This is a genomic window from Vescimonas coprocola (genome assembly GCF_018408575.1).
Taxonomy (GTDB): Bacteria; Bacillota; Clostridia; order Oscillospirales; family Oscillospiraceae; genus Vescimonas; species Vescimonas coprocola.
In genome coordinates this window covers 857419-969404 of the sequence record NZ_AP023418.1, presented here as the reverse complement: position 1 = coordinate 969404, position 111986 = coordinate 857419, and the positions used below count along the sequence as shown (strand labels likewise).

Sequence of the window (111986 nt, the reverse complement as noted above, 5' to 3'; positions counted from 1 at the left end):
GGACTGTATCCCCTGATGCGGCGGGCGCAGGAAAAGCCCCGATACATGGGCTATGTGCTGGCTGCCATGCTGGTGGTCAGCGGGGCCTTTGTGGTGTTCGTGGAGGCCTGCGGCTTTCCGGCGGATATGGATGCGGAGAATCTGGCCAGCGGCATCGGCAATGCATGGAAGATGCTGGGCGCTGTGGCGGGTATGACGTTGGCTTGGCTGCTGGATCGGCGGTATATTCACTTCGAGACGCAGGCCGTCTGGTGGGTGCAGGTACTCAAGGTGGTCGTGGGCATGGCGCTGCTGCTGGCCATCAAGAGCGGCCTGAAGGCTCCGCTGCTGGCGCTATTGGGCCATGAGGGGTTGGCCGGCGGCGTGCGGTACTTCCTGCTGGTGCTGGTGGCGGGAGCCGTCTGGCCGCTGGTATTCCGCCCTATGAGTAAGTGGGGAAAAGGGAAAAAGTGAGAAAATAAAACAGCTGTAAGGTAGAGCTACCTTACAGCCGTTTTTCTTGTGAAGAAATATATTTCTCGATGACTCCGGAGGTTCGATTGCCCTGAAATGGGCAATTTTGCTGGCGGAACCAATCAAGGGACACGGAGCAGAAACCACTGAATTTTATTTCCTTGCGATTTTCGACCCGTAAACGGGAAACTTGTGTTCTGTTTACACGGATTCTCCCTATTAAGGCATCTGCTTGCACAAACTCCTCGATCAAGACATCTGCTTGCGGCTCACTTGGCTGCTCGTCGATGGAAGGGAAAGCTTTCAGGGAGTACCTTCGCCGACAGGGCTGGTGGTTTCCGCATCCAAAGAAAAAACATCCCCGGCGCAGCTGTACCGGGGATGCTTTTTTATGGGTGAATAGGGGGAAGGGACGGCTTAGAAGCAGCCCTGCGCCATCATGGCTTCCGCCACCTTCTTGAAGCCTGCGATATTGGCACCGGCCACCAGATCGTAGCCCAGACCGTATTCCTCAGCGGCCTCGGCAGACACCTGATGGATGGTCTTCATCATCTTATGCAGCTGGGCATCCACCTCCTCGGCGGTCCAGACCAGACGCTCGGAGTTCTGTGCCATCTCCAGAGCGGAGACGCCCACGCCGCCGGCATTGACGGCCTTGGAGGGGGCCACGATCATATGCTTCTGGGCCCGCAGGAAGTTCAAAGCGTCATTGGTGGTGGGCATATTGGCTACCTCGATGTAGTACTTCACGCCGGAGGCGGCGATCTTTTCGGCAGAATCCATGCGGACGTCGTTCTGCATGGCGGAGGGCATATTCACATCCACATCCTTGGCCCCCCAATGCTTGGCACCGGCCACGAACTCGCAGCCAAAGCGGTCGGCATAGGGCTTGCAGTGCATGGGATCCTTGGCACGCATTTCCAGAATGAAGTTCAGCTTCTCCTCGGTGTTAATGCCGTCGGGGTCGTGGACATAGCCGTCGGGGCCGGACATATAGGTGACCTTGGCGCCCAGCTCAGCGGCCTTCTTCATGATGCCCCATGCCACGTTGCCGTAGCCGGACAGGGCGATGCGCTTGCCTTCGATGGTGTCGCCCTCGTGCTTGAGGACCTCCTGCAGATAGTAGACAGCGCCGTAGCCGGTGGCCTCCGGACGGATCAGGGAGCCGCCGTAGCTGAGGCCCTTGCCGGTGAGGACGCCGTTCTCCCAAGCGCCCTTCAGGCGGCGATACTGACCGAACAGGTAGCCGATCTCACGGCCGCCCACGCCCATGTCGCCGGCGGGGACGTCCACGTCCGGCCCAATGTAGCGGTACAGAGCCGTCATGAAGCTCTGGCAGAAGCGCATGACCTCGGCGTCGGACTTGCCGGCGGGATCGAAATCGGAGCCACCCTTGGCGCCGCCGATGGGCAGGCCCGTCAGGCTGTTTTTGAAGGTCTGCTCGAAGCCCAGGAACTTGATGATGCCCTCGTAGACGTTCTTCTGGAACCGCAGGCCGCCCTTGTAGGGGCCGATGGCCCCGTTGAACTGGCAGCGCCAGCCACGGTTGGTATGCCACTGGCCATTGTCGTCACACCACACCACCCGGAAGGTGAACATACGCTCGGGCTCCACCATACGGCCCAGCAGATCTACCTTCTCATACTCAGGGTGCTTTTCGATGACCGGCTCGATGGAGGAGAAAACCTCCTCTACGGTCTGCACGAACTCCGGCTCGTTGCCGTGCTTTGTCCGAACGTTTTCCAAAACACTGGCCAGATATGCGTTCATAATTTGTTCCTCCTAAATCCTTGTTCCGTTACTTTCACAGGAAGAATGAACCCTGTTAAGGTCATGATAACACCAATTTCCGGTTCCCGCAAGGGGGTCCGAGGGAAAAGGACGAGCGGGGGTTACTGAAAAATACCGGCGTTTTTTGTGCAAAACGTAAAAATAAGCTGAAAATTTATGAGAGCACAAGAAAAAATATTAGAATGGAGAGAAACAGGTGGGAGCGAAAAGCAGGAACTTTCATAAGCAGAAGTGCAGACGGATATTGACATTTGCCAAATTGCTTATATAATATACTATGGCTTGGCCAGTGCATCCAAGCGGTACTTAAAAACAAAGGCGTGCCGTCCGCCCAAAGGCGGCAGCCGGGGCGTGGCTGCGCCCGGCGGATTGGAGTTTCAAAGATGACCTATTCCATGACCGTGGCGGGCCTGCAGCGGGAACTTCCCATCTGCAAGGTTGCGGATGATCTGTATATCGGTGCATTCATCTGTTTCGGTGATGCGGAGCTGACGGTGGCCTGCGCCCGTGACCTGCTGAAGCTGGTGGAGAATGAGGAGTACGACTACCTCTTCACCGCCGAGGCCAAGAGCATCCCCTTGATTCACGAAATGGCCCGGCAGTCCGGCGCCAAGAAGTACTTCATCGCCCGGAAGGGCCCCAAGGCCTATATGCCCGATCCCATCCATGTGGAGGATCGCTCCATCACCACCGCCGGGGTGCAGAAGCTGTATCTGGGTCGGGACGACGCCGACATGATCCGTGGCAAGCGCATCGTGCTGATGGACGATGTGATCTCCACCGGCGGCAGCCTCCACGCCATGGAGGAGCTGGTGAAGCTGGCCGGCGGCATCGTGGTGGACCGCATCGCCGTGCTGGCCGAGGGCGACGCCCAGCAGCGCAAGGACATCCAGTATCTGGCTCCGCTGCCGGTGTTCAACGCCGACGGTACGGTGAAGTAAGAATAGCCTGTGAAAAGAGGGAGGACGCTGCGGCGTCCTCCCTCTTTTCAAGGGAAAATGTGATACCCCCCGGAGCCGAAGGCTCCGGGGGGTATCACGCTATGGGGAGGATGAGGAGGTCAGATATAACGCTGACTGGAGACATCGAACACACCACGGGTGGTGATCCGCAGAGAAGGGATCACCGGAAGGGCCATGAAGCTCAGGGTCATGAAGGGGTCGATGCCACGGGAGACGCCCAAACCGAAGGCCTCGTCCTTGGCATCCTCCAGAGCGCTGTTCACCATCACCAGACTGTCGTCGGACATGATGCCGGCGATGGACAGCGTCACCTCGCCCAGCACCTGACCGTTCTCCATGACGGTGATGCCGCCACGGTTCTCCACGATGCGGTTGGCGGCGGCGGCCATATCCTCGTCGGTGGCACCCACCACGATGATGTTGTGGCTGTCGTGGCTGATGGAGGTGGCTACGGCGCCACGCTTCAGGCCGTAGCCCTTGATGTAGCCCAAGCCGATGTGGTGGGTGTTCTTATGCCGCTCGATAACGGCGATCTTCAGAATGTCCTGCTCCGGGTCGGCGTGGTCGGCGTAGCCGGCATCCTGAGTGACGATCTCACCGGGGATCATACCGATGACGGCGTGGGGACGGCCGTCGGAGAAGTCCTCCGCCGTCAGGTGGGCCACATGGAAGGTGTCGTGAGCCCGCTTCACCAGATAGGGGTCGATCTCCGGGGCGGGGAAGTCCCGCAACTGACCGTCGTACATGAGGACACCACGTTTATAGACCATCTCGATCTCGAAGTGTTGGAAGTCGTCGATGATGACGAAGTCGCCCAAATAGCCGGGGGCAATGGCACCACGGTTGTTCAGCAGGAAGTACCGAGCGGCGTTGTGGCAGGCGGCCTTCACGGCAACGATGGGGTCGGCCCCCAGGGAGATAGCCTTTTTGACGATGTAGTCGATGTGGCCCTTTTCCAGGAGGTCGTTGGGGTGCTTGTCGTCGGTGCAGAACATACAGCGATCCACGTACTGGCTGGTGAGCAGGGGCATGAGAGCCTCCAGATTCCGGGCGGCCGTACCCTCACGGATCATGATGTACTGGCCAAGACGCAGCTTATTCATGGCGTCCTCCATATCGGAGCACTCGTGGTCGGAGTAGACGCCGGCGGCGATGTAGGCGTTGAGATCCTTGCCGGAAAGGCCCGGCGCATGGCCGTCGATCTTCTTATGGTGGGCCTGAGAGGCCACGATCTTCTCCACCACCTGACCGTCGCCGTTGACCACGCCCACATAGTTCATCATCTCCGCCAGTCCCTGCACACGGGGATGGTCATAGAAGGAGTCGATGGCACGGTAATCCAGATTGGCGCCGGACTCGTCCAGCGGCGTGGCGGGGACGCAGGAGGGCAGCATGAAGCGCACGTCCACCGGCAGGTCCTCCGTGGCCTGCAGCATATACTCGATGCCGTCGGTACCCATGACGTTGGCGATCTCATGGGGGTCGGTGATGACGGTGGTGGTGCCGTGGGGCAGCACCGCCTTGGCAAACTCCGTGGGACTCACCAGAGAGCTCTCCAGATGGATGTGAGCGTCGATGAAGCCGGGCAGCACCAGCTTGCCGGACACGTCCACCTCCACCTTGCCGTGGTATTCGCCCATACCTACAATGAGACCCTCTGCCACGGCGATGTCCCCGTGACACAGCTCATTGGAGAATACGTTGACGTAAGTGGCGTTTTTCAGCACCAGATCCGCCGGAGCCCGGCCCGCCGCCACGTCGATGACGTGGAGCTTCTTGTTGAGCTTACGGTTGATCTTGCCGGCATAGCTTTCCTTGACAGACATAAACGGCTCCTTTCTCCCGCCGGGCGGGATGCTCTGGATGGTATCTCTTTTATTGATTCCTCATATTATCACAGCTTATAAGAGTTGTCCACAAAAATTTTTGTAAATTTTGCATTTTTCTTGACAGAGCCCACAGGAAAGGATACAATATCGATATATGATATCGAATGACGATGTAGGAGGGGAGCTATGACAGGAAAAGCGGGCGCACCGCTGACGGAGGCCATGTTCTACGTGCTGATGGCGCTGCGGCGGGGAGAGGTGTGTGGCACGGAGATCGCCGCATGGACGGAGCGGTGTACGGAGGGGCGGGTCCGTCTGGGGCCGGGGACGCTGTATACCATCTTGGGGCGTTTTCTGGAGGAGGGCTTCATTCAGGAGACGTCGGTGCAGGGACGGCAGCGGAACTATCGGTTGACGGAGAAGGGGCAGCGGGCGTACCGGAATGAACGGCTGCGTCTGCGGTTGTGTCTGGCGGATGCGGAAAGGGAGGATGCGGGGGAGAGACTATGACGGGAAAATTGAACGAACCACACGGGACAGAGCGGTGCTCTGTCCCGTGTGGTTTTCAGCTTTGCAGCGTGTCGGCAAAGCCCTGTGCAAAGAGACGGGCGGCGTAAAGGGCCTCGTCCAGCGAGTTGCCGGCGGCTCCCACCTCCAGCAGCATGGCGCCGGGACTGACGAACTGGTTATAGCGGTAGTTCAGCATCGTAATAGGCCGCATGAGGGTAGGATAGTCGGCGCTGAGGTTCTGCTGAATGGCTATGGCCAGCTTCAGATTCTCCTGCCAGCCGTCGTAAGCGTTGCCCATAATAAAACTCATCTGGGCGGCGTGGGGCTCCTCGGCGCTGACCAGCTTGTACTGGTTGCCGTCGGCGTCGGAGACGGCGTCCCGGTGGACATCCAGCACGAACACCAGAGAGGGGTATTTCTCCATGTAATCCTCCACGGAAGCCAGACTGTGGGGGTAGGCGTCGTTGTAGTCCGGCACGTCGTGAAGGGTGCGGTCGTGGAGGACGGAAATGCCACGCTCCGACAGGGCGGCGGCGATCTCGTCGCCTACCCGCACCACGTTGCAGGCATCGTTGTCGGTGCGGAAGCTGCCGGTGGGGGTGTATTCCTGCCCGGCGGGCATGGTGTAGGCCTCGCTGCCGTGGCTGTGGACGATGAGCACCTGCGGGCCGTCATCGGTGAGCTGGGCGGCAAAGCTGCCGTCGGCGAGAGCATCAGCATCCAGCTCCGTACCGGAGGAGTTTTTCAGATATACGCCGTTGACCACGGTGTACCCCTTGGAGGAGGTAGGAGCGGTGGTTTGGGCGGGGACACCGTTGTCGGCAAAGGTCAGGCCGTCGGTGAGGGAGGGATCTGCGGAGGGGGAGGGCGTATCCGGCGACTCCGGGGCCGCAGGCTCCGGCGGATCTCTGGTCACGCCGGCGGAGAGCAGAGCTGCCACAGTGCTGCGGCCTGCCAGCAGCAGGGGGGACTGGGCCAGCGTCATCACCGTGACGGCGGACAGGGAGTCCAGACCGAAGAAGTCCCCCAGCTCCCAGCGCAGCGCCTGCTGGGGCAGGCGGCTGCCCTGCCGCAGCTGCTGGAGGGCTGCGGCGGCAGAATCGCTCCCGGCGGTGACGGCGGCGGCCCACAGAGTCAGCGCCGCCAGCAGCAGGGACAGGAATCGGCGTATATGGATCTGTTTCATTGGTATCACCTCACAGACAAGCCTATGCGGTGAAGGAGGGAAAGATGCAGGGGAGGGGAGAATATTAGATGTCGTAAGAAACAGGGATTTCTTGCTATTTATAGTTGGATGTAGTATTATAATAAACAGTAGACAGAAGATATACCGGGCGAAAGGATAGATAGAATGAATCGTGCAAATCTGGAACAGATTTTTGGACGCTATGTGAAGCGGTTTCCGGAATTGAATACCGGGGGACATGACGAGGTATATAAATGGGAAATCGCAGCGCAGTTCCGCCCGATGATAGATAGGGCTTTGGCGGCTGATGATACCAGTTTTCCCAAGCGGCTTGTGGATGTGGTGCAGTTGACGGAACAGACCATCGACAATCGCTATGAACTTTCCTTCTATGCGCTGTCGGACTATGCCAAGCGTGAGCCGACGGCGGTGCGTCAAGCGCTTCGTGACTTGCTGGAGCCGGACGGCGGCGACTTGCAGGTAAGAAACCATCGATTTACAGGATTCTTGAATTTTTGCCAGACCATGCATGAAAAATATTATCGGGATCGGTGGCGCTATCAGGCAGGCATCCGGCTTCCCATGATGATAACGGGATTCTACGACCCGGAGCATTATTATCTGTATAAGGCGCTTCAGGCCAAGAGATTCGCTGATTGTGTGGAGTTCTATGACAACTGGGGCAGCGGCACCCAGATGGACTTGCAGGTCTATCACCGGATGTGCGATGAGCTTGTAAAGGCCATCAGGGATTGTCCTGCTTTGCTGGAAACAAACCGGGGCAGGGCAGATTATGCAAGAGGTCCTATCCATCCGGACGAAGCACTGCATCTTCTGGCGTTTGACATCATTTACTGCTGCTCGGTCTACGGCCTGTTTGATGGTATCCATTATACCATGAGGAATGGGCAGGAGAGAAAGGCCTATCTGGCAAAGATAGACGCCGCAAGAGCCGCAGCAGAGGAACGGGCAAAGGCGGAGGAGCAGGTGGCGAGGTTGGAGCACGCAGAGGAGTTCTTTGAAGAAAGACTCTCTGCGGGCAGTCCCATTGCGCACAGAAGCTTTGGTGTTGGGAGGGTCATAGGGCGGCCCGGCAAATATTTGATCGAAGTGGAATTTCCCGAAAAGAGCCGTTCCGTTACGCTGGTATGGCGTGATTGCATCAAATCGGGGATCATTTCCCTCAAAACGGGAGTCGATAAAGGGGAATATGATGAATTGTCGGCCCTGCTGTCCCGTGCCGACAGGATACGGCAGGAAGCTGCCGCTGCTGAGGAAAAGCTTGCAGCTTATGCAGAATACCTATAAGGTGAGGCTGGACGAGGTAAGATTCTTCCCAAATAGTATACCAAAAAGCGCCGCCGGAGATATCTTCCGGTGGCGCTTTCCATGATATGCAAATTTTTTCAAAAGTCTTATTGAAAAAATGAAACGACTGAATATTACACAGTAGTGTAAGGCAAACATACGGAGCGGGACATGAACACACAATATAAAAAGGGTGTGCTGCTGCTGTCCTTTGGCGTGGTGCCGACGGTGTTCGTGCTGCTGATCATCCGGGGCTTCTTCCGGAGGAATCAGGAGCAGTACCGGAAATTTGCCGCTGCGGGAACGTGGCGGGAGGCCATCGCCTGACGGGAGGGCTTACAGGGCCTCGAAGTGATACCGGGGCTTGCCGAGGCTCTTTTTTCCGTACTCGATGGCGGACGTGGGGCAGTAGCAGATACAGGCCATGCAGTGGGTGCAGCCTTTGCCCCAGACGGGCCTGCCGTCCCGGAGGGTGATGCTGTTGGTGGGACAGCGGCGGGCGCACCGGCCGCAGCCGGTGCAGGCCTCCGAAACGGTAAAGGCGCTGGATTTGACGAAGCAGGCATAGAAGATGGGGTTCACCGGCCCGCTCATGAAGCGGTCATAGAGACGATCGTGGGGCGGGGGAAAGGGGCGGCCCTCCCGGACGGCGGCGATAGAACGGTCGATATCCGGCTGGGCCTTGGCCACGATGCGTCGGGCTTCCTCCGCCTGCGGAGCGTCAAACATGGCGATGTAGTTCTCCGGCATGATGATCTGGGCTGTCCCCATGTCCGTCAGGCCCTTGGTCTGACAGAGGGAGCGGTTATACCGGCTGGCGTGGCCGATCTCGCTGCCGCAGGTCATGATGAACCACACCTGCGCTGCGCCGGGGAACTCCGTCTCCAGCAGCCAGTCCCGCACCAGACGGGGGATGCGCCATGCGTAGGTAGGCGTGACGATCACAAGGCGCTCGTCCGTCTCCACGGGGGAGGTGTCGTGGGAGCGGATGCAGTCATTCATGCTCAGCAGCGATTGGTTCAGAGCCTCCGCCATGCGCTGGGCCACATATTTGCTGTTGCCGGTGCCGGAAAAATAGAGGATCATATGAAAACTCCTTCGCAGAATGTTTTTAACATTGTAGCAGTCGGGGGAAGAATGTGCAAGCAAGCGCCTGCACATTTTTTGTTGTCTTTTTGCGGGGGAATCGGTATAATTGAGGGAGGAAAGATAGCCGTATATTGTGATGACAACGTGGTACGGGTGAATGAAAGGGGCAGCCTTGGAACGTGTATCACAGGAAATCAACAGGAGGATGATGGTATGGATCCTTTTCTCGCAAGAACTATGGTTGAGAGCCTTAGCAAAGGAATTAACCCGCTCAGCGGCAGAGTGCTTCCACTGAATGACAGCTGTTCAAATGAGAAGATCCAAGATGCATTGATCGAAATTTTGGATCATTGCACGATCGAATCTAACGAACAGTACCTATTTCGTATTAAGCAAGAAAAGGTGCAGGAAAGAAAGCAGCGTAGGGAAGAGAATAGAAAAAAATATCCACGTTGTATGGAGTTTTGGAGTAAAGAAGAGGAGAGGCAACTTATCCAAATGCATCATAGAGGAGCTAATATCTACATGATTGCAAATGTTTTAAAACGGACGCCGACGGCTATTGAAAATCGCCTAAAGAAAATACAGGAGCGGCCGATTTACAGGAACAAGAAAAGCAGGTAGTAATTCATACGATCTAATGAAACAGGAGGAGAGAACCATGATTTTTGTTTGCTATCCCAAGTGCAGTACCTGCCAGAAGGCGAAGAAGTGGCTGGATGAGCACCACATCAGCTATGAGCTGCGGGACATCAAGGAGGAGAACCCCAGCTATGAGGAGCTGACTGCGTGGCATCAGCGCAGCGGGCTGCCGCTGAAGAGATTTTTCAACACCAGCGGGCTGCTGTATAAGTCCATGGGGCTGAAGGACAAGCTGCCGGGCATGAGCGAGGAGGAGATGTTGCAGCTTCTGGCCACGGATGGGATGCTGGTGAAGCGACCGCTGCTGGTGGGCGGCGATTTCGTTCTGGTGGGCTTCAAGGAGGCCCAGTGGGCGGAGCAGTTGGGGAAGCTGTAACGGCATAACGATTTTTCCGCATGACAGGCGGCGAGGCGCTCCTTGGGATGGACTATGGTGTGGGCGCAGGCGGTGGACGCTGTGGAAGTGCTGCGTTACAATGGGAGAGCATCAGGAAAAGGGAGTGGGCAAGTGCTGAGACAACTCAAATACTTCCAGTTCGTGGTGCGGCTGCGCAGCTGTTCGCAGGCGATAGAGGAGAACTACCTCTCCCAGTCCGCCATCTCCCAGCATCCCCATGCACTTGTCACCAACGATGAGCTTTGCGCCATCCAAGCTGCGTCCACGGAGCCACTGGAAGAAGCTGACCCAGCTGGTCTTGTCCTCTTTCATGCCCTCGGCGGCGCCCAAAACCTCACGAAAGCCGTCCTCATTCAGCTGTATAATTTTCTCGGACATAGTTTGCTGTCTCCTTTCGAATGTTTGTGTGGGAACTTCATTCTGCCAGAGCCTGCAAGCTATGTCTTCTTTTATGCATTTTCCAATTTGCGCAATTTATTGTACATTATCAGGACAAAATATCCGACTAAATCAGCATAAAGGAATTTATAGACCCGTTTACGGGTAGTAAGAATCCAAGGCATAAATAAGACCCCTTAAGGGGTAGCCCGAGAAGGAAATGCGGTCGGCAGACCTTTCGGGCCCCTTAAGGGGCTTCGCCCGTAATAGGCCCTTATAGGGCCTCGTCAAACCTCCGGCTTAGCCGGAGATTTTGATTTTTTACAGCAGGCAGCTCCGGCTCACGCCCAGCGGGACGTTGAAGCCCAGCGCCTGATACATGGCCTCGTCACAAGGGGCGCAGCACACGGTCAGGCTGCCCACGCCCCGTTCACGGCACAGTGCCTGAGCGCTGTGGGTCAGCTGCCGGGCGATGCCCTGTCTCCGGAACACCGGCTCCACGTACAGATCCTCCAGCACCGCTACCGGCCCGCAGCAGAAGGTGGAGAAGTTCTCTGCCACGGAGCACATCCCCACGGCCCGGCAGCCCCGGTATGCCAGCAGGAAGCGGATATGCCCCTGCTCCACGGCGGCCCGCAGCCGCTCTGTGCTCTCCTCCGTCAGCAGCGGCTCTCCGATCTCCGCCAGATAGCCGTTCTCCAGCTTCCGCAGCTGCCAGTCCGCCGGGTCCCTCAGCAGCTCCACGGTGATGGGCAGCGCCTGCTCCGGAGGGCGCAGCATCAGCGGCTCGCCCCACTCGTCCCGGCCATTGGGCCGGAAGCCCAGACGGCTCCAGAATCGGATGCGCCGGGGGTCGGCGGCGTTCAGCTCCCCATACTGCGCTCCCTGATCCGCTGCCCAATCCAGCAGCAGACGGGCGCAGGCGGTGCCTGTCCCGTCGCCCCGGAACTCCGGCAGCACACAGAACTCCATGACGAAGCACTTGCCGTCCTCCGAGGGGTACAGTGCTGTCAGGGCAAAGCCGATATCCCGGCCCTCCCGCCGGAACAGCAGGTAGTAGCAGCGATCTCCCTCCCGGTCATGGATCCGCTGTACGGCGGCTCGGTATTGGCTGTCGTCCAGAAAATATGCCCGGTCCTCCTCCGCCGGGTCGGGGAAAATGTCCCGTGCGTGATAGGCGTGCAGTTCCTGCCAGAAGCGCTCCACCTCCTCCGGGGTCACGGCCTCCCGGATGTGAATGGTCTTGTTCATGATGGTTTCCTCCTAAATAAATTGGGAGGGTCAGGAAACGTACACCCTCCAGATACGTCTCATGTTCATAAAGCATCATCCTTTCCTGATACATTGTATATACACATCGCCGCCGCAGCGGGATGGCATACCCTGTTACAGCTGTACCGGCACCGGAGCGTCCAGTGTCACCGTCTCCGGCGTCACCCGGCAGGTGTAGGCCACGATCTCCACACCCTGGCGTGCCGCCTCCCGCAGGGCCTCGCCAAAGGCGGGGTGGGTAGCGTCATTGGGCGCAAAGTCCAGTACGTCCGCCATCTGGATCACGAAGAAGGCCGTGGCCCGGTGGCCCTCCTCCACGGCCCGCATCAGTTCATGCAGATGCCGGACACCACGCTCCGTGGGGGCGTCCGGGAACAGGCAGTGGCCCTCCCGCTCCAGCGTCACGCCCTTCACCTCCACCAAGTGCAGCCCCTCCGGCCACTCCAGACAGAAGTCCAGCCGGGAATCCCCGTAACGGTACTCCGGGTGGACGGCGATTCCCGGCTCCTGCTGCCGGATCCACTGGGCAAAAATGCGGTTGGGGGCCTGAGCGTCCATGTTGATGAGCCGGTGGCCCTTCTCCACGGCGATGAGGTCCCACGCCGTCCTGCGGGCCGGATTGGTTCCACGCTCCAGATAGACCGTAGCCCCCGGCACCAGCAGCTCCCGGCAGCGGCCTGTGTTCTTCACATGGCACACCACCGTCTCGCCCTCCAGTTCTACATGGGCGATGAACCGGTTGGGCCGCTCCAAAAAGTGCGCCTGCCGCACCTCTCCGTATTGCAAGTGCATCGCCCCCTTTCGTTCCATTATAGCACACAAAGATACGCTTGAAAAGGACATTTTATCTATTCGTCCGTTTATCAGGTACAAATGTCTGTGATTTTTCTTGACGCCCGCCAAAAATTGTGTTATATTGGTACGCAATTAAATTGGGGGAGTGTATTATGAAAACGCAAACCAACCGGCTGACCTTCAGCCAGCAATTCTTCATCGCCACCATGCTGTTCGGCCTGTTCTTCGGGGCAGGAAACCTGATTTTTCCCATTTTTCTGGGCAGTCAGGCCGGACGCAATGTATGGCCCGCCATCGTCGGTCTGCTGATCACCGGCGTAGGTATCCCCCTTCTGGGCGTAGCCGCACAGGGCATCAGCCGCAGCAACGGCCTGCAGGAGATGGCCGGGCGGGTGAGTCCCCGATACAGCATCTTCTTCACCTGCGCTCTGTATCTGACCATCGGTCCCTTCTTCGCCATTCCCCGCTGCGCCTCCACGTCTTTCACCGTGGGCATCGAGCCGCTGCTGGGTGAGAATGTCAACGCCACGGTGCTGCTGGCGGCGTTCTCCTGCGTGTTCTTCGCCGCCGTGCTGTTCTTTTCTCTGCGCCCCGGCAAGATTTTGACGTGGGTGGGAAAGCTGCTGACGCCGCTGTTCCTGCTGGTGCTGGCCATTCTGGTGGTGACGGCCCTGCTGCATCCCACAGACCGCATCGCCGACGTGACGCCGTCGGCGGCCTATGCTGCGGCTCCCTTCTTCGCCGGTTTTCTGGAGGGCTACAACACCATGGATGCTCTGGCCAGTCTGGCCTTCGGTATCGTGGTCATCAACGTCATCCGGGGGCTGGGCGTCACGGAGCCCGGCGCTATCGCCAAAAATACGGTGCTCTCCGGCATTTTCAGCTGCCTGTTCATGGGCGGCATCTATGTGGCCGTCACCATCGTGGGGACCCGGAGCCACTCCCTTACCGTTTCCTGCACCAACGGCGGCGAGGCCTTTGCCGTCATTGCTGAGCACTATCTGGGGCGGGCCGGGCTGGTGGTGCTGGCTCTGACGGTGATCCTGGCGTGTCTCAAGACCTCCATCGGTCTGGTCACCAGCTGTGCCGAAACCTTCACCGCCATGTTCCCCAATGGGCCGAAATACGGTTTCTGGGCCACCTGCTTCAGTATTTTTTCCCTGCTGGTCACCAACATCGGCCTTAACGCCATCATCGCCATCTCTCTGCCGGTGCTGATGTTCCTGTTCCCACTGGCCATCACCCTGATCCTGCTGGCGCTGCTGGGAAATCTGTACGGCCACGATACCGTGGTGTATCGGTGGGTCACGGGCTTCACACTGGTGGCCGCCCTCTTCGATTTCGTGAAGGCGCTGCCCAAGGCCATTACGGAGACCCCTGTTGTCTCCGCTGTCATCGGCTTCGCTGACAGCTACCTGCCCTTCTTCGAGCTGGGGTTGGGCTGGATCTGCCCTGCCGCTGTGGGCCTGTTCGTGGGACTGATCTTCCATCGCACACGCCGAAACCGGACAGCCGCATAAGAAATCGATTTTTTCTAAGTAATAATAGAAGGACAATTTCACCCGGTTGAGGTTGCCCCTGGTTCGGTACGGCACGGTCTCCGCGCCGACGAATCCACATGGCCTTCGACAGAGTATCTATGAGAGCATGGGTACTCTCCGCCATACGGCAATCCGCTCGGAAGGTCCTTCCATCTCTGACCGTGCTCCCGGGAGCACGGTCTCTTTTTATGCTAACACGGAGGAGGCGAAAAAGATAGTTTACCGATGAGGGCAAAGGAGGAATGTGGATCACACAACACACCCGCAAAGATACCGCCCGGTGACTTCCGCTGGTACGCCGCCTTTCACGACGAGGGCGAGCGCCCGCACATCCACATGATGGCCTGGTCCGCAAAGCCGGGACAGGCCTACCTCTCCAAAGAGGGCATCCGTCAGATCAAGTCCAAGCTCACCAACGATATTTTCCGCAACGAAATGCACAGTACCTTCTGAACCACTTGGAGGAAATCCGTCCGCCCGCTGCGATGCTGGCAGTGACCCGGTTGCTCCACCACATGAGTCGGATCTTCCGGGGCAACTCTGCCCCAAAGTCCCGCCCCGGCGGAATCCAGATCGACCGCAAGCGGCTGAAAAAGCTGCAGGAGAAGCGCATGGCCTTGGGGCACAAGCCAGCCGACTATGAGGAGCAGTGGCCTGACATGACCATGTAAGCGGCTCAAAAACTGGGCCGCAAAACAAAGAATAAAATCCTTCTGGGCGAAAGGTAGAAAGGAACTGAATGAGAAAATCCAAATAGAATTCCGTTGATGAACTCCCGCTGATGCTGACCGTGGAGGATACTCGGCAGTAGGCGGCAACTCGAAGCTGTCGGTAGTTCTGTGTGATAGCCGCTTTGGTGTCTATCGTTGCAGGGATAATGCGGACGGTTTTTGGGGGCTGTACGCTTGTCGCTTGCATCATGCTGATTTCTCCTTTTCGATCCTCTGACCGTTTATAAGTACAAGGCTTATCGTGCCGTTTCTTTTCAGTTGGATCTCGCTGACTGCCTGGTCTGTTAAGTCGCTATCATAGGCTGTCAGCGGCGGCACAGTCTTGAATATATCTTTTAGGCTTTGAGCCGTGATTTCTTCCGTGCCAAGGCTCGTGTATTTTTCGCTCACGCAAGTGAGCATTTTTTGCTTTATGGCTTTGGCTAATTCTTTCTGTAGCATATCTGACTTCTCCTTTTTAGGGTAATAAAAAAGGCAGATAGATTTTCGCTTTCTATCTGCCTGTGTATCTGATATTTACTTTTCGGGAGTTCAAGTCTATCCACAAAGGGAAAACGGCGATTTTACATCTGTGTTTTGGTACAGAGAAAAATCGCCGTTTGGGTAGCAAAAAAGCCCGATATATTCGGGCTTTTCGCAGGAGACATCTTTTTTGTCTCCACATTATGGTCCGAGTGGGGCGACTCGAACGCCCGGTCTCTTGATCCCAAACTTATTGGGAATACTTTTTTCACTTGTTTATAGCGGTTTTTAGCCGTTTCCTGTTTGTTTTGCTTACTCTTTGACGCTCTTATCTCCGCTGTTTCCGGGTGTTCCAGCGCCGTATGTGGTAATCTATGTGGTCAAAAACGCTTCCCGCCCGGTTTTCGGTGAACATTCACCGGTGCCGGATGGGAAGCGTTTCACATTTCAGACCGTCTGCATTGTAACTCCGCGGAGGGTGTTATGCAAGTTGTTTCTGCGTGGGTGGCAGCTCAGCAGCTGCGGCGCTATAGACAAAGAATAGGCGGGAAGATAGGCAGAGGTACTTTTCTTGCTCTCTGAGTATAAATCCCTTAATACAGACATAATAGTAAGGGATTTATGGCACAGCCCATTGACTATTCCCTTATTTTATATTATTATTTAAGGGAAAACGAATGGAGGTGGGGGGATGAGAACCTTCAATTACTCCGCAATCAAGGAACAGAAGTGGGACTCGGATGTTCTTGGCCTGATTGCAGCTATATACAAGGAAGCTGGAAAGCAAGAATTGTATTTGAAGCAGCGTCCGGAGGAACTCGAAAAACTCGTGGAAATTGCCAAGATACAGAGCACCGAGGCATCGAATGCCATCGAGGGCATCGTCACCACGAGTACCCGAATCCGGCAGCTCGTCGAGGAGAAAACCACGCCGAGGAACCGAGATGAGCAGGAGATCGCTGGATACCGCGATGTGCTGAGTATCATTCATGAGAGCTTTGACGCGATTCCAATTACGCAGAACTACATCCTTCAGCTTCACAAAATCCTGTACAGCCACATGAATAACCCGCTTGCGGGCCGCACAAAAAGCGTGCAGAATTATATCACTGCCACCTATCCGGACGGTCATGTGGAAACGCTGTTCACGCCGCTTACCCCTTATGAAACGCCGGAAGCGCTGGACAGAATCTGCGAGGAATACAACCGCGTAATCGGGAATATGGAACTGGAGCCGTTAATTGCAATTCCGGTTTTCATCCATGACTTCCTGTGCATCCACCCATTCAATGACGGGAACGGGAGAATGAGCCGCTTGCTCACGACGCTGCTTCTGTACCGAAACGGCTTTTATGTCGGCAAGTATATCTCCTTGGAAGCCAAAATCGCCAAAAACAAGGATTTGTACTATGATGCGCTTGCACAGGCGCAAACCGGCTGGCACGAAGGCACAGAGGATGTAGTGCCTTTCATCAAGTATCTGCTCGGGACAATTCTTGCGGCGTATAAGGACTTTGAGGATCGCATGGCGTTTGTGGAAACCAAGCTGCCCGCACTGGAAATGGTGCGCAGAGCAAGCAAGAATAGAATCGGGCGGTTTAATAAGCAGGACATCCGGGAGCTCTGCCCGACGCTCAGCGACAGTTCCATTGAGGGTGCTCTGCGGAAGTTAGTCGCCGTTGGTGAACTGAAAAAAGAAGGAAAAGGTAAAAACACCTGCTATTTCAGACTGAATTAAATTTCCGTCAATTAGAGGGCCGCACCTGTTCATACGAGCAGGTGCGGCCCTTTTAGTCGCTTTATAGTAGTTGGCGCACAGTTTAAGGGTTGAGCCGCTATAAACAAGGAATACACCAAAGTCTCCTGCCGGAACACACACTTGCCTTACCCGAAGAAATACTGCTTCATATCTGAGACACCGCCATCCTTATCGCAGAACCATTCATAATTAGAGAGACAATTTCGGCAGTGAGCAATCACATCGAAGCCGCCGGGTGAATGCCAGTTGTCGGTAATGCTCATGATCTCCAATGGTTTTCCGCAGGTTGGACATAGTCTGATTTTCCTTGCCTTACGAGTGGCACGTGCTCCCTGCTCTGTTTTAAGTGCATCTAAAAGACTTTGCCAAAGATTCGGATTCGGCTCATGATCTGCGTAGTATTCAAGGTGCCGACTGATATCATCGGCAGCCAGTACGAGAAACTTATCATCCAGAAGCTGAATGTGACGTTTGATATAATCGGAAACCACCACGGGCATGCATGTGTTTCTGCCCATCGCATACCGTATTGCCGACAGCAGGATTAAGCGAAATTCGGAATCGCAGATCGGAGAGAGCAGGTCCTGAGGGAACAGCAGAAACTCCTTGCCATTATTCATGCATACGCGCAGCGGCCGCTGTTCCTCCGTTACCAGATTCAGTAGGCTGTTAGCTTGATCCTTCAGTTCGTCAATGGTGATCGATTCGTAGTTCTGAAATGAGTTTACTTCATAATTCATCATTTGACCTCCAATCAGTTTGACCTCGCAATGATGTGTTGGCATTGTAGCTCTGACTGCCCGGAGGTTCAATCATTTCTTTCGGGGCTTGAAACAAAATTTAATAGGATCGGAATTCGTGTGACATTATCACCATGTGTTTAATAGTTTTTTATTAGGAGTTCCGTAATGTAGCCACGAAGATCTGCATTTCTGTTGATTCTTCTTTTTGCCTGTATGCGTTGAACATCATAGTCAATATACAAATCCTCAAAAAAGTCATCTTCAGGATCGACATTTTTGGGGTCGGAGTTGCTCAAAATAATATAAGCACCACTCGCATTTATTTCTTCAATAAATCCAGCAAGCGCACGTTGACAACTATCGTCAAATTCTGTCTCGGTATATGAAATAAAACTATCTCGCCCTTTTAAGGGACGATACGGGGGATCAAGGTATACAAGAGTATGTTTGTCGATAAATGATTTCGATGCGGAATAGTCACCACATACAATTTGAACATTTTTCAACGCCGCAGAAACAGCATAAATATTTTCTACATTGCAAATTAACGGATTAGCTTGATCGCCCTTAGGAACATTAAAAAGACCGTTTCTATTTGCGCGGTATAAGCCGTTAAAACAAGTCCGATTTAAGAAAATGAACAGTGCAGCACTTTTGACGCCGGCCTTGCTTTCTCCATTAATGATCAGCTCATTGAATTCGTCGCGCTTATTATAATAATACTGTTTGCGACATTCATCCCCACAGGCTAAGTATTCGGTTTGATAATTAGTCAATATAGCAATCAATTCATCCGCCTGATCGCGAACAACAAGATACATATTGATCAGCTCTGCATTTACATCGCTAATATATACCTCATCAAGCTCATATTTTGACAATATATCAAAGAGCACAGCACCACCGCCAACAAATGGTTCTGCATAACGCCGAATAGTTTTACCAAAGCCATCAGGATAAACATGAGAAATCTCGGCTAAAAGCTGGGTTTTACCTCCGGCCCATTTTAATATGGGTTTTAGATTTCTTTGCTGCAAATGTGTCACCTCCTAACTTGTCAGAATTGAATACAACCTAAAAATTTATTTTACCATACCATCGGTCAAATGGGAATAGCTTTTGGCGATATTTCTTCCTAACGCAACACAGATTATTTCTATCATCCTCTACTCGGTCGGAAATATATAAAAAATATTATAAAAATATTTTGAAAATACTTGACGGCGATTTTCTAAAATGATATCATACAGAAAAAGGAGGTGTCGAATTATGGCTGTAGATAAAAAAGCAAATTTTATTCGTATCGCAGAAGCGAGAACGAACAAAATCATTGAAAGCATTACACTGCTGGGCAATCTATCAAACACTTCTTACTATGAATATACGCCAGATCAAATAGAGGCTATGTTTTCGGCAATCCAAGAGGAATTGGATACCCAAAAAAAACGCTTCGCAGATAGTGGACCTAAAAAGAAAAAATTTAGACTCTAAGGAGGGGCTAAAGATGACTACCCAAAAGTGGAGATTTCCTGATAATAACTACACAAGCGAAAATGGTTTGGACACCAGCGATATGGAAATGTTTAAAAAGGATCCGGTTTCGTCTTTAGCAAGGGAAATTTGCCAAAACTCCATTGATGCTGCTTTCGGCGAAAAACCCGTTCGTGTTGAATTCAGCTTGTTCCAGGTGGCAAGAGGGGAAGTCCCTGGTGTTGATGATTTGGCAGCACAAATTGATGCCTGTTACAAGTATAAGAAAGACTCTCCAAAAGAGGAACCTACCCTCAGAGAACTGAAGAAAAGCATTAGCCGTGATACAATAACCTGCTTACGTGTTAGTGATTTTAATACATCAGGCATTTTTGGCGTAAAAGTCAATAAAAGTGGCGTTCCTTTTTATGACCTTACAAAAGGCTCTGGTGTAAGTAACAAAGGTGGTAGCAGTGGTGGTTCAAAAGGCATCGGCAAATTTGCATCATTTGTTGTCAGTACAACAAATACTGTCTTTTATTCTACAAAAGCCAATGATGGAACATCTGGTTTCATCGGTATCAGCAAATTGCGTTCTGCCCCGATCCCAGGGAAAGATGAGAACCTGTTAACGCTCGGTGTTGGCTACTATGCTGAAACCGAGAAGAATCTACCTATTTTGCGCGAACTGCATCTTGATAAAGGGTTTGTGAGAAGTGAAAACCAATATGGTACCGATGTCTACATTATTGGTTTTAATAACTTTAAGGGTTGGCAGTATGACATCATTGCCAAGGTACTCGAGAGTTTCATGGTGGCAGTGATGTGTGGCGGACTGGAAGTAATCGTAGATGGCATTGTTGTAAATCAGAATACTGTCAGCAGCATTATCTATGATGAAGTATTCCAAGGTGGTCGCGGCAAAATCGAATACCGTGAAATTCGTGCCCAGTATGAACTGTTGCAGAATGATGAATCTGTCATTGTAAAAGAACTTCCCATTGATGAGAATAACACTGTAACGGTGTATTTAAAGCAATACGGCCAGCAGGACGAAAGTAATGCAACAAAGCATTGTGTCATGGTAAGATATCCCTATATGAAGATTACCTACATAAACCCTGGTGCGTTTCTGCCGTTTTCCGCACTTTGCGTGATTCATGATAATGAACTTAATAAAAAACTTCGTGCAATTGAAAATCCCCAGCATACCGATTGGGAGATTAAGCGTTTGAACGATTTCCCCGATGAAAAACGCGCAACTCGCAAAATAAAAAAAGCTTTAGAAACTGCTGTGAACGATTTTATCAAAGAGATTCTTCGTGCGAGCTCCGGTGAAACCACCGATATCGAGGGTGCAGGAGAGTATCTTCCCTCGCAGGATGAGGTTGGCAACGTGTCCGGCAGTACCATCTCAACTGAGCAAGTATTGATTAAACCCATGAAGATAGTTAAGCCTCAGACACCCAAAACAGCAAAAGCGGGTGAAGCTGGTGAAACGTATGAGTTTGGAGAGGGTGAATTGGTCGAAAACGGTGAATCTGGTAAAAAACCGAGGAAAAAACCCAAGCCGAAGCCTCAGCCCAACCCCAATCCTAAGTCGGAGCCTAAAGACCAGACAGAGGTCGGCCCAGGCAAATCTCCCGTTTTGAAAAAAGTGCCGTTAAGTGGTATGCGCTACCGTACCGTGGTTACAAACAAGGTAACTGGTAAGTACGATTGCATTTTCACATCCCAGTATGATGAGAATGACTGTGAATTTGCTATTCGTCTTTGTGGTGAGGCAGCAGACAAATATCCCGTTGATATTCTCTCCGCATCCATTGATGGTGTAGAATGCACTGTCCAGGACGGTAAAATTGTTGGAATGAAAATAGAAAAAGGTAAAACCTATAAGATTTCTTATTCTGTCAACAGCACAGAGATGTTTGCAAGTGAGGTGATTTTGAGTGCATATCGGTAATAGAATCTTTCCGTATCCTGTTTTGAACAGAAATGAAGCGCTTTCCGACTATGTTGAGGATTCAGTTTTTAAGGTTGAATTTGATGTTGATGAAAGTGGTGCGCCCATTGTGCAAAATGGTGAAGTTGTCTTCAAAAATCTCCACTATACAATCACGGATGCATCTCTTATCTCTTTGCTGGAACAGGGTAAGATGAAAGGTGCTTTCATTGTTGAATGTTCTGCATCTGTGTACAGAAGCCGTTTCGAGATCAGCACCATTCCGTATGACCTCAAGGTTTCTGCTCACGAGATCAACGGCAATGTTGTAGCATCCTGTTATCTGTATGCAGCAGAGGATATTGCTAATTTTAAGAGTACTGGCTTTATCCCAGAATACGCCGGTTATTCCTTTGATATTGATAAGTTCGATATTTTGGCAGTTGATGATGGATTTAAGTTCAAAATCGACCTCGATCCTTCTGAAGATGATAAGGTAGCATCCATTTTCACGGTTGTGAAAAAAGAGGGCGATGGCGATTTGATGTCGTGCGTTTACGATGAGAAGAGAATTGTTGTTCAACTGCCCGCTGCGTACTATGGCTGCTATGATAACATCAAGACCAAGAAAGAGTGCAACAATATCGCATTTGCTATGATCGCAATTCCTTCTTTAGCCTACTGCTTGGAGGATATTTACTCCCAATATGGTAGCCTTGAAGAGATTTTGGATGCCCACTCTTGGTTTAACGCTGTCTGCATTAGTTATAAGCGGAAGACCGGAAACGCTCTTACTTTCGAGGAATTCGAAAATATGAGTAAGCTGGAACTGGCTCAGATGGTTTTGAATAGTGCATCCTGCAACGGTCTCAAGGACTTTAATAATATGCTCCTTGGCGGCATGAACCATCCTGGGGAGGAGGGCGAGGACGAATGAGTAAAATCCACATTAAATATATGACAGATGAAGCCCTGGCAACAGTAAAGGCCAATACAGATGCTATCACGGGAAAACTCATCGAAAATCCGAAAAGTTCCTCATGGCTAAAAGATTTTTTTCCCGGCACACTATGGGTAACTAAGAAGTATGAAATTGAGGAGTTCGCACTTCGAGTTCCTAAGGATGGCAAAGACCGTGAAACGGATATCTACAATTCTATTCTTCTGTATGAACATCTCCGCCATCTTCCACTTTATGTTTTAACGGATGAGCGCTTTTGGTGTTGGATAAATTTTGAAATCGGGTATGAGGTAGCTCTTAAATATATGCCTGTAAAGAAGGGGTCCTCTGTGTTTAAGGATCACTGGTTATTGACTCAGGGAAAACGTCGAGGCTTGTTTTTTGGAGTTCTCTCTCGTTGCTACTTCCGTGTTGCATTGTCCATTGATGAAACACTCGATGATCCTTATGAACTCGCAAAATTTGTTATTGAAAATCCTCTGCGATTCAGAGAATTGACTTGGCGCTCTTTCTCCAGTGAGAAAATGATTGTCATTGGTACCTTAAAAGCAGAAATGCGTGTTATGGGCGAATATCCTCAAGCAGAAGAGAACACCAAGCATTTTGCTGAAATTGCCAAATCGCTATCAAAACTTGGAAGCGTAATGCTTCTTGACTGTATGACAGAAAAAGATATTGAAGAATATGTATATAAAAAGTATAAGCGGATGATTGAAGAAGATCTTGCCAACCGTGGTCTTTTTGACAAACTCAAAGATGCGGTCATCAAGGTATTCAAATAACAGATATGGACACCGGCGATATTCACATGATCTCATCGTGGCCCGATGATGACGAGTAAATCATAGGTAGCAGCTCAGCGGATGCACCGCCATAGACAAGGAAAACACTTTCAAAATCCAGACAGAAAAAGCAGCGGGACAGGCCGTAAAGGCTTGTCCCGCTGTTTGTGTCTTATGGCAGATATTCTTCCATGACCCGATACCGGCTGACGCCGAAAGCGCTGCTCCGCTCCATGATCTCTGGCGGGACCTTGGGCAGATATTTCTTGCTGAAGCTGGTGTCTCCGAAGTAGGCATCAAAGTTTGCCACCGGCAGAACCACCCATTCGCAATCATCCTGCCGGTTGGCGAGATAATAACAGATCAGCGTACAGACAACTTCGGCTGGAATTTCCTTCGGAAGCGCCGCTTTCACTTTCTCTGTCAGCTCGGGTGGCAGCTCCGGTCCCCCTTTGCGCAGCGGGCCAAGCTCCAGCGCATCGGCAAGGACATCATCAAAACGCAGCGTCCAGGCACCCTTGGTTTGGGGCGCGAAAATCGGGATCTGATACTGCATCACCTTGCTTCGCCATGCGGAGGCAAACTTCGAGCGAAGGACCTCCGCATACTTGAGTGAGGTGCTGCGCACCTTTTCCGGGTGCGCCAGCATGAAGTCCGCGATGCGGAGGACATGGCGGAGGAACCAGCCGGTTCCGTCCGCGTCCACCAGCTCCGGGAACTCCGTATGAAGCTCCGAAAAGTCCGTCTGGAATTGCCATTCCTTGTCCGGCGCACGCTTCCCGTCCTCTGGCACACTGCACCAGGCGCAGAGCGCACGGCGGGCGTAGTCGACCCGATCATGCGGATCACCCAAAATGACTGCTCCGTCCTTGCTGTGGAACAGATATCCGCGGGCCAGGATGGTCAAAATCCGAGCCATTCCCTCAAACTCCAGGATCGTGGCAAAGGTGAAACGGCCCAGCCATGCCGTATCGCTCTTCTTGCTGGCGGTATAGGAAACCGTCCCGGTATATGCGCAGAATTCCTTCCATTCGTTAATCATCCCGCACCTCCAGAACATTTTTCTCGATATACTCCGGCAGCAGATCCCACAGCAGGTCGCGTCTGCCGAGAGCCACCACATAGCGCACGGCCAAAGCCGGTCTTACAATCGCGGTCAGCAGCTCCCGGCACTTGGCCGTCACCGCATCACGGTAGCTCCGGGAGGCGGATTTGTCCGCGAAGGCGCTCATCATGGCGGTGAAGGCTTTCGAGTCGCTTTCGCGGAACAGCTGCTTTTTCTCCCTGCCGGTGTTCTCGTCCTCCATATCACAGACAATGTCTCCGAGGATGCGGTAGCTGCCGAAGCGGAAATCGGTCAGCAAATCGTATATGTCTTCAAACTCCGGCAGCCATTCCCGCAGGAAGCGCTCCCGTGCATCCTCGTCCATGAGGTGCCATGCCTGTTCCCGCATGGCCTGCCGCAGGGCAGATACCTTTTCCGGCGGCAGACCGCCGAACAGGGCGTACAACTCGTCGGGATCGTAGTCATCTTCCTGCTCTCTGGCATACAGGATGCGATCCACATCGCTCTTCCGCTTTTTCTCCTTCACCGGAACGCGGCAGGCCCGGATGCGTGAGAGGCAGGCGTCGTGATCCCGCAGCAGCGCATCTACCGCCGCCAGCTTATCGGAATCCAGCTGTTCCCTCCAGTCCGGCTGCTGGGCAGCAAAGGAAAACAATTCTTCGTCCTTGGCGGGCTTTGCCTTGATGCGCGGCGTGTTCTTTTTCAGCTGCTGTGCCAGATACGGCAGGCGCTCCACGTTGGAGTCCACCTCGTCCCAATCCACCTTTTTGAAAAACGCCTTTACCTTGGCCGCATGGGTAGGCTCGTACCAGGCGCGCCGGGTCTCCGCCTCCTCTACCAGCGTCTTATATTTGAGGAAGGCACTGCGCTTGACGGTCTTGTGGGTCAGGTACTCATCCAGATCGGGGCGGATGCCGCTCTTAGCCGAGTCGATCTCCAGCCCGGTAAGGATGGCTAATGTTTCCGTCTCCTCCCGGCAGCGCTCCCGCTCCTCGGCATCGGAGTTTTCGTTGTAGGCGATAATGCTGCGATCCAGCGCAGCATTGCAGATCTGGCCGACGCGGGAGGAGAAGGTGCTGCGAACGGTCTCAAAGCGTGCCTCCCAGTCGTCGGCACTGCGGATCTGGGGCTGGGCCGTAGGGATCATCAGCAGAGGAATGTTCTCTGTGTTGGTGAGGGATTTGTGTTTCTCGTAGCGGTAGAGGTTGTAGTTGCGGCGGACGCAGGCATTCAGGATCGGATCAGATATGGTCTTGATCATATCGCCGTCGTAGTCAGCGCCGCCCAGCCGCTCCGCAGCCAGCATATTGGAATCCACCATCACCACATCCGTCAGGTGCCCGAAATAGTAATGCCGCATCTGCTTTCTCTCTTCCTTCGCGTCGTAGAAGGAAAGCTGTAGCTCCTCGTTGCGGGCAATGTGCGGATTGCGTAGCAGCGTGCAGGCGTCGTCATGGGCATAGGCCGCCTGGGGTGCATAGAAGGAACTCTCCGGGAAGTGGTCGGTCATGACGGTGCTGTAAAACATCCGTTGCCTGCGTTTGCGCGGCGGAACAGTCGGGAGCAGAAATGCCAGAAAGTCCAGAAGATCACCGGAAAGATAACGGTTGTCTCCCGCTACGATCAACCGGCCGACGGCGTACTGCTCCACGATTTTATCGGCTTCATCCTCCAGTCGCTTGGCATAGACCGGTTCGTTGATGAAACGCGGATTCTTTTTCAGCACGGCGGCAAGGATCTGGTCTTTGCCCTGATGCCGTTCCCACCAGCTGATCCGATCCGCTTTCTCCAGAAAGTAGTTCTGCCGAAATTGCGGGTTTGCGCAGAGGTTATAGTACCGTAGCTCCGTCTGCTTGGTGAGCCAATTTCGCTCGTCCGTCTCCGGGCTGTGATCCCAGCCGTCCGGCAGATCGGCGGGGCGGAACTCGTCGCCCTGAATGGAAACGGTGGTCAGAAACTGATAGTTCAGCTCGGTGGTCTGTTCCGGTTTCTCCTTGCTCACATTGGTGATGTACAGCGCATGGCGGTACTTGCGAAACACCGTCCGGTAGTCCTCCCAGTTCATGCCACTGGCAGTGAGCCAGCCGTATCCCTTGAACATGCTCTTGGTGAGGATGACGTCCACATCCCGGACGGAATGCTCCATGCCCCACAGATCGGTGATGGTGTCCGTCCCGCAGAGGGTCAGGAAGTCTTTGAAGTCCACCTCGTGCAGCATACCCTTGACATAGGGCATACGGATCTGGAATGAGGTGTGGACTTTCTTCCCGCACAGCTTCTCGTCCACGACGCGGGCATATTCTTTTGAGATCAGCCCCTCGCCGTCGAAGCAGGTGATTTCGATGTCTTCTTTTTTCTCCACCCGGTGATATTTGCGGGTACTGCTCTGCGTTCCGTCGTCCTCTACGGTGATGACGCTGACATTCCGCTCTGTGCGCGTAGGATTGTCGATGACCACCACCCGGTGGGGCCGGTCAATGCCGATGCCGTCAATGCGGATACCGCCGGACAGCATCAGGCCGTTGTAGGCATAGAGCTTGCTGAGCTGGCAGTCACCGATGGTCATATCCATCATGATGCGGCGGCGCACCGTGTCATAAAAATCCTCCCGGATGAAGGTCAGCCGCGCCTGCCGGCTCATGCTGCCCGAACGCTCAAAGGCAAGATAGCGATGCGGGCCGGAGCCAAAATCAAGGCTCACGCCCTCGGAACGGAACAGGGCCTTCGCTTTTTCCTGCCGGATCCGGTATTTCTTTCTGGCACCGCTCCGGTCGAATATGCCGGAGAAGTCCATATAGAAAATGATGTCCGAGAGGTCAGTCACCAGCTGCCCACCGGGTCTTCCGGTGAAGGCATCGCCGCGCAGCACGCACATAGTCTGATAGAACAATGCGTTATCGTCCTGCTCATGGGGCGCGGAAAGTGATTTGCATTTTTCTGTCTCGGCGGCGCTGAGCTGGAAGGCGTATGCACCCTCCTGCTGCCTTCCGTAGCTGATCACGGCTCTGGCGGACAGTTCGTAGATCCTGTATTTCACCAACGGCATTGGCTCACCTCCTGATGCTTCTATTCTATCATGAGATTCCAAATTTGCAATATAGATACTGCTCCCACTTTTTCAGTGGGAGCTTTTTGCTTGCAGCTCTCAACAAAAAATTATAAAGGAGGAATCCGATGCAAGAATCCACATTTACCAACTATGACCAGCTGCCGCTGTTCCTCAATGCGAACACGGTGGCGCAGGTGCTGGGCGTGTCCATCTCCAGCGCCTATGAGCTCATGCACGAGACGGGCTTCCCCGCGCTGCGGATAGGCAGCCGCATCGTGGTACCCAAAGAAGAGTTCCGCCGGTGGGTAGATGCGCAGACAGGAGGTGATGCCTGATGTTCCGGCGTTGGCCTAAGCGAGATCCGAACAAGTATTACTACCTCGTGCCAAACGAGGTGTTCAACCTCGGTCTCAGCTCGCATGAGATTGCCGTCTACAATTACCTTCTGCGCTGCGAGGATCGCAGAACCTACCAGTGCCATCCCAGCTACCGCACCATCGGAAAGGCGGTGCAGCTGAGCGAAAACACCGTGCGGAAGTATGTGGCCGGTCTGGAGGAGAAGGGGCTTATTCACACCGAGCCCAGTACCATCACCACAAAGGACGGCCGCGTGCGTAACGGAAGTCTCATCTACACCATCCGCCCCATTCAGGAAGCACTGGAGCTGAACTATCAGCGGCAGTTCCTGCGGGCGGAGCGTGACATAGAGCGGACAAAGGCAGAGAAACGGCTGGCCGAGTTGAATCGGCAGAACAAAAAGGAGGAAAGCGCATGATGCAGCAGCTTGCAAACTTTATTGTAGACCATGACCCGATGATGGTTCTCCAGCGCACGCACGACACAGTACGCTACATCCGGTGGGCGTGGAACAAGGATCATGCCGACCTCATTGATGAAGACGGACTTCGCCTGTTTCTCTGCGATGAACATCGCGGCGATCTGACCGAGGAGCAGAAGGTTTTCGCCCGCCGATGCCGCGACGAGATGCGGAGCGTCTATGAGGAAATGTGCGTGCGCTTACTGCAACATGAGATCATGCTGGAGCGTGGCATGGTGCCGGATGTCAGTACCTACCGCAGCGTGTTCTGCACGGAAGGAGGTGATGCGCCATGGATGCTTGACCAAGCGGGATGACTGCCTTTTCCGCAAAGCGCCGCAGAGCGGCTGAAGTGCGCGTCAGCGCCGAAAATTCTCGCTTCGAGAATGACAAGTTTCGCCTTCGTGGTACGGAACGGGGCGATTGCCCCGTTCCGACCCCTTCGGCAGGCGGGCTAAGCCCACACCCCTATCAACACAAAGAAAAATGAATTTAAAGGAGATAAAGATTATGACGAAGAACACCTATAATCCCTATGAAATTATGATGGACAAGTACGATAAGGAAGAGATGCTCAGCGATGTACGGGAAGTCATGCTCTATCAACTCGGCGCGGATGTCTCCTGTGAAGAGTTGAATCACTTTTTCACCGGCAAGGGCAAAGCCGCACTGTCTGGCTGTGCGGAGTGGCAGCAGTGCTTTGCAGTCGAAAAGATGCTGGAGTTCTATTATATGCATGCGCGGGACGAGACGCTGGCTAAGCAGATCGAGACGATGACTATGCTGGCAAGCAGAGGTAACGAGCACCATGGCTAAGAATCAATTTATCCGCGCCCGCGTTGCCGGGTGGGAAAAGGACTGCATCCGCCGTAAGGCGGATGCAGCTCATATGACCGAGAGCGAGTTTGTGCGCCGGGCGGCTATGGATCGTGAGGTCACGGTCATTGAAGGTATGGATGAGCTCCTGCGGGAGCTGCGCTATCAGGGAAATAACCTAAATCAGCTCACGGTCATGGCTCGGCAGGGGCGTATCACACAGGTGAACTATGAACCCTTTACGGAGGTGTACCGGAACGCATGGCAAACATTAAATTCATTGCTGTCTCACGCAGTCTGAGCGGTATCCTGGACTATGTTACAAACCGTGAGAAAACGGTGGAGCGTCTCATATCCGGTGTCAACTGCATGGCTCAAACAGCTCAGGATGAATTCGAAGCGGTAAAGAAACAGTTCCGCAAAACAGATGGCCGTAGCTACTACCACATCGTCCAAGCCTTCGCCCCGGACGATCCGCTGGATTTTGATACAGCGCATGAGAGCGGGTTGAAGTTTGCGAAATACTTCAAGGGCTACCAGTGCGTGGTGGTCACGCATATGAATACGGCGCACATCCACAATCACATCATCATGAACTCGGTAAACTTTGAAAACGGCCAGAAGTTTCACCAGAGCGCCCGGGAGATGCAGCAGGCCAAGGAATACAGCAACCAGCTCTGCCGGGAGTATGGCTTGTCCTTCACCGAGAGCAAGGCGGATCCGTTCCGTATTCCTGCTTGGAAGAAACGGCTGTGCCGTACCATTAAGGAAGCTATGGAGAACTGTGCTACCCGTGAGGAGTTCATCGCATTCATGGCGGAGTACGGCTACAAGGTGCGATGGGAGGCGAATCAAAAATACATCACCTACACCACACCGGAGAATGTCCGATGCAGAGACAATAAGCTCTTCGACCAGACGCTTCTGCGCAGCAGCATGGAAGCCTACTTCGATATGGGCGGCTGTGAGTATCTGGAAAGCCGCATCGATGCCACCGAGTACGGTGAACTCCTGCCTACGGTGGACGATGCAGTCTGCGGTTTGATCTCCATTCTGGATGCGCTGAACACCGGTGACAATGACCGCTTCCATCTGGAAACACTGCATCACAGCAAGCAGGAGATCCGGCGTATTCTGGAACGCGGCGGCAAGATCGACCGCACGGTGGAATACGCCGTAGATGACGAAGAGGAAGAGGAAGAGTACGAGCAGTACCACGGGTTTTCTATGCGGATGTAATGGCAAACCATTTCAAAGTTCTGATAGCTATTTCCGCAAAAATGTGGTAATTGTTTGTGTTGCAAAAAAATCTCAATCAAAGGAAGTGAAATACATGGCAAAACGAAGACCAGCCGGTGACGGCATGGTGCGCAAGCGGGAAGACGGACGCTGGGAGGGTCGCATCGTCATTGGACACCGGGAAAACGGCGAGCCACTGTTCCGTCATGTGTATGCCAAGACGCAAAAGGCCCTGCTGGACAAGCTGCACCAGAACATCGAGTGCTACCGCGATGTGGAGTTGACCGAGGACAGCCGGATGACGCTGGGCCAGTGGCTGGACCGCTGGCTCACGGAGTACAAGGCGGGCACGGTGCGGCCCGGTACCCTCGAGGGCTACCGCCGCTACATCGAATACTACATCAAGCCGCAACTGGGCGACAAGCAGATCTCCCTCCTCTCCCAGCAGGACATCCAGCGGATGTACCGCCGCCTAAAAACGGAGGGGCGCATCCACGAGCATCCCGAGATGGGGCATCAGCTCTCCGACTCCATGGTGCGCCACATCCATTCCACACTCCACGCCGCGCTGAAGGACGCGGTGCAGGCCCATGTCATTCCCAGAAATCCTACTGAGGGGACAACGGCGCCCAAGCCCAACTACAAGCCCAAGCGTATCCTCACCCGCGTGGAGCTGGACGACTTCCTTACAGTGGTGGAGCAGGACGAGGTGTGGCGGGACTTCTTCCATACGGAGCTGATGACCGGCCTGCGCCGCGGCGAGATCTGTGGTCTGCAGTGGAGCGACTTCGATGGGAATACCGGTACGCTGAAGGTATGTCGAACCCTCCACAGCCAGCGGAAGGGCGAGTACACCACCGGCGAGACGAAGACCAATCAGGGCATGCGTACCATCATTCTGCCGCACAGCGTGACCGAAATCCTACGGCGGCGCAAAGCGGATGCCATCAGCCAATGGATATTCCCTGACCCGGTGAAGCCGGAAGATCCCGTCGATCCCAACGCGGCCTATCGCCACATGAAGACGCTGCTCCAGCGGGCGGGTCTGCCCAGTATCCGCTTTCATGATCTGCGTCATACCTTCGCAACCCACGCCCTCACCAGCGGTGTGGACGCCAAAACCCTGTCCGGTATCCTGGGCCACACCAACGCCTCCTTCACGCTGGACACCTACACCCATGTCACAACCGATATGCAGAAGACAGCCTGCGGCATCGTGGGCGGCTTCATGGAGGACATCTTCGGAAAGGAGTTGAAACCGTGGCAAGAAAGCGAAAAGCCGGTGACGGAACGGTAAGACAGCGCAAGGATGGACGATGGGAGGGCCGCATCGTCATCGGCTACGATGATAACGGCTATCCCAAAACGAAAAATGTTCTCGCTAAAACAAAGAAGGAGTGCCTTGAAAAGCTCCAAAAGCTCAAGGAGGAATGCGGCGGACTGAAGCCGGAGAAGGTGCGGCCTGAGATGCCCTTCGGGGACTGGCTGACATACTGGTACGAGAATCACTCCAAGCCTAAGATCCGCCCCACCACGCAGGAGACCTATGAGAGCCGCATCCGCCTGCACATCATTCCGGAGATTGGCAGCATCCCGCTGAATAAGCTGACACAGAATGACCTGCAGCAGTTCTATGGGCGGCTCAAGAAAAGTGGCCGGAAGCGCTTCACCGACAAGTACGGCGAAGGGCTGTCCGACCGAATGGTGCGCATGTGTCACGCCACCTGTCGCTCCGCGCTGGAGAAAGCGGTGCAGGATGGACTGATTCGCGTGAACCCGGCCATCGGCTGCAAGCTGCCGCCCAAGAAGGCGCGGGAGATGCAGGTGCTGACACGAGAAGAGTTGCAGCGATTCCTCATTCAAGCGAAGTTTGAGGGATATTACGAAGTTTTTCTTCTGGACTTGGCCACCGGCCTACGGCGTGGCGAGTTGATGGCGCTGCAATGGGACGACCTGAACTTCAAAACCGGCGTACTGAATGTGAACAAGCAGGTCTACGATGTGCGGGGGCAGCTTCAAATCAGCACACCCAAGACGAAGAACTCCGTCCGCAAGATCGTCCTGCCGCCTGCTGTGGTGGCAGTGCTGCGGGAGTACAAAAAGACGGTGGACTCCCGTTGGATGTTCCCGTCCCCTGTGAAGGAGGACTGCCCCATCACGCCCGGCGTGGTGCGCCGTAGATTGCAGTTCATTCTGGAACACGCAGGTTGCAAGCATGTGCGCTTCCATGATCTGCGCCACACCTTTGCAACCCTGGCACTGGAGAACGGCATGGATGTGAAAACCCTCTCTGTCATGCTGGGGCATGTGTCGGCGGCCACTACGCTGGACATCTATACTCACATCACCGACGATATGCGGCTCACAGCCGCCGCCAACATCGACCGAAGTATCGGCAAAGCGGTGCCGCAGGAGGACGCTTCGGAGCCGGGGCAGGAAACTGCCCCGGCCCAGGCGGAAAAGCCGAGAATGACCGACTTCAAGCCCTATGTGGGCCGCAAGCGCAGATCCGGCACCGGCTGTGTCAGCGAGATCAACGACCATCTCTTCGAGGGGCGCTATTCCCCCAAATGGCCCGACGGTAAAAAGCACGCCCGCAATGTCTACGCCCACACCCGCGAGGAGTGCGAGGAGAAGCTGAAGGTGCTGATCATGGAGATGAAAGCGGAGATCGTGGAGGTGCAGCGACTGAAGGATTTAGGCGAAGGCGATGGAAGCCCGCCAGAGGAGAAGAATGGCAAACGGGGAAAGAAGAAAAACTCAATCATTTTTTGCAGTTCCGATTGATTTCTCCATATTAACTTCGTGGAAGAACCGAAGTATAAAATGATATAAGGACGAGGATATTATAGGAGCGGCTTATCCATGGATAAACCGCTCCTATGTTTACTCTTTTTCATTTTTCCGTGGTTCCCGTCTACGAATCTTATAATAACCGGGACGATTTTCATCTTCGACATACTCGAATATCCAGCCTTTTTGCTTAAATGCATCAAGTATGATTTCGCTTTGCTGATTTATTTCAAACTTAGGCTTGTTGTGGGAATCGAATATCCTGACATACTCATGAAGATTAAGTGCCGATAGATACTTACACGCTTCATCTTGTTCTATATACGGAAGCATGGCTACAAAAAGATTTACCCGTTTTTCGAAAGCTAAATTAGAATCTATGAGAATTTTCTCTTTTAGTGATTTATCTGCAATATTTGGATCCAGAATAATTTCCTCAATATTCACCATTGCATTTTCAAGAATTATTTTCTGGATTTCGGCTTGCTGATCACTATAGACCTTGTAAAGAACTCCCATATCTTCTTGTTCCAAATTGTGTGTAAGTATATATACACAAATTTGTGTCGAATAGTTTTTTCCGATTATTGAGATTTCGTCATCGGAAAACTCCAAAAGCTTAAGCTTGATAGCATCAGAGATGTTCCAAGATAGTATCTCCAAAAGTTCGGATTGAATAAACAGCTCAGAACTCATCATCCGCTCATATTCATCAATATTTTTCTCAATAAAGAAGGGAATAACGGAAGGGTATTCGTTACGCATATATTTTAGAGTATCTGGGTTCATCCGGATTATATTATGGCATATCAGAATATTTACTTTAGATTCTTGGATATTGGGGATATTGAAAGCCTCGTCATAATGTTGGATAGACTTTAGTATGCTGGCATATTGAGTATCAAGAATTTCGTTGCAAACTATAGTTTCGCTGAATAAAGAGCTGCTTTGATCTTCTGTGAGCGAAATATTTGTGGAAGAAAAGTCTAAAAGATGATTCGCACTGTTTATGAAACTGATAAGCCCAACATCAAGCTTGCCTTTAACGCAGAAATAATCCAGTACATTCTGTTCGGAACGAATAAGAATGTCGGTATCAAGTAGCGATGCCCAAATCGAATGATCTCTTACGGCAGATAACATATGTAAGGGAGTAATCAAAGGTTTGATATATTCTTCTTTTTGCGAGTTGCTTATGTCTGTGCGATTCAGTAAGTCTATAACAACACATTCGTCATCAATGATCTTTCCGCTGCATTCCCGCAGAACAATATCGACATACTTGGACATATTGCAATCAATGCGCTTATAAAGAGGAGAAGTCTTGTCGCTGCTGATGATGGTATAATTTCGGTGTATAATATTTTCGGAGTCATCGATCCCCCACAGTTTTTCCAAGAACATTGCAATATTTTTGAAATTCAACTCGTACAGATTATTTTCATATACAGCCAGTATGAGGCCTTTGTTAGAACAATCATAGTTAATTTCAGGGAAACAAACATTCAATTGCTGGAATGCAGATATTAGCTTTTCAACTTGAGGGGATTGGATGGCCAAATAGTCGTTAGCCGCATTAATATACTCTGTAAGGACTGAGTTTTCATTGACCTTGTCCAGTGTGGTGGAATCTACAAAATGCAGGGTATGCACAGAAAAAAGACGTAATTGTTCTTTGCTGAAACCAGAATCAGCTTGCATGTCCACAAACAAAGACGGCCATTGTTCGTTAAAAACTTGGATAAAGCGGGACATGTATGACGTGCAGTTAAAGTACTGAGAGACAAATGGATATGCCTTAGAATCTCGAAGTTGTGAGATAAAGTGCGCCAAATGCTCTGAGCTGCTTTTTTCGCTCAAGAGATAATCGCAAAGAATAAAGTTCTGCGTTTCTTCTTGATCAAAATCGTTCGGCTGCAAACGGGAAAAAACCATTTCTGGCGATTTTAGCTCGTAGGTGTAGGGCTTTGCCTTTTTGTCTGTTATGCTACGCAGAAAAGTCTTATCAATACGAGAGAGACTATTTTCGTAGAAATAAGTCATATAGTCTGCATAGGTTTCATCAATGTACCCCTTTCGGATGAGGTACTTAACGAGAGCAAAGTATTCGCTGCTCTTGATTTCACTGAAATCATTTTCTTCCCCGATTTCGTTGGTGACTGTTAGGTTGAACACTTCTTCAACATTTTCTCTGGTTATAAGCGAAGCAAGCGGGGCACATCCAATTTTCCGAAGTTCCTCTTCATATGTAACTATAGTCTCTTCTAAGTCTCGGATAACATTATTATTCCTGTCATTAATCGCTTGTAACCTTCTGTCATAATCAGCTTGATCAGAGCTGCTCAATCGAGAATAATAACCCCTTTTGGGCTGAAATATAAGTCCCAATTCATATTCCGATGTTGCGAGCTCATTGTTTGCATCTGCAATACGTTTTCGCGTTTTATCAATCTTGGCCTTTAGTTCATCACATACACGCGAAATGAAATTTGGCTTATTATCAAAAAGAGCATATACAAACCCCTTGTTGAGCTGTAAATCGCCAAAATCTCGCGGAAACAGATTTTTGTAGGTAATTAGCGCAAACATTTTGTTGTAATCAAGTTCGGTTGTATTCAGCCTGTTGTAATAGATTAAAAATTCATTACAGATATTTTTGAGCAACCGCATGTCATCCACATACAAAGATATGCCCTGTAAAAACCCTTCGTTGAATTTTGAGAGCAGATTGTTCTTCTCGAGATGTGAAATAAACTGGTTGTAGGAATTGGAACTGTCAACAACTGGAACTACCGGAATAATACAGTCAAAGAACTTTGTTCGGTCTTTAGAAACGAAAATGTCATCCCGAAGCAAATAGAAGAAACGGAGGATGGGTTTATTTTCTTTCTCTCGCTGGAGATTTACGAGGGTATTAATTTCACGCAGCCGTTCGAAAATTTTGCTTGCGTCGAAACGATCCATATCTTCAAACACAATTACATTTTCTTGAACATTTTCAAAGAGGTACAACACTTCGTTGAGATATTTATCAAAATAGGAATCGTCACTTTCCTCGAAAACCTCGATTTCATTTCCCTGAAAACTAAGCTTCTTAAAGATGCTTTTATTCTTTTGGACCAAAAGAATTCGGAAAAAGAAGAAACAAGCTATGGCAAAGCAGCCGATACCACTAAAAAGGAGCGACATATTGGCGGTGGATAGGCTTAGAAAACGCTGAATTATTCCATCGGGAAGAGTGCCAACAAACTGCGACCAATTGTCGAAAAATAGAATATGTAATAAAAATAACAAGAAAAACGCAGTCGCTATAGTATAGCAAATGATAGCGCCATTCCCAGTAGATTTCTTTACTCTAAAATTGGTTTGGGGAATCTTTTCCGCTGGAATTTGGTGGATTAGTTGATTGAGAATTTTGCCCTCAAGGATTGATTCTTTAATAGGTGCATCAGAACTGGCATTGTTTTGATCGTCTTGAAAGTGTGCCAAAGAAATATGCAAAAACTTTGTGTCGGGATGGCTTGATTTATAGGAGGCGAGCACACTGCTCTTTCCTGCGCCATAAGCACCCGAAAGGGCAATATTTTTAACATCGTTATTCTCAAAAACAAAATCTATGGCTGACTCATAGACACTAATATCGCTGTCAGTTATAGGCGTGAGCTTTTCGAAAATGTACTTCGCTTCTGCCATTTTTATGTTCTCCTTAGAATAATATAATGTAAAAAACCGTATGAGATACCCATACGGCTGCCTTAGTGTCACGAAAGCCTACCGTTAATTAATTATACCGCAATTCGGCAAAAATTACAATATTAAGTCTGCGCTTGTCGAAAAGATATGTTGAGAATGACAAGCTCGACATCTGCGCCGCAATAGACAAAGAATAAGAAAAATCCCTCTGAAATCAACGATTTCAGAGGGATTTTGGTCCGAGTGGAGAGACTCAAACTCTCGGCCTCGTGGTCCCAAACCACGCGTTCTATCAGCTGAACTACACCCGGATATTCAATTTCTGCCATTATACCACGGCGGGGAGGAAAATCAAAGATTTTTCTGTCTGTGGTCATTTCTGTGGTCAAAGCCGCTTTTATGCCGTTTTCGGCAATCGGGGAAAATCCCGCAAACGCAGGTGTTGCAAGGCTTTGCGGCGTTTCGCCTTGCCCTGTCCCGGATACCGCCACGGCACTCCCAAATGTGGCACGGTACCAACTCCGCCATACCCGGATAGGGGAGGGGGTACGCCGCCCGATCACGGACGGCGTACCCTTACTATATCAGATTTTCTCCGGTCTTGCAAGGGGGAAATCAGCCGTTCAGAGCGGCCTTCAGAGCCGCCACACGGTCGGTAGCCTCCCAGCGCACGCCCAGATCCTCACGGCCCATGTGGCCATAGGCCGCCAGCTGGCGGTAGATGGGTCTGCGCAGATCCAAATCCCGGATGATGGCGGTGGGACGCAGGTCAAAAACTTTCTCCACAGCCTCCTCCAGCTTTTCATCGGACACCACGCCGGTGCCGAAGGTCTCCACCAGCACACTGACGGGACGAGCCACGCCGATGGCGTAGGCCAGCTGCACCTGGCACTTGGAGGCCAGACCCGCCGCCACCACGTTCTTGGCCACGTACCGGGCGGCGTAAGCGGCGCTGCGGTCCACCTTGGTGGGGTCCTTGCCGGAGAAAGCACCGCCGCCGTGGGGGGCGCTGCCGCCGTAGGTATCCACGATGATCTTCCGGCCGGTGAGACCGCTGTCACCCTGAGGGCCACCAATGACGAAGCGGCCTGTGGGATTGACGTAGATCTTGGTGTTCTCGTCCATCAGCTCAGCGGGAACCGTGGGCTTGATGACCAGTTCGATCATATCCCGGCGGATCTGATCCAGAGATGCCTCGGCGGCATGCTGGGTGGAGACCACCACGGCATCCACACGGGTGGGCTTGCCATTCTCGTCATACTCCACCGTCACCTGCGTCTTGCCGTCGGGGCGCAGGTAATCCACCAGCTTTTCCTTACGGACCTGCGTCAGGCGCTTGGCCATCTTCTGGGCCAGGGAGATCGCCAGCGGCATCAGCTCCGGCGTCTCGTCGCAGGCGTAGCCGAACATCATGCCCTGATCGCCGGCGCCGTTGTCCAGCGCACTGTCACCGGACTCCTTGGCCTCCAGACTCTTGTCCACGCCCATGGCGATATCGCCGGACTGCTCGTCGATGTTGGTGATAACGGCGCAGGTGTGGCCGTCGAAGCCGTACTTGGCCCGGTCATAGCCGATGTCCAGCACCACTTGACGGGCGATCTTGGGGATATCCACGTAGCAGTGGGTGGTGATCTCGCCCATGATGTGGATCAGGCCCGTGGACACGCAGGTCTCGCAGGCCACACGGCCATTGGGATCCTTCTCCATGATGGCGTCCAGAATCGCATCGCTGATCTGGTCGCAGATTTTGTCGGGATGTCCCTCCGTCACGGATTCTGAGGTAAACAGTCTCTTTGCCATAGCTTTTCCATGCTCCTTTATAAAATATTTTCCATACGGGTGAAAGCTCTCTCAGGTTGACCGGAGCATGAAAAAACACGCTCCGCCATTCGACGGATCGTGTTAGAATAACGCTCCTCATCTGTCGAAGGACGAATGCGGGACTATCACTTCCGCACTCAGCATACGCCGGATTTGGCACCTTGCTTCGCAGGTTGCCGTGGCTTCATCGGGCCGATCCCTCCGCCACTCTTGATAAGGTATGAACTTGTAAGAGAACTCTACAATTTCTTATGATAGCAAGAAGAGATTGTTTTGTCAACCCCTGATACACAGATTTTATCGAAATGTCCGGGAAAAACCGACGAAAAGGGGAGGAGCGGGGAGAAAAATACGGAAAAGGATTGCCTGTTTCGGGGAATGATAGTATAATAGTACGCAGCACACCCAAAAAAATTTACTTGAGGTATGAAAATGAAAACTGAGGAAAAGCTGAACATGACCATGCTCTGCGACTTTTATGAGTTGACCATGGGCAACGGGTACTTTGAAAGCGGCTATAAGGATCGTATCACCTACTTCGATGTCTTTTTCCGCCGGGTGCCGGACGACGGCGGCTTTGCCATCGCCGCAGGTCTGGAGCAGCTGATCGACTATATCGAAAATTTGCACTTCTCTCCGGAAGACATCGCCTATCTGCGGGGCCGGAACCTTTTCAGCGAGGAATTTCTGTCCTATCTGGAGGACTTCCATTTCACCGGCGACATCTACGCCATGCCGGAGGGAACCCCGGTGTTTCCCCGTGAGCCCATGGTCATCGTCCGGGCCAAGGCCATCGAGGCCCAGCTCATCGAGACCTTCACGCTGCTGACCATCAACCACCAGAGCCTGATCGCCACCAAGGCCAACCGCATCGCCCGTGCCGCCCGTGGCCGCACGGTGCTGGAGTTCGGCTCCCGCCGGGCGCAGGGGGCGGATGCCGCTATCATCGGCGCCCGTGCCGCCTACATCGGCGGTGTCGCCGGTACGGCCTGCACCATCTCTGACCAGATCTACGGCGTTCCCGCCGGCGGCACCATGGCCCATGCGTGGGTGCAGATGTTCGATTCGGAGTATGACGCCTTCAAGACCTACTGCCAGATCTATCCCCACAACGCCACGCTGCTGGTGGATACCTACAATACCCTGAAGTCCGGTGTCCCCAACGCCATCCGGGCCTTTAACGAGGTGCTTAAGCCCATGGGCATCACCAAGTGCGGCATCCGACTGGATTCCGGCGACATGGCCTATCTGACCCGGAAGGCCCGGAAGATGCTGGACGAGGCGGGCTGGACGGAGTGCCAGATCTCCGTATCCAACTCTCTGGATGAGTACCTGATCCAGGATCTGCTGCTGCAGGATGCCAAGATCGACCTCTTCGGCGTGGGCGAGCGGATGATTACCGCCAAGTCCGAGCCGGTGTTCGGCGGCGTGTATAAGCTGGCGGCCGTGGAGGATCAACAGGGGAACATCACCCCCAAGATCAAGATTAGCGAGAACGTGGAGAAGATCACCATTCCCCACTTCAAGAAGGTCTACCGGTTCTACGGCAACGACACCGGCAAGGCCATCGCCGACTACATCACCGTCTATGACGAGACGTTGGACGACACCAAGGATCTGGAGATCTTCGACCCCAGCGCCACCTGGAAGAAAAAGACGGTGTATAACTTCACCGCCCGGCCTCTGCTGGTGCCGGTGTTTCTGGGGGGCAAGCGGGTGTACGACAGCCCCAGCCTGCCGGAAATTCAGGCCTACTGCCGCCAGCAGGTGGACACCCTGTGGGACGAGGTGAAGCGCTTCGACAATCCTCACAGCTACTATGTGGATCTGTCCGACAGACTGTGGAACATCCAGCAGGATCTGCTCCGCAATCGAAAATAAGCAAAAAAGCAGAGCTGTCCACTTTGGCGGACAGCTCTGCGTGGTATCCCAAAGGGAACAGGAGGTGACCCGTTGAAAACGCATCAGGTACAACAGAAAACGGAACGTCGTATCTCGGCGGCGCTGCGGCTGGTTTTCGTGGCGGCGCTGCTGCTGGGGCAGATCGCTTTGGCATTCTTTCTCAGCACGGAGCTGCGCCAGCGGGCTGCCATCATCTACACGGTGCTGGAGCTGGCGGCCTTCGGCTACGCCGTGCGGATCTATAACCGCACCGACGGCGCCAGCTATAAGTTCGGCTGGATCTTCCTCGTTCTGACGGTGCCGGTGGTGGGACTCATTCTATACTTTCTCTGGAACGGTGACCGGCAGCAAAAGCGGCTGGACCTGAAAAAGCTGCCCATGCCGGAGGAGCCGGAAGCCCAACAGGCCGCCCACCGCATCCAAATGGAGAAGCTGCGGCGAAAATTCCCCCAGTGGGAGCGGCTCAGTGTCTATCTAAGCCGTCAAGGATATCTCCTTTACGGTGATACGGAGACAACGTATCTGCCCACCGGCGAGGCATTTTTACAGGATATGCTGGAGAAGCTGGAGCAGGCGGAGCATTTCATCTTTCTGGAGTTCTTCATCATTGCACAGGGACAGATATGGGACCGCATGGAGGAGATCTTCCGCCGGAAGGCGGCGGAAGGTGTGGAGGTCAAGATTCTCTTCGATGACTTCGGCAGCATGATGCGCCTTCCCGCCGAACAGATCGAGGCCCTGCGGGAGAGCGGGGTAGAGGTGCAGATCTTTAACCCGGTCCACCACTACGTCAACCGCCTGTACTTCAACTATCGGGATCATCGGAAGATCGTCTGTATCGACGGCAGCACGGCCTACACCGGCGGAGCCAACGTGGCAGACGAATACGCCAACCTTACCGTCCGTTTCGGCTATTGGAAGGACTGCGGCATCCGGCTGGACGGCCCCGGCGCATGGGGCCTGACACGGGAGTTCCTCCATATGTGGCAGCGCAACGGCGGACAGCTGATGCAGGAGCGGGACTACTACCGCCCCCACGACCACCGGGAGGCGGCGGGCTTCTGCCAGCCCTTTGTGGACGGGCCGGACAACAACCCCATCTCCACGGCGGAGGACGTGTTCCTGCACCTCATCAACAACGCCCGCCGCTCCGTCCATATCACCACGCCGTATCTGGCCATTGATGAGCCCATGCGGCAGGCCCTGTGCTCTGCCGGGGACAGCGGCGTGGATGTGCGGCTGCTGCTGCCGGGAATACCGGACCACAAGTTCGCCTATCTGGCGGCCCAGAGCCACTACGGTGAGCTGCTGGTGCATCGTGTGAAAATTTACATCTACGAGCCGGGTCTGCTCCACGGCAAGACCGTGCTGTCAGACGGCGAGGCGGCCTTTGTGGGGTCTGTGAATATGGACTACCGCAGCTTCCAGCTGCACTTTGAGTGCGGTACGGTACTCTACGGCGTACCGGCCATTGAGGGGCTGGCGGAGGATATCCAGCGTATCACGGACTGTTCCCGCCGGGTGACGTATCAGGAGTGGAAGAGCCGCCCGTGGTACCGCAAGCTTTTGAGTACCCTGCTGCGGCTGTTTGAGATGTGGATGTGAGTAACATACAGCCCCGGACGCCGAAGCGTCCGGGGCTGTGTTTCTTCTGGTTGCCGTGCAGGACAGGGGATGCTTACAAATTAGGCAAAAGTCCGGCATCATGGAGCTTTTGCAGGCTCATGAGGACCCCCAGCTTGGCGTGATACCACGTCAGGCCACCCTGAAAATACACAGCGTAGGGGGGACGGATGGGGCCGTCGGCGGAGAGCTCGATGGAGGCCCCCTGCACGAAGGCTCCGGCGGCCATGATAACGTCGCTGTCGTAGCCGGGCATGGCCCACGGCTCCGGGGTCACATAGCTGTCCACCGGTGCGGCGGCCTGAATGCCCTTGCAGAAGGCACACATAGCCTCCCGGCTGCCCAGCTCCACCGCCTGAATGATATCCCGGCGCACCTCCCGGCTGCCGGGGACCACACGGAAGCCCAGCGCTTCATAGCATCCCGCTGTAAAGATAGCGCCCTTTACAGAGGAGGCCACCACTGTGGGAGCCAGAAACAGCCCCTGATAGAAACTGGTGAGCAGACCCAGATTGGCGCCCACCTCCTTGCCGAGGCCCGGTGCGCTGAGCCGGTAGGCGCAGCGATCGATGAGATCCTGCCGGCCGCAGACATAGCCGCCGGTGGGAGCCAGACCGCCGCCCAGATTTTTGATGAGGCTTCCCACCACCATATCGGCCCCCACATCTGTGGGTTCCTGCCGCTCCACCAGTTCGCCGTAGCAGTTATCCACCATGCAGATGATGTCGGGCTTGCAGTTTTTGCAGAAGGCGATCAGCTTCCCGATCTCCTCCACGGAGAAGGAGGGGCGGGTGGCGTAGCCCTTGGAGCGCTGGATGGTCACCAGCTTGGTTTTTTCATGGATGGCGGCCCGGATGCCGTCGTAGTCAAAGCTGCCGTCCGGAAGCAGGTCTACCTGACGGTAGCTGACGCCGTATTCCCGCAGGGAGCCGGGAGAGGGGCGGATGCCGATGACCTCCTCCAGGGTGTCATAGGGCGCCCCGACGGGGCTCAGCAGCTCGTCGCCCGGCAGGAGGTTGGCCCCCAGCGCCAGTGCCAGCGCATGGGTGCCGCAGGTGATCTGGGGCCGGACCAGCGCCGCCTCCGTGTGGAACACGTCGGCATAGACGCGCTCCAGATTGTCCCGGCCCTCGTCGTCGTAGCCGTAGCCGGAGGAGAGGTTAAAGTGGGTGGCATTGAGACGATTCTTGTGCATGGCGGAGAGAACTTTGGCCTGATTATACTCGGCAATGTCGTCCACACGGGACATTTCCTCGTCCAGTCCGTCCAGTACTCGCTGTCCAAAATCCAGCACCTCCGGACTGATGCCCAGCTGCTGATACATTTCATTGGTGGTCATGGGATCGTTGCTCCTTACTTAGATTCATTTCCTGGGATATGCTCCGGGAACCGGATGCCCCGGCACTTCATCAGCATCCGGATGGGGTAGTCCCGATCCAAATAGTTCTTGCTGTACCACTCATAGGTGGCGGCGGGCAGATGCTGCAGCTCCGGGGCCTGACACCGGAACAGCTCGAAGGTCCGGCGGTCACCGGAGAGCAGTGCCGCTATCAGCTCCAGCTGTCCCTCCTGCCGCAGCCGCTCCAGACAGGCATCCATGATGACGGCGCAGGAGCGTTCCTCCTCGTCGGCGTAGAGCTCCTTGTTGCCCAGCCAATAGAGAAATTCCTCCGGGTCCAGATCCAGCTTGGTGGTGATCTGGCTGAGCTTGTAAAATTCCTTCCAGTCCCGTTTTTGCAGCACCTCCATCAGGTACTGCACCAGACCGTCATCCAGCGCCACGCAGTCCAGAAACACCTCGAAGGCGTGCTTGCCTGCATCGGGATCCGGGGCCGCCTCGGAGGGCTCCTCCGCCGGGGAAGCCTCCTGTACGGGGGTCTGCTGTACGGCGCTTTGCAGCAGCTGCTGAAGGCTTGTGGTATCGTCCGCCTGCCGGTAAATTTCCTCCGGCAGCGTAACGCCGTCCTGATGGGCGCAGGCACGGACAAAGGCGGTGGCCCCCATCTGCTGAAGCTGGCGGCTCAGGGAAGCGGCCTTCTCCGTCACGTCCCCCTCCGGCAGAGTGATGCCCTCCGGCGGTGAGCGGCGTCCTTCCAGCAGCTGGGTCATGTATTCCAAATAGTGGTCAAAAAGAGTCATACATTCTCCTCACTTTCCCCAAAACTCTATCACATGGCGGTTGTAATTGCAAGGGCATCCGTGCTATACTGAGGAAAAAGGAGGCGGGAACGTGTATTTCGTATACATGGTGTACTGCAAAGGCGATACACTTTACACCGGAGTTGCACAGGACATTTGCCGCCGGATGCGGCAGCACACCGACCGGGGAACAGCCTGCGCCCGGTATACACGAGCCCACCCGATACAGGCATTGGCGGCACTGTGGGAGGCGGAGGACAAGGGAGCGGCCCTGCGGTTGGAATACCGCATCAAGCAGCTGACCCGGACGGAGAAGGAACGCCTCATCCATGAGGATACCGCATTTTCGCAGCTGCTGCCGCAGCTGGAGGTGTCCCGCTACCGGCGGAGACCGGGTGTGACGCTGGAGATGTGTTTGGAGGGAAAAATCGATGCTTGAATGGTATGCAGCGCCCATGGAGGGCCTTACCGGCTGGCGCTGGCGGCAGGTGCAGCACGAGATGTTCGGCGGAGCAGCGCTGTATGTGACGCCCTTCGTGTCCCCCAACGGGAATTTCAGCTTTCAGCGCAAGGAGCTGGAGGAACTGGACCCGGAGCGAAACCGGGGTATTCCGGTGGTGCCGCAGATCCTCACCAACCGGGCGGAGTACTTCGTCTGGGCCGCCAAGGAGTGCCGCAGCCGTGGCTGGGCGCAGATAGACTTGAATCTGGGCTGTCCCTCCGGCACCGTGACGGGAAAGAACAAGGGGGCGGGACTGCTGCGCCAGCCGGAGCTGCTGAGACAGCTGCTGGACGGCATTTTCGATGCCCTGCCGGATATGAAAATTTCCGTCAAGACCCGTATCGGCTGGGAGCGGGCGGAGGAGTGGCCGGCGCTGCTGGCCCTGCTGGAGACATACCCTATCTGCCGCCTGACGGTGCATCCACGGGTACGGACGCAGTTCTACAAGGGGGCGGCAGACCGGGAGGTGTTCCGCTGGACGGCAGAGCACACGGCGCTGCCTCTGTGCTACAACGGGGACGTCACCACCGTCCGTGACCTGCGGGAGATGGGGGAGACCTTTCCCGACGACGCCGTCATGGTAGGCCGTGGACTGGTGGCGGACCCGTCCCTGCTGCGGCAGGCGACGGGAGGCCCGGCAGCGTCTCTGGAGGAGCTGCGGGAGTTTCACGACCGGCTGTACGGCCTGTACTGCCGGGATTTTTCCGGCGACGTGCCGGTGCTGCACCATATGCGGGAGCTGTGGAACTATTTCTCCCGGTCCTTCCGGGAGACGGACACCCTGCTGCGGCAGGTGCGTAAGGCTGGGGACTGTCGGGCATATGAGACGGCGGTGCGGCAGTTTTTCTATGACGCAGAGCTGTCCCATTGATGATATCTGTAAAGGAATCATGCTTTACACAAAGAACCCCCGCTTTCCATAGAGGAAGCGGGGGTCTTTTTTGCAGAGCTTCAGTTGAGAACATAGACGGTGCAGTAGCGCCGACCGAAAGAACAGGCATCGTCGTAGGAGTCAAACCACAGATCCAGCTTTGTTCCCTTGATGGCACTGCCGGTATCGGAGGCCACGGCCATGCCGTACTCCAGATAACCGTCGTTGGTCAGAATATAGAACCGTGTGCCGAAGGGGAACACCGAGGTGTCCACGGCGATGTTGCCGTAGGCGGTGGGCCGCCCGGAGGCCGTCCAGCCGTGGATGGAGTAGGCGGTGGATTCGCAGGAGCCGTACACGGAGGAGAAGGCCATGGTGTCGCCGGAGGCAAACAGCAGATAGCCGGTGCCGTCATCAAAGGTCGTCACGTCCACCATGTAGTCAGATCGCTCCACGGAGGAGACCATGGTGCCATACTCGACGATCTCGGTGACGGCGTTGTCCTCGGTGGTGCTGACCAACTCGGTGGAGACCAGCTTGCCGTCCCGGTAGGTGTCCTTGTAGGTCTCGATGACGGTGCCGGGAACGCCCTCCTGCACCACCTCTTCCGTTCCCTTGGCCAGCATATGGTTCACCACACGCTCTGTTTTGTAAGGGGTGGTGACGGTGACGTCACGGGTCTGGGAATACTCTGCCATAACGGAGACGGTAGGCGTCTCGCCGGTGGTGTCCACCACGACCATCTCGCCGTCGCCCACGGTGACGTCGGACCGGCGCAGCAGGTTATCCACCGTTTCCCGCCGGGTGGTCACCAGATAGGTGGCGCCCTGAGCGTCGGCTACCTGCACCTGCTGGCCCTTTACCAGCAACAGCTGGGCGTCCCGGCTGCTGTTGTCGGCCCGAATGTCCAGCAGACCCGTGGTACGGTCACCGTCGGGCCGGCCGTCGATGATCTGCATTCCGGTCTCGTCCAGGATCATGTATACATAGCTGGGGTTTTCGATATCCTGCTGACAGAGGATCACGGTGGTGGCCAGCAGAGCCACCAGAGTAATTGCCAGCAGCAACCCCTTCAAGAGTCGGGGAGATGCGGATCGGTCCGTTGTTGGCCGGGCCGCCGTCTCCATTCTGATTACTGCTTCTTTCATAAAAAACCTCCCAATTCCGCCCTTCATTTCCAGGGTTCGGGGCGGTGGAAAATCACCTCGCAATGCATTTGTAACTTTTGTTACTTTTTTGAAATATGGGAGGAGTATATCACTTCCACCCACTTTTGTCAAGTTTTTTGGATTTTTCATGAGGTTACACACCACTTTTCACGGTTTTGTTCGGGTATCTGACAGGTAAAAAACGGCAGCTGCCGAGGCATTGGTTACAGAAAGGTTACCGACGGTGACAACGGTTGTAAATAAAGATTGAAGAATGGGGCAGGGCGTGGTATAATAAAGAAAACTATCACAGCGGAGGGGTTCTATGCGGCCTGAATTTATCCCCGTGGGGCAGATTGTCAACGCCCACGGTATCCGGGGCGAGGTAAAGCTAAATCCGGCCGGGTTCGATCCGGCCTTTCTTGCGGCGTTTGACACGCTGTATATCGGCGGAAAAGAGACAAAGGTGAAGAGCGCACGGGTCCACAAGTCCACGGTACTGCTGGTGCTGCCGGGAGTGGAGGATATGGATGCTGCGCTGGCCCTGAAGGGAAAGCCCGTCTTCATCCGCCGGACGGATGCCCACCTGCCGGAGGGCGAATATTTCGATGCCGAGCTGGAGGGGCTGACGGTGCTGGACGACGAGAACGGGGAGGAGTTGGGAAGGCTCACCCGTGTGCTGAACTATCCGGCCCACAAGGTCTACGAGGTCCGGGGGAAGCGGGAGTATCTGATCCCGGCGGTGCGGGAGGTGTTCATCCGTGGGGTGGACATGGAGACCGGCACCATGCGGGTGCGGAACATGAAAGGACTGGCCACGGATGAGGATTGACATCATGACCCTGTTCCCGGACGCCATTGATGCTATGATGGGGCAGTCCATTATCGGGCGGGCGCAGGCCAGAGGATTGGTGACCATTACCGCTCACCAGATCCGGGAGTACACCACCAATAAGCAGATGCAGGTGGATGATTATCCCTACGGCGGAGGCCGGGGAGCCGTCATGCAGGCGGACCCGCTGTACCGCTGCTGGGACCATATCTGTCAGGAGGCGGGGGAGCGGGTACACACCATCTATCTCTCCCCCTGTGGGCGGGTGTTTGACCAGCAGGTGGCCAAGGAGCTGAAGGCAGCCTATGAGCGGTTGATTCTGGTGTGCGGCCACTATGAGGGAGTGGACCAGAGGTTCATCGACGAGTGCGTGGACGAGGAGATCTCCATGGGGGACTTCGTGCTGACCGGCGGCGAGATACCGGCCATGGCGCTGGCGGACTGCCTGTGCCGGATGGTGCCTGGGGTGCTGCCGGAGGAGAGCTGCTACACCGACGAGTCCCACTGGGACGGTCTGCTGGAGTACCCACAGTACTCCCGGCCGGAGGAGTGGCATGGTCGAAAGGTGCCGGAGGTGTTGCTGTCGGGCCACCATGGGAAGGTGGACGACTGGCGGAAAAAAGAGAGCTATAAACGCACTATGACCCGGCGGCCGGACCTCTTTGCCCGGTTCGATGAAGCCAGTCTCACCACCAAGCATGACCGAAAGGTGCTGGCGGAGGCCAAGGCGGAATGGGCGGCGGAGCAGGAGTCTCCGGCTGCGGAATAAGACATAAAAAACCGCTGCGTGAGCGTCACGCAGCGGTTTTTTCGGTTATTCGACATCGTCCTCCCGGAACAGCAGGGTGATGCACCACAGTCCGGCGATGCCCACCAGTGTATAGATGATACGGCTCCATACTGCCAGCTGTCCACCGAATATGGCGGCCACGCAGTCAAAGCGGAACAGGCCGATGCTGCCCCAGTTCAAAGCGCCGATAATGACGAGGATCAGGGCGATGCGATCTACGATCTTCACGGTCAAACCTCCCATCTGTGAGATTGCTCCGTCAGTTTGCCCATTTGACGATGGATTATTCAGAAAATTCGTCAGCACGACAAAAATATTTTCAGATTCTGTGGAATTGACGTTGAAATAGCCGGGGGGACTATTGTATAATACAGGAAGAACAGGAACGAATCAACGGGCGGCCGGCGGCACAGCTCCGGCGGCGTCCACACACAAGGAGGAACAACATGAACAAGACCTTTGAAAAGCTGGGCTTTTACCCGGCGGATATCCTGCTGCCCAAGGATCAGGACATGACCAAGTGGGCCGTGGTGGCCTGCGACCAGTTCACCTCCGAGCCGGAGTACTGGCAGGCGGTGGAGGAGAAGGTGGGCAAGGCACCGTCTACCCTGCGGCTGATCCTGCCGGAGGCCAACCTCAAGGCCCCCAACGTGGATGAGTACATCTCCGGCATCAACGCTGCCATGGAGCAGTATCTGAAAGACGGCGTATTCCAGACGCTGGAGGACTCCCTGATCTATGTGGAGCGCCAGCAGTCCGACGGACGCATCCGCCATGGCCTCATCGGCATGGTGGATCTGGACGCCTACGACTTCACCCCCGGCTCCGGCGCCCTGATTCGTGCCACCGAGGGGACAGTGCTGGATCGCATCCCGCCCCGTGCCAAGGTGCGCCGTCATGCCCCCATCGAGCTGCCCCATGTGATGCTGCTGGTGGACGATCCCGATAAGACCGTCATCGAGCCGCTGACGGCGGCAGCCGATACCATGGAGAAGCTGTATGACTTCGACCTGATGCAAAACGGCGGCCATATTCGGGGCTACAAGCTGTCCGACAAGCAGGTGGACGCTGTGGCCAAGGCACTGGAGGGCCTTGCCTCCGACGAGGCCATGCAGAAGAAGTACGGCGTTTCCGGCGTGGCGCCCCTGCTGTTCGCCGTGGGCGACGGCAACCACTCTTTGGCCACCGCCAAGGCCTGCTATGAGGAGCAGAAGAAGGGCAAGACTCCGGAGGAGAATCTGGCGCTGCCCTCCCGGTTTGCGCTGGTGGAGGTGGTGAACAACCACGACGACGCCCTGCAGTTCGAGCCTATCCACCGGGTACTGTTCGGCGTGGATCACGAGAAGTTCATGAAGGCATTTCAGGCTGCCTACCCCAACGCCTACGAGGGCCGGGGCGAGGGCCACACCATTGAGTTCGTGTGGAACGGTGAGAGTCATTTCATCACCGTCCCTGATCCCAAGGTACAGCTGGCGGTGGGCACCCTGCAGGGAGTTATCGATCCGTACCTGAAGGAGAACGGCGGCGAGGTGGACTATATCCACGGCGATGACGTGACTCGTGAACTGGGCTCCAAGCCCGGCAACATGGGCTTCCTGCTGCCGGCCATGGGGAAGGAGCAGCTCTTTAAGACCGTCATGGCTGACGGCGTGCTGCCCCGCAAGACCTTCTCCATGGGCCACGCTCAGGATAAGCGCTACTACATCGAAGCCCGCCGTATCACCAAGTAAACAGAAACGAAAAAATCTCCCTTCTATCGAAGGGTGTCCGTAAAACAGTTAATCCTCCGTATGGCTTAGACCATGCGGAGGATTTGTTTATGTCTAATCTTCAAACTTGCTGGCGGCAAACGGTTTGTCAAAACCGTTTGCCGCCAGCAAGTCCACAAGGGATAGCCGCATAAGCGGCACAAGGTGGTGTAGCCACCTTGACGGAAGGTCGTGACGCAACATTCTCGGTCGAGCAGTTTTCTTCTGCTGACCGGGAATGAAGTGACCCAGGACGCACGATACTCCCGATAGGAGAGTATAGAAGTGCGCCCTTTAGCTCCTAAAGGGATTTTATCAGTTCGCCAAACTGGAATTTACAAGACAAGGTTTTTCTTCATGAGTGCATACAACATTTGCCTGTCATCATCAGATAATAAGCTCTCTTTTTTCAAAGCATAGTGATGCGCAAATTCTGTATCTATGTATGCGTGATCGTTTATCACAACGGCATTTTTATATCGTGGTCTCACATGGATATGCAAATGGGGGTTTGGTGTCGCTTCTTTGTAAAAGTTATTTAACAAACAACTCCAATTACTTAATTCAGCTCCTAATACCTCTTTGTAGATCCATTCCAATTTATCTATAATGGTTTTCAATTCAATCCACTCAGAAATATCCAATTCTGAAAGGCTGCCGCAATGTCTATTCAACACCAGAATACATCTGCCGACATAATCCTGTCTATCTGCCAGATAGACAGACCAATATAATGACTGATATAGCAACCACTCATTTTCTTTATAATCGCACCATTCGCAGCCACGCATCACACATATCTCCCTAAATTCCGATTTGTTGCACAATTTTCATATTTAAATTATACCGTAAAATTGTGAATAATTCTACCGTCATTTTGGATATATGAGAAAAGTCCGAACAGTTTTCTGCCCGGACTTCCTCGCTCAATCATAAATCAATTCCGCTTTCACAACTTCCTCTGCCTGTACCTTGCAAACGTTCATCTGCCGCACCCATTCCATTTGGTTTTCAGCTTTCAGTTGCTCGGTCACGCCGTTTTGCTCTGCCAGTGACCGCACGATCAGCTCTATGCGGTTTCGTGCCGCTTCGTCAATCTTAGCGCAATACTGTCTTACATACACCCTTCTATCGAAGGGAGATTTTTTATGCGTATCAAAGGGGATATACTCAAGCCTGCGGCACCGCACCGCTGGCGATGAACATGGCGTCGCCAAAGCTGAAGAACCGGTAGCGCTGCCGGACAGCCTCCTCATAGGCGGCCAGAACGTGCTCTCGCCCCGCCAGCGCCGATACCAGCATGATGAGGGTGGACTCCGGCAGGTGGAAGTTGGTGATCAGCCCGTCCAGCACCTTGAACCGGTAGCCGGGATAGATGAAAATGTCCGTCCAACCGGCGGAGGCGGTCATGGTGCCGTCCTCGGCGGCCCAGCTTTCGACGGTGCGGCATGAGGTGGTGCCGACGCAGATGACCCGTCCGCCGCTGCGCTTGGTCTCGTTGATAAGATCCGCCGTCTCCTGTGGGATGACGCAGTATTCGCTGTGCATCTCGTGGCCCTCAATGGTGTCTTCCTTCACGGGCCGGAAGGTGCCGAGCCCTACATGGAGTGTCACGTATCCAACCTTTACACCCATTGTCTGCACACGCTCCAGAAGCTCCGGAGTGAAGTGAAGTCCGGCGGTGGGGGCGGCGGCGCTGCCGTTGACCTTGGAGTAGACGGTCTGGTAGCGCTCCCGGTCCTGCAGCTCCTCCTTGATGTAGGGGGGGAGGGGCATTTTTCCCAGTCGGTCCAGCACCTCCAGAAAAATGCCCTCGTACTCGAAATGTACCAGCCGGTTGCCGCCGGGCAGCTCTTCGGTGATCTCGGCGGTGAGCTGCCCATCCCCGAAGGAGACACGGGCGCCGGTGCGCAGCTTCTTACCGGGCCGTACCAGACATTCCCACGTGTTCTCACCCCGGTCAATGAGCAGCAGGATCTCGCAGGCTCCGCCGCCGGGGAGCCGGTGACCCAGCAGCCGGGCTGGGAGAACACGGGAGTTATTGAGGATCAGACAGTCGCCGGGCCGCAGATAGTCCGGCAGATCGTAGAAGTGGCGATGTTCCCATGCGCCGGTATCCTTGTCCAGCACCAGCAGGCGGGAGGCATCCCGCCGGGGGATGGGGGTCTGGGCAATAAGCTCTTGGGGGAGTTCAAAATTAAAATCACTGGTTTTCATAGAAAATGACCTGTTTCTTCCGTAGTTTCCGGGAAAATTCCGTGACATATATTATACTATACGTTTCCCGCCGCTTCAACCTTTTTATCTCTCTCTTGACTTGACGGCGCAATCTGGTAAGATAGGGGAAGTATAACCACGATGATAAAGGAGAAATTCCATGTTTGAGGTCATTAAAACGGAGGGTACCGCCCGTCGGGGCCGTTTCCGGTGCGCCCACGGCGGCGAGGTGCAGACGCCGGTATTCATGAACGTGGGAACACAGGGGGCCATCAAGGGGGGCATAGATGCCTTCGACTTGAAGGAGCTGGGATGCCAGATCGAGCTGTCCAATACCTACCACCTGCACCTGCGCCCCGGCGATGACGTGGTGCGGCAGATGGGAGGGCTGCACCGGTTCATGCGGTGGGACGGCCCCATCCTGACGGACTCCGGCGGCTTTCAGGTGTTCTCTCTGGCGGGTCTGCGGAAGATCACGGAGGAGGGCGTCACCTTCGCCAGCCATCTGGACGGCCACCGCATCTTCATGGGGCCGGAGGAGAGTATGCAGATCCAGTCCCATCTGGGCTCGGATATCGCCATGGCCTTTGACGAGTGCGTGGAAAATCCGGCCCAGTACGACTATGCCAAGGCCAGCTGTGAGCGGACCCTGCGGTGGCTGGAGCGGTGCAAGGCGGAGCACGACCGACTGAATGCCCTGCCGGATACGGTGAACCCCCGCCAGATGCTGTTCGGCATCAATCAGGGTGCTACCTATCGGGATCTGCGGATCTGGCATATGCAGCAGATCGCCAAGCTGAACTGCGACGGCTACGCCATCGGCGGCCTGGCGGTGGGGGAGCCCACGGAGGTGATGTACGACATCATCGAGGCGGTGGAGCCCTATATGCCCAAGGACAAGCCCCGGTATCTCATGGGTGTGGGGACCCCCAGCAACATCATCGAGGGCGTGGCTCGTGGTGTGGATTTCTTTGACTGCGTCATGCCGGCCCGCAACGCCCGTCACGGAAAGCTCTTTACGTGGCAGGGCTCCCTGAACATCAAAAATGCCAAGTACAAGCTGGATGACAAACCCATCGACCCGACGTGCGACTGCCCGGTGTGCCGCCGGTTCAGCCGGGCCTATCTCCGTCATCTGTTCACGGCGGAGGAGATGCTGGGGATGCGTCTGGCGGTGATGCACAATCTGTACTTTTATAACAAGCTGACCCGGCGCATCCGGGAGAGCCTTGACGCCGACTGCTTTGCGGACTTCCGGGCGGAATATAGCCAAAAACTCGGTGAAAAGCTCTGATCTGTTCATTCCGCAGCGGATTTCCAAAAAACTGGCCTGTCCCTCTTGCAAACGGACACAGAATCCAGTATAATACATACCATATTGTGAAAAAAGGAGTTTTGTCCCATGATTCAGTTCGCATATGCCGCAGACGGCACGACAGCCGCCGGTGCCGGCAACATGACCTCCACGATCATTATGATCGTCGTGATGATCGCTATTTTCTATTTCCTTCTGATCCGTCCCGAGAATAAGCGGAAGAAGCAGGCGGAGGAAATGCGCAACAGCCTGAAGAAGGGCGACTGGCTGACCACCATCGGCGGCATCTATGGCCGTGTGGTGAGCATCACCGACCGCACCGTGGTCATCGAGACCAGCGAGGATCGGGTCCGCATGGAGTTCGTCAAGTCCGCCATCGGTTCTGTGGGTACGCTGGATCAGCAGATGGCCGCCGCCCAGCGCCCTGCCAAGAAGTCCAAGGGTGAGCCTGTGGCAGAGGAGAAGGTCGAGGAGACCACCGAGGATAAGACCGAGGAATAAAAGCGAATAAAGCACCCTCCCCTGAATATGCTTGCAGTAAGAGCGATTCAGGGGAGGTATTTTTATGTCCGCAGGGAAACTGACGTGGGGTCGGCGGGACTGGCTGGGGTTGATGGTGCTGTTTCTTTCCAGCATTGCGGCGGATGTGATTGGGGCGCTGCTGGCGGTGAAGGGTATCCTGCCCATGGGGAGCGTGGCTGCGTGGGTTTATGGCGGTTGGGCGCTGGGCGCATTTCTGGGCGTGCGGGTGGCGGTGCGGGGGCGCAGCGGCACCGTGCAGGCTTCGCTGCTGCTGGCGGCAGGGGCTTATGTGTTGATCTGGCTGGTGGGTCTGACGGTGTTCGGTACGGCGGCCTTTGCCCATCACGGTCTGGGGATCACGCTGGCGGTGGTGGCTGGTGCGCTGCTGGGAGCCGTGCTGGGGCAGGGGAGACGGCATCGAAAAAAGAAGCCTGTTCGGCGGGGACGGCAATATCGAGGGACGATATAGAGTGTTCCATGGTGAAAATCACGAAAATCTCTCTGTGAGACATTTTTTGCTTGACGGGCCATGACGGCGGCAGCGGATAAAGTATCCCTGCGCCGCCGGGACGGGGGAGGGCAAGATGTGGTGGCGGTCTAAAAAAATCCCGCCCCATATCTTGTCCTTCCTTTGCGTGGGGGCGGAGGGTAGTTTTTGAGGTTTTTGAGATTCACATAACACACTTTACATAACTATTTAACATAATTTACAAAAAACAGCAGCGCCAGCAAAAAGCTCTTGCGAAAATGCAGCGTTTGCCCTATCATATGTTATGGCAACCTCGTGAGTTATGTCGTGCTGCGGCTGCGGCAAGACCGCAGAACTTGCGCTTCTATCCGGCCGGCTTGTCTCATAGGATGAGACGAGGTGACTGGCCGCATGAGACGAGCATCACATTTTCACAGATGGCCCGGACGGCACACCGGCCTATGGCGGCTGGTGCTGCTGGGGCTCTGCTTCTGCGGGGGCATCCTGCTGGGGCAGCTGGCTGCCCGGAGCGTGCCGGAGGCATCCCGGACGGAGCTGGCCGCCTATCTGCGGCAGTACGCCGCCGTATGGGGTGAGACAACAGATCGCACCGCCTCGCTGCTGCGGGTGGCAGGGGTGTACCTGCGCTATCCGCTGCTGGTGACGGTGCTGGGCTTTTGCGGCGCCGCCGGGGCGGCGCTGATCCTGCCGGTTCTGGCGGCGGAGGGATTTTTTCTTTCCTTTTCTGCGGGCTGCTTCGCTGCTGCGCTGGGGCGCAGCGGCGTTTTACTGGCCTTGGCGGCCTTCGGCGTGCGGTGCCTGATCGTGCTGCCGTGCAGCATTTACCCGGCCATGCTGGTAGGGGAGAGGAACCGCTGGAGGAAGCTGGCCGTCTGCGGGGCGCTGCTGCTTCTGGGTATGGCGCTGGAGCTGACGCTGGTACCGAGGCTGGTGCAGTGGGCACTGGGAACATTATCATGAGAGGAGTTGAGGACCTTGGCGGATCATATTGCGGCATACGGCAGCTATCTGGAGCAGGAGAAGCACGCCTCCGCCAACACCGTCAGCTCCTATTTGCGGGATCTGAACCAGTTCCGCAGTTGGCTGCTGGAAAACGGGGCAGCCGATCTGCGGCGGGTCAAGACCGATACCATCAACGAGTACCTGAGGTATCTGGAGCGGCGGGGGAAGTCCCCGGCCACCGTGACCCGCAGCGCCGCCTCGCTGAAATCCTTTTATGGGTATATGCAGGCCTCCGGGGTCATGAAGGCCAACCCCGCCAAGGCGGTGGTGACCCACCGGGCAGAGCGGAAGTACCCGGAGATACTGACCAACAAAGAGGTGGAGCTGTTTCTGGAGCAGCCCCGCTGCGTGGACGAGAAGGGCTTCCGGGATCATGCCATGCTGGAGCTGCTGTACGCCACCGGCATACGGGTATCGGAGCTCATCGGCCTGAACGTGACGGATGTGAACCTGACAGCGGGCTTCATCCGCTGCAGCAGCCGGGGCAAGGAGCGCATCATCCCCCTGTACCACGGTGCGGTGAAGGCCCTTCAGGACTACATACGGGACATCCGGCCCCGGATCATCGCCAACGAGACGGAGACGGCCCTGTTCGTCAACATGAATGGCGAGCGCATGAGCCGTCAGGGCTTTTGGAAGATCATCAAGCACTATCAGGAGACGGCGGGCATCGAAAAGGACATCACGCCCCACACCCTACGGCACTCCTTTGCAGCCCACCTGCTGGAGAACGGAGCAGACCTGCGAGCCATTCAGGAGATGCTGGGCCATGCGGATATCTCCTCCACACAGATATACACCCACGTGATTCAAAAGCAGCTGAAGGATATCTACAACAAGGCTCATCCCAGAGCATGAGAGACTGGCGGAGAGATACCTCTCCGCCAGTTTTGCATCCCCTGAAGGGCCGCCGTCCGCCGTCATCTCCAATGTTTTTGCCTCCGTGAGCGAAACTTGGCGCTTTACAGGGGGTGACAAATACGGTATAATAAACTGATATCATATTTTCGGCAGACGGTATGACTGCCCGGAAGGAGATGACTTTTTGCAGGTAAATCAAGTGCGGGCGGGTGCGATCCTCTCCTATGTCTCCATGGCAGTGAGCACCATCCTCTCGCTGGTATATGCCCCCATCATGAAGGGGCAGCTGGGGACCAGTGAATACGGCGTATACGGCTCCGTAGGCCCCATCATTGCATATCTTCTGCTGCTGAGTATGGGTCTGGGCAGCGCCTATATGCGGTATTACTCTCAGGCCAAGGTGGCGCAGGACCGCCGGACCATGGCCAAGCTGAACGGAATGTTTCTTGTGACCTACACGGTGCTGGGTCTGGTGCTGCTGGTGCTGGGCTTCACACTGGCGGCGTATCCGCAGAACGTGTTCGGTGCCAAGTGGACGGAGGAGGAACTGGCGCTGGGTGCCGAGCTGCTGCGGATCATGTCCGTCAATGCGGCTCTGTCGTTCCCCATCAGCGTGTTCGAGTCCAATGTCAATATCAACGAGCGGTATCTGTTTTTGAAGTTGGTGGCCATGGCCAAGTCGGTGCTGAGTCCCATGATCTCCATCCCGCTGCTGCTGTTGGGGTATCACTCGCCGGCCATCGCTATCCTGAGTCTGATGCTGACCATCGTCAGCGGCGTGGTGGAGGCCTTCTACTGTCTCATCCGTCTGCGGATGCCCATCAGCTTCCGTGGCTACGACTTCGCCCTCATGAAGAGCATGATGGGCTTTACCTTCTATGTGTTCATCGCCGTGGTGGTGGATCAGGTGAACTACGGTATCGGTACCCTGATGACCACATGGATCCACGGCACGGAGCTCAGCGCCGTATACTATAACGCCAATCAGCTGAACGTGTACTATCTGTCCTTCGCCATGGCCATCTCCAATGTGCTGGCCCCCCGAGTGCACCGCATGGTGGCCTCCAACACCCCCACCCGTGAGTTGGGGCGGCTGATGACCCGTGCAGGCCGTTTGCAATTCATCATGCTCATGTGCGTGTTTCTGGGCTTTGTGGCGGTGGGCCGCCCCTTCGTGGTGCTGTGGGCCAAGGGCGACGCCAGCTTTGCCATCGACTATCCCGTGGCGATTTTGCTGTTTCTCTCCACCATCATGTCCTCCATCCAGTTCGTGGGGCTGGAGATCCTGCGGGCCAAGGGAATGCACAAGTTCCGGGCCTGGGTCTATCTGGCGGCGGCAGGCGTCAACGTGGTGCTGATGATCCCCCTGTGCCGGAGGTGGGGCCTGCTGGGCGTTGCCAGCAGTATCCTCATTGTCACACTGCTGGGAAATGTCCTGCCCATCAACTGGTACTACCGCAGGAAGATCGGACTGGATGTGAGCCGCTTCTGGCGGCGCATCGCCCAGCTGCTGCCCTCCATGCTGGTGCCGGCTATCGTAGCGGTGCTGATCGCTCGCTTTGCTCAGGTGGGCAGCTACTTACAGATTGGTCTGTGGGGCTGCGTATTCATAGCCGTCTATGCCGGAAGCCTGTGGCTCTTCGGTATGAACCGCTATGAGCGGGGGCTGGTCAGCAGTATGCTGGGCAAGATCTTCCGCCGTGGCAGGTGATGATTCTTACAACGTAAAAAAGGACCGAACGGCTGTGCCGCTCGGTCCTTTTTTACAAAATCAGCAGCAGTCCGATGGCGATCAGGACCTCCTCGTCAGCCTCCTCACGGAACAGGAAAAAGAGGATCAATAGAAGCAACAGATCCCCGGAGTCGATGTCCCCCAGATGGAGCCGAGACAGCAGTCGGTCCAGAAACCGTCCCTCCGGCGGACGGGGAGATGGCTCCTGCGGCTTGGGCGGCGGCCCTCCCGGCGGAAGACTGCCCGGTGACGAGTCGCCGCCCGGCGGCGGGGGCTCCGACGGCGGGGGAGGGGGCGGTCGCCCGGAAACGGGCCCCGGAGCCGGTTCCTGTTGGGGGATGCGGCTGTATGCCCCCTGCTCGTTGCGGATGTACCGGTTATACACGCTATCCCTCCCATTCCGACAGGAATTTTTTCCCCAGATGGATGAGCCTTGCCAGATGTGCCGCCCGTTCCACCTTGCCCTGCTTTTCCGGCTTCAAAAACGGCCGCAGGGCGTTCAGCAGCTGCATGGAGGCGCTGTTGCTGCGGCCATACTCCTGCGCCAGCGGCAGAAGCTTCCCCAGCAGCGCCGGGTCCAGTCCGCCCAATCCGCCAAAGCCTGCCGTCCCTCCGCCCGCCTGATCCTCAGGAGCGGCGGGCGGAGGAGGTGGCGGCTCCGGTGTGCTCTTCTCTGCACCGCCCATAGTTCCGGAGAGCTGCTGAGCCAGCTGCATGATCCGGGCCATGCTGCCGGGGTCTGACAGCAGTGTATTCAGTTTCTCGTCCATCTCCGACACACTGCCGTCCTCCTCTCTATCCCTGCAGACTGTCCCGGATGCGCCGCAGCAGGGCGGTCCCCTCCGGGGTAGACATGACGCTCTTGAGCATCTGCGTCATCTGCAAGGTGTTGCCCGCCGCAGCCTCTCCGGCGGCCTGCTGAAGGGTGCGCCCACCGTCCCCGCCAGATAGAAGCTGCATCAGCCGCTGACCGTCGGCGGAGGTCATCAGCGACTGCACGGCCTTAGGGTCCCGGCGCAGTCGGTCGATAAGTTCCTTCTGATCCATAAGCTGCCTCCTTGGATAGGTCTTGATACTGCCAATATATGTGGCGGCAGCGGGAAAAGTGCCTGCTCCTCATGCAAAAAGCTGCCGGAAGCAATGCGTACTTCCGGCAGTCTGATATAAGTATTCAGTTTTCTGCGCCCTGCCCAAAGTCACAATAGGGCCGCAGGGTACACTCCCCGCACCTGGGAGAGCGGGCGGTGCAGACGGCCCGTCCATGGAGCACCATCCGGTGGCAGAAGTTGTTGGACTCCTCCGGCGGGATGCACTGCCGCAGCTGCCGCTCTACCTTCAGCGGGTCCTTGCTGCCGTCGGTAAGGCCAAGACGGCCGGTGATGCGGATGCAGTGGGTGTCGCAGACATATCCCTCCTGCCCGTAGATATCCCCCAGAACGAGGTTGGCGGTCTTGCGCCCCACGCCGGGGAGCCGCAGCAGCTGCTCCATAGTGTCCGGCACTCTGCCGCCGAACGCCTCCCGCAGCATACGGGCCGAGGCTACGATATCCCGTGCCTTGGCACGCCAGAAGCCGCAGGAGTGGATGTACTGTCCCACCTCATCCACGTCCGCCTCCGCAAAGGCCTCCAGCGTGGGGTAGCGGGCAAAAAGTGCCGGGGTCACCAGATTCACCCGTGCGTCGGTACATTGGGCCGCCAGCCGAACGGAAAACAGCAGCTCATAGTCCTTGCCATAGTCCAGCGAGCATTGTGCGTCGGGATACAAGGCCTTCAGCGCCGTGATGATGGCGGAGACCTCCTGTTTGGTTTTCATCTGTGCATCACCTCTCACCCATTGTACCAGACCGGCGGGAAAAATGCAAATAGGGGGTGCAAATCGGAAAAGAATGTGGTATAATCCAACTGATTTTGCGGACACGGAGCTTCCGGCCGCAGCGAAGAGGAGGTGCCGTGATGCGGCCGCTGGCAGATGAAATACGACCTCAGACACTGGACGAGGTAGCAGGACAGAAGCACCTGCTGGGGGAGGGAGCACTGCTGCGCCGCCTGATTGAGAGCGGGGCGGAGGCCAACCTGATTTTCTACGGCCCATCCGGCACGGGGAAGACCACCATTGCCAACATCATCGCCCACCGGACGAAAAAGACCCTGTACCACCTCAATGCCACCACGGCGTCCCTGCAGGACGTAAAGGCGGTCATCAGCGACGTGGACACCATGCTGGCTCCTAACGGGGTACTGCTGTATCTGGACGAGATCCAGTACTTCAACAAAAAGCAGCAGCAGAGCCTGCTGGAGTTCATGGAGAACGGAAAGATCACCCTCATCGCCTCCACCACGGAGAACCCTTTTTTCTATGTGTATAATGCCCTCCTTTCCCGGAGCACGGTGTTCGAGTTCAAGGCCCTGACACCGGAGGAGACGGTACCTGCCGTGGAGCGGGCGCTGGCGCTCCAGCAGCAGCGCAGCAGCCTGCCCCTCTCGTGGGAGGAGGAGGTTCCCCGGCTCATCGCCGCCGGGTGCGGCGGGGATGTCCGCAAGGCTGTCAACGCTGTGGAGCTGCTGTATCAGTCCGCCAAGCCTAGGAACGGAGGGCTGCTCCTGACGACGGAGGATGCACAGGTGCTGGCCCAGCGCAGCGCCATGCGATATGACCGGGAGGGGGATCAGCACTACGACCTGCTGTCGGCGCTGCAAAAATCCATCCGTGGCTCGGATCCGGATGCGGCGGTGTACTATCTGGGGCGGCTGCTGGCGGCGGGAGATCTGCTGAGCCCCTGCCGCCGGCTGCTGGTCATCGCAGCGGAGGACGTGGGGCTGGCCTATCCACAGGCCATCGTGGTAACGAAGGCCTGCGTGGACGCTGCCCTGCAGCTGGGCCTGCCGGAGGGACGGCTCCCGCTGGCAGAGGCGGCGGTGCTGCTGGCCACAGCTCCCAAGTCCAATTCCGCCCACAATGCCATCATTGCCGCCATGCAGGACATCGACCGCGGCAAGGTGGGGCCGGTGCCACGGCACTTGCAGAATGTCCACGCCGACAGCGCCGGAACGGGAAAGGTCCCGACCTACAAATATCCCCACGTTTACCCCAATCACTATGTAAAGCAGCAATACTTGCCAGACCTTGTAAAGGACGCTGTTTACTACGAATACGGTCCCAACAAAACAGAGCAGGCCGCCAAGCGCTACTGGGACGAGATCAAGGGCGATAGCGCCAGCCGCTGACGCTGCCGCCGGTGATTTGATAGTGCAGCGGCGTGGGGAAGTCAGGCTGCCCCAGTTCCTGCACCATCTGCAGCTTGATCTTGCCGGTTTGAGGCTGGATGGAGCGGATGTAGACCGACACCAGCCGTCCCTCCGGGATATCCTCCCGGCTGTCCGCCAAGCCCGACAGGTTGGGCGTCAGCTCCACGAAGCAGCCATAGGGCTTGCAGCTGCGGACGATGCCCGGTACCGTCTCGCCCACCCGGAAGCGGGCGGCGTTCTCCAGCCACGTTCCCAGCAGCTCCCTGTGACTGAGGACGATGCGCTTTTGCTGTGGGTCGATGCTCTGCACCACGGCACGGATGCGCTGGTGCAGGGCGAAGCGCTCCGCCGGATGGCGGATGCGTGCCACGGAGATATTCGCCAGCGGCAGCAGGGCCACAAGGCCACAGCCTACATCCACGAAGGCCCCGAAGGGTGCCAGATGCGTTACCTGCCCCCGAATCACCATGCCGGGCGTCCCGTGGCGCAGGATGTGCTCCATGGCCTCCTCCTGCGCCAGACGGCGGGAGAGAAGAAATTCCGTGCTGCCGTCGGCTGCTATGCGCTGACCCGTTACCTGAAAACAGACGCTGCGCCCCACGCAGGACAGCGCAGCGATATCCCGCTGAGCGCCGGAGAGAAACGGTGCCGCCACCTGATCCTGTGGGATGATGCCGCCGCAGCCTCCCGGCCGAAGGTGCAGATTGCGCTGGGCATCGCACCGCAGGACGGGAGAGGCGAGTGTTTCGTGGGACGCCAGTGCATCCTGCAGCTGCCGGAGCGTACAGGGCTCCCGGAATCCCTCCGGCAGCGGCCATTTATATTCTTCCATCATGACACACCCTTACATTCAGATATCCCATACTATGCGCCGGTACAGGCGTGCTTGAACGAAAGGAGCGCCTATGGATCTGAAGCTGCACGATATCGTAGAGATGAAAAAAGAACACCCTTGCGGCAGCCGCCGCTGGGAGGTGTTGCGGGTAGGGATGGACCTGAAGCTCCGCTGCTGCGGCTGCGGACACGAGGTCATGGCCCCCCGCCGAAAGCTGGAGAAAAGTATCAAACGCATGATTACAGAGGAGGAATCGATATGAGACCCAAATGGACCCGTTATCTGGCTATGGGCGTGGCTCTGCTGCTGGCTGTCTTGATGCTGGCAACGCTCATTGTGCCATACCTGAGCCTGTGAACCCACGGCCGGGGATCGGCGTATGCGGTACATGGGGAGAGGACCGATGGGGTCCTCTCTTTTTTTGACGCTTTTTTCCGGCGGCGGACGGTATAATGTGTCCAGCGGAAGGGGGGAAGCGGCGTGACGGTGGTGTATCTGGACCGGGTACTCCTGCTGAATCTGTTGGTGGATTACCTATTGCTCCTGACCACGGCCCGGCTGGCGGGTATCCCCCTGCGGAGGGGAAGGCTGGCCCTGTGCGCTGCCGGCGGGGCATTGTATGCCGGGGCGGTGTTCCTACCGGGACTTGGCTGGCTGGCGCATCCCCTGTGCCGGGCGGCTGTGGGAGCCGCCATGGCGCTGGCGGCGTGGCGGCGGGAGGCCCATCCGTGGCGACTGACGGCGCTGTTTTTTCTGCTGGCCGGAGGGCTGGGCGGTCTGGTGCTGGCGCTGGGGCTGGCCTCCGGCTCCGTGGCGGTATATGTAGGGAGACTGTATCGGGCGGAGATCAGCTGGCCAATGCTGCTGGGTGCAGCGCTGGGATTTTATGCGCTGCTGCATCTGGTATTCCGGCAGGCGGCCAGACATGGGGGAGGAGAGATCATGGACGCAACCATATCCATCGGAGGACAGAGTCGTGCCGTGCGGGTGCTGCACGACACGGGAAACACCCTGCGAAGCCCCGTCACCGGACAGCCGGTGCTGGTGCTGGAGCAGACGTCGCTGGGCGGGCTTCTGCCGCCGGAGGTGGAACGAATCGTGACCCGGCGGGCCCCGCCGGAGGAGCGCATGGCCCAACTCCACGCCACGGACTTGGGCAGACGGTTCAGTCTGCTGCCCTTTTGCAGCATAGGAGCCCCGGAGGGACTGCTGCTGGCGGTTTGCAGCGACAGCGTGCAGATCGGCGGCACTACATATCCCCGGACGCTGGTGGCCCTGTCGCCGGGGCCGGTCAGCGACGGCGGCGGGTATCAGGCCCTGTGGGGCGGAACGGAGGGGAGGAAGCATGAAAAAGCTGTTCAGGCGGCTGCTGGCGTGGCTGCACAGTCTGCGCAGGCGGGATAAGATCATGTATATCGGCGGCAGCGACACCTTGCCGCCGCCTCTGCCCAGAGAGGAGGAGACGGAGGTCATCGCCCGCCTGGAGCAGGGGGACCCACAGGCCCGGCAGACACTCATCGAGCGGAATCTGCGGCTGGTGGTGTATATCGCCCGCCGGTTTGAAAACACCGGCATCAACATCGAGGACCTGATCTCCATTGGCACCATCGGACTCATCAAGGCCATCAACACCTTCCGGGCGGATAAGAACATCAAGCTGGCCACCTATGCCTCCCGCTGCATCGAAAACGAAATTCTGATGTTCCTGCGGAAAAACAGCAGCCAGCGGACGGAGGTGAGCTTCGACGAGCCACTAAACACCGACTGGGACGGCAAGGAGCTGCTGCTCAGCGACGTACTGGGGACGGAGGGGGACGTGGTGCTGCGGCCCATTGAGGCAGATGCAGACCGCAAGCTGCTCAGCGACGCCGTAGGGATGCTGTCCCAGCGGGAGCGGGCTATCATCACCATGCGCTTCGGCCTGTGGGGGCAGAAGGAACTGACACAGAAGGAGGTGGCCGACCGCTTGGGCATCTCCCAGTCCTACATCTCCCGACTGGAAAAACGCATCATCCTGCGTCTGCGGCGTGAGATCGTGAAAATGAGCTGAATAAAAGAGCTGTAAGGCAACTTAGCCTTACAGCTCTTTTTGCTCATATCGGGGTTCTCAGGGCTCCAGAAACAGGGAGGCGGGCCGGTTGATGACCATCATGTTGTAGTATTTCAGCAGATGATAGTCGTCCTTATCCAGCTTCACGGTGTCCAGCAGCCGGTCGTTCTCCTCCAGCAGCTCCTTGGAGATCAGCACCTTCAGGGCCACGGGGGCGAAGAAGGGGGAGCTGCCGATGCCGGAAAGCATCCCAACCGCCGGGGTGCGGGTTTGCATGGGGTTGAGCATACAGATGTACATTTTTTCCGCCGCATTGATCTGGTTGTGGAGAACCATATGGGTGATGGTGTCATAGGGCTTCATCTCACCGGTAAAGAGGTGCTGACATTGATCCGGATCGTCGAAGCTCTCCACGCCCATATAGAGGATCACGTCGATGCCCTCGCCGTCGACGGCAGGGGAAAAGCGCAGCAGAGAGCGCACCAGCTGATGGATGCGCCCGTCAAAGTAGTACATATAGGCCTGCGGGGTGTTGAAATAGAAATTGCCCGTCAGCACCTGCTCCTGATGAAATACCGGCGGCTGATAGTCGATAAAGCACTTCAGGTCGATATTCAGCGCCTGAGCAATGTCGTAGAGGGTCTCGATGTCGATGGTGATGGTGCCGTTTTCGTACTTGGAAAGGGTGGCCTTGCTCTTGTTGATCATGGCCGAAAACTGCTCGATGGTGTAGCCACGGCTCTTGCGGTACTTCTTGATCCGCTGGCCCACATGATAGGAAAAGGAACCCATAGATAGCCTCCTTGTATATATTCGTACTGATTATAGCAGGCGTTTTATGACAAGTCAACTGAAAGTTTCATTTTGTGAAACAATGGGAAAGGAGTTGGTTATTTTACCTTGTATTTGGAGATAGTATCTGGTATAATCGACATGATCTTATGCCGATAGGAGAAAACTTCTTTGAACTATTTGCAAGAACTATGGGCAGCGCTGGACTTCGGCTCCCTTCGAAATATTTTACTGCGGCTGGCATCGGTATTCCTGTGTCTGACCACCCACGAGACCTGCCACGGGCTGGCGGCCTATGCCCTGGGAGACCCCACCGCCAAGCGGATGCACCGGCTGAGTCTGAATCCACTGCGGCACATCGACTGGATGGGTCTTCTGATGATGGTGACGCTGGGCTTCGGCTGGGCCAAGCCGGTGCCGGTGGATCCCCGCTACTTCAAAAAGCCCAAGCAGGGCATGGCGCTGACGGCGCTGGCGGGGCCGGTTTCTAACTTTCTTCTGGCACTGGTACTGCTGGTGGGCGCCCGGATCATGGTGGACCACGCCGCCTATTCGGCGCTGAATCAGGGGATACTGGACTTTCTATTGTCTACGGCGGTGCTCTCCATCGGTCTGGGCCTTTTCAATCTGGTGCCAATCCCGCCGCTGGACGGTGCCAAGGTGCTGTTCTCCCTGCTGCCGGATCGGATGTACGACACGATGCTGCGGTATGAGCGCATCGGAATGTTCGTGCTGTGGGGCCTGGTGCTGCTGGACGTAGGCAGCGGGGCGCTGAACAGCGCCATTGCGTGGGTATTTCGGATATTCTGCCGGATCGTCGGCCTTTCTTGAGGTGTCAACATTGGATCATCCCATTTTCAAACTGGAAAAAGTGGTACAGCCCAAAACAGGGGAGACACTGGAGGACTTCGAGGGGCCTCTGGATCTCATTCTGTTTCTGCTGAACAAGAATAAGATCGAGATACAGGATATCCCCATTGCACTGATTCTGGACCAGTATCTGGCGTATCTGGAGCAGCGCAAGCAGATGGATTTAGAGGTGGCCAGCGAATTTGTCACCATGGCGGCTCACCTTATGTACATCAAGACCCGGATGCTGCTGAGCATTGAGGATGAAGAGGCCCAGAGCGAGATGGACGCCCTGATCCAGTCTCTGGCGGAGCGGCAGCGTGGGGATGCCTACGCCCGCATCCGGAAGCTGACGGAGCGCATGGGACCCATGAGTGAATTTGGCCGCAGCATCCTGACCCGTGGGCCGGAGCCCATGAAGCGGGGCAAGGTATACGAGTACGATCAGGAGCCGGGGGATCTGGTCATTGCCATGCAGGAGGTGCTGGATCGCCGGGGGCAGGCGGAGACACCGCCGCTGCGGGCCTTTGAAGAGATCGTCAAGCGGGAGCCGTATCCGGTGGAGCGGAAGGCCAAGGAGTTGGTGGAGCGGCTGAAAAGGAACGGCATCACCCGGTTTTTGCTGCTGTTCCGTGGCAGCCGCAGCCGCAGCGAGTTGGTGGCTACATTCATGGCGGTGCTGGAGCTGTGCCGGAACCATATCATCCGGTTGGCGGGCTCTGCCGCCGACTGCACGGTGACCTGTCAGGAGACGGAGGAGGAATGAGCGTGGAAACACGGGAAATGAAAGAGATCGAGGCCGCCGTGGAGGGCATCCTGTTTGCCTCCGGCGAACCGGTGCATATCGACCGCATCTGTCTGGCGGCGGAGCTGGATCGACCAACGGCGGAGCTTGTGCTGCAAAAGCTTATGGACTATTACAGCTTTGAGCGGCGTGGGATGCGGCTGCTGCGTCTGGAGGACAGCTGGCAGCTGTGCTCCGCCCCGGAGTATGCCGACGTTATCCGTCGGGCCTTTGAGATACGCAAGCCCGCCAAGCTGTCCCAGCCGGCGCTGGAGGTGCTGACCATCATCGCCTACTACCAGCCCACCACACGGGCCTATGTGGATCAGATCCGTGGCGTGGACAGCTCCTATACCGTGGGGCTGCTGCTGGACCGGCACCTTATCGAGGAGTGCGGGCGGCTGCAGGTGCCGGGAAGACCACGGCTGTACCGCACCACCAAAGCGTTCCTCCGGGCGTTCCACCTGAACTCGCTGGAGGATCTGCCGGAGATGCCGGGGATGGAGGCCGACGGCCAGCTGCGTCTGGCGGAGGACGGCTCCGTGCTGGATGATGCAAATGCGTAAAACTGCCGTATAAACGGCGAAAGGGGGGATCGGCTTGGCGGCACTGTGGATCATCGGCGGCATTTTGCTGCTGCTTATCCTGCTTCTGCTGCTGCGGGTGGGAGTACACCTCCGCTTCGGTGAACAGCTGGAGCTGACGGTCATAGCCGGTCCGGCCCGCATCCAGCTGCTGCCCCGGCCGGAAAAGACGGAGACAGAGCAAAAGACCAAGCAGAAGAAAAAAGCCAAGGGAGAAGCACAGGAGGAGAAGGAGCCTGCCAAGCAGCGGGAAAAGCTCTCTCTGAGCTTCGAGGATGTCCGCTCGGCGCTGCCGTACCTGTGGGAGGGCCTGAAGCGGGCGCTGGCTCGGACCCGGCGGCGGATGCGGATCGACCCCCTGCGTCTGTCCGTGGTCTTTGCCGGGGAGGACTCTGCTGCCGTGGCGCAGACCTATGGCTGGGCCAGCAGCGCCATGTGGACGCTGATGCCCCAGCTGGAGCGGCTGCTGAAGATACCGGACCCGCACATCCATCTGGGAACGGATTTCGGTGCAGCCCGCACCCAAATAGAGGGCGAGGCAGGTGTCGCTTTCCGCATCGGTGATCTGCTCATCATCGGCTTGGGCTTCGGCATCCCGCTGCTGAAATGGCTGCGGAAACGGAAAAAGGAAATCGAACAATCTGTGAAAGCGGCTCCGCCGCCGGCACAGGAGCAGACCGCATCATAAAGAAAGGAAGCTATACTATGGAAAACAACGAGAAGAAGAATCACTCCCTTATTGATCTGATGGATGCCTCCATGAGCAAAATTCGGGAGATGGTGGACTCCAACACCATTATCGGTGAGCCCATCCAGACGCCGGACGGCGTGACCCTGATCCCCGTGTCCCGGCTGAGCTTCGGCTTTGGCTGCGGCGGCGGGGACTACGGCAAGCAGACCCCCGCCATGTTCGGCGGCGCCAGCACTGCAGGTGTGAAGGTGGAGCCGGTGGCGTTTCTGGTGGTGAAGGACGGTGTGACCCGTGTGCTGCCGGTTGGCGTGCCTGCCGTGACCACGGCGGCCCGCATGGTGGAGATGGTCCCGGAGGTCATGGACCGGGTGGAGCACTTTATCGACAAGAGAAAAGAGGAAAAAGAGAGCTTCTGACGGAATAGAATAGGATCACCTGAGGGAAGAGGGTGATTCTGTGTACAAGCAAATCCTGACGGCAGTGACGGCAATCGTGCTGCTGTGCCTGCCCACGGCGTGGGCGGCAGATACTTCCGCTACAGCGGCCATTCTCATGGACGGCGATACGGGGGAGGTCCTGTACGAAAAGAATCCCGACCGGCAGATGCTCATTGCCAGCACCACCAAGCTGATGACAACCTTGGTGGTGCTGGAGCGTGGCGGTCTGGGGGATGTGGTCACAGTGACCCAGCAGCACATAGCGGAGGGCTCCTCCATGTATCTGAAGCCCGGCGACCGGGTGACGGTGGAGGAGCTTCTGTACGGGCTGCTGCTTTGCTCCGGCAACGATGCGGCGCTGGCTCTGGCGGACCACTGCGGCGGTCTGGAGCGCTTTGTGGCGGAGATGAACCGCAAGGCGGCGGAGCTGGGCATGACCGGTACCTCCTTTGCAAATCCCAACGGTTTGGATCAGGAGGGTCACTATTCCACGGCACGGGACATGGCCCGTCTGGCGGCCTGCGCCGTAAAAAACGAAACACTTGTGCGGCTGTGCTCCACCCGCAGCGTTACGGTGGGCGGCCGCACCATGACCAATCATAACCGGCTGCTCCGCAGCATCGACGGGTGCATCGGTCTCAAGACCGGCTACACCCGTGCGGCGGGGCGGACGCTGGTGAGCTGCGTCCGGCGAAACGGGCGGACACTGATCGCCGTTACGTTACAGGACGGCAACGACTGGGCGGACCACACCGCCCTGTATGAATTCGGCTTCGGGCCGTAAGGAGGGATCCCATGGAGGAACGCCTGCAAAAATGGATCGCCCGCTGCGGTATCTCCTCCCGCCGTGCGGCAGAGGAACTGCTGCGGCAGGGGCGTGTGACCCTCAACGGCCGGGTGGCCGGACTGGGGGAGAGCGGCGACCCGGAGCGGGATACCCTGCTGGTGGACGGAAGGCCTGTGGCTGCGGCACCGGAGCCGGTGTATCTGATGCTGAACAAGCCCAGAGGGTACGTCACCACCCTTTCCGACGAGCGGGGCCGCAAAACGGCGGCGGAACTGGTGGCGGACTGCGGCCGGAGAGTGTTCCCCGTGGGACGGCTGGATAAGGATTCCGAGGGGCTGCTGTTGTTCACCAATGACGGGACCCTGGCCCAACAGCTGCTGCACCCCCGGCATCAGGTGGACAAAGTCTATCAGGTGACGGTATCCGGCGCTCTGGAGGGGGCCGAGGAACGGCTCTCCCGGATGCGGATGCTGGAGGGGGAGCCCATTCAACCGGCACAGGTGCGCCGTCTGTCCCAAAAAGGGGAGACGGCGGTGCTGGAGGTGATCATCCATCAGGGCAAGAACCGGCAGATCCGCCGGATGTGCCGTCAGGCGGGGCTTTCCGTGCTGCGGCTGCGGCGGGTGCAGGAGCATACCCTGCATTTGGGGAACCTTCCATCTGGCAAGTGGAGATACTTAACAGATGAGGAATTACAAGACTTGAAGGGAAGCGATGGGGTTGAATAACAACGTGCTGCATACCATTCGCCAGCAAATGCCACAGTTTTCCAAGGGACAAAAGCGCATTGCCGCCTACATTCTGGAGCACTATGACAAGGCGGCCTTTATGACCGCCAGCCGGCTGGGACAGACGGTGGAGGTCAGCGAGTCCACGGTGGTGCGCTTCGCCGCCCAGCTGGGCTACGAGGGCTATCCGGAGATGCAGCGGGATCTGCGGGAGCTGATCCGTGGAAAGCTCACCTCTATCCAGCGCATTCAGGTGTCCAACGACCAGATGCAGGGGGATCTGCTGACCAGCGTCATGCAGCGGGATATGGACAGTCTCCGTACCGCCATCGAGCAGGTGGACCGGGGGCAGTTCGAGCAGATGGTGGACAAGCTGCTGAAGGCACAGCACATCTACCTGCTGGGGATGCGCTCGTCATCGTTTCTGACGGGGTATCTGAACTTCTATTTCCGCCTGATCTTCAAAAATGTGACACTGGTGCAGAACGCCGTGGCAGGGGAGACCTTCGAGCAGCTGGTGCAGGTGCAGCCCGGTGATGTGCTGCTGGCTATCAGCTTTCCCCGGTACTCCAAAATGACCGTCAATGCCGTGCAGTACGCCAGAGAAAAGGGGGCGGATGTGGTGGCCATCACCGACAGTACGCTGGCCCCCCTGTATCCGCTGGCCTCGGCAGCGCTGCTGGTCCGCAGCGACATGATCTCCTTTGTGGACTCCATCACAGCGCCGCTGAGCCTGCTGAACGCCCTGATCGTCACAGTGGGTCAGCGGAAAAACGAAGAGGTGCCGGAAACCTTCTCCGAGCTGGAGCGGGTCTGGTCACAATACAGTGTGTTCGGGAAAACGGAAGATGAGTAAAAGAGTGGTAGTTATCGGCGGGGGAGCCGCCGGAATGATGGCGGCCATTGCCGCTGCCGGCCGAGGGGCGCAAGTCACGCTGATCGAGCCCAACGAGCGGCTGGGAAAAAAACTGAATATCACGGGAAAAGGACGCTGCAACGTCACCAACAACTGTACGGAGGAGGCGCTTCTGCAAAATATCCCCCGTAATGGAAAATTCCTTTACAGTTCTTTTTCCGCCTTTAATAGCCAGGATGCCATGGCCTTTTTTGAGGAGCTGGGTGTCCCCTTAAAAACGGAGCGGGGCAACCGGGCCTTTCCCCAGTCTGATCGCTCCTTCGATGTATCCGGTGCTCTGAAGCACCGACTGGATCGCCTGAAGGTGCACTGGTCGCACGACCGGGCGGTTTCCATCGAGACAGAGGAAGGTGCTGTCACCGGCGTCCGTGGTGAGAAGGATACCTACCCGGCGGAGGCGGTGGTGCTGGCCACCGGCGGTGTCAGCTATCCCGCCACCGGATCCACCGGCGACGGCTACCGCATGGCGGCGCAGCTGGGGCATGAGATCGTCCCGCCCCACGGTTCACTGGTCCCGCTGGTCAGTGAGGACGAGGCCTGCCGGCAGATGCAGGGGCTGGCTCTGAAAAACGTAGAGCTGACGGTGCTGAACCGGAAAGGGAAAGCCATCTTCCGGGAATTTGGCGAGATGCTGTTCACCCACTTCGGCGTCTCCGGGCCGCTGGTGCTGTCGGCCAGCGCCCACCTGCGAAATTGGGAGAAGGAGACCTATCGTCTCAGCATCGACTTAAAGCCTGCACTGGACGAACAGAAGCTGGAGAGCCGCATCCTGCGGGATCTGGGTGAGGCCCCCAACCGCAGCGTGGAGCGCATCTTTTCCGGTCTGGTTCCCCACAGCATGGTGCCGGTGATACTGAACCGTCTGGGGATGGACCCCCAGCAGCAGGCCAACGCCGTGACCAGAGAGCAGCGCCGTGCGCTGGTGCAGCTGCTGAAGCACTTCACCATGCCCGTCACTGGGCCACGGCCTGTGGCGGAGGCCATCATCACCTCCGGCGGCGTGAAGGTAGGGCAGGTGCAGCCTGCCACCATGGCCTCCAAGCTGGTACAGGGGCTGTATTTTGCCGGGGAAATTCTGGATGTAGACGCCTATACGGGCGGTTTTAATTTGCAGATCGCATGGGCCACCGGCCATTGTGCCGGGGTCAGTGCCGCAGAGGAATAAGGAGCGAATCGCATGGATAACAAGAGATACGCCGTGGCCATTGACGGCCCCTCCGGCGCAGGGAAAAGCACACTGGCCAAGGCCGCAGCGGCAGAGCTAGGCATCCTCTACGTGGATACCGGGGCCATCTACCGCACCATCGGCCTGTACGCCTGCCGCCGGGAGGCAGACCCGCATGATTTGGCGGCCATCATCACCCTGCTGCCGGACATTCAGGTGAGCATGGCCTACGGTGAGGACGGCCTGCAGCGTATGCTGCTCAACGGGGAGGACGTGACGGACGTCATCCGCCGTCCGGAAATCTCCCGCTGGGCCTCGGTGGTCTCCGCCATCCCGGAGGTACGGGCCTTTCTGCTGGAGATGCAGCGGGAGCTGGCCCGCAGCCACAGTGTGGTGATGGACGGTCGTGACATTGGCACGGTAGTGCTGCCGCAGGCGGAGGTAAAGATCTTCCTGACGGCCTCGCCGGAGATTCGGGCCCAGCGCCGCATGAAGGAGCTGGAGCAGCGGGGAACGCCGCAGCCCTACAATCAGGTGCTCTCGGATATCCTCCAGCGGGACTGGGCAGACAGCCACCGGGAGACGGCACCCCTGCGGCAGGCGGAGGACGCTTTGCTGCTGGATACCAGCCATTTGGACTTTGACCAGAGCCGGGAGGCCCTGCTGCACATGATAAAGGAGAGGATCGGATGGTAAAAAATCGCTTTTACCGCTTTATCCGGGCCACATGGCGGCCCTTTGCCACGTTTCTTCACCCGCTGCGGGTGGAGGGACTGGAAAATCTCCCCAAGGATCAGCCGGTACTGCTGTGCGCCAATCACTCCAGCGCCGTGGACCCCATCCTGCTGATATGCGCCATGCGGCAGGACTTCCCCCTGCGGATCATGGCCAAGAAGCAGCTGATGAAAATTCCCGTGGTGGGAGCCTTTCTGCGGGCCATCGGCGTATTCGGTGTGGATCGGGGAAACTCCGACATCGCCGCCGTCAAGACCTCCATCCAGAGCTTGCGGGACGGCTGGAATCTGCTGGTATTCCCGGAGGGGACACGGGTCAAGGAGCCCGGCAGCGTGGATGTCAAAGGCGGCGTAGGCATGATGGCCATTCGCTCCGGCGTGCCGCTGGTGCCGGTGTTCATCGGCCGGGACAAGCGCCTGTTTCACCGGGTGTCCATCATCATCGGAAAGCCCTACGACCCGGTATATACCGGCCGGAAGGGAACGGCGGAGGAGTATCAGTCCAACGCCGAGGAGATCATGCGTCGGGCCTATGCGCTGGGAGGAATCCAATGGCAGAGGTAAGAGTAGCTAAAAGCGCCGGTTTCTGTTACGGCGTGGAGCGGGCTGTGAAGCTGGCGGAGGAGACAGCCCGTGAAAAGGGCGGCTGCGCCATGCTGGGCAGCATCATCCACAACGTCCATGTGGTGGCGGAGCTGGAGGCGCTGGGGGCCAGACAGGTGGACTCCGTGGAGGAGGTCCGCCCCGGCGAGACGGTGATCATCCGCTCCCACGGGGAGCGCAAGGAGGTCTTTGACCGTCTGGAGCAACTGGGATCGGTGTGTGTCAACGCCACCTGTCCTAACGTACTGCGGATCCAGCAGCTGGTGGCGCAGGCCGACCGGGAGGGGCGTATCCCCCTTATCATTGGGGAGCCTCGGCATCCGGAGGTCATGGGTGTGGCCAGCTGGTCGGATCGCAGCGTCATCTTTCCGGGGCCGGAGGAGCTTGAAAAATGGCTCCTGCAGGAGCCTTCCCGGCAGTCTCTGTCCCTGACGGCGGTGGCTCAGACCACCTGCATCCGAACAATTTGGGAAACTTCCAAAGAAATTTTAAAAAAACTGTGTACAAACGCAAAAATCTTTGATACAATATGTAGCGCTACGCATAGGCGTCAGTTGGAGGCAGCCGAATTGGCGGCTCAGGCTGACGTAATGGTCGTGGTCGGAGATCGTAAAAGTGCCAACACGAAGCATTTAGCGGAGATCTGCCGTAAGGCTTGCCCTGTCGTGTATCAGATCGAACAGGCGGGGGAGCTGACGACGGGCTTTCTTTCCGGATGCACAATGGCGGGGCTTACGGCCGGCGCGTCCACCCCGGCGGGCATCATTAAGGAGGTATATACAACAATGAGCGAAGAAATCAAGAACATGGAACCCCAGGAAGAGAGCTTTGAGGAACTGCTGGACAAATCCTTTAAGACTTTAAATACAGGAGAGAAGGTAACCGGTATCGTGACGGCCGTGGGTCCCACCGAGGTTCAGGTGGATCTGGGCTGCAAGCAGGCAGGCTATATTTCCGCGGAAGAGTTGTCCGCCGATTCCAGCGTGAAGCCTGAGGACGTGGTGAAGGTGGGTGACGAGATCGAGACCTACATCATCCGTGTCAACGACGTGGAGGGCTACGCTATGCTCTCCAAGAAGCGTCTGGACGCCGTGAAGGTCTGGGAGGATATCGCTGAGGCCTGCGAGAACAAAACCACTCTTGAGGGCAAGGTCACCGAGGAGAACAAGGGCGGCATCGTCGTCAACGTCAAGGGTGTGCGTGTGTTCGTTCCCGCCTCTCAGAGCGGTCAGCCCCGTGGTGCTGATCTGAGCCAGATGATCGGCCAGACCGTCTCCCTGCGGATCACCGAGGTCAATCGCGCCCGCCGCCGTGTGGTGGGTTCCATCCGTGCCGTGCAGTATGAGGAGCGTCAGGCTGCTCAGGCCGCCATCTGGGAGAGCATCGAGGTGGGTAAGCACTATACCGGCACCGTCAAGTCCATGACCAGCTATGGCGTGTTTGTGGACATCGGCGGCGTGGACGGCATGGTACATATCTCCGAGCTGTCCTGGTCCCGCATCAAGAACCCCGCTGAGGTGGTTTCTGTGGGCGACACGCTGGATGTGTACGTCATCTCCTTCGATCCTGAGAAGCACAAGATCTCTCTGGGTGTGAAGGACCGTTCCTGCAATCCTTGGGACAAGTTCATGGAGACCTACAAGGTGGGCGACGTGGCTTCCGTCCGTATCGTGAAGCTGATGACCTTCGGCGCTTTCGCTGAGGTCGTTCCCGGTGTGGATGGCCTGATCCACATCTCCCAGATCGCCGATCGCCGCATCGAGAAGCCCGGTGATGTTCTGTCCGAGGGCCAGATCGTGGATGCCAAGATCACCGCTGTGGATGAGGAGAAGCAAAAGATCTCCCTGTCCATCCGTGCTCTGCTGAACGACGGGGACGAGGACGCCGAGTAAGCGTATCCTGAATAAGCTGTAAAACTGGCCCTCCGAGTATGCCGGAGGGCCAGTTGTTTGTATGTGCAACCAGAACCGAAAAAAGACACCCCGGTCAGTCAACTGGCCGGGGCGTTCGTTTACCATATTTGTCCGTGCAGGATGTATTTCTTGTAGCTGTGCCGGAAGTAGGCCCACTCGGCAATGCCCGTGATGGCCCAGGAGAAGATGTACAGCAGGAACAGGGAGGGGATGGTGCCGAAGTAGGCGAACACCGTGTACACCCAGATGACCCGGAACACGCAGGAGCCCATGATGACGATGATGGTGGGGATGATGCTGCGCCCAATTCCACGGGAGGCGGCAATGCTGGCGTCCATCAGGGCGCTGACGCCGAAGGAGAAGCCCATGATCTTCAGCCGCTGCATACCGGCGGCGATCACGTCCGCCTCATTGGCGAAAAGTCCAAGGAACTTGTCTCCGAACAGCAGCAGCAGTCCGCCGCAGATGCTGCCCACCAGAAAGGAATACAGCAGAACGATACGGTAGCTCTTGAGGATACGATCCGTCTTTCCGGCACCCCAGTTGCGGCTGACAAAGGTGGCACAGCCAGTATAGAAGGCAGACATCATATTGAAGATCAGCGTATCGGCGTTGGCAGCTGCCGAGCTACCGGATACCATCACCGAATCGAAGCTGTTGACGCCGATCTGTACGAAGAGGTTTGCAACGGCAAAGATGGCGTTTTGCAGGCCGGAGGGGATGCCGATCATCAGCACCCGCTTGGCGGCGGCCTTGTCGATGCACAGCTTTTTCAGATGCACTCTGCAGGCATCCTTTTGGCTCATCAGATGCCGCATGATCAGCAGAGCGGACAGCCACTGGGCGATGGCGCTGGCGATGGCCACACCGAGGGCGGCCATGTGGCACTGGATCACAAAGAACAGGTTCAGGGCCACATTCACCACGCCGGCAATGCTCAGATACAGCAGAGGCCGCTTTGTGTCCCCGGCGGCACTGAGGACACCATTGCCGAAGTTGTATACCGCCATGGCCGGCATACCCAGAGCGTAGATCCGCAGATACCCCACGGCGCCGGGCAGCAACTCCTCCTTGGTATTCAGCAGCAGCAGCATGGGCTTCGCCAGCAGCAGACAGACCAGGCACACCACGATACCGATACCGCTGCAGATGAGCAGGGAGGTGTGGATGGTCTTCTCCACGTCCTCATGACTGCCCAGCCCCAGTCCACGGGCCACGACCACATTGACACCGCTGCCGATGCCAATGAGCAGTCCCGTAAACAGGGATACCAGCAGAGTGGTGGAGCCCACAGCGCCCAGCGCCAGATAGTCGGCAAATTTACCGGCAATGGCCACGTCGCTGAGGTTGAACAGCACCTCCAGCACCTGCGTCATCATCAGCGGCAGGCTGAACAGCAGAATATTTTTCCACAGGGACCCTGTGGTTATTTCAATCGAAAATAAACTTTTTTTCCCGTTTTTCTCCATCATATGTTCCTCTTTTTCATCATTTTTCCTCTCACGATCATACAGTATATCACGGCGCACATCCTTCCACAACCCCTGCTGCTGCCATTTTTTAATGGGATTCCCTACATAGAAATTGTTCAATATGCTGTATAAATCAAAGGAAAGCCTGTGAAAAACACCGAAAAGGAAAAGCCACCCCGATCTATTGGGTCGGCAGCAGCTTTTGCCCGGCATTTATGACCTTCGCAGCTCCTTCAGCTCCTGCCGGATCTGTCGGAAAGCGGCATCCTCACCCTGCTCCTTCAGAAGCAGCAGCCACCGGGTCAGCAGCTCGCTGGTCTCCGGATGGATGAAGCCGTGACCGTGCTCCGACCGGCACAGATGCCCCTTGGAGTGCTGGAAATAGTCGTAGGGAGAGGCATCGGTGTATTTCTCCTTCTGATACACCCGGCAGGCGGCGATGCGGTCACAGAACATCTCCGCCACATACTTCACCGGCATCTTGCAGCCACCGATGAAGGGCGTTCCGTCCTCGCCCCGGCAGTAGTCGATCCAATATTCAAAATGGTGGCGGTTGCGGCCCTTGTGGTGGAGCCATGACAGGCTGACGCCGTTGACCAGCCGCTCCTGATCGTTGGGACTGCGGTAGCCCTGATAGTATTTGGCGCTGCGCCAGAACTCCGTGGGGCTGTATTTGCTGAGATCATGGGTCAGTCCCTGCCAGTACAGTCCCAACCGGAAGCAGTATTTCCGCACCAGATGGCGGTGTCGGTTCACGGTACGCAAATGCTCCAGAATATGCAAGGCGGCGCCCCCTCTCTTAGATACTCCCTATTATAACACCGCCCCGCCCAAAGGGAAAGGGGAACTTGACTTTTTTCCGGGAGTGTATTATACTGCATATATATTGTGTAACGGCACAGAAGGGAAGCAGTAAGCGGAGTGCGGAAGCCAAGAGAGGGAGCGGTGGGTGTAAGCTCCCGTGATGCGCCGCCCAAGTCGTCCCGGAGCCTTGGACTGAACACGGCAGTAGGTCCCAACGGTTTGCCCTCCGTTATCGGGGCGGGGCGCTTGCCCCATGAGTGCGGGAGTCATCCCGAACAACAGGTGGTACCACGGATCACAGTCCGTCCTGTTCCGCATCGGCGGAGCGGGGCGGTTTTTTTGATGATAAAATCCAAATCAGAAGGAGAGAACATATGCGTAAAGAATTGCCGAAGGTATACGATCCCCGTGAGGTGGAGCCGCAGATCTATCAGATGTGGATGGACAACGGCTGCTTCAAGGCGGACCCCGACCCGAAGAAGAAGCCTTTTTCCATTGTCATGCCTCCCCCCAACGTCACCGGCCAGCTGCACATGGGCCACGCCATGGACTCCACGCTGCAGGATATCCTCACCCGCTTTAAGCGGATGCAGGGCTATTCCGCCCTGTGGCTTCCCGGCACCGACCACGCCGGTATCGCCACCCAGATCAAGGTGGAGGAGCGACTGCGGGAGGAGGAGCACCTGACCCGCTATGATCTGGGTCGTGAAAAGTTCCTGGAGCGTGTCTGGGCCTGGAAGGAGAAGTACGGCAACCGTATCGTGGAGCAGCAGAAGAAGATGGGTGCCTCCTGTGACTGGTCCCGCTCCCGGTTCACCATGGACGAGGGCTGCTCTCAGGCGGTGCGTGAGGCCTTCTGCGAGCTGTATGACAAGGGCCTCATCTACAAGGGAAGCCGCATCATCAACTGGTGCCCCCACTGCCTGACGGCGCTGTCCGACGCCGAGGTGGAGTATACCGACAAGCCCGGCCACCTGTGGCATATCCGCTACCCGTTGGCCGACGGCAGCGGCGATATCGTGGTGGCCACCACCCGGCCTGAGACCATGATGGGCGACACCGGTGTGGCGGTAAACCCGGAGGACGAGCACTTCAAGCACCTCATCGGCAAGACCTGCATCCTGCCCATCATGAACCGTGAGATCCCCATTGTGGGTGATGATTACTGCGAGATCGGCTTCGGTACCGGTGCTGTGAAGATGACCCCTGCCCACGATCCCAACGACTTCGAGGTGGGTCTGCGCCACAATCTGGAGGTGATCCGTGTCATCAACGACGACGGCACCATCAACGAAAACGGCGGCAAGTACAACGGCATGGACCGCTACGAGTGCCGCAAAGCCATCGTCAAGGATCTGGAGGAGCAGGGATATCTGGTCAAGACCGAGCCCTATTCCCACAACGTCGGCACTTGCTACCGCTGCCACAACGACGTGGAGCCCCTGATCTCCGCCCAGTGGTTCGTGAAGATGGAGCCTCTGGCCAAGGAGGCCATCCGGGTGGTGAAGGACGGCACCATCAAGTTTGTGCCGGAGCGCTTTACCAAAACCTATACCAACTGGATGGAGAACGTCCATGACTGGTGCATCTCCCGTCAGCTGTGGTGGGGCCACCAGATTCCCGCATGGTACTGCGACGAGTGCGGACACATCAACGTCAGCCGTCAGGATCCCACCCGGTGCGAAAAGTGCGACTGCACCCACCTGACCCGTGAGGAGGACGTGCTGGATACATGGTTCAGCTCCGCCCTGTGGCCCTTCTCCACGCTGGGCTGGCCCAACAAGGACTCCGAGGACCTGAGGTACTGGTACCCCACCTCCGTGCTGGTCACCGGCTACGATATCATCTTCTTCTGGGTGGCCCGTATGATCTTCTCCGGCATGGAGCAGATGAAGCAGGAGCCCTTCAAGACGGTGTTCATCCACGGTCTGGTCCGGGATGACAAGGGCCGCAAGATGTCCAAGTCTCTCGGCAACGGCATTGACCCGCTGGAGATGGCGGACAAGTTCGGTGCCGATGCCCTGCGCTTCAACCTCATCACCGGCAATAGCCCCGGCAACGATATGCGCTTCTTTGTGGAGAAGTGTGAGGCCATGCGGAACTTTGCCAATAAGATCTGGAATGCCTCCCGCTATGTGATGATGAACCTCACCATCGACCATGTACAGCTACCGGAGCAGCTGGAGCTGGAGGACAAGTGGGTTCTCAGCAAGCTGAATACCCTCATCCGGGAGGTCACGGATAATATGGAGGCCTATGAACTGGGCGTGGCCTCCGCCAAGATCTACGACTTCATTTGGGACACCTACTGCGACTGGTACATCGAGCTTACCAAGGCCCGGTTGTACGGCGAGGACGAGGAGGCCAAGCTGGCGGCTCAGAACGTGCTGTGCTATGTGCTGCTGCGGGTGCTGGAGCTGCTGCATCCCTTCATGCCCTTCATCACCGAGGAGATCTGGCAGGCGCTGCCCCACGAGGGCGACTTCCTGATCCAGGCCCAGTGGCCGGAGTATCAGGAGCGCTTCGCCTTCACTCAGGAGGAAAACGCCATGGAGGCGGTGAAGGACGCCATTTCCGCCGTCCGAGCCCGGCGCTCCGAGATGAACGTGCCGCCCTCCCGGAAGGCCAAGATCCTTATCGTCACCCAGACCCCGGATATCTATGCCGGCGGCCGGGACTTCATCATGCGGCTGGCCTACGCCAGCGAGGTGGAGGTTCAGGCGCAGTCTCCGGAGGATCTGAAGGGTATGGTCACCGTGGCCACCCACAACGCCACCCTCTATCTGCCTCTGGCGGAGCTGGTGGACATCCGGCAGGAGTTGGAGCGCATCGCCAAGGAGAAAACCAAGGCAGAGGAGAATCTGGCCCGCATCGAGAAGAAGCTGCAAAACGAGAGCTTCGTGTCCAAGGCCCCGGAGGCCGTGGTCAATGCCGAGCGGGAGAAGGCTGACAAGGCCCGTGCGCTGATCGCCAAGCTGGGGGAGTCCGCGGCGGCCATGCGTGGCTAATTTTTCCAAGCCCCCGTTTTTGACAGAAAATAACCGCTTCATCATGTATAATCACCGCAGATCGAAGGATCTGCGGTGATTTTATTTTTTGCACGAAGGAGCGATCCCAATGGAAGTTTCTGTAAAATGCGAGGCCCGCCATATCTGCATCCGCCTCTCAGGTGAGCTGGACCACCACAGCGCTAAGGGGCTCCTGCGGCGGCTGGATCAGGAGATTGAGAAGGCCCTGCCTACACAGCTGACGCTGGATCTCTCCGGCGTGACCTTTATGGACAGCTCCGGCATCGCCCTGCTGATCCGGGCCCGGCAGCGGATGCAGGAGCTGGGCGGCACGGCAGATGTCTGCGGTGCCGCAGCACAGGCCCGCCGAGTGCTGGATGCGGCGGGGCTCCAACGTTATCTGACCATACGATGAGAGGGGAGTACATATGAAGCGGAGACCGGAGAACTATGTGACCTTGGAATTTTTGAGCCGCAGCAGCAACGAGGGCTTTGCCCGTCTGGCCGCAGCGGCCTTTGCCGCCCAGCTGGATCCTACGCTGGACGAGCTGGGAGACATCAAAACCGCCGTCAGCGAGGCAGTGACTAACGCCATCGTCCACGCCTATCCAAATCAGCTGGGGAAGATCGTCATGAAGCTGCGGATGCTGGAAAATCAGACGCTGGAGTTGGTAATTCGTGACTGGGGCTGCGGCATGGAGGACGTGGAGCAGGCCCGGCAGCCGCTGTTCACCACCGGCGGCGAGGAGCGCAGCGGTATGGGCTTCACCATCATGGAGAGCTTTATGAATCAACTGGCGGTAAAGTCTGCCCCCGGCAAGGGAACCACCGTCACCATGCGTAAGCGTATCGCCTCCCGTGTCCCGGCGAAGCGATGAGCGAGCTGCTGACGCTGTTGGATCGGGCGCAGAATGGCGACAATGACGCCTGTCAGCAGGTGTTGACGGAAAATGTGGGGCTTATCTGGAGCATCGTCAAGCGATACAGCGGCTGCGGCGTGGACACAGACGACCTCTACCAGCTGGGATGTATTGGTTTTATCAAGGCTGTAAAGGGATTTGACCTCACATATGGAACGCAGTTTTCCACCTACGCCGTCCCCAAAATTGCCGGTGAGATCCGCCGTTTTCTCCGGGATGACGGCTCCGTCAAGGTGGGCCGCAGCCTCCGGGAAAAGGGCCAGACCCTGTTTTATACACGTGAACGATTGCGCCATACACTGGGGAGGGAACCGCAGCTGTCAGAATTGGCGCAGGAGACGGGAATGACTGTGGAGGAGGTCGCCGCCGTAAAGTTGGCCAACGGGCCGCTGGAATCCCTCCAGCAGGAGACCATCGACGGCCTGACGCTGGAATCCACCTTGGGGACAGACAGCCCGGAGGAGGGGATGGTAGAAAAAATAGCGCTGCGGGAAGCCATCGACAGCCTGCCGGAGCGGGAAAGGATCACCATACTTCTGCGTTTTTTTCGGGGAATGACACAGGAGCAAGCTGCCCGTATCCTGAAGGTATCTCAGGTACAGGTGTCCCGCTTGGAGCGCAAGGGACTGGCAAAGCTCCGGGAAATTTTAGAAGCGTGACGGGATTTAGAAGTATTTGGGAAGTATTTAACGATATCGCTGCTGGAGTATCAAAGATATCACGCAAGCTTCAAGTTTCTAATCCGTAATAGGTTCTTATAGGCTCAATCAACCCCTCCGGCTAAAGAGGGAGGGGTTGATTGAGCCACACGACATGATGACTTACTTGACAAACATTTGTTCGCCTGTTATGATACGCAAAACGGCATCTCGGCTCCAGCGGGGGATCCTTTTCTTCGGCACACAAGATTGAACAAAATGGATGATGTTTTGTTCAACTCAGTGCAAGTAGGATAGTCCGCCGCACCTCGGTAGACGCTGCCGACCCTGTTTGCTGCTATTTTGAGGCACCTCTGTACTCCTTGCGGGCGGTTCCCCGTGTTCTTTCTTATCCCCATAGCCTTTCCCGTTGTTTTTACCCATGGTAAAATCTTTTTTTATTTTTGCCGCAGTTCGTAGGCAGGCGGGTGAGGATCGTGCCGGTGGTGCCGTTCGCCCTGCGACTGCGTGCGCCGCTTGCGGCGTTCATGCAGCAGGGCATCGGAACGGCTGCACCGGTGCAATCCTCAGGCTTCGCCGCTTGCGGCGCTCGTCTCCGAAGCCGACCCCGCCGTGGTTCCTGCGGACTGCGGTTTTTTGTAAATGCACTTTCGAAAAATTCTGGTTGACACTTTTTCGCCTATCTGGTATAATATACTTAGTATTACCCCTGTAATCTCTGAGAATTTGAGAATCTTAGTTTACGATTTCACAATCTTCGTGAGACTGCACAATTTCTTTCCCGTTGTTTTGTGTATGTCTCACAAGGGCAGGGGGTTCAGTATTACCCCCTGCAACTTCTGTAAATCTGTGAATCTTTGTCAGGGGATTAACAAAGCTCAGTCATGCATTTCAATACCCTTTCGCATTGAAATACCGTAAAGGCACCGACCGTTTGGCCGGTGCTTTTGCTATCTTGCGTGTTGCAGGGTAGGGGACTTCTGAAAAGAGGTGTCCTGGTCAGACTTCTTCGCGGTAAGAAAAACCAGCGTGTGTGAACAGTAGTCACACACGCTGGTTTCGTTGTACGTTGTCATCGTCAAGCAACTGGCAGCTTAGTCGCACCAGTCCCGTAGGCCACATTAACCGCACGGATTGAACAATAACAATTATTTTGTTCAATCTTGACTTGCTCCCGCTTGTCTGCTACCATGGTGCCACCGATACCCGCAGGAAGGAGAGGCTTTGAGACGATATGCGAGATTGAACAAAATAAAAATTTTGTTCAATCGAGAAGAGGAGAAAACAAGCTTTTCCCCGTTTTGCGGCATCTGCGCTCGTGTTGGCTCCGGATAACCTCGGGTCACTTCTGACAATCGCATCACTCCGGACAAATTGTCGCACTCCTCATGGAATGCGTGGATTGAAATACGGTCATCCATCTCGTCATTGCTGTGCTGATCCGATGGAACCGCAAAAGTCTCCGCATCTATGTGCGGAGACTTTTGCGGTTCAGTGATTCTTCTGATAGATGGCCCACAGGCCGTTCATCAGAAGATATTTGTCATAATACACCTTGTTGCGGCAATACCGTACGATCACCGGCGCATTACTGCCGGTGGCCACAATGGTGGGCTGCTCACCCGGCAACATCTCCCTGATGCGGTCGATAATGCCGTCCAGCATTCCCGCCGTGCCGTAGACGATGCCGGAGCGCATACAGTCCTCTGTATTTTTCCCAATCAACTGTTTGGGATGCTGCAAGGAGATATCCGGCAGTTGGGCCGTGTGGTCGGACAGCGCATCCAGACTCAGCCGCACGCCGGGAAACATCAGGCCGCCCTCATAGCTGCGCTTGGCGGAGATATAGGAGATGGTGGTGGCCGTCCCCATGTCGATCATAATGATGGGCGGAGCGTACTTCTCCAGCGCCGCTACGGCGTTGGCCACCAGATCGGCCCCCAGTTGGTTGTGGACCTCCATGCGGATATTCAACCCTGTCTTGACACCGGGGCCCACCACCATGGGTGGCTCGCCCAGCAGCCGGGTCAGGGCTTTGGTCATCATAAAGTTGATAGGCGGCACCACGCTGGAAAAGATGGCACCGGTGACGTCCTTCAGATCATAGCGGTACAGTGCAAACAGATTCATCAGGTCGATGCTGATCTGATCCGCCGTTTTGCGGCTGTCGGTGTCGATGGAGGAGAGAAACAGGAGTTTCCCCGCTTTGTCAAACAGCCCCACAGATATGTTGGAATTTCCGATGTCGATCGCCAGCAGCATGGCAAGTCTCCTCCCTGTTCATCATTGTTTTTTCTATTGTAACACGCACGAGCCGACTTGGCAACGGTCGGCGGCGATTTTACAAAACTCGCCAGCCGGAGCCCCACGACTTGACGAGACATAGAAAAATGTGTTATATTTCTATAAGTATCACGCAGCAAGGAGGCAGACATGAGCGAATTCAGCTTGAAACAGATCCAGGTATTCGTGGCCGTGGCGGAATTGGGGAGCTTTACACAGGCAGCGCAGGCCCTGTTCCTCAGCCAGTCCACCGTCAGCGCACATCTGGCGGCACTGGAGACGGCTCTGTCCACCCGCCTGCTGGACCGTGACGCACGCCGCCGGGTGCGGCTGACACCGGAGGGCGAGCGGGTCTATCCGGCAGCCAAAAAAATCTTGGCGGACTGCGCTGCATTGGAGGAGGTCCTCCAGAATCAGGATGGCGCAGGCCTTCCCCTGCTGCTGGGAGCCTCCACGGTACCGGCGCAGTATCTGCTGCCGGAGCTGCTGGCTCAGTATATGAAGCAGATTACGGGCGTCCGCTACCACCTGCGCCGGGGCGACTCGGCCCAGATCCACAAGCTGCTCCACAGCGGCTCCGTGCGGTTGGGCTTCGTGGGAGCTATGCTGGAGCCGGATTCCATGACCTACTTCCCCATGCTGGAGGATCATCTGGTGATGTGTACCGCCAACAATCCTCACTATCAGGCTTTGAAGAAGCAGAATGTCTATGGCCGTGATTTGCTGCGGGAGCCGACGGTAGCCCGTGAAGAGGGCTCCGGCACGGACCGCACCGTGCAGTCCTATATGCGGAATATGGGCCTTGCCGATCAGGACCTGCACATCGTGGCCAGAGTGGATGACCCGGAGGCCATCAAGCGTATGACCGCCCAAGGCGTAGGCGTCTCGGTGCTATCAGCCCTTTCTGTGGCGTCTGAGGTAGATGACGGCCGCCTGCTGACCTTCCCCATGGACCCGCAGGGGCTGCACCGCAGTATCTATCTGGTCTACCCCAGAGAGACGATCCTCTCCCAGTCGGAGCAGGCCTTTGTCCGCTTCTGCCGCCAGATGGCCATTCGCCGGAATCTCTGATCCATTCAAAAGTCGAAAAAGAGCTGTTATCGAATGATTCGATAACAGCTCTTTGCTATAGGAACCATTTGTTGGACAAAAAATGTATTCTATCGTATGATATATGAACAAAATGTTAAAAGAGAGAGGAGTTTTGTAATGAAAAAAGAGAATTGGCTGGTCATCATTGCCGGCGTTCTGGTGGGCGTGGCGGCTCTGGTGCTGACCAAGCTGGGAAACCCCGCTAACATGGGCTTCTGTATCGCCTGCTTCGAGCGTGATATCGCCGGTGCCGTGGGCCTGCACAGTGCTGCCAAGGTGCAGTACGTCCGCCCTGAGATCATCGGCCTAGTGCTGGGTGCCTTCATCATGGCTCTGGCCGGTAAGGAGTTCCGTCCGCAGGCCGGTTCCTCCCCTGCCACCCGGTTCGTGCTGGGTGCCTTCGTTATGATTGGCGCACTGGTGTTTCTCGGCTGCCCCCTGCGGATGGTTCTGCGTATGGGTGGCGGCGACCTGAATGCTCTGGTTGGTCTGGCCGGCTTCGTCATCGGCATTGTCATCGGTATCCTGTTCCTCAAGCGTGGCTTCAGCCTCAAGCGCTCCTATCCCGCCAAGCTGGTGGAGGGCACCACCCTTCCCGTGGTGATGTTTGTGCTGCTGGTGCTGGTGCTGGCAGTCCCCGCCATCTTCCACGCCAGCGAGGCAGGCCCCGGCTCCATGCACGCCCCCGCCATCGTCGCCCTGCTCATCGCTTTGGTGGTGGGCGCTCTGGCCCAGAAGTCCCGCCTGTGCATGGTGGGCGGCATCCGTGATTCCATTCTGGTGAAGGACAATCACCTGCTGCATGGCTTCATCGCCATCTTCCTCACCGTTCTCATCGGCAATCTGGTTCAGGGCAGCTTCAAGCTGGGCTTCGACCTGCAGCCCATCGCCCATAGCAGCCACCTGTGGAACCTGCTGGGCATGGTTCTGGTGGGCTGGGGCAGCGTGCTGCTGGGTGGCTGCCCCCTGCGTCAGCTGATTCTGGCCGGCTCCGGCAACGGCGACAGCGCCGTCACCGTGTTCGGTATGATTGTGGGCGCAGCCTTTGCCCATAACTTCGCTCTGGCCGGCAATCCCGACAGCACCAATGATGCCGGTGAGCTGGTGGTAGGCGGCATCGCCAACGCCGGCAAGGTGGCCGTGGTCATCGGCTTTGTGGTGTTGCTGGCCATCTCCCTGCTGAATTCCCGGAAGGAGGCGACTAAGGCATGATCGACGCCCGTGGACAGCTCTGCCCCATGCCGGTGATCATGGTCCAGAAGGCCGCCAAGGAGAACCCCGCCGAGATCCAGGTCCTGGTGGACGATCCCTGCGCCGTGGACAACATCACCCGCTTCGCCGGAAACAACGGCTATCAAATCACCTCCGCCCCGCAGGGCGAGGACTATCTGCTGATTCTCCGCAAATAAGGATACCATAACGAAGAGAGGCAAGGCCATCGGCCTTGCCTCTCTTCGTTATGGATGCGTCCCCTCACAGAATGATGCAGATCAGACCGCCGCTTCCCTCGTTGAGGATGCGTTCCAGCGCCTCCCGCAGCTTTTTCTGAGAATCCTCCGGCATCCGCTTTAGCTTCGCCTGCAAATCCTCCCCCACGATCTCGTGGAAGCTGCGGCCAAAGATGTTGGACTCCCACAGCTTCCCCGGCTCCCCCTCGAACTCCTGTAGGAGATAGTTTACCATGTCCTGCGACTGCTTCTCGTTCCCCACAATGGGGGACACCGTGGTGCTCACATCCGCCCGCAGCATATGGATAGACGGAGCGCTGGCCCGCATCCGCACACCGTATCGTCCTCCCTGCCGCACGATCTCCGGGTCCTCCAGCTCCAATTCCTCCACCGACGGCATCACCACGCCATAGCCGGTAGAGCGGGCACTGGACACCGCCTGCGCCACCCGGTCATACTCCTTCCGAAGGCCCGCCAACGTCACCAGCTGCTCCATCAGATCGCCGTCGTCGGTGATGCTCAACCCCGTCTGCTGGTTCACCGTATCGTAGAACAGGCTTCGGGGCAGCTGCACCTCCACCTGCCCCACGCCGGTCCCCAGATCCATCTGCCGCAGCATCACGGATCGGATCTGCTCCGACTGCTCCAGCGCTGCCATGCAGCCCTCCAGCTGCCGGACGTGCTCCAGCCGCCTGGCCTCCTGCCCCACCGCATGATAAAGGCCTGCTGGGATGGGATGCTCCGGCGGCAGAGCCTCCACCCATTCCGGGAAAAACAGCTGCAATTCCTGCACCGGGAACTCATACAGTAGACTCCGCAAAATCTCCTGCAGGTCCCCTTCCCCCAGCTCCAGACAGTTCACCGCAAGACACCGCACACTGTATTTCTGCTGTAATTCCTCCGCCAGCGGACGGGCTTCCTCCGGATGCAGGGAGTTCACCAGCACCACAAAGGGCTTCCCCAGCTCCTGCAGTTCCCGGATGACCCGCTCCTCCGCCTCCAGATAGTCGCTGCGGGGAATGTCCGTGACGCTGCCGTCGGTGGTGACCACGATGCCCACGGTGGAGTGGTCGCAGATGACCTTCCGGGTCCCCAGCTCCGCCGCCTCCGTCATGGGGATCTCATGGTCATACCACGGGGTCATGACCATCCGGGGCGCCAAATCCTCGAACTGCCCCACGGCACCGGGAACCATGTACCCCACGCAGTCGATGAGCCGCACGGAGAAGGAGGTGCCGTCCGGCAGACGCACCTCTGCGGCCTCCTCTGGTACGAACTTTGGCTCGGCGGTCATAATGGTGCGGCCGGAGCCGCTCTGGGGCAACTCGTCTCTGGCCCGCTCCCGTCGGTAGTCGTTTTCAATATTGGGCAGCACCTGCGTCTCCATAAACCGTTTGATGAAGGTGGATTTTCCTGTGCGGACCGGCCCCACCACGCCGATATAGATGCTGCTGCCGGTGCGGGATGCCATATCCTGATACATGGATGTGGAACGATTCATATGCTTCTCCTCCGAATCCTATCAGCTTTTGCTCCCAGCATATGCGGCGGGACGGCCCATTAGAAGGGATATGGTTTAAGAAGATGTAAATTTTTCTGTCTTTTATCCAACAAAATGTTGATTATTCAGGGACGAATATGGTAGAATAAAGTTAATTTATTCTACAGCATACGGAGGTGTTGACTATGCATGGCACGACCATTGACAGACGGGTAAAAAAGACCAAGAAGCAGCTGCGGCTGGCGCTGATGCATCTGATGACCCAGAAGAGCGCCAAGAGCATCTCGGTCCGGGAGCTGGCGGAGCAGGCGGATATCAACCGCAGCACCTTCTATATCCACTATAAGGACGTCAACGACCTGCTGCTGCATCTGGAGGATGAGATGGCGGAGCGTCTGTCAGAGCTCTGTCGGCGGCACGATCCCAAGGACTCCATGACCGGCGGCTACCCCTTCCTGACGGACCTCTACGCCTTCATTCAGGAGAACGCTGACCTGTGCAAGGTGCTGCTGGGGGGCTACGGTGACCGGGCCTATACAGAGCGCATCTGCCGCATCCTACGGGATGACTTCATCGAGGCGTATCTGTCCCTGCTATGTCCCGGCGACCGGGAGAAGATCCACTACTTCTGCGCCTTCATCGTGCCGGGAAATCTGATGCTGGCCCTGCGCTGGCTTCAGGACGGCACCAGAGAATCCCCGGAGGAAATAGCCCGCTTCGCCGGGCAGTTCATCAACAGCGGTGTGCAGTCCTTTGCCGGAAGATGATCGAAATGAAACGGGCATCCCGTAATAACAAAAAATGGCTCCTGACAGCTTGTCAGGAGCCATTTGTATATGTCTCTTCTTTGCCGCTTTACCGCACCAACCGCTGCCCCAGCAGCACCACCGTCACGCCCAACAGCAGGCTCAGCGCCGTATACAGCATCGCAAGGCCGGTCTTTCCGCTTTGCAGCAGACCTGCCGTCTCCACGGAAAAGGTAGAGAAGGTGGTGAAGCCGCCGCACACCCCCACCCGAAGGAACAGAAGCAGCTGCGGGTTCAGCTTGGCATACTTCCCCGCCAGCGCCCCGATTAGGCCCAGCGCAAAGGCACCTGCGATATTGATGCACAGGGTAATAGCCGGAAAGCCGCTGACCGGTTTCAGGGGCAGCAGCCCCAGCAGATAGCGGCAGATGGAACCGGCTGCGCCGCCCAAACCAACGAATACGCAGTTCAGCAGCATAGCCTTAGCCCTTCAGGCTCTCCTCCACCGCCACGGCCACAGCCACGGTAGCACCGACCATGGGGTTGTTGCCCATGCCCAAAAAGCCCATCATTTCCACGTCAAATCCGCCTGTCGGCGGCTTTGTGCCTGCGGCGCAAGGCTTTTTCGTGCAGCAAGCCCAATTTTTCACAAATCAGGAAACACGTTTCTCGTTCCAATAGAATGTGCTTTCTTAACTGGCTGCATTTTATCACATCTTCTGTCCACGAAACAAGCCCTTTTGACTTAATTAAACACCTTTTTCCATCTTCTTTCCTTCTCTATCATCTTTTATCATCTCTGTATCATCCTGTCGCCAAGAGAAGGAAAAGCCAATCAAAAATAAGTGATTTCTTTTCTGAACCTATCCTATTATATTGGATAGGTTCTTTTGTATAATCTGGGTGTAAAGATTGAGAGAGATAAACAAAACAAAAACCTCTCCAAAAGAAATAAGGGTTGCGACCTACCGCCACGGCCAAGAGCCAAGAAAGGACATTACCATGAACACCACTACTTCTACCAATTCCGCCGTCCGTTTCACCATCGACTTCTTCAAGCAGACCATCACCGGCACCAAGGCCAGCTTTGCCAAGGCCGGAAAGGGCTTCGGCCCTGAGTACGAGGAACTGACTGCCAAAATGGCGGCGCATCCCACCTTTACGCTGACGGTCAAAGAGCAGAAGCACAAGGCGACAAGCGCCAAGAAAACCTATGAGGGCATGGACTTCAAGTTCATGGAGGATTACATTGCGACCTTCGAGAACGCTACTTTGGCGCATGAATATGAATCCGTCAAGGAAATGGCGAAAAAGTGCGGAACCAAGGCCTACCCTCTGACCAAGAAGTGGTTTCTTGGCAAGTTCAGCGATGAGGAAAGCGGTTTCGATATGGATGCCGCCAGAAAGACCATTGCCGACTTCCGCATTGTGCAGGCAACCAAGGAAGCAGCTTAATCCACCCACACATAGAAAGGAAAGGTATCTACCATGGAAAAGTTCAAGTTTGATGTTGTTGCCCAGACCCTGACCATTACCGCCAAGTTTGCAGAGGCCATGAACAATCCCGAGAGAGAGGAATATAAGCTGGTGCAGAAATTCAGAGCCGATTTTCCTGCGCTGGTGATTATGAGAAAAACCCACAAGTCCGCCACCCACTACACAACCAAGAGTGGAGAGAAGTTCAACTGCAACCAGTTCAAAAATCTGACCTATGAGCGCATGGAGAAGTTCCTTTCTGCCCTTCCCAAGAAGGAAAGCTATCTGCGGGAGTACAGCTTCGTGAAGGACTTCGCTTCTGCCGTCCAGCACAACGGTTATTCTCTGGTGCGGAAATGGTTCACGGCGCAGTTCCCCGAGTTCCGAACGAACCCGCTGTTTTACCTCAGCCATTCTCCCGAGGTGGTCAATGGAATGACCTTTCTGGACGAGGAAACCAAAGCCGAAAAGAAAGCGTCCTGATTTTGAATCACACTATTAACATTGGAAAATACCATATTTTCCGATGTTAATAGCCCACTTGAATGTTCCAGAAGGAGGAGCCATGTTAGAAGAAAAGACCTACACGCTCCCTCAGCTTGCCCAAGAGCTGGGAGGGGCAGCAGATCGTCAGAGCGTTCTGAAAAAGCTGCAACGGCGAGGGATTGCCTACACCGCAGAGGGCCGAGGCGCAAAGCTGAAAATCACGATTCAATCCATTCCAGATCGTTTCCCAACCTATTGCATCCGAGAATTGCAGTTTGCCCCCAATTCCGACTTTGAAAAGGTCCGCAACCTGTTCTATTACTGCTTCAATGACGAGGAATTTTTCACCTATCCCGATGAGCGAAAAGCTGCGGCCTTGGAGGAATGCGGCCATCACGTCTCACGGCAGAGTATCGCCGTCTATCTGCAAAAGCTCTATGATTTGGGCCTCTGGTCCAAAAGCAGTCAGGAATTTGTCTACTACTTTGCCCACGGTGGAGTTTACAGGGAAGCCGACAAGCAGGAATACTTGGAGGCATGGCACGACTACTGGGGCTGGAAAGAGGAATTCGGCGGAGAGCTGAAAATCGTCTGTCCGATGATTCTGGAAAAATACGACGGTTTTCCGAGAAAGCAGGCCGTCCCCGAAGCCAATGCCATGGAGCAGGAGGCAATTCAAACGCTGATTGCCCTCACCAATGAAAGCTATGAACGGGCATACGGGTAAATTTGAACCACACTGTTAACATTGGAAATATAGAATTATATCCAGTGTTAATAGTGTGAATTAAAAAAGCAAAACAGGACAGTCCATCCATTCCATTTCCCATAGAGAGTAGAAGAAAAAAGAAGGAGGCAAATCAATGAGCCTAATTGATGATTATTTTAAGGACGTGCCTGAATACTACGATTCCATGTGCATGGACGGTTACACCCCTGAGCAGATCAGATACGCCCTCCACAAGAAAATGAACAGACAGCAGGCAGAACAGGAAGAACTTGCGGATTCCGTGGATTCTGTCAAGATCAAGAGCGAGGTGAAGATCAAACGATGAGCGAAAAGAAAGAGGACAAGAAGAAAAAGAAGCAGTCCGTCCTTGAAAAAGAGATTTTCAGCATTATGGAAAAGTCCATGAAAACGGCATTGGATGCGGCAGTGGACGATTTGCTGAAGGACTGGAACAAGGAAATCAAAATCAAACTTTAAGAGAAACGGCAAGCCGACACAAGGAAAACCCTTGGTTGGCTTGCCGTTTTTTCGTTTTCTGCCGTCTGCGCCGTGTGGCGTGAAAAAGGGCTGTCCGCAAACAGACCTGAAAGCCGTTTGCGGAAATCAAACCCTCTCTTGGTAGGAGCGCAGGCCACGCCTTTTTCCGTATGGTGGGAAATCGTCTGGCTTTCCTGAAATACAGCCCCTTGTACAATCAAACATTTGGTTTCGCAGACACTTTTGGTTCCTGAAAAACGCCCCTGAAGGCACCCCAAAACGCAAAATTTCTGTTCAGGAAACACGTCAGCCCCTTTCGCTGACATCGTCCTCTTTTACATACTCAATCAGATCGGCAGGCTGACAGTCCAACAGAGCGCAGATTGTGTCCAGCGTTTTCCACGACACCAGTTCCCCATGCCTTAGCTGTTGGAGGTAGGACTGACCAATCAGTTTTTCTTCACGGATTTTGGTAGAGGTGTAGCCTTTCTTTTTCAGCTCTGCCAACACGTCCACCTTGTAACGGATTGCCATAAAATGCGCCTCCTTTTCCATTGTCCTTATTCTATCACAGATATGCACTAAAATCAAGTGCTAATTTTGAACAAATAAAGCACCAAATATTAGTGCAATATGTCAATAGACAGCACCAGCATTTAGTGCTATAATTTTCTTGTAATTGAGGGGCAGCCAATTTCAACACTGCCTGTTGTAAGCCCCCTGAACAACCCACAAAGGAGCAGCGACAGCACGGAGAGACGGCAACCACAAAATAAAGGAGAAACCGAAAATGTCTAAAATCGAACTGCTTGCCAAGATTGAACTGCTGAACAAATACGAAGCCATGATGGAGGAACTTAAAGCCGAGGCCGACACCATCCGCAACACCATCAAGGCAGAGATGGAAGCCAGAGAGGTAGAGGAACTGATTGCTGGACAGTACATCGTCCGATACACTGCTATCCTCTCCAACCGATTTGACAGCACCGCATTCAAAAAGGTGATGCCTGAAATCTACAAGGCGTACACCAAGCAGGTTTCCAGCCGTCGCTTCACTATCAGCGCCTAAAAAAGAACCCCTCTCCATGGGCTTGCAGGCTCATGGAGAGGGAAGGAGGAATAGCAGGATGAAAAGAGGATATTCCAGATGCTCCACCAATGAAACCAAGCAGGACATTGGCAGACAGGTACGGGAGCTGAAAGCCGCTGGCGCAGAGGTCGTCTACATGGAGTACGAACACGGAGACGCCAAGGTGAAAAGCCAGCAGGCGCAGATGTTCGCAGACGCCGAGGCAGGCGACACCATTCTTGTGTTGGAGGTCCCGAGACTTGCCAGAAGCACCCAGCAGCTTTGTGAGATCATCGAGATCATCCGAGAAAAGCGCCTGCGGCTGGTGATTCTTGGCAGTATCACGCTGGACTGTCGGGAGGGCAAAGCAGACCCTATGAGCGAGGCATTTCTGCAAATGGCAGGCGTGTTCAGCCAGTTGGAGCTTGCCATGATACGGAGCCGTGTGCGCTCTGGTATGGCGAATGCCAAAGCTAAGGGAAAGCGAATCGGCAGGCCGCAGGTAGGCAAGGAGGACATTCCTGCAAATTTCCTGAGACATTATCCTGCATTCAAAAGTGGAACGCTGAATGTTTCGGAATTGGCAAGGGTTTGCGATTTGAGCAGGACAACGGTTTATAAGTATATTGAGCTGTTGGAGAGATAAAAATCAAAAAGGGCAGAACGCAACAACGCTCTGCCCTTTTCGTTCCATTTTTCAAAGAAATAAATTAAAGGCTATTTTCGCTCGTACATTACTTCCAGACCTTTGTTCGGATGATATGTCCAAGAAACACGAAAATGCTTGTTCTCTGCGGTTTGCCGTCCCATCAATGCAGTAGTAGATACCATTTTTTGATAAACAGAGTTGGAAAAACCGAGTTTTTCATTCACAAATTTGATTCCATCCAAAGAGTCACTGGCTTTGCGGCTATTGTAAGAAACAGAATCTGGGTCAGCATTATTGGGGTTTGTGTCTATTTCCAAATAACTGCCATCTTGTGCTACCCCATTGTCGGCAAAAGGATATTGGCGCAGCATTTGAGAGACAACATGGGAGAAATAATTACGCTTATAGATGCTGCTGCCAATGAAAACGGATACAACCAAGAGTAAAACCAAAGCAATTAGAAGTATGCGCTTCTTGGCGTGTATGGTTTTGCGAGCAATTTCAAAAACGGAATGTACGGTAGGCATTTTTGTTTGACCCTTTCGTGTATTCGTTATCCAAGCAAAATAAGTGTGTTCTCGTCATCGTCTGTCAGAGAAAGGTTTCCGTCTTTGTATGTATAATGAACCACCATCTCCTTAGGCTCATCTAGCTCATCTGTTCCACTGTTATCGACAAAGGTGTGGAAAGACAAATCAATGATACCGTCTTTCTTTGTGCTGACAGAGAATGTACCATTCCAAGCAGACGTTGGTGTGTCATCTACCTGATTATAAAGTACCGCAGTTCCGCTGTTTCCATCCTCAAATTCAAAGATATAAACCTGATACATTGTTCCGACTGGAGCAGTCCAACTTCGTCCCCACTTACCATCCAATTTAGGAGCGACTTCCTCTGCTTGTTTTTGATAGTTGCTTCCGCAAGCGCATAGGGACAGGCACAGCACAAGCGCCAAGAGTAGGGAAATTGTCTTTTTCATTTGCGTTCCTTCTTTCGTATAAAATAAAAAAGTGCGCAGCCGAAGCTACGCACCGAAAAACGCAGCCCCGATTGCTGCGACACAACTTTCCCAACGCCCAAAACGGCATGCGAAAATAGGGCATGCGTTTTTACCAAGGTAAAAACAGCACACCATTCCGCTACTCCTGATAGGGGTACCTTGAAGCGTGTCCTCGGATTAGGCAGGCAGTGCAATTGTACTGTCTGCCTTTTCTGTTGTCTCTCCGCATAGAAGCATATCGTCTGTCTCGTTGAGGTTGAAGTCCCGAAAACAGATGTGGATCTTCTGCGGTGCGTGCTTGGAGTATTTGACCTCTTTCTCATACACGATGATTTTCGCCACAAAGGTGCGGAGCAGTTCCGGGGTCAGTTCCGTCATGTCGGTGAACTTTCTGGCCTTGGCGATGAAGTTCTTGGCGTTGGCCATGCTACTGCGTAGTTTCTCCAGGCGCTCCTCCGTGGCAGGGATGGCTTCGGCCAGCTGCGCTTTCTCCTTGGAGTATGCCTCAGACAGCAAACGGAACTGCTCATTGCTCACCCGTCCCAAGGCGCTGTCCTCATACATCCGCTTGAACACTACATCCAGTTCGCCATCCCGTTTCCGCATCGTGGACAATTCCCGTTCCAACCCCCGGATCTCCTTTGCCACCTCAGTAGATTGCTTTTGCTGAATATATGCGGCGAACCGCTCCGGGTCGCTCCTGGCAAACTCTGTGGCTCTGCGGATTGTTTCCAGCACGATTTCCTTCAGTGCCACTTCCCGGATATAGTGAGCGCTACACACTTCTGCCCCGTCCTTCTTGTAGGTGCGGCAGGTGAAATGATTCTGTTCCGGCTTCATGGTGTGCGCCCGGTGCAATACCATGGGCTTACTGCAGTCCGCACAATACACCAATCCAGAGAACATATTCTGCTCATCCATATTCGTGCGGCGGCGCTTATGAGATCGCACCTCCTGTACGATATCCCAGGTTTCCTGATCCACCAGCTCTTCATGAGTATTCTCAAAGATAAGCCACTCTGATTTCGGGCGTTCACATCGTTTTTTGTCCTTGTAGGACTTGGTGCTGTAGCGAAGGTTGACCGTGTGCCCAAGGTAGACCATGTTCTGAAGCATATCCGCCACCATGTCGCCAGTCCAGTTGTAGGGCCGCTCTGCATTCAGCCCGGAATGGGATGTGCCGAATTTCGTATAGGCGTACATGGATGGACTGTAGATGCATTCTTTCTTGAGCTGCTTTGCAATCTGGGCTGGTCCCATTCCGCCGGCGCACATGGCGAAGATGCGTTTGACGACAGCCGCCGCCTCCTCATCCACCAACAGAGGAGAGTCCTTGGTTGCACCCTTGCGGTAGCCGTAAGGAGCTCGTGTCCCCACCCGGATTCCCCGCTGTGCCTTGGCGTTCACTACATTCCGCACCTTGCGGCTGCAGTCCCGCACGTGCCATTCATTGAACAAATTCTTGAAAGGCATCAGCTCGTTGCTGTTTTCATACTTGGTGTCAACATTGTCGTTGACAGCGATGTAGCGCACATCATTGGAAGGGAATATCTCCTCGATATAAAGACCGGTGTGCAGTTGGTTTCTTCCAAGGCGGGAAAGATCCTTTGTGATGATGACGGCGATGTCGCCGTTGCTCATGTCATCCATCATCTGTTCAAAGGCTGGGCGATTGAAATTCGCGCCGGAATAGCCATCGTCCACATAAAATCTGGTGTTCTGGAACCCATTCTCATCGGCGTACTTTTGCAGGATAAGTTTTTGAGACGAGATTTGTCAAGGTTATTTTCTCCCGCTGAATACAAATGTCCAACTTTACTGTGAATAGCTCAGATATAATAAACACAGAGCCGCAGAATGGCCAGGGTTGCCATCACCGCCGCAATGATTAGGATGGTGTTTCGGTTTTCTCCGGCCACTCCGATGTCAATCATACTGGCCAGGGCAGTAGGCAGCAGCATGGCTGTCACAGCGGAGAGCAGCATCAGCGCCAAGAGGGCGGCCACATGCTTTCCGCTGAGTTTTACACGGGAAAAAATCGTACCCATAGTTTTCCTTTCTGCTCGTCGTACTCGCATTTTAGCTTGACAGGGCAAATAGCAAATGATAGTATAAATGAAACGATAGTATCATAGATGCTATGAATATCACAGAAGCAGGCGTTGTCAATAGTCCGAGCGAAAGTGGAACAAATGACAATCCTTGTTTCAATGATACGCAATTAAAGGAGACGTTTCTTATGCGAAGGACAACGGCTACAACAGACTATCTGAAAGAATGTATGGGTACAGCGTTGCTGGAACTAATGAAAGAAAAACCCATTGAAAAAATCAGTATTGAGGAGATGACTGCCAAGGCAGATGTAGGTCGCTCCACTTATTTCCGTTATTTCAAAAGTAAAGATGAAGTTCTGTCTTTCAAAATCACATGTCTGTGGAAGCGCTTTTCCGACGAACACGGTGCTACCAACTTCGCCACTGGTAGTTATGACGGCATCAGGCTGTTTTTTGAATTTTGCCTTTCCACTCGTCCTATTTGTGATCTGCTCTACTCAGCTGATCGCCAATATGTGATTCTAAACTTCTATTTACAAGAAGTGGCATCCATTGTCGCTAATGCCGATGCCAAAACGCACTACTTTATCCAATTTATTACATATGGATTGTTTGGGCTTATGAATGCGTGGGTATTACGAGGCTATAAAGAAACCCCACAGGAAATGGCACAAATAGTTTGCGATTGGGAAGCATCTTCGGAGGAGAAATAACATAGAGGGGGGTAAACATATGGGAAAAATCATTCGACGCATTCTAACAATTATTCCAGCGGTGGCTTTACAATCGCTCTGGCTTTTGCTGTTGATGAAATGGCTGACCCCTTACGCACCGATTATTGTGTCACTGCTTTCCGTTGCAGCGTTTTTCTTGGTGGTATTTATTATTATAAAGAGAGATGAAACCGCTTATAAATTGCTTTGGCTGCTGGTTATTCTGTCACTACCTTTGGTAGGAGCGTTACTATATCTGCTCTTTGGAAATAAACGGACGGCCCGCCCTCTAAAAAGGCGCTTGCAGCAAGTTCAAAAGAGTTGCAATCCGCAGCCTCTTCCAATAAAAGAAGCTCCCTTTGACGGCGAAAAACGCATGGGGCAAACAGTGCGGTGGCTGGAAGAAAAAACGCAATATCCGATGTGTGCAGTTGAGCAGGTTCGTTACTATCCGTTGGGCGATAATATGTTCCCTGATATGCTTGCCGATTTGAAAAATGCAAGAAACTCGATTTACGTAGAATACTTCATTATTGAGCCGGGGCATATGTGGGACGCAATCGTGAACGAACTGGAAGTAAAAATGGAGCAGGGCGTTGATGTACGTGTGATATACGATGATCTTGGCAGTATTTCTTCGTTCAATTTCAGTAATGTCCGTGAACTGAAAAAGAAAGGCATTCCATGTATTCCTTTTAATCCTTTCCTTGCCTTAAAAGGAACTGCAAACTATCGCGATCATCGCAAAATGCTGATTATTGACAACGAAGTTGCTTATAGCGGAGGTATCAACTTATCAGATCGGTATATCAATTTGGAACATCCCTATGGACACTGGAAGGACACAGGCTTTCGGATTACTGGTGAGCCAGTAAAAAATTTTACCCATATGTTCTTGACCTTTTGGAACGCATTTTCGCTGGAAAAAGAAGCAGGACAGCTTGCAATGCCCACATATCCCAAAAGGTATCCTGCGCCGCCGCACACATTTGATGGTTATGTGCTTAGTTACTACGATTCGCCCCTTAACCATGAAGCTACCAGTAATCAGCTCTTTATTGACTTGCTTTCTCAAAGCACGGATTACGCATGGTTTTTTACACCGTATCTTATGCTTGGCGATGACTTGATGGATGCAATGATTTCCGCTGCTCAACGTGGTGTAGACGTGCGGATCATTATGCCCGGCATCCCTGATAAGAAGCTGATTTTCCGTATGTCTCGGAGCTTTTATCAGGTGTTGCTGACTGGCGGCATCAAGATTTATGAGTATACTCCCGGCTTCGTTCATGCAAAGAGCTTTGTATCAGACGACAAAGTTGCGACGATAGGAACTGTCAATCTGGACTACCGCAGTCTCTTTCTCCACTTTGAAAACAATTCGTTCTTTTATCGTTCCAGTATTATTGCAGCAATAAAGGACGATTTCATCGCTACACAGGCAAAATGTAAAGAGGTAAAGCCCTATGATATGAAACATTATTCGCGCCGCTGGGTCGTAGATGGTGTCCTTCGTATTTTCGCACCGCTATGTTGAGGTTTTTATGAAGCATTTTCTTATGTGTCTGCTATATATCGCGGCGTTAGGGGTTCTCTCCTTTGTAGTGGGGCGCTTGATCCCGAAGCATTGGTTTCACGCCGATCGTTTTCCTTGGGTCTGCCACCCGGCAGAGCAAAAACTATGGAAGCGGCTTCATGTTCGGAAATGGCAGGCAAAGATCCCCGATATGAGCCGCATATTCGTTAAAATCATGCCGGAAAAGAAACTGACAAAGGAAAACTATGAGAACTTGCCGCGCATGATAGAAGAAACTTGCGTGGCAGAGTGGACACATATTCTGTTGTCTATCGCCGGTCTTGGACTGCTGAAAATATGGTCCGGTGTTGGCGGGGTATGTATAACGATTATCTACATTGTGCTGGGTAATTTGCCGTTTATTGTTGTCCAGCGCTATAATCGCCCACGCCTGCAAAAGCTGTTTGCTATGCAGCAAAGGAAAAAATAGGAGATTCAAATGCAAACACTAATTCTAAGCTGCAACACTGGCGCAGGGCATAACTCCTGTGCGCAAGCAGTTCAGGAAGCCTACCACTCTCGCGGAGAAATCTGCAATATTACAGATTCTTTGCAGTTTATTTCAGAAAAAGCATCCACGTTTATTTCTAATTGGCATACCCGAATTTACCGCCATGCTCCAAGGCTTTTTGATGCTGGGTATCAGCGTGCGGAATCTCACGAAGATATTTTTTGTGAGGGAACGCCGATCTATAAGCTACTTTCCTCCGGCGCAGAGCGGATGTATCAATACATCCGCTCTGCAGGCTACGATAATATTATCTGTACTCATGTATTCCCAGCCTTGGCGTTGACAGAAATGCGCCGACAGCACCCATGCTTACAGCTTGTAACGAGCCACATTTCTACAGACTATACCTGCGCTCCCTGCACAGCGGATTCTGCGCTGGACTGGTATTTCATTCCGTCCACTTCGCTGTTAGGTGAGTTTGAACAATGTGGACTTCAACCTCAAAAGCTGATCGCCAGTGGAATCCCTGTGCGGCAGCAATTCTACCAGCGTGTGTCACAAGAAGCAGGAAAAGCCAACGCCGGAATCTCTCCTGCTCATCAACATATTTTAATGATGTGCGGTAGCATGGGCTGCGGTCCAATGGAGGAGATTATATCGTATCTCTGCCCTTACCTCACAACAGAACAAGAACTTAGTGTTGTATGCGGCACAAATGATGATTTACGCAAAAAACTCCAAAAAAGGACAGAAAAGTATTCTCAAGTTCATGTTCTGGGAACCGTCAATAATGTGCCGCAGCTCATGCAAGCCTCAGACCTATTCCTGACAAAGCCCGGAGGTCTAAGTACATCTGAGGCAATGGCGGCAGAGTTACCAATGGTGCTTATCGATGCAGTGGCTGGCTGCGAGACACATAATCTGAATTTTTTTCTGCGTAATGGAATGGCCGTCACAGCCAATACGCCAAAAGCAATCGCAGACACCACAATAAAAACGCTAAATGCCCCAGTGCTTCTTTCTAAAATGCGCGCGGCAATGCGGTCGCAGACGGAATGTACGGCAGCCGATAAAATCTATGAATGGATATACAGTCATGCAAAGTAATCATATAAAGCCGGAAGTTAATTACCGTGAGTTCCGCATCCATAAACTTAATACACCTGAATTTTCTCACGTCAGGCTATTGCTTTACTGGCCAATTTTCGGCTTGCTGTTTTTGTTTCTTGAGCGGTTGCAACCGCAACGAAATTACTATCCCGTCTATTGTGGACTCGATGATATAATACCATTTTGTGAATGGGCGTTGATTCCGTATCTATTTTGGTTTGTCTTTCTAATCGGTACGTTGGTTTATACTTTTTTCGTCGATGTACCTGCATTTCGGCGTATGATGTATTTTGTGATAGTCACCTATACGATCACGGTTTTGATTTACCTGTTCTTTCCAACCTGCCAAAATTTGCGGCCAGAAGCATTTGTACGCAATAATCTACTTACACGCTTTATTGAATTATTCTATAGTTTCGATACCAATACAAATGTTTGCCCCTCACTTCATGTAATAGGCTCTGTTGCCGCGATGTTTGGGTTATGGGATTGCAAGGCGCTCCAAAGCGTCGGATGGAAAATCGCTGCTACATCAATCGCCGTGTGTATCAGTCTCTCCACCGTTTTTATGAAACAGCATTCTATCATGGATGTTCTCGCTGCATTGCCAGTCTGTTTCTTTGGTTGGTGGATTGCCTATAAGATACTCCCCAATAATAAAACAAACCGATTTCTTACGAGGATGTAATCATGGATAAATCCTACAAAAAGCCGCTTCTACTAATCACGTTTGGGGTGATCTTATTTGCGGCATTCAACAATCTAAACTATGTTGCCAACTTTCTAAAATCGTGTATTGGCTTGCTCGCTCCGATTTTATCAGGCCTTTTGCTGGCCTTTGTTCTGAGTGTACCCGTGCGCGGACTGGCAAAGAGGCTTCGACGAAAGCTGACTAAAGCTACAGATCGGCAAATAGACATGATAAGCCTGTTACTGACGCTGATATGTGTTATTGCGATTATTGCTCTTCTGTGTGTAATTGCGATTCCACAGCTCACTGCATCTGTAAAAAGCATTGCTGCTCTTGTTCAAGAAAAATGGCCTGACTGGGTCGGCTTATTGCAAAGATACGGCATTGACACAGAGAAACTGTCGGCACATTTTGCTGCGCTCGATTGGAAATCTATTCTGCAAAGCATTTCGAGCGAAATGAACACAGTGATTTTCTCAGTTGCCAATGTTGCTGGCTCTACGGTATCTGCGATTGCTGATGTTGCAATTTCACTTGTGATCACATTCTATGTGCTAATTGGATGGCGTGAATTGAGCAGTCAAAGCAAACGGGCACTGTATGCCTACTGTAAGGAATCCGTTGCAGATAGAATTTGCCATATTTCGAAACTTGCACATGACACCTATGCGAAGTTTCTTTCTGGTCAGTGTGTCGAGGTTATGATTCTTGGAACATTGATCTTTCTTTCGTTTTCTGTTGCAGGGATTCCATATGCGGGGCTAACAGCTGTTTTAACTGCCGCCTTTGCATTCGTTCCTTATATTGGAGGATTTCTCTCCTGCGCTTTCGGCATTTTATTTACTTTATTGGCGGCTCCGAACAAGGCGCTCCTATGCTTGATCGTCTATCAGGCAACTCAGTTTGTTGAAAATCAGTTCATCTATCCGCACGTCGTGGGAAACAGTGTAGGGCTATCCCCGTTCTGGACGTTGTTGGCGGTTTTGCTGGGCGGTAAACTGTTCGGTGTCCTTGGCATGATTTTCTTTATTCCGTTAATGGCTCTTGTATCTCAGCTTCTACACGAATCAATCGAACGGCGGCTGCATACCCGCAAACCGGAGCTGTCCAATGTACAAAGCAACTCAGACGAGAATACAGACATATCTCAATGATGTAGCAGGCGTTCGAATAGTTTGTGCGTTTATTGACGATAATCGTCTGGATGAACAGATCCGCCAGGCAGTTCTTTCATTGGAAACAAAATGGACAGAAAAAGAAATTGGTTTTCAGGTAGAATTGGAGGAAGTTAAATATACTGCGAATGAAGGACTTTTTATGCATATCTGGATAAATCTTTTAGATAATGCGATTAAGTTCAGCCCTTCAAAGGGGACAATTACGATGTTTCTGAAACAAGAACAGGATTCTGTTAAGTTCATTCTGGAAGATGAAGGACCAGGAATAGAGGATGATGTAAAATCCAGAATATTTGACAAGTTCTATCAGGTAGATGGATCTCATAAAGCAGAAGGAAATGGCCTAGGTCTTGCACTTGTAAAACGGATTGTAGATAGTGCCGGAGGAACAATCAAAGCAGAAAACCGTGAATATGGTGGATGCAGATTTGTTATAGAGCTGCCAAAGCAGAAAGATGAGATTATCTAGTTTTAAGATAAATTAGAAGATGGGAGTATTTATATGACATTTTATCAGGAGTTGCAGTTAAATCAGGCAGGTTCTAAAAACCTGTTGAAAAAGAGTGAAACACTAAAAGAAAAACTATATCATATGTGGGTATATCTGGTGAAGATAGCTGCTACAATGGCATTTTGTTTTTTCTTTGTTAGTATTTTCAGCATCCTATTTGGAAATGAGAACAGCATTGTAGGTGTAGTAGTCTTATTATGTCTCATGGTGTTTAGGAATGCGGATCTGGGGATCCACACCGGACAATCTACGATGCTTTTGGCTTTGTTCTTTGTAATTATGACTGTATGTCCGCATTTAGCAAATCAGTTTTCACCGGTATTGGGAATGCTGTTAAATATTGCGGCACTGGCTGTGTTGATTCTGTTCGGATGCCATAATCCATCCATGTTTAATCAATCTACATTGGTTCTTGGGTATCTGCTGCTATATGGTTATGATGTTACGGGAAAAAGCTATCAGATGCGATTAGTCGGAATGGCTTTAGGTGCAGCACTTACCTGCTTCGTATTTTATCGAAATCATAAAAACAGAACTTATAAAAGAAATCTGAAAGATCTGATACAAGAATTTGATATCACTTCTTCCAGAACAAAATGGCAGATATGTCAGATTTTATGCGTACCGATTGTCCTTTGCATTGCAGAACTTTGTAATATGCCACGTGCAATGTGGGCTGGTATTGCGGCCATGTCCGTGATTTTGCCGTCTATGGAAGATATGCACTACAGAGTCCGTAAAAGGATTGTCGGAAATATTGCAGGTGTTATATGTTTTACAGTATTATATTTTCTGCTTCCTTCGTCAATCTATGCATATATAGGAATTCTTGGTGGAATCGGTGTAGGATTTTCAGCACAATATGGCTGGCAGGCAGTATTTAACACATTTGGTGCTTTAGCCATTGCTGCAGAGACATATGGACTACAAGGAGCGGTTAGTCTTAGAGTGAGTCAAAATGTTTTTGGTGTTGTGTTTGCTTTAGCATTTTGTGTTATATTTTATTGGTTTATGCCTAAAAAAAGGAAAGTGAGGTGACCGTACATGCAGAGTGAAGTGAATCAGAAAGAAAATTTGAATAGAATTATTACGGTTCCTAATCTTCTTTCTTTTTTCGGCTTTGTCTGATTCCGGTAATTATATGGAGTTATTGTGTAAAGAAAAATCCTCGAATGAATGCAGGGAAGTGACCGAAAAGTACCGCACAGGACGGAGTGCATATTTATGGCTCGGACAGTTGTTTATGAGATTGTTTGCAGGACTATTATAGCAGAAAGAAGAGGTGTTCGATATGTGTACAGCAGCAACTTACAAAACAAAAGATTTTTATATGGGCAGAACGCTTGATTATGAATTTTCCTATGGGGAACAGATCACGATAACGCCAAGAAATTACGAATTTGATTTCCGGTTTGCCGGGAAGATAAAAAGCCATTATGCTTTGATCGGAATGGCATTTGTTGCAGGAGGTTATCCGCTTTATTATGATGCTGTTAATGAAAAAGGCCTTGGAATGGCAGGTCTTAATTTTGTCGGCAATGCGGCATATGAAGAAGCTTTGCCGGAAGATGAAACAGAAGTCAGCCAGGTGGCACAGTTCGAGTTCATCCCATGGATCCTTACACAGTGTGCTACTGTAGCAGAGGCGAGAGAGAAGCTGGCAGCAATGAGACTGACAGGCACAGCATTCAGTGAACAGCTGCCGACAGCACAGCTTCACTGGATCATTGCAGACAAAGACTCCTGTATCGTTGTTGAGTCTATGAAAGATGGGCTGCATGTATATGATAATCCGGTAGGAGTGCTTACCAATAATCCACCATTCCCGAGTCAGATGTTTGCACTGAATAATTATGCCGGAGTATCCAGAAAACAGCCGGAGAGTACTTTTGCAGGAGTATTACAGCTTGATGCATATAGCAGAGGAATGGGTGGAATGGGAATACCTGGAGATCTTTCCAGCCAGTCAAGATTTGTGAAAGTTGCCTTTACAAAATTAAATTCGATCTCCGGTGAAGAAGAGGATGAGAGTGTAAGCCAGTTCTTCCATATCTTAGGATCCGTAGATCAGCAGCGTGGATGCTGTGAGGTGACAGAAGGCAAATATGAGATCACGATATACACGTCCTGTTGTAATACAGCAAAAGGTATTTATTATTATACGACTTATGATAATCATCAGATCACAGCGGTTGACATGCATGCGGAAAATCTGGATTCAGATCAGCTGATCTGTTATCCGCTTCTGTCCAAGGGCGAAGTCAGATGGCAGAATAAATAATACGAAAATGCACGGAGAAAGCATAACGCAGAACAACAGGAGGACAATATCGAGATTGTATGGAATGCAGATGTTAGGTTGATAATTGTGCAAGCACCGCCTGCACAATTTGTGCAACAAAAAAGAGGAGCCAGTCCAGACTCCTCAAAGGTACGTTATTTCAAAAAGTTGCTCTTGTGTTCCAGCGCGTGCAGATTATGATAGTCCTCATAAATAAGTCAATTTTGCAGATAAAATTAGCAACTCAGGAAAAAATGATTTGCTTGGAGAAATCGAAACGATAAGCTGAGATAATGGTTTCTCTTCTTTAGTGAGCCTATGAAATGACGAAATGTGGCTCGCCACATGGTGCTAACGCATACGACTGTTCTCCTCGTGGTGATGAATTGTTGAAGTTAAGTGAGCAAAAAGCAAAATCTGAACTTGTGAACTTAATTGCCAGTGCAGCAGGCGCATATACAGGGGCTGTTATCTCGCAAATATTCGATGCGGCGTAAGTAAAAAAGTTGGGCACGATCTTAACGAGCAATGCATGGCGGTACCCACTCATGCAAAATTTATAAGCCCCTGCCGCAGCAGGGGCTTATAAATCGCCTGTCTGGGATAAAATCCTCGAACCCCTTTGACACAGATTCCATCTGTGACTATGCATCGCAAGCGATGCTAAAGGAGCACGGTCAGCCACGACCGTGCTCCTTTAAATTTGTGCGGCTCTATGTCAATAGTTGGGATAGAGGTAAGCGCAAGAATGTGGTAGCATATATATATTATCGTTCCCAAGTGTCTCTGCTGTTCTTCTTGTTTTGCTTCTGCTGTGCCTGCTGTTTCTGACGCAGATGTTCACGGATGGAGCGAGCTTCCGTTTCCTCATGAAGTATATCAGCAACATCCCGCTTGCTGTCGTACATCATCAAGTAATCGTACTTATCTCCGTAAGCAGACTGCACACGGTCAACCACAGAGCGCTCCATTGCAGGACGCAGGTCGAGCCTTGCGTCCTGCAATTCGTCTGGGTCGAATTCTGCCGATTGCGTCTTCAAATCAGCATACTGCTGCAAAGCGTCGTTCAGCTCAGCCGTGTACTTTTCTTCCTGTTGCGACAGCTTTTTTAGTGCGGCTTCCATCGTGGAAATGTCCTTTTTCACAGCAGCGATACCGGCATCGTCACTGCATTCCAGCGAGTGCAGCAGCATATCCTTCTCGGATTTCAGCTCTTCCAATTCCTCGGTCAGCTCCGCAATATGGCGGGACAGTTCACACTGCTTCGGGATGAGATAGAGGGGTGTCTCCTTCTTTTGGGCAAGCAAAGACTTGCGTTCCTTGCCCTTGCCCCGAATCTCCTGAACCAGCTCGGTATAGCGCACCAGATTCGGCTGAACCGCGTGGATATAATCTTTCATGCGCTGCCTGCCCCGGCCGATATGCCGCAGCTGATAGCGGAAAACAATCATATTTGCCCGCAGCTTTTCCATCGCCTCGGCAATAACCGGGAGGGTGTTCTTTACCGCCTGTGCCAGCTTCCTGACCGCAGCTTTCAGCTCCCGCAGCAAGGCATTGTCCGCCTTGATCTGCCGGTTGATCTCGCAGCGGTCAGCAATGATCCCTTTCCGCTCCAGCGCCCGTGCGGTCACTCCCTCATGGATGGTAGGCTGCTCATCCAGACCTCTGGCTGCGTTGCTGCGGTGGTCGATTCGCTCCGCCCGTCCGGCGCGCTCCAGATAGAGATTGGTCACATCCGCCCATGCAGCCCGCCATGCCGCAAGCTGCTCCTCACTGTTCCAGCGCTCGGAGATAGGATTCTGTCTGCCGTAGCGGGTGCTTTTGGGGTGCTTATCTGCACGGGCAAGCCCCTGCGCATCGGCCTCGGAAGGAACCATATACACCTTCTTTTTGCCGACCTTGTAGGGATATTGTTTCTCCCATCGCTCGTTCTGTGCCGCCTTAAACTCAGCGGCAGTAAAACCTCGTTCCTCACCGTTTCTCATGCAGAGATATTCCTTCTCGGTCTTGTACTGCCAGTGTCCCTGCTCATCCAACGGGCGCACCGTCAAGAGAATGTGGGCATGAGGGTTGCGACCGTCGGTGTCGTGGATGGCTGCGTCGGCGCACATTCCATCGGCCACAAACTGCTCCCGGATAAATTCTTGCAGCAACTCAATCTGCTCCTCACGGTTCAGCTCTATGGGCAAGGCAACGACAAATTCCCGTGCCAAACGGCTGTCTTTGGCTGTCTCCACTTCCTCCACGGCGTTCCAGAGCTTTTCACGATCTTGCCATTCCTGCAGGGGCATATTCCGGCAGAAACACTTCCTGCCAGACAAGTCCCTGTTTTTTTGTGTAGTCATGCTGTATCCCGTCGTAATCGTTATACAAGCGGGAGCAGCTCAGATAAGCGGAGGCGGCCACAGCGGAGCGTCCCGCACCCCGGCTGACCACCTTCGCTTCCAGATGGTAAATTGCCATTGTTCGTTCACCTCGTTTTCTTTTTTCTGTTTCTCTTTTGTAAAAGAGAAAATGGACGGGCTGAACGCCTGTCCATTTCTGCGGCAAAGCTGCCGGTGGCAGGTTTGCGCAGGCGGTTGGAAAATAGCGTCGGTTGAAGCGACGGTATTTGCCCAATCGCGCAGACGATGACAGCAGCATCCGCAAATGCTGTGGCATTGTCTGTCGCTTTCCGCAGAAAGCGACATCCCCCCTCGGAGAGCGCACGATGCCGTAGGGCATACCACCGCCCCTTCGGGGGTGGTGAGTAAGTGCGCCCTTTGGGAGAAAAAAGAGGAAGGTCCCCGGTTTCCCGGAGACCTCCCAGCAGATTCAATCGTGCTGCGGCAGCTTCTGTATCAGATAATCCTCCAGTACAGTCGGCTCCATCGTCCGCACTTCTGGCAGCACCTTTTCCAGAATTGCGCCCTCCTGAATGAGCCTGCGTGTTCTGGCTTTGCGCTCCTTGACCCGATCCCGCGCCTGCGCTTCTTCCAACCGGTGCTGTGCCTGCAACAGTTTCTTTTCCGCATCTGTCATCATGCGAAAGCCCTCCTTATCTTCGTTTCTGCCAGACGATTTCATAGCCCAGCGCGTCGGCAAGCTGGACAGCTTCGACATAGCGCAGGGATTCCTGCTGGAGCTTATTGGACAGGTTTGATACGCTGTCAGACCAGCCGTGTTCGTCCCGCAGCAGATCGACCACCTCCTGCATGGTCATGCCCTGACGGACGATGTACGACTTGATCTCATTTCTCAGATTGGATTTCATCAACTTTTTACCTCCATTTTTCGTGATATTGGTTTTTGAGTAAGTGAACTGTGTGCGCTTTGCAGTGAAAAATCTGCCATGCCGCAAATCCGCTCAGATTTCCGTCCGTGATGCCCTGTTCACAACTTCGCCCTATCGGCTTCATCGTTCTGTGTGAGAGCATACGGAACGGCAGAATATGCCGCCGTCAGGTGCAGCGCCTTCGCGCTTCGGTAAATCACCGGATGGTGCAGTCCGTTCGACCTGCGGCAAAAATCTTCACGGATTTCACAAGCATTGATTTTGGAATAGCAAAATAGAGCCGTCGGTGTACGGTTTGGTACGGCAAGCCCGCCTTCTGTACGCTTCTGTACGCCGGTTTTGCGTACCGGCCGCCGATTTGGCGACAGATTTTACACGCTGCCGTGAAATGCTTTACGGTGCGCACAAGCAAAAGCGGTTTTTTAGGATGGAATCAAAAACAGCCGTACAGAGTGTACGGCGTGTACGGCAATTTTGAAGTCCGTTTCTCGTTTTCAATACGGCAGCGGATTGACTACCTCAATGCCCATAAAGCCACGCACCCGCTTGCCGCCGACGTGGACATTGTTGGTGGCCTCCACGTTGTAAAGCCGCTCATTTTGTGCAAGCTCAGAGCTGACCCGGTTGGCAGACATGGGCTTCTGCGCATTATCGTCGCACCATCTTGTGTAGGCTTCATAGATCGCCTTGGAGCTGGCCTCGCTGTCTGCCCGAAAGCGGATATAGCCCTCGGATTGCAGAAACTCAATCACATTGTTGCTGCTGCGCTTGACCGTCTCCATATTTTCTTTGGCCTTTGAGCTGACTGTGAACTGATAGTTGTCCCCGATCAGCCGGTGCAGCCCCTCCAGACACCAGAGGAAGATGCCCTCCTTTTCCCGCAGCAGCTTGTCCACCAGAAACGGATCGTCTGCTCTGCCTGCGGGCCGGTCTTTGGTGGTCAGCACGATCTGGCGGCGAAAGAAACCGTCGGACTTGTCGTGTAAGGCGGTCAGCGCACCGTTGCCGAAGCAAAGAAAACGCACATAGAGCTGGCTTTGGTAGCTCTGAACGCCCTTGCGCTCCATATCCATCTTGCACTCGGAGGTCACGATGGACTTGATATAGTTGGTCTTGGGCAGAGCGCTCATATCCATATCGTCATCTACCATCAGGAGCTTGTTTTCCAAATCCGCACGGCTGAACCGGTTGCTCTCCACCTTCTGGATGCTGGTGGTATTCATGCTGTCGCCCAGCAGCGAGCGCATGACAAGACCGATGCGGCTTTTACCCTCGCCGCCCTTGCCGATGAGCATGAGCATCTTCTGTCCCTTGGTGGTTGGCAGCAGACAGTAGCCTAAAAACTCCTGCAAGGTGGGAATGTCCTCCGGTTGCAGCAGCTCGGACAGGAATTGCAGCCACTTTTTCGGAGTGGGCGCGTCAGGGTTGTAGGCAACCGTCAGTCGGTTGTTGCAGTAGCTCTTGACGGCGGTAAAGCTGCCGTCTATGAAATACGTTCCGTTGGAAACATGGATACGGTCGGTCTCAATGGGCAACGGCGGTGAATACGCTTGCAGCTTGATGCTGGCAAGCAGATTTGTCACAACTTTGGACAGTCCGGAGGTCAGAACTCCGGAGATTTCCTCCAGAATGAGATTACCGATCTGCCCTTCGTCCTCGATGAGACCGTCCACGGTGAACAGCCGCCCGCGCACACATTTCATGGGGTGCTTGTCCAAAAACTGCTGGCAGAACAGCACTTCATTGATATGCCTGCCATCGTACCAGTCAGGCCACGCCTGCGGTGTCATTTCCATCTTCCAATTCCTCCTTGTGAATTTCCTCTAATCTTCTTCGCAGCCTGTCCAGCTTGCCGTCTTCCATCTGGTGCTGCACCACTTCGGCGCGTTCATGGGAATCCCCGGCGCACAAAATATCCAGATAGTATTCCGTTTCATCGAGCTTGCGACAGGCTTCCGTAAACCGTGCGTGAACAGGTTGATCAGGTGACTGCGGCGCATACCGCACCTTCCAGTTCCGCAGCACACGGGCGTAATCAGACAGAACAGAAAAGCACAGCCGCTCGTTTTCCATGAGCTGCTGTGCTTCTGTTCGGATGCGTTTTGCGTGAAGCGCTGCTGCGCTGGGCGGCTTGTCCGGGCTGAGATGAAAATCTGTCATCAGCTTCCGTGCCGCATCGTAGGGTGAAAGCTGAAACAGCCTGCCCACAAAGTCGATCACATCCCCCGTGCTCCCCGCAGGCGAAGCAATAATAGTGGTCGTCGGCCACATACAGGCTGGGATGTCGGTCATTGTGAAACGGGCAGAGGGCTTTGCCGTATCGGTTCACATCGATCCCGTACAGCTCTGCCGCTTCCCGCAGATTGATGTTTTCTTTTACGATTTCAAAAATACGCATGATACCTCCATTTCTGCGCAAAAACGGCGGCCTGCCCGATCTGGGGCAAGCCGCCGTCTGTGTCTTTTCTTATGATGTTTTGATTTCTTCCTCATTCTTGGCTTCTCGCAAGGCTTTCTTCCGTGCGCCCTGCCGCTTGATCTGTGCTGCATACCGGCAAGCATCGGAGCAGTATTTGACGCTGCTTCGTGTCGTAGGAAACACCTTGCCGCAGTTTTCACAGGTACACTCCCGGCTGCGGCTTTCTGCCGCCTCCTGCCGGTAGAATTTTGCCCGGCAGTTGGGGCCGCAGAACAGGGTGTTCGTCCGTTTGGATGCAAATTCCTGCCCGCAGCACTTGCAGGTCAGCATGAAAGGCTGACCGACAGCGTGTTCACCAGCCTTGATTTTCTGATACCGTTCCCGGCTTTTAATGCGATGTCGCTTGAGCTGCTCCTGCCGCTTGATTTCTTCCTCGGTCAGCTCCGGTGCGGGAAGCTCAAACTGCCCGATAAAGCGAAGGTGGATCTCCACCTCCTGCACCCGGTCACCGTCGATACGCTCCGGGGCGTGGACGATGATTTTCTCAATAAACTCGTTGATCATGGGTGTAGTCAGCTCGGAGAAGTCCGTGTACTTCCTTGCCAGCTCCAGAAACTGCTCCACACGGGCGGCGTCCTCCGCAAAAGCGGACAGCTTTTCTTCTGCTTCTGCGACAGAGGCTTGCAGCGCTTTCTGCTCGGCTTCGTAATCTGCCAGCAGACTGTCAAAGCGCTCATCGGTAATGCGCCCGACAGCAAAGGATTCATAGAGCTTTTTGATGATGGTGTCCAGCTCAGCAATAC

General features: G+C 54.7%; 118 protein-coding genes, 1 tRNA gene, 7 pseudogenes, 1 riboswitch and 1 other annotated feature (2 of these 128 only partly in view). Of the genes and pseudogenes, 78 read left to right on the top strand and 48 right to left on the bottom strand.

The window, feature by feature from the left end:
• Nucleotides 1-453, top strand: the 3' end of a protein-coding gene (locus KJS28_RS04835) for a phosphatase PAP2 family protein (RefSeq protein WP_213541949.1). It extends 471 nt beyond the left edge of the window; only the last 453 of its 924 coding nucleotides appear in the window; the start codon falls outside the window, past its left edge; the stop codon is at nucleotides 451-453.
• Between the two features lie 417 nt (nucleotides 454-870).
• Here KJS28_RS04835 and gdhA read toward each other — a convergent pair whose 3' ends face one another.
• The gene (gdhA, locus tag KJS28_RS04830) at nucleotides 871-2223 is read right to left on the bottom strand and encodes an NADP-specific glutamate dehydrogenase (protein ID WP_213541948.1); all 1353 of its coding nucleotides are present in this window, start codon (nucleotides 2221-2223) and stop codon (nucleotides 871-873) included.
• A gap of 404 nt (nucleotides 2224-2627) precedes the next feature.
• On the opposite strand from gdhA, the gene KJS28_RS04825 reads away from it, so the two are divergent.
• The gene (locus KJS28_RS04825) at nucleotides 2628-3185 is read left to right on the top strand and encodes a phosphoribosyltransferase family protein (RefSeq protein ID WP_213541947.1); all 558 of its coding nucleotides are present in this window, start codon (nucleotides 2628-2630) and stop codon (nucleotides 3183-3185) included.
• A 119-nt stretch (nucleotides 3186-3304) separates the two neighbouring features.
• Here KJS28_RS04825 and ade read toward each other — a convergent pair whose 3' ends face one another.
• Complete coding sequence (ade, locus tag KJS28_RS04820) at nucleotides 3305-5032, bottom strand: adenine deaminase (RefSeq protein WP_213541946.1); 1728 nt, start codon at nucleotides 5030-5032, stop codon at nucleotides 3305-3307.
• A 189-nt stretch (nucleotides 5033-5221) separates the two neighbouring features.
• Between ade and KJS28_RS04815 the strand changes: the two genes are divergently transcribed.
• Nucleotides 5222-5545: a PadR family transcriptional regulator gene (locus KJS28_RS04815; RefSeq protein WP_213541945.1), complete on the top strand. Its 324-nt coding sequence runs from the start codon at nucleotides 5222-5224 to the stop codon at nucleotides 5543-5545.
• Between the two features lie 55 nt (nucleotides 5546-5600).
• Here the strand turns inward: KJS28_RS04815 and spoIIP are convergent, their stop codons facing one another.
• Entirely contained in the window at nucleotides 5601-6731 is a 1131-nt protein-coding gene (spoIIP, locus tag KJS28_RS04810; RefSeq protein WP_213541944.1) for a stage II sporulation protein P, read from the bottom strand.
• Between the two features lie 165 nt (nucleotides 6732-6896).
• Here spoIIP and KJS28_RS04805 point away from each other — a divergent pair, with 165 nt between their 5' ends.
• Nucleotides 6897-8039: a hypothetical protein gene (locus KJS28_RS04805; protein ID WP_213541943.1), complete on the top strand. Its 1143-nt coding sequence runs from the start codon at nucleotides 6897-6899 to the stop codon at nucleotides 8037-8039.
• Nucleotides 8040-8210: 171 nt separating this feature from the next.
• Nucleotides 8211-8366 carry a hypothetical protein gene (locus tag KJS28_RS04800; RefSeq protein ID WP_213541942.1) on the top strand — a complete coding sequence of 52 codons (156 nt, stop codon included), beginning with the start codon at nucleotides 8211-8213 and terminating at the stop codon, nucleotides 8364-8366.
• A gap of 9 nt (nucleotides 8367-8375) precedes the next feature.
• Here KJS28_RS04800 and KJS28_RS04795 read toward each other — a convergent pair whose 3' ends face one another.
• Entirely contained in the window at nucleotides 8376-9125 is a 750-nt protein-coding gene (locus KJS28_RS04795; RefSeq protein ID WP_213541941.1) for an EFR1 family ferrodoxin, read from the bottom strand.
• 216 nt (nucleotides 9126-9341) lie between these two features.
• On the opposite strand from KJS28_RS04795, the gene KJS28_RS04790 reads away from it, so the two are divergent.
• Nucleotides 9342-9752, top strand: coding sequence for a hypothetical protein (locus KJS28_RS04790; RefSeq protein WP_213541940.1), 411 nt, complete (start codon nucleotides 9342-9344; stop codon nucleotides 9750-9752).
• A gap of 37 nt (nucleotides 9753-9789) precedes the next feature.
• Entirely contained in the window at nucleotides 9790-10146 is a 357-nt protein-coding gene (locus KJS28_RS04785) for an arsenate reductase family protein (protein ID WP_213541939.1), read from the top strand.
• 228 nt (nucleotides 10147-10374) lie between these two features.
• Here KJS28_RS04785 and KJS28_RS04780 read toward each other — a convergent pair.
• From KJS28_RS04780 to sfsA, 3 genes and pseudogenes are all read right to left on the bottom strand, one after another.
• A pseudogene (locus KJS28_RS04780) lies at nucleotides 10375-10515 on the bottom strand (transposase); the annotation flags it as partial.
• Between the two features lie 351 nt (nucleotides 10516-10866).
• Entirely contained in the window at nucleotides 10867-11796 is a 930-nt protein-coding gene (locus KJS28_RS04775) for a GNAT family N-acetyltransferase (protein WP_213541938.1), read from the bottom strand.
• A gap of 135 nt (nucleotides 11797-11931) precedes the next feature.
• Nucleotides 11932-12609, bottom strand: coding sequence for a DNA/RNA nuclease SfsA (gene sfsA / locus KJS28_RS04770; RefSeq protein ID WP_324614768.1), 678 nt, complete (start codon nucleotides 12607-12609; stop codon nucleotides 11932-11934).
• 155 nt (nucleotides 12610-12764) lie between these two features.
• On the opposite strand from sfsA, the gene brnQ reads away from it, so the two are divergent.
• The 3 genes from brnQ (at nucleotide 12765) to KJS28_RS04755 (ending at nucleotide 14824) form a co-directional block, all read left to right on the top strand.
• Nucleotides 12765-14132: a branched-chain amino acid transport system II carrier protein gene (gene brnQ / locus KJS28_RS04765; protein WP_213541936.1), complete on the top strand. Its 1368-nt coding sequence runs from the start codon at nucleotides 12765-12767 to the stop codon at nucleotides 14130-14132.
• A gap of 246 nt (nucleotides 14133-14378) precedes the next feature.
• Nucleotides 14379-14606 carry a relaxase MobL gene (gene mobL, locus KJS28_RS04760; RefSeq protein ID WP_228298443.1) on the top strand — a complete coding sequence of 76 codons (228 nt, stop codon included), beginning with the start codon at nucleotides 14379-14381 and terminating at the stop codon, nucleotides 14604-14606.
• Between the two features lie 62 nt (nucleotides 14607-14668).
• Nucleotides 14669-14824 carry a hypothetical protein gene (locus tag KJS28_RS04755; protein ID WP_213541935.1) on the top strand — a complete coding sequence of 52 codons (156 nt, stop codon included), beginning with the start codon at nucleotides 14669-14671 and terminating at the stop codon, nucleotides 14822-14824.
• A 246-nt stretch (nucleotides 14825-15070) separates the two neighbouring features.
• Here KJS28_RS04755 and KJS28_RS04750 read toward each other — a convergent pair whose 3' ends face one another.
• On the bottom strand, nucleotides 15071-15325 hold the full coding sequence (locus KJS28_RS04750) for a hypothetical protein (protein WP_213541934.1): 255 nt from the start codon (nucleotides 15323-15325) through the stop codon (nucleotides 15071-15073).
• A 712-nt stretch (nucleotides 15326-16037) separates the two neighbouring features.
• Between KJS28_RS04750 and KJS28_RS04745 the strand changes: the two genes are divergently transcribed.
• Complete coding sequence (locus KJS28_RS04745) at nucleotides 16038-17084, top strand: Fic family protein (protein WP_213541933.1); 1047 nt, start codon at nucleotides 16038-16040, stop codon at nucleotides 17082-17084.
• A 146-nt stretch (nucleotides 17085-17230) separates the two neighbouring features.
• Here KJS28_RS04745 and KJS28_RS04740 read toward each other — a convergent pair whose 3' ends face one another.
• On the bottom strand, nucleotides 17231-17848 hold the full coding sequence (locus tag KJS28_RS04740; protein ID WP_213541932.1) for a hypothetical protein: 618 nt from the start codon (nucleotides 17846-17848) through the stop codon (nucleotides 17231-17233).
• A gap of 137 nt (nucleotides 17849-17985) precedes the next feature.
• On the bottom strand, nucleotides 17986-18885 hold the full coding sequence (locus KJS28_RS04735; RefSeq protein ID WP_213541931.1) for a DNA adenine methylase: 900 nt from the start codon (nucleotides 18883-18885) through the stop codon (nucleotides 17986-17988).
• A gap of 232 nt (nucleotides 18886-19117) precedes the next feature.
• On the opposite strand from KJS28_RS04735, the gene KJS28_RS04730 reads away from it, so the two are divergent.
• From KJS28_RS04730 to KJS28_RS04715, 4 genes are read left to right on the top strand one after another with little or no spacing between them, the layout of a single operon-like run.
• Nucleotides 19118-19339, top strand: a complete 222-nt coding sequence (locus KJS28_RS04730) for a hypothetical protein (protein WP_148338135.1) — start codon at nucleotides 19118-19120, stop codon at nucleotides 19337-19339.
• 13 nt (nucleotides 19340-19352) lie between these two features.
• Nucleotides 19353-21281: a hypothetical protein gene (locus KJS28_RS04725; RefSeq protein ID WP_213541930.1), complete on the top strand. Its 1929-nt coding sequence runs from the start codon at nucleotides 19353-19355 to the stop codon at nucleotides 21279-21281.
• Nucleotides 21268-22197 carry a hypothetical protein gene (locus KJS28_RS04720; protein WP_148338131.1) on the top strand — a complete coding sequence of 310 codons (930 nt, stop codon included), beginning with the start codon at nucleotides 21268-21270 and terminating at the stop codon, nucleotides 22195-22197. The genes KJS28_RS04725 and KJS28_RS04720 overlap by 14 nt, the downstream gene beginning before the upstream one ends.
• On the top strand, nucleotides 22194-23003 hold the full coding sequence (locus tag KJS28_RS04715) for a DUF6339 family protein (RefSeq protein ID WP_213541929.1): 810 nt from the start codon (nucleotides 22194-22196) through the stop codon (nucleotides 23001-23003). The genes KJS28_RS04720 and KJS28_RS04715 overlap by 4 nt, the downstream gene beginning before the upstream one ends.
• A gap of 172 nt (nucleotides 23004-23175) precedes the next feature.
• Here the strand turns inward: KJS28_RS04715 and KJS28_RS04710 are convergent, their stop codons facing one another.
• Nucleotides 23176-24045, bottom strand: a complete 870-nt coding sequence (locus KJS28_RS04710) for a hypothetical protein (protein ID WP_213541928.1) — start codon at nucleotides 24043-24045, stop codon at nucleotides 23176-23178.
• Nucleotides 24038-27115: an RNA dependent RNA polymerase gene (locus KJS28_RS04705; protein ID WP_228298442.1), complete on the bottom strand. Its 3078-nt coding sequence runs from the start codon at nucleotides 27113-27115 to the stop codon at nucleotides 24038-24040. Before KJS28_RS04705 ends, KJS28_RS04710 begins: the two co-directional genes overlap by 8 nt.
• A gap of 128 nt (nucleotides 27116-27243) precedes the next feature.
• Here KJS28_RS04705 and KJS28_RS04700 point away from each other — a divergent pair, with 128 nt between their 5' ends.
• The 8 genes from KJS28_RS04700 to KJS28_RS04665 all read left to right on the top strand — a co-directional run bounded on the left by KJS28_RS04700 (nucleotide 27244) and on the right by KJS28_RS04665 (nucleotide 32777).
• The gene (locus tag KJS28_RS04700) at nucleotides 27244-27453 is read left to right on the top strand and encodes a helix-turn-helix domain-containing protein (RefSeq protein WP_213541927.1); all 210 of its coding nucleotides are present in this window, start codon (nucleotides 27244-27246) and stop codon (nucleotides 27451-27453) included.
• Nucleotides 27453-27893: a helix-turn-helix domain-containing protein gene (locus KJS28_RS04695; RefSeq protein ID WP_324614767.1), complete on the top strand. Its 441-nt coding sequence runs from the start codon at nucleotides 27453-27455 to the stop codon at nucleotides 27891-27893. The genes KJS28_RS04700 and KJS28_RS04695 overlap by 1 nt, the downstream gene beginning before the upstream one ends.
• Nucleotides 27890-28252: a hypothetical protein gene (locus KJS28_RS04690; protein ID WP_213541926.1), complete on the top strand. Its 363-nt coding sequence runs from the start codon at nucleotides 27890-27892 to the stop codon at nucleotides 28250-28252. Before KJS28_RS04695 ends, KJS28_RS04690 begins: the two co-directional genes overlap by 4 nt.
• Before the next feature lie 193 nt (nucleotides 28253-28445).
• Nucleotides 28446-28751, top strand: coding sequence for a hypothetical protein (locus KJS28_RS04685; protein ID WP_213541925.1), 306 nt, complete (start codon nucleotides 28446-28448; stop codon nucleotides 28749-28751).
• Nucleotides 28744-29052: a plasmid mobilization protein gene (locus tag KJS28_RS04680; RefSeq protein WP_136890900.1), complete on the top strand. Its 309-nt coding sequence runs from the start codon at nucleotides 28744-28746 to the stop codon at nucleotides 29050-29052. The genes KJS28_RS04685 and KJS28_RS04680 overlap by 8 nt, the downstream gene beginning before the upstream one ends.
• Nucleotides 29013-29990, top strand: a complete 978-nt coding sequence (locus tag KJS28_RS04675) for a relaxase/mobilization nuclease domain-containing protein (protein ID WP_213541924.1) — start codon at nucleotides 29013-29015, stop codon at nucleotides 29988-29990. The genes KJS28_RS04680 and KJS28_RS04675 overlap by 40 nt, the downstream gene beginning before the upstream one ends.
• 94 nt (nucleotides 29991-30084) lie before the next feature.
• Nucleotides 30085-31287, top strand: coding sequence for a tyrosine-type recombinase/integrase (locus KJS28_RS04670; protein ID WP_213541923.1), 1203 nt, complete (start codon nucleotides 30085-30087; stop codon nucleotides 31285-31287).
• On the top strand, nucleotides 31251-32777 hold the full coding sequence (locus KJS28_RS04665; protein ID WP_213541922.1) for a tyrosine-type recombinase/integrase: 1527 nt from the start codon (nucleotides 31251-31253) through the stop codon (nucleotides 32775-32777). The genes KJS28_RS04670 and KJS28_RS04665 overlap by 37 nt, the downstream gene beginning before the upstream one ends.
• A gap of 99 nt (nucleotides 32778-32876) precedes the next feature.
• Here KJS28_RS04665 and KJS28_RS04660 read toward each other — a convergent pair whose 3' ends face one another.
• From KJS28_RS04660 to metK, 3 genes are all read right to left on the bottom strand, one after another.
• Nucleotides 32877-36476 (bottom strand): YobI family P-loop NTPase, encoded by a 3600-nt coding sequence (locus KJS28_RS04660; RefSeq protein ID WP_213541921.1) that lies wholly within the window; start codon nucleotides 36474-36476, stop codon nucleotides 32877-32879.
• 235 nt (nucleotides 36477-36711) lie between these two features.
• A tRNA-Pro gene (locus KJS28_RS04655) sits at nucleotides 36712-36787 on the bottom strand.
• A gap of 304 nt (nucleotides 36788-37091) precedes the next feature.
• Nucleotides 37092-38276 carry a methionine adenosyltransferase gene (gene metK, locus KJS28_RS04650; protein WP_213541920.1) on the bottom strand — a complete coding sequence of 395 codons (1185 nt, stop codon included), beginning with the start codon at nucleotides 38274-38276 and terminating at the stop codon, nucleotides 37092-37094.
• 114 nt (nucleotides 38277-38390) lie between these two features.
• Nucleotides 38391-38517: riboswitch (SAM riboswitch) on the bottom strand.
• A 212-nt stretch (nucleotides 38518-38729) separates the two neighbouring features.
• Here metK and KJS28_RS04645 point away from each other — a divergent pair.
• Together KJS28_RS04645 and cls (KJS28_RS04640) are read left to right on the top strand one after the other, a co-directional pair.
• Complete coding sequence (locus KJS28_RS04645) at nucleotides 38730-40178, top strand: nicotinate phosphoribosyltransferase (protein ID WP_213541919.1); 1449 nt, start codon at nucleotides 38730-38732, stop codon at nucleotides 40176-40178.
• A 72-nt stretch (nucleotides 40179-40250) separates the two neighbouring features.
• Nucleotides 40251-41804 (top strand): cardiolipin synthase, encoded by a 1554-nt coding sequence (gene cls, locus KJS28_RS04640; RefSeq protein ID WP_213541918.1) that lies wholly within the window; start codon nucleotides 40251-40253, stop codon nucleotides 41802-41804.
• A 73-nt stretch (nucleotides 41805-41877) separates the two neighbouring features.
• On the opposite strand, the gene KJS28_RS04635 is transcribed toward cls (KJS28_RS04640), so the two are convergent.
• Both KJS28_RS04635 and KJS28_RS04630 read right to left on the bottom strand, forming a co-directional pair.
• Complete coding sequence (locus tag KJS28_RS04635) at nucleotides 41878-43161, bottom strand: methionine gamma-lyase family protein (RefSeq protein WP_213541917.1); 1284 nt, start codon at nucleotides 43159-43161, stop codon at nucleotides 41878-41880.
• A gap of 14 nt (nucleotides 43162-43175) precedes the next feature.
• Nucleotides 43176-43961, bottom strand: coding sequence for a hypothetical protein (locus tag KJS28_RS04630; protein ID WP_213541916.1), 786 nt, complete (start codon nucleotides 43959-43961; stop codon nucleotides 43176-43178).
• A gap of 91 nt (nucleotides 43962-44052) precedes the next feature.
• Between KJS28_RS04630 and KJS28_RS04625 the strand changes: the two genes are divergently transcribed.
• Nucleotides 44053-44400 carry a GIY-YIG nuclease family protein gene (locus tag KJS28_RS04625; RefSeq protein WP_213541915.1) on the top strand — a complete coding sequence of 116 codons (348 nt, stop codon included), beginning with the start codon at nucleotides 44053-44055 and terminating at the stop codon, nucleotides 44398-44400.
• Nucleotides 44393-45334 (top strand): tRNA dihydrouridine synthase, encoded by a 942-nt coding sequence (locus KJS28_RS04620; RefSeq protein WP_213541914.1) that lies wholly within the window; start codon nucleotides 44393-44395, stop codon nucleotides 45332-45334. Before KJS28_RS04625 ends, KJS28_RS04620 begins: the two co-directional genes overlap by 8 nt.
• Nucleotides 45335-45414: 80 nt before the next feature.
• Here KJS28_RS04620 and KJS28_RS04615 read toward each other — a convergent pair whose 3' ends face one another.
• Entirely contained in the window at nucleotides 45415-46482 is a 1068-nt protein-coding gene (locus KJS28_RS04615) for a 3D domain-containing protein (protein ID WP_213541913.1), read from the bottom strand.
• A 325-nt stretch (nucleotides 46483-46807) separates the two neighbouring features.
• On the opposite strand from KJS28_RS04615, the gene rimM reads away from it, so the two are divergent.
• Nucleotides 46808-47314 (top strand): ribosome maturation factor RimM, encoded by a 507-nt coding sequence (rimM, locus tag KJS28_RS04610; RefSeq protein WP_213541912.1) that lies wholly within the window; start codon nucleotides 46808-46810, stop codon nucleotides 47312-47314.
• Complete coding sequence (gene trmD / locus KJS28_RS04605; protein ID WP_213541911.1) at nucleotides 47304-48083, top strand: tRNA (guanosine(37)-N1)-methyltransferase TrmD; 780 nt, start codon at nucleotides 47304-47306, stop codon at nucleotides 48081-48083. Before rimM ends, trmD begins: the two co-directional genes overlap by 11 nt.
• A gap of 45 nt (nucleotides 48084-48128) precedes the next feature.
• On the opposite strand, the gene KJS28_RS04600 is transcribed toward trmD, so the two are convergent.
• Nucleotides 48129-48332 carry a DUF378 domain-containing protein gene (locus tag KJS28_RS04600; protein ID WP_267873554.1) on the bottom strand — a complete coding sequence of 68 codons (204 nt, stop codon included), beginning with the start codon at nucleotides 48330-48332 and terminating at the stop codon, nucleotides 48129-48131.
• A 218-nt stretch (nucleotides 48333-48550) separates the two neighbouring features.
• On the opposite strand from KJS28_RS04600, the gene KJS28_RS04595 reads away from it, so the two are divergent.
• The gene (locus tag KJS28_RS04595) at nucleotides 48551-49834 is read left to right on the top strand and encodes a DUF1015 domain-containing protein (RefSeq protein ID WP_213541909.1); all 1284 of its coding nucleotides are present in this window, start codon (nucleotides 48551-48553) and stop codon (nucleotides 49832-49834) included.
• A 353-nt stretch (nucleotides 49835-50187) separates the two neighbouring features.
• Here the strand turns inward: KJS28_RS04595 and KJS28_RS04590 are convergent, their stop codons facing one another.
• The 3 genes and pseudogenes from KJS28_RS04590 to queA all read right to left on the bottom strand — a co-directional run bounded on the left by KJS28_RS04590 (nucleotide 50188) and on the right by queA (nucleotide 52069).
• Entirely contained in the window at nucleotides 50188-50643 is a 456-nt protein-coding gene (locus KJS28_RS04590; RefSeq protein ID WP_213541908.1) for an HIT family protein, read from the bottom strand.
• A gap of 135 nt (nucleotides 50644-50778) precedes the next feature.
• A pseudogene (locus KJS28_RS12455) lies at nucleotides 50779-50961 on the bottom strand (TnpV protein); the annotation flags it as partial.
• 61 nt (nucleotides 50962-51022) lie between these two features.
• Nucleotides 51023-52069 (bottom strand): tRNA preQ1(34) S-adenosylmethionine ribosyltransferase-isomerase QueA, encoded by a 1047-nt coding sequence (queA, locus tag KJS28_RS04580; protein ID WP_213541906.1) that lies wholly within the window; start codon nucleotides 52067-52069, stop codon nucleotides 51023-51025.
• Nucleotides 52070-52229: 160 nt separating this feature from the next.
• Here queA and tgt point away from each other — a divergent pair, with 160 nt between their 5' ends.
• The 6 genes from tgt (at nucleotide 52230) to KJS28_RS04550 (ending at nucleotide 57970) form a co-directional block, all read left to right on the top strand.
• Nucleotides 52230-53363 carry a tRNA guanosine(34) transglycosylase Tgt gene (tgt, locus tag KJS28_RS04575; RefSeq protein WP_213541905.1) on the top strand — a complete coding sequence of 378 codons (1134 nt, stop codon included), beginning with the start codon at nucleotides 52230-52232 and terminating at the stop codon, nucleotides 53361-53363.
• A gap of 108 nt (nucleotides 53364-53471) precedes the next feature.
• Entirely contained in the window at nucleotides 53472-53885 is a 414-nt protein-coding gene (gene yajC / locus KJS28_RS04570; RefSeq protein WP_213541904.1) for a preprotein translocase subunit YajC, read from the top strand.
• A gap of 64 nt (nucleotides 53886-53949) precedes the next feature.
• Nucleotides 53950-54375, top strand: coding sequence for a hypothetical protein (locus KJS28_RS04565; RefSeq protein WP_213541903.1), 426 nt, complete (start codon nucleotides 53950-53952; stop codon nucleotides 54373-54375).
• 411 nt (nucleotides 54376-54786) lie between these two features.
• On the top strand, nucleotides 54787-55356 hold the full coding sequence (locus KJS28_RS04560; protein ID WP_213541902.1) for a hypothetical protein: 570 nt from the start codon (nucleotides 54787-54789) through the stop codon (nucleotides 55354-55356).
• A 15-nt stretch (nucleotides 55357-55371) separates the two neighbouring features.
• Nucleotides 55372-56256 (top strand): site-specific tyrosine recombinase XerD, encoded by an 885-nt coding sequence (gene xerD / locus KJS28_RS04555; protein ID WP_021858199.1) that lies wholly within the window; start codon nucleotides 55372-55374, stop codon nucleotides 56254-56256.
• Between the two features lie 187 nt (nucleotides 56257-56443).
• Entirely contained in the window at nucleotides 56444-57970 is a 1527-nt protein-coding gene (locus KJS28_RS04550; protein WP_213541901.1) for a lipid II flippase MurJ, read from the top strand.
• Nucleotides 57971-58022: 52 nt separating this feature from the next.
• On the opposite strand, the gene KJS28_RS04545 is transcribed toward KJS28_RS04550, so the two are convergent.
• The 4 genes from KJS28_RS04545 to nth form a co-directional block, all read right to left on the bottom strand.
• On the bottom strand, nucleotides 58023-58376 hold the full coding sequence (locus KJS28_RS04545; RefSeq protein ID WP_213541900.1) for a hypothetical protein: 354 nt from the start codon (nucleotides 58374-58376) through the stop codon (nucleotides 58023-58025).
• Nucleotide 58377: 1 nt separating this feature from the next.
• Nucleotides 58378-58761: a hypothetical protein gene (locus KJS28_RS04540; RefSeq protein WP_228298465.1), complete on the bottom strand. Its 384-nt coding sequence runs from the start codon at nucleotides 58759-58761 to the stop codon at nucleotides 58378-58380.
• 25 nt (nucleotides 58762-58786) lie between these two features.
• The gene (locus tag KJS28_RS04535; RefSeq protein WP_213541898.1) at nucleotides 58787-59038 is read right to left on the bottom strand and encodes a hypothetical protein; all 252 of its coding nucleotides are present in this window, start codon (nucleotides 59036-59038) and stop codon (nucleotides 58787-58789) included.
• Nucleotides 59039-59162: 124 nt separating this feature from the next.
• Complete coding sequence (gene nth, locus KJS28_RS04530) at nucleotides 59163-59804, bottom strand: endonuclease III (RefSeq protein ID WP_213541897.1); 642 nt, start codon at nucleotides 59802-59804, stop codon at nucleotides 59163-59165.
• Nucleotides 59805-59944: 140 nt separating this feature from the next.
• Here nth and KJS28_RS04525 point away from each other — a divergent pair, with 140 nt between their 5' ends.
• Nucleotides 59945-61216 (top strand): replication-associated recombination protein A, encoded by a 1272-nt coding sequence (locus KJS28_RS04525; RefSeq protein WP_213541896.1) that lies wholly within the window; start codon nucleotides 59945-59947, stop codon nucleotides 61214-61216.
• Here the strand turns inward: KJS28_RS04525 and KJS28_RS04520 are convergent.
• The gene (locus KJS28_RS04520; RefSeq protein WP_213541895.1) at nucleotides 61191-62072 is read right to left on the bottom strand and encodes a S1 RNA-binding domain-containing protein; all 882 of its coding nucleotides are present in this window, start codon (nucleotides 62070-62072) and stop codon (nucleotides 61191-61193) included. The two genes, KJS28_RS04525 and KJS28_RS04520, sit on opposite strands and share 26 nt — an antisense overlap.
• Before the next feature lie 70 nt (nucleotides 62073-62142).
• On the opposite strand from KJS28_RS04520, the gene KJS28_RS04515 reads away from it, so the two are divergent.
• The 3 genes from KJS28_RS04515 to sigE all read left to right on the top strand — a co-directional run bounded on the left by KJS28_RS04515 (nucleotide 62143) and on the right by sigE (nucleotide 64122).
• Entirely contained in the window at nucleotides 62143-62334 is a 192-nt protein-coding gene (locus KJS28_RS04515; RefSeq protein ID WP_021859054.1) for a DUF951 domain-containing protein, read from the top strand.
• A 218-nt stretch (nucleotides 62335-62552) separates the two neighbouring features.
• Nucleotides 62553-63476: a sigma-E processing peptidase SpoIIGA gene (locus tag KJS28_RS04510; RefSeq protein WP_213541894.1), complete on the top strand. Its 924-nt coding sequence runs from the start codon at nucleotides 62553-62555 to the stop codon at nucleotides 63474-63476.
• Entirely contained in the window at nucleotides 63418-64122 is a 705-nt protein-coding gene (gene sigE / locus KJS28_RS04505) for an RNA polymerase sporulation sigma factor SigE (RefSeq protein WP_213541893.1), read from the top strand. Before KJS28_RS04510 ends, sigE begins: the two co-directional genes overlap by 59 nt.
• A gap of 57 nt (nucleotides 64123-64179) precedes the next feature.
• Here sigE and KJS28_RS04500 read toward each other — a convergent pair whose 3' ends face one another.
• Nucleotides 64180-64914 carry a helix-turn-helix domain-containing protein gene (locus KJS28_RS04500; RefSeq protein ID WP_213541892.1) on the bottom strand — a complete coding sequence of 245 codons (735 nt, stop codon included), beginning with the start codon at nucleotides 64912-64914 and terminating at the stop codon, nucleotides 64180-64182.
• A 171-nt stretch (nucleotides 64915-65085) separates the two neighbouring features.
• Here KJS28_RS04500 and KJS28_RS04495 point away from each other — a divergent pair, with 171 nt between their 5' ends.
• Genes KJS28_RS04495 through KJS28_RS04440 form a run of 12 tightly spaced genes read left to right on the top strand, consistent with a single transcriptional unit; the run spans nucleotide 65086 to nucleotide 75084 of the window.
• Nucleotides 65086-65745 (top strand): site-2 protease family protein, encoded by a 660-nt coding sequence (locus KJS28_RS04495; protein ID WP_213541891.1) that lies wholly within the window; start codon nucleotides 65086-65088, stop codon nucleotides 65743-65745.
• 10 nt (nucleotides 65746-65755) lie between these two features.
• Nucleotides 65756-66529 (top strand): segregation and condensation protein A, encoded by a 774-nt coding sequence (locus tag KJS28_RS04490; protein WP_213541890.1) that lies wholly within the window; start codon nucleotides 65756-65758, stop codon nucleotides 66527-66529.
• 2 nt (nucleotides 66530-66531) lie between these two features.
• Nucleotides 66532-67113 carry an SMC-Scp complex subunit ScpB gene (gene scpB, locus KJS28_RS04485; RefSeq protein ID WP_407701753.1) on the top strand — a complete coding sequence of 194 codons (582 nt, stop codon included), beginning with the start codon at nucleotides 66532-66534 and terminating at the stop codon, nucleotides 67111-67113.
• Nucleotides 67114-67147: 34 nt separating this feature from the next.
• Nucleotides 67148-67819, top strand: coding sequence for a hypothetical protein (locus tag KJS28_RS04480; protein ID WP_213541889.1), 672 nt, complete (start codon nucleotides 67148-67150; stop codon nucleotides 67817-67819).
• A gap of 17 nt (nucleotides 67820-67836) precedes the next feature.
• Entirely contained in the window at nucleotides 67837-68238 is a 402-nt protein-coding gene (locus KJS28_RS04475) for a GerW family sporulation protein (protein WP_213541888.1), read from the top strand.
• A 40-nt stretch (nucleotides 68239-68278) separates the two neighbouring features.
• Complete coding sequence (locus KJS28_RS04470; protein WP_213541887.1) at nucleotides 68279-69043, top strand: D-alanyl-D-alanine carboxypeptidase family protein; 765 nt, start codon at nucleotides 68279-68281, stop codon at nucleotides 69041-69043.
• 11 nt (nucleotides 69044-69054) lie between these two features.
• Nucleotides 69055-69774, top strand: a complete 720-nt coding sequence (locus KJS28_RS04465) for a pseudouridine synthase (protein WP_021859065.1) — start codon at nucleotides 69055-69057, stop codon at nucleotides 69772-69774.
• Nucleotides 69761-70630 (top strand): MurR/RpiR family transcriptional regulator, encoded by an 870-nt coding sequence (locus tag KJS28_RS04460; protein ID WP_021859066.1) that lies wholly within the window; start codon nucleotides 69761-69763, stop codon nucleotides 70628-70630. The genes KJS28_RS04465 and KJS28_RS04460 overlap by 14 nt, the downstream gene beginning before the upstream one ends.
• On the top strand, nucleotides 70623-71855 hold the full coding sequence (locus tag KJS28_RS04455; RefSeq protein WP_213541886.1) for a BaiN/RdsA family NAD(P)/FAD-dependent oxidoreductase: 1233 nt from the start codon (nucleotides 70623-70625) through the stop codon (nucleotides 71853-71855). Before KJS28_RS04460 ends, KJS28_RS04455 begins: the two co-directional genes overlap by 8 nt.
• 12 nt (nucleotides 71856-71867) lie before the next feature.
• Nucleotides 71868-72551 (top strand): (d)CMP kinase, encoded by a 684-nt coding sequence (gene cmk, locus KJS28_RS04450; protein WP_213541885.1) that lies wholly within the window; start codon nucleotides 71868-71870, stop codon nucleotides 72549-72551.
• Nucleotides 72545-73153 (top strand): lysophospholipid acyltransferase family protein, encoded by a 609-nt coding sequence (locus tag KJS28_RS04445; RefSeq protein WP_021859069.1) that lies wholly within the window; start codon nucleotides 72545-72547, stop codon nucleotides 73151-73153. Before cmk ends, KJS28_RS04445 begins: the two co-directional genes overlap by 7 nt.
• Nucleotides 73141-75084: a bifunctional 4-hydroxy-3-methylbut-2-enyl diphosphate reductase/30S ribosomal protein S1 gene (locus tag KJS28_RS04440; protein ID WP_213541884.1), complete on the top strand. Its 1944-nt coding sequence runs from the start codon at nucleotides 73141-73143 to the stop codon at nucleotides 75082-75084. Before KJS28_RS04445 ends, KJS28_RS04440 begins: the two co-directional genes overlap by 13 nt.
• Before the next feature lie 119 nt (nucleotides 75085-75203).
• Here the strand turns inward: KJS28_RS04440 and KJS28_RS04435 are convergent, their stop codons facing one another.
• Both KJS28_RS04435 and KJS28_RS04430 read right to left on the bottom strand, forming a co-directional pair.
• Nucleotides 75204-76577, bottom strand: coding sequence for an MATE family efflux transporter (locus KJS28_RS04435; RefSeq protein WP_324614765.1), 1374 nt, complete (start codon nucleotides 76575-76577; stop codon nucleotides 75204-75206).
• A 213-nt stretch (nucleotides 76578-76790) separates the two neighbouring features.
• Nucleotides 76791-77360, bottom strand: a complete 570-nt coding sequence (locus tag KJS28_RS04430) for a DUF5662 family protein (RefSeq protein ID WP_213541883.1) — start codon at nucleotides 77358-77360, stop codon at nucleotides 76791-76793.
• Nucleotides 77361-77467: 107 nt separating this feature from the next.
• Nucleotides 77468-77694: a binding site (T-box leader), on the top strand.
• Between the two features lie 61 nt (nucleotides 77695-77755).
• Here KJS28_RS04430 and KJS28_RS04425 point away from each other — a divergent pair.
• The 4 genes from KJS28_RS04425 to KJS28_RS04410 all read left to right on the top strand — a co-directional run bounded on the left by KJS28_RS04425 (nucleotide 77756) and on the right by KJS28_RS04410 (nucleotide 81968).
• A complete protein-coding gene (locus KJS28_RS04425; protein ID WP_213541882.1) occupies nucleotides 77756-80389 on the top strand; it encodes a valine--tRNA ligase in 2634 nt (877 codons plus the stop codon).
• A gap of 109 nt (nucleotides 80390-80498) precedes the next feature.
• Nucleotides 80499-80804, top strand: a complete 306-nt coding sequence (locus tag KJS28_RS04420; RefSeq protein WP_213541881.1) for an STAS domain-containing protein — start codon at nucleotides 80499-80501, stop codon at nucleotides 80802-80804.
• A 13-nt stretch (nucleotides 80805-80817) separates the two neighbouring features.
• Nucleotides 80818-81267, top strand: a complete 450-nt coding sequence (gene spoIIAB, locus KJS28_RS04415) for an anti-sigma F factor (protein WP_213541880.1) — start codon at nucleotides 80818-80820, stop codon at nucleotides 81265-81267.
• Complete coding sequence (locus tag KJS28_RS04410; protein WP_213541879.1) at nucleotides 81264-81968, top strand: sigma-70 family RNA polymerase sigma factor; 705 nt, start codon at nucleotides 81264-81266, stop codon at nucleotides 81966-81968. The genes spoIIAB and KJS28_RS04410 overlap by 4 nt, the downstream gene beginning before the upstream one ends.
• 1491 nt (nucleotides 81969-83459) lie before the next feature.
• On the opposite strand, the gene KJS28_RS04405 is transcribed toward KJS28_RS04410, so the two are convergent.
• Nucleotides 83460-84230 (bottom strand): type III pantothenate kinase, encoded by a 771-nt coding sequence (locus tag KJS28_RS04405; RefSeq protein WP_021859077.1) that lies wholly within the window; start codon nucleotides 84228-84230, stop codon nucleotides 83460-83462.
• Nucleotides 84231-84401: 171 nt separating this feature from the next.
• Between KJS28_RS04405 and KJS28_RS04400 the strand changes: the two genes are divergently transcribed.
• The 3 genes from KJS28_RS04400 (at nucleotide 84402) to KJS28_RS04390 (ending at nucleotide 86752) form a co-directional block, all read left to right on the top strand.
• A complete protein-coding gene (locus KJS28_RS04400) occupies nucleotides 84402-85322 on the top strand; it encodes a selenium metabolism-associated LysR family transcriptional regulator (RefSeq protein ID WP_021859078.1) in 921 nt (306 codons plus the stop codon).
• A 96-nt stretch (nucleotides 85323-85418) separates the two neighbouring features.
• Nucleotides 85419-86555, top strand: coding sequence for a YedE family putative selenium transporter (gene yedE, locus KJS28_RS04395; RefSeq protein ID WP_213541878.1), 1137 nt, complete (start codon nucleotides 85419-85421; stop codon nucleotides 86553-86555).
• Complete coding sequence (locus KJS28_RS04390; RefSeq protein ID WP_021859080.1) at nucleotides 86552-86752, top strand: sulfurtransferase TusA family protein; 201 nt, start codon at nucleotides 86552-86554, stop codon at nucleotides 86750-86752. Before yedE ends, KJS28_RS04390 begins: the two co-directional genes overlap by 4 nt.
• A gap of 64 nt (nucleotides 86753-86816) precedes the next feature.
• On the opposite strand, the gene spoIVA is transcribed toward KJS28_RS04390, so the two are convergent.
• Nucleotides 86817-88292, bottom strand: coding sequence for a stage IV sporulation protein A (gene spoIVA, locus KJS28_RS04385; RefSeq protein WP_213541877.1), 1476 nt, complete (start codon nucleotides 88290-88292; stop codon nucleotides 86817-86819).
• Between the two features lie 185 nt (nucleotides 88293-88477).
• On the opposite strand from spoIVA, the gene KJS28_RS04380 reads away from it, so the two are divergent.
• Nucleotides 88478-89059 carry a TetR/AcrR family transcriptional regulator gene (locus KJS28_RS04380; RefSeq protein WP_213541876.1) on the top strand — a complete coding sequence of 194 codons (582 nt, stop codon included), beginning with the start codon at nucleotides 88478-88480 and terminating at the stop codon, nucleotides 89057-89059.
• 88 nt (nucleotides 89060-89147) lie between these two features.
• Here the strand turns inward: KJS28_RS04380 and crcB are convergent, their stop codons facing one another.
• Together crcB and KJS28_RS04370 are read right to left on the bottom strand one after the other, a co-directional pair.
• On the bottom strand, nucleotides 89148-89516 hold the full coding sequence (gene crcB, locus KJS28_RS04375; protein ID WP_324614764.1) for a fluoride efflux transporter CrcB: 369 nt from the start codon (nucleotides 89514-89516) through the stop codon (nucleotides 89148-89150).
• 4 nt (nucleotides 89517-89520) lie between these two features.
• Nucleotides 89521-89616 (bottom strand): annotated as a pseudogene (locus KJS28_RS04370) (GGGtGRT protein); the annotation flags it as partial.
• 424 nt (nucleotides 89617-90040) lie between these two features.
• Here KJS28_RS04370 and KJS28_RS04365 point away from each other — a divergent pair.
• The 5 genes from KJS28_RS04365 to KJS28_RS04345 all read left to right on the top strand — a co-directional run bounded on the left by KJS28_RS04365 (nucleotide 90041) and on the right by KJS28_RS04345 (nucleotide 92207).
• Nucleotides 90041-90493, top strand: a complete 453-nt coding sequence (locus tag KJS28_RS04365) for a hypothetical protein (protein ID WP_213541875.1) — start codon at nucleotides 90041-90043, stop codon at nucleotides 90491-90493.
• Between the two features lie 33 nt (nucleotides 90494-90526).
• Nucleotides 90527-90997: a hypothetical protein gene (locus tag KJS28_RS04360; RefSeq protein ID WP_213541874.1), complete on the top strand. Its 471-nt coding sequence runs from the start codon at nucleotides 90527-90529 to the stop codon at nucleotides 90995-90997.
• A gap of 82 nt (nucleotides 90998-91079) precedes the next feature.
• Complete coding sequence (locus KJS28_RS04355) at nucleotides 91080-91727, top strand: hypothetical protein (RefSeq protein ID WP_213541873.1); 648 nt, start codon at nucleotides 91080-91082, stop codon at nucleotides 91725-91727.
• A gap of 136 nt (nucleotides 91728-91863) precedes the next feature.
• Nucleotides 91864-92055 carry a hypothetical protein gene (locus tag KJS28_RS04350; RefSeq protein ID WP_213541872.1) on the top strand — a complete coding sequence of 64 codons (192 nt, stop codon included), beginning with the start codon at nucleotides 91864-91866 and terminating at the stop codon, nucleotides 92053-92055.
• On the top strand, nucleotides 92052-92207 hold the full coding sequence (locus KJS28_RS04345; protein ID WP_213541871.1) for a hypothetical protein: 156 nt from the start codon (nucleotides 92052-92054) through the stop codon (nucleotides 92205-92207). Before KJS28_RS04350 ends, KJS28_RS04345 begins: the two co-directional genes overlap by 4 nt.
• Here KJS28_RS04345 and KJS28_RS04340 read toward each other — a convergent pair.
• Both KJS28_RS04340 and KJS28_RS04335 read right to left on the bottom strand, forming a co-directional pair.
• Nucleotides 92204-92512 (bottom strand): hypothetical protein, encoded by a 309-nt coding sequence (locus tag KJS28_RS04340; RefSeq protein WP_213541870.1) that lies wholly within the window; start codon nucleotides 92510-92512, stop codon nucleotides 92204-92206. The two genes, KJS28_RS04345 and KJS28_RS04340, sit on opposite strands and share 4 nt — an antisense overlap.
• A 1-nt stretch (nucleotide 92513) precedes the next feature.
• Nucleotides 92514-92741: a helix-turn-helix domain-containing protein gene (locus KJS28_RS04335; protein WP_228298440.1), complete on the bottom strand. Its 228-nt coding sequence runs from the start codon at nucleotides 92739-92741 to the stop codon at nucleotides 92514-92516.
• 256 nt (nucleotides 92742-92997) lie between these two features.
• Here KJS28_RS04335 and KJS28_RS04330 point away from each other — a divergent pair, with 256 nt between their 5' ends.
• A complete protein-coding gene (locus tag KJS28_RS04330) occupies nucleotides 92998-93276 on the top strand; it encodes a hypothetical protein (protein ID WP_213541868.1) in 279 nt (92 codons plus the stop codon).
• 58 nt (nucleotides 93277-93334) lie between these two features.
• On the top strand, nucleotides 93335-93922 hold the full coding sequence (locus KJS28_RS04325; RefSeq protein WP_213541867.1) for a recombinase family protein: 588 nt from the start codon (nucleotides 93335-93337) through the stop codon (nucleotides 93920-93922).
• Between the two features lie 71 nt (nucleotides 93923-93993).
• On the opposite strand, the gene KJS28_RS04320 is transcribed toward KJS28_RS04325, so the two are convergent.
• The 4 genes from KJS28_RS04320 to KJS28_RS04305 form a co-directional block, all read right to left on the bottom strand.
• On the bottom strand, nucleotides 93994-94452 hold the full coding sequence (locus tag KJS28_RS04320) for a hypothetical protein (protein ID WP_213541866.1): 459 nt from the start codon (nucleotides 94450-94452) through the stop codon (nucleotides 93994-93996).
• Nucleotides 94453-94478: 26 nt separating this feature from the next.
• Nucleotides 94479-94904 (bottom strand): hypothetical protein, encoded by a 426-nt coding sequence (locus KJS28_RS04315; protein ID WP_213541865.1) that lies wholly within the window; start codon nucleotides 94902-94904, stop codon nucleotides 94479-94481.
• A gap of 198 nt (nucleotides 94905-95102) precedes the next feature.
• Nucleotides 95103-96698 carry a recombinase family protein gene (locus KJS28_RS04310; RefSeq protein WP_213542218.1) on the bottom strand — a complete coding sequence of 532 codons (1596 nt, stop codon included), beginning with the start codon at nucleotides 96696-96698 and terminating at the stop codon, nucleotides 95103-95105.
• A 56-nt stretch (nucleotides 96699-96754) separates the two neighbouring features.
• Complete coding sequence (locus tag KJS28_RS04305; protein WP_008978047.1) at nucleotides 96755-96973, bottom strand: hypothetical protein; 219 nt, start codon at nucleotides 96971-96973, stop codon at nucleotides 96755-96757.
• Nucleotides 96974-97164: 191 nt separating this feature from the next.
• Here KJS28_RS04305 and KJS28_RS04300 point away from each other — a divergent pair, with 191 nt between their 5' ends.
• From KJS28_RS04300 to KJS28_RS04250, 11 genes and pseudogenes are all read left to right on the top strand, one after another.
• Nucleotides 97165-97692: a TetR/AcrR family transcriptional regulator gene (locus KJS28_RS04300; RefSeq protein ID WP_213541864.1), complete on the top strand. Its 528-nt coding sequence runs from the start codon at nucleotides 97165-97167 to the stop codon at nucleotides 97690-97692.
• A 19-nt stretch (nucleotides 97693-97711) separates the two neighbouring features.
• Complete coding sequence (gene cls / locus KJS28_RS04295; protein WP_008978049.1) at nucleotides 97712-99229, top strand: cardiolipin synthase; 1518 nt, start codon at nucleotides 97712-97714, stop codon at nucleotides 99227-99229.
• A gap of 7 nt (nucleotides 99230-99236) precedes the next feature.
• Complete coding sequence (locus KJS28_RS04290; RefSeq protein WP_009295644.1) at nucleotides 99237-99698, top strand: glycosyl-4,4'-diaponeurosporenoate acyltransferase CrtO family protein; 462 nt, start codon at nucleotides 99237-99239, stop codon at nucleotides 99696-99698.
• A 9-nt stretch (nucleotides 99699-99707) separates the two neighbouring features.
• Entirely contained in the window at nucleotides 99708-100826 is a 1119-nt protein-coding gene (locus KJS28_RS04285; RefSeq protein ID WP_008978051.1) for an MGDG synthase family glycosyltransferase, read from the top strand.
• Nucleotides 100816-101517: a phosphatase PAP2 family protein gene (locus tag KJS28_RS04280; protein ID WP_008978052.1), complete on the top strand. Its 702-nt coding sequence runs from the start codon at nucleotides 100816-100818 to the stop codon at nucleotides 101515-101517. The genes KJS28_RS04285 and KJS28_RS04280 overlap by 11 nt, the downstream gene beginning before the upstream one ends.
• A gap of 2 nt (nucleotides 101518-101519) precedes the next feature.
• Complete coding sequence (locus KJS28_RS04275; protein WP_213541863.1) at nucleotides 101520-102674, top strand: AI-2E family transporter; 1155 nt, start codon at nucleotides 101520-101522, stop codon at nucleotides 102672-102674.
• 43 nt (nucleotides 102675-102717) lie between these two features.
• Nucleotides 102718-103167 (top strand): annotated as a pseudogene (locus KJS28_RS04270) (sensor histidine kinase); the annotation flags it as partial.
• A gap of 33 nt (nucleotides 103168-103200) precedes the next feature.
• Nucleotides 103201-104264, top strand: a pseudogene (locus KJS28_RS04265) (FUSC family protein).
• Nucleotides 104254-104378: pseudogene (locus KJS28_RS04260) on the top strand (CDP-alcohol phosphatidyltransferase family protein); the annotation flags it as partial. The pseudogenes KJS28_RS04265 and KJS28_RS04260, both read left to right, overlap by 11 nt.
• Before the next feature lie 122 nt (nucleotides 104379-104500).
• Entirely contained in the window at nucleotides 104501-105490 is a 990-nt protein-coding gene (gene bsh, locus KJS28_RS04255) for a choloylglycine hydrolase (RefSeq protein WP_009295645.1), read from the top strand.
• 323 nt (nucleotides 105491-105813) lie between these two features.
• On the top strand, nucleotides 105814-105987 hold the full coding sequence (locus KJS28_RS04250; RefSeq protein WP_008978056.1) for a hypothetical protein: 174 nt from the start codon (nucleotides 105814-105816) through the stop codon (nucleotides 105985-105987).
• A 270-nt stretch (nucleotides 105988-106257) separates the two neighbouring features.
• On the opposite strand, the gene KJS28_RS04245 is transcribed toward KJS28_RS04250, so the two are convergent.
• The 8 genes and pseudogenes from KJS28_RS04245 to KJS28_RS04220 all read right to left on the bottom strand — a co-directional run.
• Nucleotides 106258-107781, bottom strand: coding sequence for a MobA/MobL family protein (locus KJS28_RS04245; RefSeq protein ID WP_456341201.1), 1524 nt, complete (start codon nucleotides 107779-107781; stop codon nucleotides 106258-106260).
• Nucleotides 107753-108214 carry a MobA/MobL family protein gene (locus KJS28_RS12885; protein WP_456341200.1) on the bottom strand — a complete coding sequence of 154 codons (462 nt, stop codon included), beginning with the start codon at nucleotides 108212-108214 and terminating at the stop codon, nucleotides 107753-107755. The genes KJS28_RS04245 and KJS28_RS12885 overlap by 29 nt, the downstream gene beginning before the upstream one ends.
• Before the next feature lie 90 nt (nucleotides 108215-108304).
• A complete protein-coding gene (locus KJS28_RS04240; protein ID WP_071441856.1) occupies nucleotides 108305-108511 on the bottom strand; it encodes a DUF3847 domain-containing protein in 207 nt (68 codons plus the stop codon).
• 16 nt (nucleotides 108512-108527) lie between these two features.
• Nucleotides 108528-108743: an LLM class flavin-dependent oxidoreductase gene (locus tag KJS28_RS04235; RefSeq protein ID WP_213540304.1), complete on the bottom strand. Its 216-nt coding sequence runs from the start codon at nucleotides 108741-108743 to the stop codon at nucleotides 108528-108530.
• Nucleotides 108744-109258: 515 nt separating this feature from the next.
• Nucleotides 109259-110560: a DNA primase family protein gene (locus tag KJS28_RS04230; RefSeq protein WP_213540305.1), complete on the bottom strand. Its 1302-nt coding sequence runs from the start codon at nucleotides 110558-110560 to the stop codon at nucleotides 109259-109261.
• The gene (locus KJS28_RS04225) at nucleotides 110532-110984 is read right to left on the bottom strand and encodes a DNA primase (protein ID WP_407701767.1); all 453 of its coding nucleotides are present in this window, start codon (nucleotides 110982-110984) and stop codon (nucleotides 110532-110534) included. The genes KJS28_RS04230 and KJS28_RS04225 overlap by 29 nt, the downstream gene beginning before the upstream one ends.
• Before the next feature lie 61 nt (nucleotides 110985-111045).
• Nucleotides 111046-111162, bottom strand: a pseudogene (locus tag KJS28_RS12760) (CHC2 zinc finger domain-containing protein); the annotation flags it as partial.
• A gap of 69 nt (nucleotides 111163-111231) precedes the next feature.
• Nucleotides 111232-111986 carry the end of a recombinase family protein gene (locus tag KJS28_RS04220; RefSeq protein WP_213541862.1) on the bottom strand. The gene runs 1288 nt beyond the window's last position, so 755 of the gene's 2043 nt are visible here — the last part of the coding sequence; its start codon lies beyond the right edge, outside the window; it ends in the stop codon at nucleotides 111232-111234.

Coding starts and splice junctions, on each gene's coding strand:
- gdhA (WP_213541948.1), bottom strand. CDS start 2,223: ATGAACGCATATCTGGCCAGTGTTTTGGAAAACGTTCGGACAAAGCAC.
- KJS28_RS04825 (WP_213541947.1), top strand. CDS start 2,628: ATGACCTATTCCATGACCGTGGCGGGCCTGCAGCGGGAACTTCCCATC.
- ade (WP_213541946.1), bottom strand. CDS start 5,032: ATGTCTGTCAAGGAAAGCTATGCCGGCAAGATCAACCGTAAGCTCAAC.
- KJS28_RS04815 (WP_213541945.1), top strand. CDS start 5,222: ATGACAGGAAAAGCGGGCGCACCGCTGACGGAGGCCATGTTCTACGTG.
- spoIIP (WP_213541944.1), bottom strand. CDS start 6,731: ATGAAACAGATCCATATACGCCGATTCCTGTCCCTGCTGCTGGCGGCG.
- KJS28_RS04805 (WP_213541943.1), top strand. CDS start 6,897: ATGAATCGTGCAAATCTGGAACAGATTTTTGGACGCTATGTGAAGCGG.
- KJS28_RS04800 (WP_213541942.1), top strand. CDS start 8,211: ATGAACACACAATATAAAAAGGGTGTGCTGCTGCTGTCCTTTGGCGTG.
- KJS28_RS04795 (WP_213541941.1), bottom strand. CDS start 9,125: ATGATCCTCTATTTTTCCGGCACCGGCAACAGCAAATATGTGGCCCAG.
- KJS28_RS04790 (WP_213541940.1), top strand. CDS start 9,342: ATGGATCCTTTTCTCGCAAGAACTATGGTTGAGAGCCTTAGCAAAGGA.
- KJS28_RS04785 (WP_213541939.1), top strand. CDS start 9,790: ATGATTTTTGTTTGCTATCCCAAGTGCAGTACCTGCCAGAAGGCGAAG.
- KJS28_RS04775 (WP_213541938.1), bottom strand. CDS start 11,796: ATGAACAAGACCATTCACATCCGGGAGGCCGTGACCCCGGAGGAGGTG.
- sfsA (WP_324614768.1), bottom strand. CDS start 12,609: ATGCACTTGCAATACGGAGAGGTGCGGCAGGCGCACTTTTTGGAGCGG.
- brnQ (WP_213541936.1), top strand. CDS start 12,765: ATGAAAACGCAAACCAACCGGCTGACCTTCAGCCAGCAATTCTTCATC.
- mobL (WP_228298443.1), top strand. CDS start 14,379: ATGAGGGCAAAGGAGGAATGTGGATCACACAACACACCCGCAAAGATA.
- KJS28_RS04755 (WP_213541935.1), top strand. CDS start 14,669: ATGAGTCGGATCTTCCGGGGCAACTCTGCCCCAAAGTCCCGCCCCGGC.
- KJS28_RS04750 (WP_213541934.1), bottom strand. CDS start 15,325: ATGCTACAGAAAGAATTAGCCAAAGCCATAAAGCAAAAAATGCTCACT.
- KJS28_RS04745 (WP_213541933.1), top strand. CDS start 16,038: ATGAGAACCTTCAATTACTCCGCAATCAAGGAACAGAAGTGGGACTCG.
- KJS28_RS04740 (WP_213541932.1), bottom strand. CDS start 17,848: ATGATGAATTATGAAGTAAACTCATTTCAGAACTACGAATCGATCACC.
- KJS28_RS04730 (WP_148338135.1), top strand. CDS start 19,118: ATGGCTGTAGATAAAAAAGCAAATTTTATTCGTATCGCAGAAGCGAGA.
- KJS28_RS04725 (WP_213541930.1), top strand. CDS start 19,353: ATGACTACCCAAAAGTGGAGATTTCCTGATAATAACTACACAAGCGAA.
- KJS28_RS04715 (WP_213541929.1), top strand. CDS start 22,194: ATGAGTAAAATCCACATTAAATATATGACAGATGAAGCCCTGGCAACA.
- KJS28_RS04710 (WP_213541928.1), bottom strand. CDS start 24,045: ATGATTAACGAATGGAAGGAATTCTGCGCATATACCGGGACGGTTTCC.
- KJS28_RS04705 (WP_228298442.1), bottom strand. CDS start 27,115: ATGCCGTTGGTGAAATACAGGATCTACGAACTGTCCGCCAGAGCCGTG.
- KJS28_RS04700 (WP_213541927.1), top strand. CDS start 27,244: ATGCAAGAATCCACATTTACCAACTATGACCAGCTGCCGCTGTTCCTC.
- KJS28_RS04695 (WP_324614767.1), top strand. CDS start 27,453: ATGTTCCGGCGTTGGCCTAAGCGAGATCCGAACAAGTATTACTACCTC.
- KJS28_RS04690 (WP_213541926.1), top strand. CDS start 27,890: ATGATGCAGCAGCTTGCAAACTTTATTGTAGACCATGACCCGATGATG.
- KJS28_RS04685 (WP_213541925.1), top strand. CDS start 28,446: ATGACGAAGAACACCTATAATCCCTATGAAATTATGATGGACAAGTAC.
- KJS28_RS04680 (WP_136890900.1), top strand. CDS start 28,744: ATGGCTAAGAATCAATTTATCCGCGCCCGCGTTGCCGGGTGGGAAAAG.
- KJS28_RS04675 (WP_213541924.1), top strand. CDS start 29,013: ATGGCAAACATTAAATTCATTGCTGTCTCACGCAGTCTGAGCGGTATC.
- KJS28_RS04670 (WP_213541923.1), top strand. CDS start 30,085: ATGGCAAAACGAAGACCAGCCGGTGACGGCATGGTGCGCAAGCGGGAA.
- KJS28_RS04660 (WP_213541921.1), bottom strand. CDS start 36,476: ATGGCAGAAGCGAAGTACATTTTCGAAAAGCTCACGCCTATAACTGAC.
- metK (WP_213541920.1), bottom strand. CDS start 38,276: ATGGCAAAGAGACTGTTTACCTCAGAATCCGTGACGGAGGGACATCCC.
- KJS28_RS04645 (WP_213541919.1), top strand. CDS start 38,730: ATGAAAACTGAGGAAAAGCTGAACATGACCATGCTCTGCGACTTTTAT.
- KJS28_RS04635 (WP_213541917.1), bottom strand. CDS start 43,161: ATGACCACCAATGAAATGTATCAGCAGCTGGGCATCAGTCCGGAGGTG.
- KJS28_RS04630 (WP_213541916.1), bottom strand. CDS start 43,961: ATGACTCTTTTTGACCACTATTTGGAATACATGACCCAGCTGCTGGAA.
- KJS28_RS04620 (WP_213541914.1), top strand. CDS start 44,393: ATGCTTGAATGGTATGCAGCGCCCATGGAGGGCCTTACCGGCTGGCGC.
- KJS28_RS04615 (WP_213541913.1), bottom strand. CDS start 46,482: ATGAAAGAAGCAGTAATCAGAATGGAGACGGCGGCCCGGCCAACAACG.
- rimM (WP_213541912.1), top strand. CDS start 46,808: ATGCGGCCTGAATTTATCCCCGTGGGGCAGATTGTCAACGCCCACGGT.
- trmD (WP_213541911.1), top strand. CDS start 47,304: ATGAGGATTGACATCATGACCCTGTTCCCGGACGCCATTGATGCTATG.
- KJS28_RS04595 (WP_213541909.1), top strand. CDS start 48,551: ATGAACAAGACCTTTGAAAAGCTGGGCTTTTACCCGGCGGATATCCTG.
- KJS28_RS04590 (WP_213541908.1), bottom strand. CDS start 50,643: ATGCGTGGCTGCGAATGGTGCGATTATAAAGAAAATGAGTGGTTGCTA.
- queA (WP_213541906.1), bottom strand. CDS start 52,069: ATGAAAACCAGTGATTTTAATTTTGAACTCCCCCAAGAGCTTATTGCC.
- tgt (WP_213541905.1), top strand. CDS start 52,230: ATGTTTGAGGTCATTAAAACGGAGGGTACCGCCCGTCGGGGCCGTTTC.
- yajC (WP_213541904.1), top strand. CDS start 53,472: ATGATTCAGTTCGCATATGCCGCAGACGGCACGACAGCCGCCGGTGCC.
- KJS28_RS04565 (WP_213541903.1), top strand. CDS start 53,950: ATGTCCGCAGGGAAACTGACGTGGGGTCGGCGGGACTGGCTGGGGTTG.
- KJS28_RS04560 (WP_213541902.1), top strand. CDS start 54,787: ATGAGACGAGCATCACATTTTCACAGATGGCCCGGACGGCACACCGGC.
- KJS28_RS04540 (WP_228298465.1), bottom strand. CDS start 58,761: ATGGACGAGAAACTGAATACACTGCTGTCAGACCCCGGCAGCATGGCC.
- KJS28_RS04535 (WP_213541898.1), bottom strand. CDS start 59,038: ATGGATCAGAAGGAACTTATCGACCGACTGCGCCGGGACCCTAAGGCC.
- nth (WP_213541897.1), bottom strand. CDS start 59,804: ATGAAAACCAAACAGGAGGTCTCCGCCATCATCACGGCGCTGAAGGCC.
- KJS28_RS04525 (WP_213541896.1), top strand. CDS start 59,945: ATGCGGCCGCTGGCAGATGAAATACGACCTCAGACACTGGACGAGGTA.
- KJS28_RS04520 (WP_213541895.1), bottom strand. CDS start 62,072: ATGATGGAAGAATATAAATGGCCGCTGCCGGAGGGATTCCGGGAGCCC.
- KJS28_RS04515 (WP_021859054.1), top strand. CDS start 62,143: ATGGATCTGAAGCTGCACGATATCGTAGAGATGAAAAAAGAACACCCT.
- sigE (WP_213541893.1), top strand. CDS start 63,418: ATGAAAAAGCTGTTCAGGCGGCTGCTGGCGTGGCTGCACAGTCTGCGC.
- KJS28_RS04500 (WP_213541892.1), bottom strand. CDS start 64,914: ATGGGTTCCTTTTCCTATCATGTGGGCCAGCGGATCAAGAAGTACCGC.
- KJS28_RS04475 (WP_213541888.1), top strand. CDS start 67,837: ATGGAAAACAACGAGAAGAAGAATCACTCCCTTATTGATCTGATGGAT.
- KJS28_RS04465 (WP_021859065.1), top strand. CDS start 69,055: ATGGAGGAACGCCTGCAAAAATGGATCGCCCGCTGCGGTATCTCCTCC.
- KJS28_RS04460 (WP_021859066.1), top strand. CDS start 69,761: ATGGGGTTGAATAACAACGTGCTGCATACCATTCGCCAGCAAATGCCA.
- KJS28_RS04455 (WP_213541886.1), top strand. CDS start 70,623: ATGAGTAAAAGAGTGGTAGTTATCGGCGGGGGAGCCGCCGGAATGATG.
- cmk (WP_213541885.1), top strand. CDS start 71,868: ATGGATAACAAGAGATACGCCGTGGCCATTGACGGCCCCTCCGGCGCA.
- KJS28_RS04445 (WP_021859069.1), top strand. CDS start 72,545: ATGGTAAAAAATCGCTTTTACCGCTTTATCCGGGCCACATGGCGGCCC.
- KJS28_RS04440 (WP_213541884.1), top strand. CDS start 73,141: ATGGCAGAGGTAAGAGTAGCTAAAAGCGCCGGTTTCTGTTACGGCGTG.
- KJS28_RS04435 (WP_324614765.1), bottom strand. CDS start 76,577: ATGATGGAGAAAAACGGGAAAAAAAGTTTATTTTCGATTGAAATAACC.
- KJS28_RS04425 (WP_213541882.1), top strand. CDS start 77,756: ATGCGTAAAGAATTGCCGAAGGTATACGATCCCCGTGAGGTGGAGCCG.
- KJS28_RS04420 (WP_213541881.1), top strand. CDS start 80,499: ATGGAAGTTTCTGTAAAATGCGAGGCCCGCCATATCTGCATCCGCCTC.
- spoIIAB (WP_213541880.1), top strand. CDS start 80,818: ATGAAGCGGAGACCGGAGAACTATGTGACCTTGGAATTTTTGAGCCGC.
- KJS28_RS04410 (WP_213541879.1), top strand. CDS start 81,264: ATGAGCGAGCTGCTGACGCTGTTGGATCGGGCGCAGAATGGCGACAAT.
- KJS28_RS04405 (WP_021859077.1), bottom strand. CDS start 84,230: ATGCTGCTGGCGATCGACATCGGAAATTCCAACATATCTGTGGGGCTG.
- KJS28_RS04400 (WP_021859078.1), top strand. CDS start 84,402: ATGAGCGAATTCAGCTTGAAACAGATCCAGGTATTCGTGGCCGTGGCG.
- yedE (WP_213541878.1), top strand. CDS start 85,419: ATGATATATGAACAAAATGTTAAAAGAGAGAGGAGTTTTGTAATGAAA.
- KJS28_RS04390 (WP_021859080.1), top strand. CDS start 86,552: ATGATCGACGCCCGTGGACAGCTCTGCCCCATGCCGGTGATCATGGTC.
- spoIVA (WP_213541877.1), bottom strand. CDS start 88,292: ATGAATCGTTCCACATCCATGTATCAGGATATGGCATCCCGCACCGGC.
- KJS28_RS04380 (WP_213541876.1), top strand. CDS start 88,478: ATGCATGGCACGACCATTGACAGACGGGTAAAAAAGACCAAGAAGCAG.
- crcB (WP_324614764.1), bottom strand. CDS start 89,516: ATGCTGCTGAACTGCGTATTCGTTGGTTTGGGCGGCGCAGCCGGTTCC.
- KJS28_RS04365 (WP_213541875.1), top strand. CDS start 90,041: ATGAACACCACTACTTCTACCAATTCCGCCGTCCGTTTCACCATCGAC.
- KJS28_RS04360 (WP_213541874.1), top strand. CDS start 90,527: ATGGAAAAGTTCAAGTTTGATGTTGTTGCCCAGACCCTGACCATTACC.
- KJS28_RS04355 (WP_213541873.1), top strand. CDS start 91,080: ATGTTAGAAGAAAAGACCTACACGCTCCCTCAGCTTGCCCAAGAGCTG.
- KJS28_RS04350 (WP_213541872.1), top strand. CDS start 91,864: ATGAGCCTAATTGATGATTATTTTAAGGACGTGCCTGAATACTACGAT.
- KJS28_RS04345 (WP_213541871.1), top strand. CDS start 92,052: ATGAGCGAAAAGAAAGAGGACAAGAAGAAAAAGAAGCAGTCCGTCCTT.
- KJS28_RS04335 (WP_228298440.1), bottom strand. CDS start 92,741: ATGGCAATCCGTTACAAGGTGGACGTGTTGGCAGAGCTGAAAAAGAAA.
- KJS28_RS04330 (WP_213541868.1), top strand. CDS start 92,998: ATGTCTAAAATCGAACTGCTTGCCAAGATTGAACTGCTGAACAAATAC.
- KJS28_RS04325 (WP_213541867.1), top strand. CDS start 93,335: ATGAAAAGAGGATATTCCAGATGCTCCACCAATGAAACCAAGCAGGAC.
- KJS28_RS04320 (WP_213541866.1), bottom strand. CDS start 94,452: ATGCCTACCGTACATTCCGTTTTTGAAATTGCTCGCAAAACCATACAC.
- KJS28_RS04315 (WP_213541865.1), bottom strand. CDS start 94,904: ATGAAAAAGACAATTTCCCTACTCTTGGCGCTTGTGCTGTGCCTGTCC.
- KJS28_RS04305 (WP_008978047.1), bottom strand. CDS start 96,973: ATGGGTACGATTTTTTCCCGTGTAAAACTCAGCGGAAAGCATGTGGCC.
- KJS28_RS04300 (WP_213541864.1), top strand. CDS start 97,165: ATGCGAAGGACAACGGCTACAACAGACTATCTGAAAGAATGTATGGGT.
- cls (WP_008978049.1), top strand. CDS start 97,712: ATGGGAAAAATCATTCGACGCATTCTAACAATTATTCCAGCGGTGGCT.
- KJS28_RS04290 (WP_009295644.1), top strand. CDS start 99,237: ATGAAGCATTTTCTTATGTGTCTGCTATATATCGCGGCGTTAGGGGTT.
- KJS28_RS04285 (WP_008978051.1), top strand. CDS start 99,708: ATGCAAACACTAATTCTAAGCTGCAACACTGGCGCAGGGCATAACTCC.
- KJS28_RS04280 (WP_008978052.1), top strand. CDS start 100,816: ATGCAAAGTAATCATATAAAGCCGGAAGTTAATTACCGTGAGTTCCGC.
- KJS28_RS04275 (WP_213541863.1), top strand. CDS start 101,520: ATGGATAAATCCTACAAAAAGCCGCTTCTACTAATCACGTTTGGGGTG.
- bsh (WP_009295645.1), top strand. CDS start 104,501: ATGTGTACAGCAGCAACTTACAAAACAAAAGATTTTTATATGGGCAGA.
- KJS28_RS04250 (WP_008978056.1), top strand. CDS start 105,814: ATGACGAAATGTGGCTCGCCACATGGTGCTAACGCATACGACTGTTCT.
- KJS28_RS04245 (WP_456341201.1), bottom strand. CDS start 107,781: ATGCCCCTGCAGGAATGGCAAGATCGTGAAAAGCTCTGGAACGCCGTG.
- KJS28_RS12885 (WP_456341200.1), bottom strand. CDS start 108,214: ATGCCCTACGGCATCGTGCGCTCTCCGAGGGGGGATGTCGCTTTCTGC.
- KJS28_RS04240 (WP_071441856.1), bottom strand. CDS start 108,511: ATGACAGATGCGGAAAAGAAACTGTTGCAGGCACAGCACCGGTTGGAA.
- KJS28_RS04235 (WP_213540304.1), bottom strand. CDS start 108,743: ATGAAATCCAATCTGAGAAATGAGATCAAGTCGTACATCGTCCGTCAG.
- KJS28_RS04230 (WP_213540305.1), bottom strand. CDS start 110,560: ATGGAAATGACACCGCAGGCGTGGCCTGACTGGTACGATGGCAGGCAT.